This window comes from Streptomyces europaeiscabiei, assembly GCF_036346855.1.
Lineage (GTDB): Bacteria > Actinomycetota > Actinomycetes > Streptomycetales > Streptomycetaceae > Streptomyces > Streptomyces europaeiscabiei.
Map to the genome: position 1 here is coordinate 3329365 of NZ_CP107841.1, position 115343 is coordinate 3444707.

Below are 115343 nucleotides of genomic sequence, written 5' to 3' on the forward strand. Positions count from 1 at the left end.
CATGATAGAACCATGCCCTACGCTGTCGTCCGAACCTCAATGACCAGGCCCTTGCCACGGGATCTCGTCGGCCAGGGGCTGATGACGCATTGGTCACCTGAGGAGGACGAGAAATCCATGAACGTTCCGGGCACGAAGCCGATCCGCCGACCGGGCGCGACTCGACCGGCCACCAAGCGGACGGCCCTACTCGCGACGATCGACACGCGTGAGCTCCGCATCCAGCGGTCCACCGGTCGAGTGACCGAGGTTCGCGAGTCGCGCCCCGCCGGTACGGGCGAGTTCAACTCGTCCATCTAGTCCCCGAGCACCAGCACCGCACCCGAGGTCCCAACCTCCTTGATCATCAAGGGGGTTGGGATCTCGCGCTGCCTCCGGAGGCAGCCTTCGGCGCGTACACTCCGGGAAAGTGACGGACTCCCGCAGCCAGCGAACGATCCAGCAGCTGGTCCTCAAGGTGCACAGCCGCTGTGACCTGGCATGCGACCACTGCTATGTGTACGAACACGCCGACCAGAGCTGGCGTGGGCGGCCGGTCGTGATCGCCGAGGCGACCCTCGGCCAAGTGGCCCGTCGGCTCGCCGAATACGCGGTGAAAAGCGAGCTGAAATCCGTCGCCGTGATTCTGCACGGTGGAGAACCGCTGCTCGCCGGGCCGGCCCGGCTGAGACAGATGTGCGCCGAACTCACCCGCGTATTGACCCCGGTCACGACGTTGGATCTGCGCATTCACACGAATGGCGTACAGCTCGGCAGGCGGCACCTGGAAGTGTTCCGGGAATTCGGTGTGAAGGTGGGAATTTCCCTCGACGGTGACCGTGCCGCGAATGACCGTCACCGGCTGGACCGCCGAGGTCGCAGCAGTTACGACCGGGTGCTGCGGGCGGTCGAGCTCCTGCGTCTGCCCGCGTACCAACACCTCTTCCAGGGCCTGCTGTGCACCGTGGACGTGGCCAACGACCCGGTCGCGGTGCACGATGCGCTGACGGCCCTCGAACCACCCCGGATCGACTACCTGCTCCCGCATTCGACCTGGGACAGCCCCCCTCCCGGCCACGGCCACGGAACGGTCTACGCCGACTGGCTGCTGAAGGTCTTCGACCGCTGGGAAGAACAGGGGCGGCCCATGCCGGTCAGGACGTTCGACTCGGTGCTCAGCACCCTGCGCGGCGGCCCCAGCCTCACCGAGGCACTGGGGCTCGCCCCGTCCGACCTGGCGGTGATCGAGACCGACGGCACCTTCGAACAGGCCGACTCGCTCAAGACGGCGTACGCGGGCGCCCCCGCCACCGGCTACGACGTCTTCCAGCACGGTTTCGCGGAATTCGCCGAGCATCCCGGTGTCCGGGCCCGCCAATTGGGTATCTCCGGCGTCAGCGAGACCTGCCGTCGTTGCCCGGTCGTGAAGTCCTGCGGCGGTGGCCTCTACGCCCACCGCTACAGCAGCGAGTCGGGCTTCGACAATCCCTCGGTCTTCTGCTCCGACCTCCGGGGCCTGGTGGAGGGCATCGCCGAGCGGATCACCGAGCGCACACTGCACCCCGCGGTCACCGATGCCGAGGAACTCCGGTCGGCGCAACTGAAGCTGGACCGGGAACTGCTGGCCCTGGTGAACGCCTCGCTGGCGGGCGATCCCGACTGGGACGCGGCCTGGCAGGTACTGGTCCGGCTGGACTCCGAGGGCGCCTCCGCCGCGCACCTCGACACCGTCCTCGGCCACCCGTATCTGCGTGCCGTGCTGCGCCGCTGCCTGGACGGACCCGCCGACCTCCCCCAACTGATGGCGACGGCCACGGCCGCCGCCGTGCTGGCGGAGACGGACGCCACCCTCGGCTGGCACCAACCGGGCCGGGACCTCTACCTCCCGACCCTCGGCACCCTGCGGCTCTCCGCACCCGGGCGGGTCGAGTGTGCGGTCACGCCGGACGGACTGCAGGTGACCGGCACGGACCAAGGCGGCAGCGAACTCGCCTTCGCATGGCAGCCGTTGACCACAACGGAACTCACCGACGGACCGCCGCTGCTCCTCGATGACGCCCACCCGTACCGCGACTGCTACCCGGTACCGGTCGCGGCTCCGCTGAGCCCCGGCGACCTCGCGCTCTTCGGTAAACGACTCCGCGCCGTGTACGACGCACTGGACGAACGCGAGCCGGGCTGGCGGCAGGGCTCCGACGCGTTCCTCGGCACCACGGTCACCCCCCTGGCACCGGGCACCGGGCTACGGCTGGGGACGAACGCACCGGGTGCACTGGGGGTGGCCGTCGACTTCGAACCCGAGGCGCTGATCCGTGAACTGCCGCTGCTGGGAAGGCGGTCCAGGCTGCTCGCCCTGCGCCAGGTCGCCGACCTGAACGTGCCCGGCACCGGCGCGGGACAGCTCCTCGACGAGGTGAGCGAGGCCATCGGCCGGGCGAACGCCTCTACGGACCGTGGCACCGTCACCGAGGAACTGCGGAACGCCCGCCGCGCCCTGGACCGTCTCGCCGCCCTTCCTCTCGCTCAACTCACCAAGACCGGCGCACACTTGGCTGAGGAACTACGAAGGGAATGGGTATCGCTGCATGGCTGACGCCACTGGACCGCAGGGCCTCTCCGCCCGTCTCCAGGACCACTTGGCCGAGTTGGGCGTCCGTCCCGGCGGCGTCCTGATGGTGCACTCCTCACTGAGCGGCACCGGCCTCGCCCCCACAGCCGTACGCGACGCGCTGCTGCGTGCAGTCGGCCCCGACGGCACGCTGGTCGTACCCGCCTTCACCCCGGAGAACTCCGACACCTCCCGCGAGTACCACGCGTTCACGGAGGGCATGACCGAGCGGGAGAAGGCCGAGTTCCGGGCGGCGATGCTCCCGTTCGAGAAGGACGCCACGCCCTGCCCGACGATGGGCGCGCTCGCCGAATGCGTGCGCACCACGCCGGGGGCGGTGCGCAGCGCCCACCCGCAGACCTCCTTCGCCGGACTCGGCCCCCGCGCGGCGGAACTGCTCGCCGACCACGATCCGCACTGTCACCTCGGTGAACGGTCCCCGATGGCTTCGCTCTACGCGGCGGACGCCCAGATACTCCTGCTGCGTGTGGGGTTCGAGGTGTGCACCGCCTTCCACCTCGCCGAGTACCGGACGGTCCCGACCCCGTCGACGCGGACGTACCGCTGCGTGCTGGAGGAGAAGGGCAACTGGGTCGAGTACGAGGATCTCGATCTGTTCGACGGGGACTTCGGGGAGATCGGGGCACGGTTGCCGCGTGAGCTGGTCGGTCAGCGGGAATGGGTGGGGAAGCCCGTTCTCCTCATGGACATGCGCGTCGCTGTCGACACCGCCGAACGGATGATGTCCGGATATCGCATTGAAATGACGTGAAACAAGCCATGCTGTCATGGGGGTGGTCGGGCACATTGTTGGTTCCGGCCAGATGACTCTCCGGCGGGGGAACTGAGGGCATCGACAGGCGGGGGGCGCGTGAACAGACATGTACGAGGGCGAGGCGCACCGGACAACCGGCCCTATTTCTTTCTGAGTTATGCCCACACTCCGTCCGGTCCCGACAACGGAGATCCGGACCACTGGGTGTACACGCTCTACAAGGACCTGTGCGCCGACATCCTGGCCATCACGGATCTGCCGGCGGGCACGCCCCCGGGCTTCATGGACCGGGAGATGCGCTCGGGAGAGGGCTGGCCGGTCCGCCTCAGCGACAACCTGGCGCACTGCCGGGTGTTCGTGCCGCTGTACTCCCCGCGGTATTTCAGCAGTGAGGCCTGTGGCCGGGAGTGGTTCGCCTTCAGCGACCGAATACGCCAGGCCCGGGACGCCGGCGCAGGGGACATCCCGGCGATCGTCCCGGTGCTGTGGAGCCGCGTCGGTATGGACCGGCTGCCCGAGTCCGTGCGCCACCTCCAAGTGGAACGCAACGCGTTCGGCGAACGCTATCTGGACCATGGGATCTACGGGTTGATCAAGCTCAAGCGACTGCGGGACGAGTACGACGAAACAGTGTTCATGCTCGCCCAGCGCATTGTGGAGGTCGCGGAGGAGTCGCCGCTGCCGTCGAGCACCCCCCGGCCGTTCGAGTCCACGCCCAGTGCCTTCGCGCCACCCGGCGACGGCCCCCGCCGCATCCACCTCACCGTGGCGGCACCGGCCCGTCACATCGTCCCGGAGTCCCGGAAGGACGGCCGGTACGGCGAGAACGCCCTGCACTGGAACCCCTACAACGACGAGACACCGCGCCCCATCGCCGCACTGGCGGAGGAACTGATCAGGTCGCTGGACTACCGGATCACCGTGTCCGACTTCGACAACGAGGATCCGACCACCGACGACCTCACGGCCGGCGGGCCCGACGCACACCCCGGGCCCGAGGACGCCGAGCCCGACCACCCCGCGATCCTGCTGGTCGACTGCTGGGCGGTCCTCGACGAGGACCGTCGGCGCAGGCTCAAGGCGTTCGACGCGAACGCCCGCCCCTGGGTCGGCGCGATCGTCCCCTGGAACCACACCGACCAGGAATGCCATGGCGCGGAAGGACGACAGGTCAAGGCGAAGCTGGAACGCACCCTCCCGCTGATCCTGGAGCGGGGGCGCCGGACCGACTGCCGGATCGCGGCCAACGGGGTGCCCACGCTCCAGATGTTCACCGACGTGCTGCCGGCGCTGGCGGCGCACACGACCCGGCAGTACCTCAGGCACGCTCAGGCACATCCGCCCGAGGGTCCACAGCTGCCGCAGCCACGTCTCATGGGCCCCACCTACCCGCAGCAGCCCGCCGCGGGTTCCGACCACGGAGGAGAAGCATGACGGCCGGGCAGCGTGGACGGATCATCACCTTCTATTCGTACAAGGGTGGTACGGGCCGCACGATGGCCCTGGCCAACACGGCGTGGATCCTCGCCGCGAACGGCAAGCGGGTCCTGACCGTCGACTGGGACCTGGAGGCACCGGGTCTCCACCGCTTCTTCGAGCCGTTCCTGGACCCCAACGTGCTCTCCGCCACCTCGGGCGTGATCGACATCATCACCGAGTACTGCTGGGCCGCGACCACCGGCGGCCCGCGTTCCGGCCCCTGGCACCGGGACTACGCCCGCGTCGAGGACCACGCCATCTCGCTCGCTCCCGAGCGCCTCAACCTGTCCTTCCCCGGCGCCGGTTCGCTGGACTTCCTGTCGGCCGGCCGGCAGAACCGCGAGTACTCGGCGACGGTGTCGTCCTTCGAGTGGGACAACTTCTACGAGCGGCTGGGCGGCGGCCTGTTCCTGGACACGCTCCGCGACGACATGAAGTCCTCGTACGACTACGTCCTCATCGACAGCCGGACGGGGCTGTCCGACAACGCGGACATCTGCACCATCCAGATGCCCGATGTGCTGGTCGACTGCTTCACACTCAGCGGTCAGGCACTGGACGGCGCGGCCGCCGTGGCGCACAGCGCGGAGAAGGGCTACGGCAAGCGGTGGATCCGGGTGCTGCCCGTACCGATGCGTGTCGACGAGGCCGAGAAGGAGAAGGCCGACGCGGGGCGGGCGCTGGCCCGGCTGAAGTTCGAGGGGCTGCCCAAGGGGATCGACAGCGAGGACCTGACGCCCGAGGACCTGAACACGTACTGGGGCAAGGTCGAGATCCCCTACCGCCCCTATTACGCCTATGAAGAGACCCTCGCGACCGTCGGCGACAAGAGCGGCAACGCCAACTCGCTGCTGTCCGCCTTCGAACGCCTCACGTCGGTGCTCTCCGACGGAGAGGTCACCCAGCTGCCGCCGATACCCGAACAGGTGCGGCTCCGTTGCCTGGAGGCGTTCACCCGGCAGCTGCCGCAGACGCAGGCGGTGGAGGTCCTGGTGGTCCACGCGGCGGAGAACCGTATGTGGGCCGAGTGGGTGGAGGGCGTACTCAAACGGTCCGGCTGCCGCGTCACCCTGCACGACGTGACCAGTGGCCCGCCGGAACCCCCCGCCCCGGACACCCGCGTTCTCGTCCTGCTGTCGCACGCCTTCGACAAGTCCCGCCATGCGGACGCGGTCCGCCAGGTCTTCAGCAGGGCCGTCCAGAACGCCCCGGCCGCCGTGCCGGCCCTGGCCCGCGTCGAAGAGGTCCGGCCGACCGGCACCTACACCGATGTGGTGGACCTGCACCGGCTCGGCGAGGTGGACGGCGCCGACGGGCTCCACGAGGTCCTGCGTCTGCGGGCCGAGCCCGTCACCACCGGAGGGTCGGACCCCCGGTACCCGGGCCGGGCGCCCGACATCTGGGACGCGCCCCAGCGCAACACCACGTTCACCGGCCGCAGCGTGATCCTCGATCAGCTGCGGGAACAGCTCCGCGGTGGCATCTCCGTCGTACTGCCGCGTCCCCAGGCCCTGTTCGGGCTCGGTGGTGTCGGCAAGACACAGGTGGCGCTGGAGTACGTGCACCGGTTCATGGCCGACTACGACCTGGTGTGGTGGATCTCCGCCGAGCACATCGACAACGTCGTGGCCTCGCTGGCCGCGCTCGGCGCCCGGATCGGCGCCCCCGGTGGTGACGACATGGCCCTGGCCTGTCAGGAGGCCGTACGCATGCTGGGCCGGGGCGTGCCGACGAGGCGTTGGCTGCTGGTCTTCGACAATGCCGACAACCCCGAGGAACTCACCCGCTACTTCCCGACGGGCGGCGGCGGGCACATCCTCGTCACCTCGCGGAATCAGGCCTGGGCTCAGCAGGGTGCGTCACTGCCCGTCGACGTGTTCCTCCGCCAGGAGAGCGTGGAACACCTCTCCCTGCGGGCGCCCGGCCTGAGCCCCGAGGAAGCCGACCGGGTGGCGGAGGCGGTGGGCGATCTCCCGCTCGCCGTGGAACAGGCGGCGGCCTGGCTCGCCGAGACGGCCACACCGATCGAGGAGTATCTCAGCGAGCTCGCCGAACAGACCACTCATGTCCTCGACCTCAACCAGCCCACCGACTACCCCACGACGGTGGCCGCGACCTGGAACATCTCCATCACCCGGCTGCAGGAACGTTCTCCTGCCTCGGTACGGCTGCTGCAGCTGTGCGCGTTCATGGCCCCCGAGCCGATATCGTCCCGCCTGCTCTACAGCAAGGAGATGCGCGACGAGCTGCGAAAGGTGGACCCCGCTTTTCAGGAGAGCCTGATGGTGGGCCGGGCCATCAGCGAGATCGCCCGCCTCGCCCTCGCCAAGGTCGACCAGGTCAGCAACAGCGTCCAGATCCACCGGCTGGTGCAGGCGGTCATCCGCTCCCAGCTCACCGAGGAGGAGCAGCGCCACGCCCGGCACGTCGTCCACACCGTTCTCGCGGGCGCCCGGCCCGACGACGACGAACCCACCGACAACCCCGGGGACTGGCCGCGCTTCGAGGTGATCTGGCCGCACCTGCGCGCCGCGGACGTCCGGAACTGCTCGGAGGTCGAACCCCGCCGTCTGCTCATCGACCGCGTTCGGTACATGTGGAAGCGCGGGGACTTCCCGGGTGCTCAGCGCCTCGCCGACGATCTGCTGGTGCACTGGAAGCCCCAGTTGGGCGAGAACCACCGGCAGTACCTGTATCTGCGCTGCCAGCTCGCCAACGTGCTGCGCTCCCAGGGGCGTTATGTGGAGGCCGAGAAGATAGACAGGGATCTGCTGGACCGTCAGCGCCGGGTCCTCGGGCCTTCGGACGCGCACACGTACATCACCACATCGTCCCTCGCCAGCGACTACGCGGCCCTGGGTGAGTACAGCAAGGCGGAGAGGCTGGCCCGCGAAGCACGCGAGGGGTTCAGCCGCACCTTCTACCCGGCGCACCCCAGGACGCTCAGCGCGGCGAACAACCTGGCGCTGGCACTGCGCATGGTCGGCCGCTACGACGACGCCCGGGACATCGACCAGGACACGTACAACCGCCGCAAGGACGTGCTCGGACCCGATCACCCCTACACCCTCTCGTCGGCCTCCAGCCTCGGCCGGGACCTGCGCGAAGTCGGCCACTACACCGACTCGGTGAAGCTGTTGGCGCAGGCGTACGAGGCTCACAAGCGCGTGCTCGGCAAGGACTTCCCCGGCACTCTCAGCTGTGCGAAGTCGCTGGCGGTGTCTCTGCGGCGGGCGGGTGAGTTCAAGGACGCCCACCGTCTGACGCAGGCGACCCGCGACCAGTACCACGCCCAGTACGACGCCCACACCCCCGACTCGCTCGCCTGCGACCTGAACCTGGCGGCCGACCTGTACGCCGCCGACAAGCGGGAAGAGGCCCGGCGGATCGCGCTGGAGGCGCTGGCCGAGTACCGGAAGGTACCGGGCGAGGAACACCCGTACACCCAGGCCGCACTGAACAACCTGGGCGTCTACCACTGGGCCTGCGGGGACGCGGAGGAGGCGACAGCGGTGTTCCTGCGGGTGATGGTCCGCATGGCCGAGGTGCTGGGCGACCAGCATCCGCACACACTCTTCTGCCGCACCAACTACGCGAACGTGCTGGCCGAGCAGGGCCGCCCGGAGGAGGCGTGGGTCCTGGAGGAGCCGAACCGCGACGCCCTCCGGGGGGTTCTCGGCGAACAGCATCCGGAGGCCCTGGCCGTGGTCGCCAACTCCACGCTGACGCTGCGCGCGCTGGGCCGGGTGGCGGAGGCGGACCGCCTCCGCGACGAGGTGGTCGCCGAACTCGTCAAACAGAGAAGGCAGTTGGGAGAGGGCAGCGGCGTCACTCACCTGGTGGCGCAGGGCCGACGGGTGTACCGCGACCTGGAGCCGCTGGCGGTGTGACGGTCGCCTTGGAGCGGCCTTCCGGGCCGGCTCAGACGGGCGGGGTCACCGGCAGCAGCGCGCCTCTGAGGAGCCAGCTCAGGACCCCCGGGAGGGCGCGGAGCGAGGCGAAGTGGGCTGCGGCGGGTTCGAGGACGGCGGTGGCGCGGGGGATGCGGTCGGCCAGCCAGGAGGAGTGGGCGGCCGGGGAGAAGACGTCCTTCGCGCCGTACCAGAACAGCACGGGCACCCGGATCTCGCCGGGTTCGAAGCCCCACGGAGAGGTCAGCGCGAGCGCGTCGTCGATCCACCCGTAGGGCGAGGTCCGTACCGCCTCCTGGTAGTTGCGCAGCAGCATCGAGCGGATGCCGTTGTCGGAGACGATCAGCCGGTCCTCGACGGTGAGGTCGTCACGTAGTTGTTCCAGCAGCCGCGCCGGATCGGAGCGGATCGCCGCGGACCGCGGGATGAGCCGATCCGTGAAGCCCTGGGGGTCGGTGAGCGCGCAGCGGAACTCACGGACGTTGGACGGGGCCATGCCCGCGTACCAGTCGAGTCCCGCGGCGTCCTGCGGCGCGAGGGTCACCAGGGCGGCGGCCCGGGTCACCCGCTGCGGCAGCAGCGCGGCGCACGCCAACGCGTGCGGGGCCCCGCCGGAGCGGCCCACCACGGCGAAGCGGTCCACGCCCAGCGCGTCGGCGACGACGGTCACATCCTCCACGGCGTCGACGATCCGCCGTCCCGGTCTGCGGTCGGATCCCCCGTACCCCGGCCGGTCGTAGCTGATGAGCCGCGTTCCCCGCTGGTAGAGGAACATCGACCGCGGACGGGGACCGACCCGGCTGCCCGGCATGCCGTGGAACAGGAAGACCGGTCGCCCAAAGGGATCCCCCGAGCACTCGACCCGTAACAGCCGTCCGTCGGACGCCCGGACATGGGTCGGTGCCCGCGCCAGGTCATGCACAGCGCTCCCCCTCCCTCGGTCCGTGGACCGGGACACGCTGCCGGAACATTTCCCGTCCGCCCGTCCCACGAAACGATCCCGGCCGGCGGCCGTCACCCCCGGAGAGACGAGCGTGTGCGTACGGCTCGCACCACACAAGCACCATGCCCGACGCGTGTCTTGACTTCACCATCCCTTCACGTCAAATTCGAGGCTCCGCACACCGCCCGGGGCGAACGGGAGCGTTGCCGCCGGGGTAACAGCACGGCCACCTGTCCCTTCATGAGGCTGGAGCGTCCGGCATGTCCAAGAGCGCGGGTCCTGAGAGACGTACGGGGACAGAGGCGGGCCCCAGCCGGCGGCGGGTGCTCGGTACGGCCGCGGGGGCAGGGGTCGCGGTCGCGGCCGGTGGGGTCGCGGGGAGTCCGGCCGCTGCCGCCGCCCCACCGCTCCTCGGCACCTACGACGTCGTCGTCATCGGTTCCGGCGCAGCCGGGATGACCGCCGCGCTCACGGCCGCGAAGCAGGGGCTGAGTTGTGTCGTCGTGGAGAAGGCGCCGACCTTCGGGGGGTCGGCGGCACGGTCGGGCGCCGGGATCTGGCTGCCGAACAACAGCGTGATCAAGGCGGCCGGAGTGCCGGACACCCCGGCCAAGGCGGCGCAGTACCTCGCGGCCGTGGTCGGGGACGAGGTGCCCGCCGACCGGCAGAAGGCGTTCCTCGATCACGGGCCCGCCATGCTGTCGTTCGTCATGGCCAACAGCCCGCTCAGGTTCCGGTGGATGGAGGGGTACAGCGACTACTACCCGGAGCTGCCGGGCGGCTTGCCGAACGGGCGGTCCATCGAGCCGGATCAGTTCGACGGGAACCTGCTGGGGGACGAGCTGGCTCGGCTGAATCCCGCCTATCTGGCCACGCCGGCCGGGATGGTGGTGTTCAGCGCCGACTACAAGTGGCTCGCGCTGACCGCCGTGAGCGTGAAGGGGCTGGCCGTCGCCACGGAGTGCCTCGCCCGGGGCACGAAGGCCGCGCTGCTCGGGCAGAAGCCGCTCACCATGGGGCAGGCGCTGGCGGGCGGGCTGCGGGCCGGGCTGCTCGGTGCCAATGTGCCGGTGTGGCTCAACACCCCTTTGACAGACCTGCACTTGGAGAACGGGGCGGTGACGGGGGCGGTCGTCACCAAGAACGGTTCCACCGGGCTCGTCCGGGCCCGTCGGGGCGTCGTCGTCGGCTCCGGCGGCTTCGAGCACAACGCGGCCATGCGGGCGCAGTACCAGGAGCAGCCCATCGGCACACAGTGGACGGTGGGGGCGAAGGAGAACACCGGGGACGGGATACGGGCCGGTCAGCGGGCCGGCGCCGATCTCGCGCTCATGGACGACGCCTGGTGGGGTCCCGCCATCGCCACCCCCGGTCAGCCCTGGTTCTGTCTCGCCGAACGCACGTTGCCCGGCGGGCTGTTGGTCAACGGGGCGGGGGCGCGGTTCGTCAACGAGGCGGGGCCGTACAGCGATGTCGTCCACACGATGTACGAGAAGGACACGCCGTCCGCCTCGCACATCCCGGCCTGGCTGATCGTCGACCAGAACTACCGCAACCGGTACCTCTTCAAGGACATCTTGCCGACCTTCCCGTTCCCCGACGAGTGGTACGACGCCGGGGCCGTCCACAAGGCGTGGACGATCGACGCGCTCGCCGGCGCGATCGGTGCCCCCGCCGCCGCCCTCCGATCGACCGTCGACCGCTTCAACTCCCTTGCCCGGCAAGGGGACGACACGGACTTCGGGCGCGGCGACAGCGCGTACGACCACTACTACACGGACCCGTCCGTGCTCCCCGACTCCTGCCTGGCGCCCCTGTGGCTGCCGCCCTACTACGCCCTGCGCATCGTCCCGGGCGACCTCGGGACCAAGGGCGGCCTGCTCACCGACGCCCGCGCCCGCGTCCTGAGCCCGGACGGCACGGTGATCCCGGGCCTGTACGCGGCGGGCAACGCCAGCGCCGCCGTGATGGGCCGCAGTTACGCGGGCGCCGGGTCGACGATCGGGCCCGCGATGACGTTCGGGTACGTGGCCGCGCTGGACATCGCGGGAAAGCTCTAGGCCACCGCGTCGTCGTGGAGTCGTAGGTCGATCCACTGGATCGTGTCGCCGTCCAGCAGATAGCGCTCGGACTCCGTGAAACCGTGGGCGAGCGCGAACCGCAGCCCGTCCGCGTTCGATTCCAGTACGCAGGTCTCGACCGCCCGGGCGCCCAGTTCCCGCGCCCGCCGCAACGCCCGCTCGTACAACTGCTCGCCGAACCCCCGCTTCCGGTGTTCGGCGAGCACGCGCGCGATGACCGTCGCCGTGGCGGTGCCCCCCTCGGGCGGGCGGACCGTGGAGTTGCCGACAAGGACGCCGTCGACGTGGGCGAGTTCGAGGTGGTGGCGTTCGGCGCGCTCGCGGACGGCGGCGAGCGAGAGCAGGTGGGTCGGGATGATCGTGTTGTGGACGTACCGCCAGGCTTCGAGTTCCTCGTCCCCGGCGGTTCCGTCCACACGCCTGATGTCCAGGTCCGTCACGGCACCGGCCTAGACAGCGCCCGGGTCGAGCGGGTCGAGGAGGGCGTACGCCCGTACCGGGAACGTCCCCATGCCCTCGACGGCCGGGGGCGCGGCGTGGAAACGGAAGCCCTGCGGGGGCAGTTGCTCCAGGCCCCGCAGGTGTTCCACGACGGGGATGCCCGCGGCGAGCAGGCCGGTGTGGGCAGGGCGGGTGCCGTCGTCGGTGTCGTCGATGTTGAGGGAGTCGATGCCGACGAGGACGACGTCCTGCTCGACGAGCCACTCGACGGCGTCGGCGGTGAGGTAGGGGTGGCCGTGGCCGTACCGCTCGGTGCCCCAGTGACGGTCCCAGCCGGTGTGGATCAGCACCGCCCGGCCGGTCACGTCGTACGGCAGCAGCGCCTCCCGGTCCACGGCCCGGCGCCCGGTGTCAGGGGCCCGGACGACGACACCGTCGAGATCGACGAGACTGCCGAGCGGCAGTCCGGCGAGGTCGTGGCCGCCGTCGAAGCGGTGGTAGGGGCTGTCGACGTAGGTGCCGGTGTTGGACACCATCGAGATACGGCCCATGGCGAACTCGGTGCCGGGAGCGTAGATCTCCCGCGACGCCTCCCGGGTGAGGTGGTCGCCGATCTCGGGCCCGGGAAGTCCGGGATAGGTGATCATCCCGTGCCGGATGGGATGGCTGAGGTCGACGATCCGCCGTTGCTTGCTGGTCATGCCCCGATCCTCCCTGCAGTATCACTTCATCACAAGCAAGATTTACTGAAGCGGCACTACAGTACGGCTTATGGAACTGGATCCCCGCCGACTGCGCGTCCTGCGTGCGGTGGCGTTGCGCGGTGGTGTGGTGGACGCGGCGAAGGTGCTGCATCTGACGCCGTCGGCCGTGTCGCAGCATCTGGCGCAGCTGGAGCGGGAGGTGGGCCAGCCGCTGGTGGACCGTTCGCGGCGCCGGGCGGGCCTGACCCCGGCGGGGCGGCTGCTGGCGGCGCGGGCCGAGCGCATCGAGCACGAACTGGCGGAGGCGCGCCGTGAACTCGCCGAGCTGACCGGCCGTTCGACCGGGCCGGTGACGGTCGCCGCGTTCTCCTCTGCGGTCTGCCACCTGCTCGTCCCCGCCCTCGGCGCCCTCGCCCGCACCCACCCGGGCCTGGAACCGAGGGTGGTGGAGGCGGAGGGTCCCGAGGCCCTGCGCGAGCTGCGGACCGGCGGCCTGGACCTGCTGGTCGTCGAGTACGACGGCGACGATCCCGACCCGGACGAGCAGTGGCGCGATCTGGCGTCCGCGCCGGTCGCCGACGACGAGTACCGCGTGATCACCCCCGCCGACTGGTCACCCCCGCCCCGCTCGGTCCGGGACCTGGCCGACCGGCCCTGGGTCACCGCGCCACCCGGCACGGCCTGCGGCCGCGCCCTGGCCCGCATCTCCGCCCAGTACGCCTTCACCCCGCACCGCGCCCACACCGCCCTGGAGTTCCCGACCACCCTGGCCCTCGTCCGGGCGGGCCTCGGCGCGGCGGTCGTCCCCACCCTCGCCCTGACCGACGCGCCGCCCGAAACGGTGGCCCTGCCGACGGTCCCGATGGCGGGCCACCGCCGCATCGCGGCGGTGTGGCCCGCCTCTCCGTCCGGCCCCCAGCCCCGGACGTCCGCTCTGGTCGAGGTGCTCCGCCGGTCGGCCACGGCGTTGGGGTTGGCCCCTGTGACCACCGGCTGAGGGAGTGCCCCCTTCAGGGGTGCGGGGCTGTGACACATGCGGCTCCGCCACGCGGGCGCGACCGGCCACGACGGCCCCTGGCCCTCACCCTGACCCTGACTCTGCGCGCCCGCACCGGTGCCGGCACCGGCACCGGCACCGGCACCGGCCAGATCACACTCCCGGCCGCACCCGTGGACGCACCCCCTCCGCCCCCAGCCCCGCGAAGTACTCGACCGCACCCGGCTCGTCCACAGCCGCCAGGTTCACCACGTCCGCCATCGCGGCCCCTGAAGCGGCCGTTTCACCGGCACTTCCAGCTTCTTCCCCGTCCGCGTATGCGGAATGGCCGGCACCTCGATGATCTCGTCCGGCACATGACGCGGCGACACCCCTCCCCCACCGCCCGGTCAGCCGCGCCGGCCTCCCAGGGGCAGGGCGTGCCCGCCAAGGCGTTCCCGACGGAACCCGTCGGGCGGGCACGCCCCGCGGCGTACCGCGGCGTACCGCGGCGAGTTCCGGCGGATTCCCCTTTCCGCGCACGCAGTGGCCGGCCGGACGCGGAAGGGGGTCGGTGACGCCTGGCGGGTCGGCCACGCGTCCGGCACGCTCCGGGGCCGGAGGGAGTACGGTGACGGCACCGAGCGCACCTCGCATGCCGTCATCCGTTTCGGCGTCGCCCTTGGGGAACGGCAATGGCCGGAGCACATCGGACCCGGCCGGAAAAGAGCCGCACCATGCCTCCTGGCTCGTACCCTCGCGTTCGGCCTCCCCATCCTGTTCCGCGCCCCGTGGTAGCGGCGATCTCCTGATTCCCGAGGTGCTCTCCAGCATTCCGGCACCTCACGCACGCCCTGGACCGACCTGGAGGATGCAGGACACATGTATTCACAAGACGCGATCTCCGGCCGCCGCCGCGGCCGCCCCGAACCGACCGCCGAGATGCTCTCCGGGCTTGCCTGTCTCATCTGCGGCACCGACTACCGCAGCGCGCCGGACGCCGAGGCCGTGGTGGTCTCCCACCGCGACGACAAGCAACAGCTCGCCTGCCACGGAACGTGCGCACGGCTGGCGAGCGGTTCGGTCTCCGGCCTGAACGAGACACCCCTCCCGCTGGCCGAGCGCCTGCGCGGGCACCAGGCCGACCGTCCCTGACCCGGCCTCCCGGCTGGCTGCCACGCCAAGCAGGTTGCCGGGACGGCCCATTGGCATCCTGTCGGCTCAGCCCGTCCCACGGAAGGCGCATGCGGTCCTCGGCGACCGCGGACCGGACCACAGTGGACGTACGACCACGGCATCCGTACGGAATCAGGACCCGCTCGGGCGACTTGTTCATGAGACTCAGTCGATACGATGCAGTCATGGCTCACGTTTCCGCGGCCGAGCGCCGCCCCCAGCTGATCAAAGCAGCCATCGACTACATGACGAGGGAAGGAGTCGCGGCCGGGAGTACCCGTGCCATCGCCGCCGAGTTGGGGGTGGCCCAGGCCACGGTGCACTACACCTTCGGCACGAAGGAAGTGCTGTACCGCGCCGTCATGGAGCAGCTCACCCAGGATCTGACCGCCCAGGTCGAGCAGGCCGCGCCGGCCGACGCCGGATTCGAGGAGACGACCGCCGCCCTGGCCGCCGCCCTGTGGCGAACGGTGCTCGAACAGCCCGCCAGTCATCAGCTCCTCACGGAACTGACCATGTTCGCGCTTCGCTCCCCCGCCCTGAGCGAGGCCCTCGACAGCCACTACCGGAGCGTGACGGAGGTGACGGCGAGACTGGTGAGCGATGCGGCCGAACGCACCGGCCGGCCCCTTGCCCAGCCCGCGGAAACGATTGCGCGGTTCTTCCTCGCCGGATTCGACGGACTCACCATGCAGCACCTCTCCCACCCCGACGAGGAGGTCGAGCGCACCTGCCTCCAGGCCTTCGTGTCCGCCGTGGTGGCCATGGCCGGCGGCCGGCTGGACCTGGTGCCCGTACCCGCGACCTGAGGACAGCCGGGGCGCTCTCCAACAGGACGAGCGCGCCGACCTGCGGCCTCGGTGGTGCGAGGCGGCGGACGGGTGGCCGTCGGGGGCAACGTGGGTCCTGGCGTGTGCCGGGGCGGCACTCGCCACCGCTTCTTGCGACGGCCCCGAAGACGTGACGGCACTCGGCAACCGCACAGAGGCATCGGACGAGGGCGGCCGCCACGATGCCTGGTCCGCCAGAGATCGCGCACCGCGACAGTTCACGGCACGGGTTGCCGACAACCGTGGCCCCGCCACCGACGCGATCGCCCGGGCTCGAGCGCGCGTCCGTGGCGGGTGGTCCGGAAGGGTCAGACGTCCCAGGCCCCCTCCAGGGCAGCGGCCTCGACATAGTCGGAGAAGTCCCGGGGTGCGCGTCCCAGGGAACGCTGAACGCCGTCGCCGAGCGAGGCGAGGCCGCCGGAACGGACGTGCTCGTACAGGCCGACCGACAGTTGCACCCACTCCTCGGGCACGCCCTGCGCACGTTGCTCGTCCGCATACGCCTCCGGGCTCAGCGCCACATAGCGGATGTCACGGCCGGTTCCCCTGGCGATCTCCCCGACGGCGCCCCCGAAAGTCATCAACCGTGGTCCGCTGAGCTCGTAGTGCCACCCTGCGTGCCCGTCTTCGGTGAGGGCGGCGACCGCCACCTCGGCGATGTCCTCGGCGTCGATGAACGCCTCCTTGCCGTCCCCGGCCGGCAGTCTCACCTCGCCGCTCAGCACGGGATCGCGCAGGAAGTCCTCGCTGAAGTTCTGGAAGAACCACCGAACCCGCAGCACGGTCCACTCCAGGCCCGCATGCTCCAGCGCCCGCTCCGTGGCCATGACGTGCTCCCTGGCGGGACCCCAGGCATCTGACGGCGTGGACAGCAGCACTGCCCGCCGGACCCCGGCCGCCGCGGCCTGCCGGGCGAACGCGCCGACGGCCTGGGCGGCCTGCGGGCTGCCGAGGTCGGGTACCACCAGATACATCCCCGTCACATCCCGCAGCGCGGGCTCCCAGGTGGTCCGGTCCGTCCAGTCGAAGGACGGTGTGCCGGAACGGGAGGCCGAGCGGACCGCCGAGCCGCGCTCCCGCAGCAGCCGCGCCACCCGGCGGCCCGTCTTTCCCGTAGCACCCGTCACCAGGATCATCTCGTCGCTCATGGACTCGACTGAACCAGCCGCCGACCGCCTCACCCATGCCACACAGGCTCACGTCCATACGCGTTCGTCTACGCTGACCGGCATGCATCCCTCGGGACTGCCCGGCATCGATCCGCTGACCGATCTCCTGAACGGCGTACGGACCAGCGGCGCGATCTTCAACCAGTCCGCCATGACCGGCTCCTGGGCAGCACGCTTCGAGGACGGATCACCGCTGGCCCTCGCGGTCCTTGTGCACGGCTCCGCCTGGATCACCCCGGAGAGCGGCGCCCCGGTCCGGCTCGGCCCCGGTGACGTCGCCGTGCTGAGCGGGGGCGCGCCGTATGTGATCGCGGACGACCCGGACACAGAACCGGACAAAGTGATCCGGTTGGGAGGGCGCTGTACGACCCCACAGGGCGAAGAGCTGCTTCCCGCGCGAATCCCGGACAAGGGCGCCTGGAACCCCGCAGAGCCGGGCCGCACCCTTCTGGTCAACGGCCTGTACACCGTGAACACCGGCACGCCGGGCCGACTGCTCGCGGCCCTGCCACCGCTCGCCGTCATCGAGGCGTCCGTGGGGACCTGCCCGGTCGGCTCCTCTGCCTTCGAAGAGATCGCCCGCGAGGAACCCGGGCAGCAGATCCTGCTGGACCGGACGATGGACCTGATGCTGATCACCGCCCTGCGGGCCTGGTTCACCCGCCCCGGCACCCAGATCCCCACCTGGTACCGCGCCCACAGCGACCCCGTGGTCGCCCCGGCACTGCGCCTGCTGCACGCCGACCCCGCCCACCCGTGGACCGTGGCCGCACTCGCGGCGAAAACCGGTGCGTCCCGAGCGCACCTCGCCCGCCGCTTCAACGCCCTGGTCGGGCAACCGCCCATGACCTACCTGCGGCAACGCCGCCTGGCGCTCGCCGCCGACCTGCTGCGCGAGCCCGGCACGACACTCGCCGTGGTGGCCGACCGCGTCGGCTTCGCCAACGCCTTCGCCCTCAGCAACGCGTTCAAGAAGGAACACGGCATCAGCCCCAGCGAATACCGCACGCGCGAGACCCGGCCGCAGATCTGACGCTACTGGGACCGCTCCTGGGACGTCGTCTCTCGGGGCCCGGAACGTCGGCCGCCACCGACCGGCGGAGCCGGTGTGCTCTGAGACCTGGCGGAAAGCCGACATGTCCCAGTCTTGGAAGCGCAGAGAACCGTCTCTCAGCGCATGCACACACCCACATACGCACACACCCACATAAGCAGATATCCACATACGCACACACCCACATACATACGCATATACACACCTCGGCCCCGGCGGCGGCTCGCAGTCACCACCGTGCCGGCGTCTGTCCTGCCGCCACTGCCCGCGCGGTCCGCGACCGACCGTGCCGTGCGCGGCAGCCCATGCCGCCGCGCAACCATCAGGTGGGACAGCGAACCCACACAGAGACCCTGTCGGCCTGGGCGCACGCACTTCGCCGCAGGCGGAGGGGCCGGGACTGTGCGTCCTATCGAATGCGCCGGGCCATCTCGGTCGCCCGGCCCACCAGCCATTCGAGCGGCCCTCGCTGGAAGAAGCGGGACCAGATGGTGGCGAGGACGGTGACGGACGCGATGAAGCCGAGCAGGATGTACAGGCTCTGGACGGTCGCGTCCTCGGTGTTCAGGAGCCAGATGGCGACGATGTGGTAGACGTACGCCGTCAGCGACATCGAACCGACCGCGATGACGGGCCCCGCCAGGCGGCGCAGCCGGGGGAAGGCGTCCATGGCGGCCAGGCACACGGTGATCACCAGGATCGCCACACCCGTGGCGGCCACGATGGACGGGGTCGCCTCGCTGTGCGGGGCGGAGGCCAGCATCCCGGCCGGGCTGTCGCCGAAGATGCCGATGCTGTCGGGCGATACGGACGACATGGATGACATGGATGACCCGCCCGATCCCTCTTCGGCTTTCCGGACGGCTTCGGCGGCACCGGGTACGAGACGCAGCGCAAGCCAGGAGCCGCCGTAGCCGGTGACGGCGAGGGCGATGCCGGTGAGGGCCAGGCGTACCCGGACAGTCGTGGCGGCCAGGTCGCAGCGGGCGACAGCCATACCGGCGATGACGAACGGGACCCAGGTCAGGGCCGGATAGCCGCCGGTGAAGAACAGCGAGACGATGCCGTCGGCCTGGCCGTAGGAGAGGAATACGCGGCCGCCGACCACCGGCTTCAGCGCATACAGCAGCTGCGGGCCCACCAGGGCCCAGCCCACCGCGATCAGCGCCAGCGGCTTGGCGCCCAGCCGGTGCAGCGGGAGCACCAGCAGGAAGAACAGTCCGTAGAAAGCGAGGATCGGCACGACCGGGGTGCCGGTCAAGGTCAGGGCGGTGCCCAGCGCCATCAGGATCACGGCTCGGATGATCACCTTGGCGACGGCCTGGCGGCCGGCCAGGCCGGTCCTGGGTGTGCGGCGCCCGGTGATGAGGGCGACCGCGAAGCCGGCCAGGACGGCGAACAGGGCGGAGGAGCGGCCTTGCGCCAGCTCCATCAGGAAGCCGATGACACCGTCCTGGCCCGGGGCGGGGCCCACATGGACCGCGTACATGCCGAAGACAGCCAGGCCCCGCGCCAGGTCCAGCCCGACCAGCCGGCCCACGCCGGGCGCGACCGGCGTGGGCTCAACGCGCGCGTGTTCAGGGGATGGTGCGTCGGTCGGCGGGGAGTCCGCGTGCTGGGTCATGGCTCTCAGGCTGGAGACCGGGCGAGCCGCGGAGTACCCGGCAGGAGGCTGCCGTGTCCCTGCCGACTGGAGGGCGATACCCCGCCGGGTGGCTGGAGCCGGCATCCGAGACGCTGCGGGGACGCTCCGGGGCTTTAGGGTCGAGGCGGTATGAGCCGGGCGGTATGAGCTGGGCGGTAGGGACGAGGGTGAGGCGGAGCGCACGTGATCCGGGTAGTGGTGGTGGACGACGAGGCCCTGGTCCGGTCGGGCTTCGGGCTCATCCTGGGCGCGTCCGAGGACATCGAGGTCGTCGCGACCGCGAGCGGCGGCGAAGCCGTGGGGACCGTCCGCCGGGAGCGGCCCGACGTGGTCCTGCTGGACATCCGGATGCCGGACGTCGACGGGCTCACCGTGCTGCGCGAGCTGCGGACGATGCCGGATGCTCCGGTGGTGGCGATGCTGACCACGTTCGACGCCGACGAGTACATCCTCACCGCGCTGCACTGCGGCGCGGCCGGTTTCCTGCTCAAGGACACCGAGCCGGAGCAGCTCGCCCACCTGGTGCGCACCCTGGCCGCGGGCGGAGTGGTCCTCTCCCCCAGGGCGTCGCGGACCCTGCTGCACAGCCACCCCCGCACCGAGGCCGCAGTCGACGAGGAGGCGGCCCGCGTCCGGCTGCTCACCGCCCGCGAGCGTGACGTCCTCGTCCTGGTGGCGGAGGGCCTGACGAACGCCGACATCGGGGCGCGTATCCACCTGGGTGCCGGCACCGTGAAGGACCACGTCAGCGCGATCCTCTCCAAGCTTCGCGTGACCAGCCGGGTGCAGGCCGCGCTGCTGGCGCAGCGGGCCGGGCTGCTCGACGAGCGCCCGCAGCCGGACGCCACACGATGAATCGCGCACGTGTCCTGTGGGAGCGAGTGCCCGCGCCGGTCGTCGACATCGTCCTGGTGGCGGTGGCCGTCCTGGACCTGTGGCCGAGCCTGTGGGACGACACGCGCCCCGTCGCGCCGGCCGGGCTCGGCTGCGCCGCGCTGGCCTTCCGGCGCCGGTTCCCGCTCGGCGTCTTCCTGCTCACCCTGCCCATCGCGCTGACGCAGGACATCGCCCTCGCCCCGCTCGTGGCGCTGTTCACCCTGGCCGCACGCTCCCGCAACCGTCCTCTCCTCGCGGGATGCGTCGCCCTGGCCGCGGTCGCGGGCAGTATTCCGTGGCCCCTGGCCGGTTTCGCCGAGGTCGGCCGGACCATGACGCTGATCGACTTCGTGTACAGCCTGGCCACCGCCGCGGCCCCGGTCCTCTTCGGACAGCTCCTCCAGGCGCACCGGGACCTGGCTCGGCGGCTGGCGGAGATCGAGGAGGCCAGGGAGCACGAGCGGGCCCTGCATGCCCAGGCCGTGCTCGCCCGCGAACGCGCTCAGCTGGCCCGCGAGATGCACGACGTGGTCTCCCACCAGGTCAGCCTGATCGCCGTACAGGCCGGAGCCATGCAGGTGGCCGCCAAGGACCCGAACGCCAAAGAGGCCGCCCGCACGATCCGTTCGCTGAGCGTCACCACACTCGACGAACTGCGCACCATGGTCACGCTGCTGCGCGCCTCCGGCGGCCAAGCCACCGAGCTGACGCCTCAGCCCACCCTGGCCGACCTGCACAGACTCGTGGAATCCAGCGGCACTCACGCACAGCTGAAGGGTGAACTCCCGCCCACCGTGGGCACACCGGCCCAACGGGCCGTCTACCGCACGGTCCAGGAAGCGCTGACCAACGTCCGCAAGCACGCCCCCGGCGCCGACGCCCACGTCGAGCTGTGGCAGGACGGCGACCACGTCGGAGTGACCGTCGCCAACACCCCGCCCACACGTCCCTCGTTGTCCCTGCCCGGATCACAGCACGGTCTGGTCGGCCTGCGGGAACGGGCCGACATCCTCCAGGGCACCCTGGAGGCGGGCCCGACCGCGGAGGGCGGCTACCGGGTGAGGCTACGGATTCCCCTCAGTACGGACTGACCGACCGGTGCCTTCTGCAGAGTCAGCGGCCTGACGAAGGCCGGACAGGGCCGGCACGCGACTCAGCGACCTCGGCCCCGCCCTCGTCACCGGCATCTGTGACGAGTCGCCGCGTCTCACTTCAGCAGGGTGCTCACCAAGGCGACGGCCACTCCCAGGAGCGCGTCGGCACAGCCGATCCTGACGGCTCGTCCCCATGTGTGGCCTGCGGCCCGGCATGCGAGCAGACCCCAGCACAGCAGCAGGACGATGTTGATTCCGAAGGCGATGTACTCGATGCCCTCTGAACGCCACCAGCCGAGGCCTGCCCCACACAGCAGCAGTGTGGTGGGCAGCGCCGCCAGCACCAACGGCCATTCGCCGAGCACGGCACGCACCACACCCCGTATGCCGGGATGGGCCTGCGCATCGCGGTGGGCGATCTGGTGGGCATAACCATGGGCCAGGGCCGAGGCGAGGGCAGTGAACAGGACCCACCGGGCGTCGTCCATACTCGCCGCCTGAGTCTCGCCCAACTCCGTGAGCGCGGCGACGGCCGAACTCGACACCAAGAGCCCGTACACGCCGCCGAACAGCGCGGTCGGCTGGGCCAGCCAGTCCCACACAGCACGTCTGTAGGGGATGGCTGACTCGGTGTACATGCGCGGCCTTTCGCGGTCCTGGTATCTGGTTGGTGTCGGCGCGTGTGGCCGTCCGGCCGGAATGGGCCAGTGGACGGCCGGACAACCCGGCGTGTGGTGGGTCATCGCGCGGGGGTCACCAGCTGGGTGGCCGCCAGCCGAGCGTACAGCCGGTCCTCGGTCACCAGTTCCTCATGGGTGCCCACCGACCGGACCCGGCCGGCCTCCATGACAACGATCCGGTCGGCGCCTGTCACCGTCGACAGGCGTTCCACGTGCGCGATCCGGGAGATCGCGGCCGCCCCCTCCTGATGGTGGGACACGGCGTCGACCAGCTGGGACACCGGTTCGATCAGGTAGAAGAGGTGCAGCAGGAAGGCGATGAGGGTGGACACGGGGATCTCCCCGGACGCCACCCGCGCCCCGCCGACCGCGAGCACCGCGAGGAAGGCCGGCTGGACGGCGAGTCCGTCCGCCGAGCCGGCCACGGACTCCCACTTCGCGCTCTTCACGCCGTGCCGCCACGCCCGCCGTGCCGCCGCCTCCACCCGGGCGGTCTCCCGCTCCTCGGCACCGGACGCCTTCACCGTACGGAACGCCCCGAAGGCCCGCTCCAACGCGATGGAGATCTCCCCGACCGCCTCCTGCGAGCGTTCGGTGGCCCGCGCGATCCGCGGCATCACCAGCGCGGCGGCCCCGCCGACCAGCACGACCACGCCGAGCGTCACACCCAGCAGCACGGCGTCGAGGAACGCCATCATCACGATCGCCGCGACGAACGCGACCGCGCCGGTGGCCGCGGAGACGACCGCCTGGGTGCTGACCGCCCGCAGCAGCGTCGTGTCCGAGGTGACCCGGGACATCAGATCCCCCGGCGCGATCCGCTCCCACTCCGCGATCCGCAGCCGCAGCAGCAACAGCAGCAACAAGCGAGCACCCCACCGGGCGACGCACCTCACAACAGCTACGCGACACCAGGCCCGGTCAATCGACTTTGTCACATGATAAAGTCTGTCGAACGGATGCTCGCGGCGCTCCCTGCCGTTTGGTGCACCCGCCCCCTGCCCGCAGGGGCATCGCGTGGACCCCCTTCGTGAAAGGACCCCAGCTCATGCGTGTGTTCATGGACGAACCGGTCGAGAGAATGAACGGGCCCTACGCCCGGCGCTGGTGGGCTCTGCTCGTGCTCTGTCTGAGCCTGCTGATGATCGTGATGGCCAACACCGCCCTCACGGTCGCGGCTCCCTCCATGACCCAGGACCTCGGTCTGTCCAGCACGGACCTGCAGTGGGTGATCGACGCCTACACCATCCCTTACGCCGCCCTGATGCTGCTGTTCGCGGCGATCGGCGACAAGTACAGCCGGCGCGGCGCGCTCGTCCTCGGGCTCGTCCTGTTCGGCGGCGGAGCAATCTGGGGTTCACTGGTCGACAGCGCGGCCGGAGTCATCGCGGCCCGTGCGGTGATGGGTGTCGGTGCGGCGCTCATCATGCCCGCCACGCTCTCCCTGCTCGCCGCGACCTTCCCGCGCGCCGAGCGGACCAAGGCGATCACCTTGTGGGCGGGCACCGCCGGTTTCGCCATCGCCGCCGGACCGCTGATCGCGGGCATGCTGTTGGAGAGCTTCAGCTGGCAGTCCACCTTCCTGACCAACGTTCCCGTGATCGCCCTCGCCATCGTCGGCGCCTTCGTCCTGGTACCGCCGTCCAAGGCCACGCACGCGCCGCGGATCGACTACGTCGGTGGGCTGCTGTCGGTGGTGTGGATCGCCGCGCTGGTCTTCACGCTCATCGAGGCCCCGCACGGCTGGGACGTCAAGGCGGTCACGGGCACGGTCGTCACGGTCGTGGGGCTCGTGGTGTTCGTCCTCTGGGAGCTGCACCACCCGCACCCCCTCCTCGACCTGCGCCGTTTCGCGAACCGCGCGTTCACGGGTGCCAACATCGCCGTCGTACTGTTCCTTCTCGCGGTCTTCGGCGCCTTCTTCTTCCTCACCCAGCACCTCCAGTTCGTCCTGCGGTACGACGCGCTGGAGACCGGCATACGCATGCTGCCGCTCGCCGGCGCGGTCTTCCTCGGCTCCGCGCTGACCGGCTACCTCACCCCGCGCATCGGCATGAAGGCGACGATCGTCGCGGGCATGGCCGGCGGCACGCTGGCACTCGCACTGCTCACCCAGGTCGACAGGTCGTCGTCGTACGGCGATTTCGTGGCACCCCTCTTCGCACTCGGGCTCGCGATCGGCCTGGCGCTCTCGCCCTGCACGGACGCGATCATGGGAGCGTTCCCCGAGGAGGAGCTGGGCGTGGGCAGCGCGGTCAACGACACCTCGCAGGAACTGGGCGGGGCGATCGGCATCGCCATCCTCGGTTCGCTGCTGTCGACCTCGTACTCGTCGAACCTGTCGGACGCAACCGCCGGCAGCAACCTCCCGGCCGACGCACTGAGCCAGGCGCAGGACTCGGTCGCCGCCGGGTACTCGGTCGCCGAGGGCATCGGCGACCAGGCACGGCAGCTCGCCGAACAAGCAGCGCGGGCGGCCGACCCGCAGCAGGCCGCACAGCTCCAGGAGCAGGCCGACCAACTCACCGACGGCGCCCACCGGATGGCGGACGCGGTCAGCGCGTCCTTCGCGGACGCGGTGGCTCACACCAGCCTGGTGGGCGCGGCGATCCTGGGAGTGGGGGCGGTGTCCGTGGCCCTGCTGCTTCCGGGCAAGGGCCGCAGTGCAGAAGCACGGGCCAGGAACAGGGCCAGGGCCAGGGCCAGGGCCGGAGCAGAGATCAGGACCTCGGTCGCTCAGGAGAAGGAGCCCGAGTTCACCCACTCGAATCCGTGATCCCCCGTCACGTTCCTCGGGTCCCGCCAGAAGGCCGCCGGCCTCCGAGCCCGGTGTGACCGCACCTGCACCCCGGTCACCGGGGCGAGCGCCTCGACCAGGCGGCCGCCCAGCGTTACTTCCCCGCTCCGTCCAGGATGCGGCTGGGCGCTGCGGGCGACCAACCGTAGAAAGCCATCGGTGGCGGTATCAGGAGCATGCGGTGTTCCGTCGCCGAAGGGGGACATCGGCGCGGCCGGGCACCGGCGTGGCGGGAAGAGGGGCAGGCATTCGAATGCAGGCGATGGCCGAGGGCACCGGAATGCGGTCCAATGCGCCTCTGGGCCTGGCTTCGGGGCATGGCCCGGATGCTGCCCTCATGTATTCGCTGGTGGGGGCTGCCTGCCACGGCACCGGCTCTTCCGGAGGAGCGTACCGACGTGGGCCGGGCCGTGACCTTGCAGGGAGGCACGCTAGTCGCGGCCTCGCGTCGTGTCGCGCGGCGGTCTCAACGGTCGTGGGCGGAGTCGAGGTGCCAGACGACGGCCTTGTCGAGCTTCACGGTGCCGTTCTCGGCGAAGAACTCCACTCCCTGGCTGGCGGGGTCGGGGAAGATCTGGTCGGTGATCACCGCTTCGCCGTTGCCGCCGAAGACCTCGACGGAGGACCAGTCGACGAGGATCCGCAGCTTGACCTTGCCGTTCTTGGGCTTCAGGGGTGCCGTCTGGACGCCGGGGAAGGTGCTGTTGAAGTCCACGGCGCCGGAGCGGGTGCGGTCGACGTACAGCTCCTGTGTCGTGCTGTCGTAGCCGATGACGGTCTCCTCGCCGTTCGCGCCCGTGCGGACCTTCAGGCCGAAGCGGTCGGCGTCCTCGAGGGAGAACGTCGCCTGGATGTCGAGGGCTTTGCCCTTGGCCGCGGGGCCGATCAAGGCCTTGGAGGTGTCCTTGACGGTGAGGTCGGACGCGGACACCGCGTGCGGCCGGCGCAGGGACTCCAGGCTGTCGACCGGATTGCTGATCAGGCGGATCCGACCGTCGACCGTGCGCAGGGCCATCTCCCGGGGGACGCTCTGCGCGCCGCGCCAGGGGGAGGTGGGGACGGCACCGCTGTAGTCCCAGTTGCTCATCCAGCCGACCATGTACCGCTTGCCGTCCGGGGCGTCCTCCCAGGACACGGCGGCGTAGTAGTCCTTGCCGTGGTCGGCCCAGTCGGCGCGCTGCACGACGGACTTGGCGGCGGTGTCGGCTTCGGTGAACCGGTCGGCCAGGATGTGGCCCCAGCCGGCGTTGTTCATGTCGACGACCTGGATCTTCGCCTTCTTGCCGGCGTAGGGACGCAGGTCGAAGGAGGCCCAGTCCAGGGTTTCGCTGTTGGCACCGGTGGCGCTGCGGACGACCTGACCGTCGACGACGAGGTTGACGGACGTCTCCTGGGAGACGCGCGGGGCCAAGGCGTCGGACAGCATGATGTGGTCGACGTTGAGGTGGCCCCAGCCGCCGGTGTTGTCGTCGACGATCCTGATCCGCGCCTGCTTGCCGGCGAGAGCGCCGACGTCCCAGGAGGCCCAGTTGAGCGCCTCGCTGTCCTTTCCGGTGGCGCTGCGCACCACTTCGCCGTCGACGAGGAGTTCGACGGCGGTCGGGTCGGCCGAGCCGGCGGGGTGGTTGCCGCCGCCGATGAGGAAGTTGAGGTGCTTCTTGTCGATGGTGAACTCGGGCGAGGTGAGCGTGCCGGTGGTGGAGTCGCCGTTCAGGTAGGAGTTGACCAGGCCGTCGCCCAGGAATCCGGAGACTTCCTGCTGGTTGGGGAGGGTGCCGGTGGCCGGTGCCGGCCCGAAGGCGTCTCCGGTCGTCGTCCAGTCGCCGTAGCTGCCGCCTTCGAAGTCGGCGAGGACCGTACCCTCGGGCGGCGGTCCCTGCTCCAAGACGGTTCCGGCCTCGTGCGGGTGACGTCCGCCGCCGACCTTGAAGTTCAGGTAGGGGCTGTCGACGGTGAATTCGGGTGAGGTGAGGGTGCCGGTGGTGCCGTCACCGGAGTGGAAGCTGTTGGCGAGGCCCTTGCCGTCGAAGCCCTCGACAGTCCCCTGCCCGGCCAGCGCCCCGGCCGCCGGTCCGTCGCCGAAGGCGGTGCCGGTCGTCGTCCACGTACCGAAGTCGGCGTTCTCGAAGTCCTGCACCACCGTGCCGGTGGGCGGGGTGTAGGTGCCCTTGTCGTCGGCGGTGAACTTCTTGCCGTCGAAGTCGCCGACGAAGTACTGGGCGGCCGAACCACCGGCGATGCCACCGGGGTTGATGTTGACGACCAGGACCCACTTGATCTTCTTCTTGTTCCCGTCGACCGCGAGGGGGAACAGGTCGGGGCACTCCCACACACCGCCGGTCGCGCCGGCCGGCCCGAACTCGCTCTGCAGCTCCCAGTCCTTGAGGTTCTTCGACGAGTAGAACCGCACCTTGTGCTCGGTGGACAGCGACACCGTCATCAGCCAGCTCTGGGTCGGCGCGTACCACTGGACCTTGGGGTCGCGGAATTCCTTGGAGCCGATGTCGAGGACGGGGTTGCCCTGGTACTTGGTCCAGGTGCGGCCCCGGTCGGTGCTGTAGGCGAGCGACTGGGCCTGCTTGCCGCCGTTCTTGTAGGCGCTGGTGTAGATCGCCACCATCGCCGGGTTCTCCTTCGTGCCGAACCCGGTGGTGTTGTCCCGGTCGACGACCGCGCTGCCGGAGAACACCATCTCCTCGTCGTCGTGCGACAGGGCGAGCGGCAGCTCCTCCCAGTGCACGAGGTCCCGGCTCACCGCATGCCCCCAGGACATGTCGCCCCAGGAGTTGCCGTTCGGGTTGTACTGGTAGAAGAGGTGGTACTCGCCCTCGTAGTACACGAGCCCGTTGGGATCGTTCATCCAGTTCTTCTCCGGAGTGAAGTGGAACTGGGGCCGGTAGGTCTCGGAGTACGCAGGGGTGTCGGCGGCAACGGCCTGGGGGGCGAGCGGGGCCGCGGACAGGGCGCAGACGGTCGCCACCGCCGCGATCATCCGTATACGGGCATGCCGGGGTACACGTCCAGAGCTCATGAGGTCTCCTGTGCTGTGGCCGTCCGGGCGGCGGAGCGTGCTGCCCCCGCGGACCGGCCGAAAAGTGACGCCTTGCAGTGCCGTCGTCCACGGCGGTCGGCAAGAAATGTCATCGTTGACTTGTGTCATCGATGACATCGAGTGGCCCGATAATGAGGGCAATCCGACCAGTGCGTCAACAGCCCCGGAGCGATGTGGTCCCCGGGCAGCTCGCCGTTGCGGCACGGGCGGCCGGTTGTCGCGAGCCGCCCCAACTGGCCTTGCCACGGCGGACCGTGCCCGTCTCCCCGGCAGACGGACCACTGAGGACCGGCGAGCAGGCGGACTTCCTGAACCAGTGGGGCCGCCGTCATGGACGAACCCGCCGCCGCCCTGGACGGCGCGCGTTCGCGTTGCCTGTCGCCGTCTCTCGACGACGTCGCCGGGCCACGAGTTCGTAACGAGCCGTTGACAGGGGCGCCCCGCGAGGTGTCAGTCGTGTGCATCTCTGTCAGCCTTGCGCGGTCCTTGTCGGTTGGTTCTTGTCGTTGGTTCTTGTCGGTCGGTTGGTCCTTGTCGGTTGGGTTCTTGTCCTTGCGGTCCCTCCCTGGTCCCTGCCGCTCCCTGCCGCTCCCTGAGAGACCTGTCCGACACGGAATCCTGGGCGCCACTCCAGCTCAGCGGAGGCAGTCGAACCATGAGACGCAGCGATTTTCCCTTCCAACGCGCAGAGGCCCCTCCCCTCTACTCGGAGCGGAGCCTCTTTGACCGTTGTCGCAGGCCAGACGTCTGCAACCAGGATGTCGATCATTGCTGTGCCACGGCAGGTCGGGCTGTACCGCGTCGGTGCGAGCGCGCTTCGGGCGCGCGGCGTGGAGGACGAAACCTCCGCCGGGGCCTCCCGGCTTCCTGTCGTCGAGGGCGGAGCGGCGTACAGGCGGAGCGGCCCGCCAACGTCGAACCTCCCCTGGGTGTACATCGCGGTCACCTGGAGCCGCCAGGCCCTTCGGCTCGGCCCCGATGACGCCCACCTCGGCGATCAGCCGGATCACCCCCGGCGGCAAGCGCCACCCGTCCACCTGCGGACCGGGCCCGCTCGTGCCGTGGTCGGCCGTGCCCGAGCCCGCTACGGCCTCGTACGGGCTCATCCACCAGTCCGAAGAGGGCTCGCCCCGGACTCACAGGTCCGGACTCACAGGTCCGGGCTGACCGTCAGCGTGGGCCCGGCGGTGCTCATGAGGCGGACCCGAACTCCCGCTCGTGTTGGAAGCTGTCGGCGGTCCGCGCAGGCCGTCGGGAGCGAGCGAGAGCGCGCCCGCCGAGGACCAGGGCGATCAGCCCCAAGGGGATGGCAGCGATGGCTCCCAGAATCCCGTTGCCGGTGCCGGGGCCACCATGGGCGGTGGCCAGGTGCAGCGCCGCGAGGGCCGTGCCGACCAGGCCCACCGCCATGGCCGCCATGGCGCCGGTGCGCGCGTTGCCGGTGCTGATACGGCCCGCGACGCGGGCCAGAGCCAGCCGGCCAAGGGCCACGCCGATCGCCCCCACCCCAAGGGCCAGATTGGCCCCCGTCCGCCCGTTGCCGATGACTCCCCCCTCGGCGGCCACCATCAGGACATCTGTTGCGCTCATGCCACTCTCCTCCTCCGTGCGCGGCGAGTTCCGCAGTTTCGCTGTGCCTTGAGCGTGCCTGCCGACCGCACCACTGGTCGTCCGGCGAGCGCAGTCTCTTCGGACTGCCGTCGACATGGCAGGCACCTGCTGCGCCTGCGGCAGGCGGCGGGCGACTACCGCGGGTGCGGTAGTCGCCCTCTCGTCCGCAGGCGGGACTCTCCCGCAGCGGCGTCCGGCTAGGGTGCACGCATGGACACAGGGCGTTTTCGTGTCCCGGCCGGTGCCATGGACTGGGCGATTGCCGTCAGCGTGGCGGCACTGCTGCTGGGAACCGGGCTGTGGGAGCAGCATCGGGCCGGAAAGCTCGAACTGTTCGGCTCCGTGCTGCTGGTGGCGGGCGGCCTGGCGCTGCTCGCGCGTCGCAGGGCTCCGATCGCCGTGCTGGCCATCACCGGCCTGTGCGCGGTGGGCTACGAGGCGGCGGGATTCGAGGTGCTCGCTGTCTCGTACCTGGTTGCGGTGTACGGCGCCGTGCGGGCCGGGCACCGTGCCCTGACGGTGGCGGTATCCGTGTCTTTGCTCGTCGTCCTTCCTCTCACGGCGCTGGTCTTCCGCGAAGGGCCGCCGCGCGAGGCGTTCGCACAGGCCCGGAACGTACTGGAGATCGCCTGGCTGATCGCCGCCTTTGCCGCCGGGGAGGCGCTGCGGCAGGCCGAGCGGCGGGCGGACGAAGCCGAGCGCACCCGGGAGGAGACCGCTAGGCGCCGCGCGGATGAGGAGCGGCTGCGCATCGCGCGGGAGTTGCACGATTCCCTCACCCACCAGATTTCGATCATCAAGGTGCAGTCCGAGGTCGCCGTCCACGTAGCCCGCAGGCGCGGTGAGCACGTACCCGAGACGCTGCTCGCGATCCAGACGGCGGGGCGGGAGGCGACCCGGGAGCTACGCGCGACTCTGGAGGCCCTGCGTGGCGACGACACCACCCCGCCGCAGGGCCTTGAGCAGGTACCGGAACTGGTGGAGCGCGCCCGTTCGATGGGCCTCGGCGCGACGCTGACGATCGAAGGACCACGGCACGACGTGCCGGCCGCGGTGGGCCGGACCGCCTACCGCATCGTCCAGGAGGCACTGACCAACACCGCACGGCATGCCTGCGCCACCACCGCGGCAGTCCGGATCGAATACCGATTCGACGCGCTGTGCGTCCAGGTGGACGACGACGGCAAGGCCACTCCTGATAACGCCCCGGCCCCCGGCCTCGGGCTGATCGGCATGCACGAACGCGTCACCGCCCTTGGCGGCCAGTTGCGCGCGCAGCCGCGCACCGAGCACGGTTTCACCGTCCAGGCCGAACTCCCCGTGGAACGAGCATCATGATCCGTGTCCTGCTGGTCGACGACCAGCCGCTCATCCGCAGCGGCTTCCGCGCGCTTCTCGACCTCGAGGACGACATCGACGTGGTGGCCGAAGCCGCCGATGGCGAAGAGGCGTTGGTGCTCATCAAGGAGCGTCTGCCCGACGTCGCGCTCATCGACATCCAGATGCCGGTCATGGACGGCATCGAGACGACCCGGCGCATCGCCGCGGACCCGGCCCTGGCCGACGTGCACGTCGTCATACTGACCAACTACGGCATGGACGAATACGTCCTCGACGCGCTGCGCGCCGGCGCCGCCGGGTTCCTGGTCAAGGACATCCTGCCGGAGGACCTCCTGCACGCCGTACGAGTAGCCGCCCGCGGCGACGCTCTGCTCGCCCCGTCCATCACCCGCAAGCTGATCCACCGGTACGTCACCCAGCCGCTCCCCACCATCAGTGCCGCGCTGGAGGAGCTGACCAGCCGCGAGCGCGAAGCGGTCGCCCTGGCCGCACAGGGCCTGTCCAACGACCAGATCGCCGGCCACATGGTGATCAGCCCGATGACCGCGAAAACCCACATCAACCGGGCCATGACCAAACTCCGCACCCGCGACCGGGCCCAACTCGTGGTCCTCGCCTACGAATCCGGCCTGGTCACCCCGCGCAACCGCTGACAGCCAGGCAACGGTTGCCGACTTCGCCGTGGCGGTGACTGGTCAAGTGCGCGGACAGTCGGCCGACGCGGCGATGATCCCGAGTGCGCCGGCTCCCAGCAGGGCGCTCACCACTCGAAGATGAACAAGGCCCGTTGGTGACCGGCCCACCGGCCTGACCAGTCGAACCGCAGGGCTCCACGCAAGAGGGTCGAGCAACCCATCGAGGCCGTTTCCTCTTCAGGCCGTTTCCTCTTCAGGCCGTTTCCCAGATCCATCGGCCATCGCCAGGACGCTCTCTCAGCGGCCACCTGCCGCCGGCGCGAACCAGATGCGCCATCGGCACGCAGACCGCCGACATCCCTGGACGACATCACTGATCGAGCGACACGAAGGCGACAGTGCCCCAAAAACACGATGAACAGCCGACGTCGCCCTACCCGCCGCCCACGCGCCCGCCGTGCCGGTATCCGCACTGCCTTCGCTGTCGGCCCGGTACTCGACTGCCGCGCGGGGGACCCCAACCCGTGCCGCGCAACCTGCACATGGGACGACGAATCGGCGTGGAGACACCGTCGGCGTGGAGACACCGTCGGCGTGGACACGGCTGCGTCGTCCCGGTCCCTGTCCGGTCCCTGGACCTTGGTATCGAGTCTCAGGGCAGTCGCCCGGACGGCGACCGACAACCACGATCAGCCCGAAGGAGCGGAGCCCCTCGGATCACGTGGAGCTCGCCGAACTCACCGAGGATGAGCCAGGCTCTGTCCGGTCGGCGGGGAGTGACACCGGACAGACCCTGGCGGTTCGAGGAGGGTCGTTGCGCCTGGTGCGAGCCCTACGCCTTGAGCCAGACCGCCTGTTCGGGTTCCAGTCGCCCGTCCGCGACCGGGCCGCTGGCCAGCAGGATCGCGGTGGTTTCGGGCAGTTGGTACGCCTCGGCGGCGAGGTTGACGACGCAGGTGAAGCCGAGTTCTCGGTGGAAGGCTAGGACTCCTTCGGAGGCATCGAGGTGGCGTCGCCGGTCTGTGCCGCCACGCTCCGCTCGCTCCAGTCGGCGGGCTGGGGCAGCCAGGGTCCGGCATAGGCGTCGTCGGAGCTGAAGCCGAACGGCTCCGCCTGTCCCGACCAGGGAATCGGGACGCGGCAGCCGTCGCGGCCTCGGTCGGTGTGGCCGGAACGTTCCCAGATGGGGTCCTGGAGGACGTCCACGGGGAGGTTCTCGACCTCGGGCAGGCCGAGTTCGTCGCCCTGGTAGATGCCGGTCATCTACATCAGCCAGCACGTCAAAGGCCGTCCCAGCGTCTACGTCGACGACGTTGCCGCCGCCTGCAAGGCCACCCGCCACCTGATCAACCTCGGACACCGCCGGATCGCCTTCGCCCACACCGTCAACGCCCGCGGCTTCAGCTTCAGTTCACGCGAGCGCCTCATCGGCTACCAACAGGCGCTCACCGAGGCGGACATGCCCCTGGACGACGACCTCGTGGTCACCACCTCGCCTCGCGACAAACGCGGCACCACTCAGGCGGTCGGAAACCTGCTGAGCCTGCGCGAACCACCCACCGCGATCTTCGCCGAGCAGGACGAACTGGCCGCCGCTGTCGTCGCGACCCTGCGCACCGTGCAGATCGAGGTACCCCAGCGCGTCTCCGTCCTCGGCTTCGACGACCAGCTGATGGCCGAATGGCTCGACCTGTCCACCGTGGCCCAGTCCCCGTCCGACATGGGTCGCGCCGCCGCCGAACTGGCATTGGAACTCATCAACGACCCCGAGGCGGACCGCGGCCGACACGTCGTCCTGCCCACTCACCTGATCCCACGAGGAACCACGGCCCCGCCACCAGCCCTCCACCGCGAGCAGGAGAGTTCCGGCGGACTTCCGGACGGCGCGGGCCGCAGGTCCTGAGACTCCTGCGGCCCGACTGTGAGCGCCGCCGCGGCATTCCGGCGATCGCATGGCCTCCGCCTGTGGACCGGGTTTGCAGCTGCCCGTTGTCCAGTCGGTCAGGGCCCCTCCGGCCGGCGGGGATCGACACCGGAGAGGCTGCCGCCCGCAGACGGGCACTCGCCATACGTCCGCGGCGGCGCCGACCGGCCGGCCCACTCCCCGAATGCAGGCACTTCCTTGGGGTGAGGTCGTCGCGCAAGCACAGGAAGCGGACGGGGTGGCGGCACCGACTCCGGACGACCGCTCGTCGACAGGGAACTCCGCAATCAGGTCGGGCCGTACGGCGCGCCAGGCCTCCCGCCCGGAACGGGCGAACACCGAACTGATGGCGCGGCCGGGGAAGAGGGACGCGGAGCTGGAGACTGCCCGGGCGGCCAACCGCGAGCCGACCCGGACCCGAACCAGAAGGAAGCCGCGCACCACCAGGGCCCTGGCCGGCCCTGGCGTCCGGCTTCAAGGCGAGGTAGCCCTTGACTGCGGGAGGCACGCTCCGGCGGGGCACCTCCCGCCCCGACCGCCGCCCCGACTGCCGCCCCGACTGCCGCCCCGAGGAGACGACGCGACCGCGACCGGTCATGCCCAGCCCGAGCGACAGCAAATACTTGGCTAGCCACACGTTTACTGTTACGTTAGTTATGTGTCTAGCCACCTAAATGGGTGGCGGCGCGAGAGGAGTCGTCATGAAAGCCATCCTGTTCGACCGTTTCGGTGGCACGGAAGTGCTGCGCGAGGCGGACATCGAGGTCCCGCGGCCCGGCCCCGGGCAGATCCGCGTCCGCGTCAGGGCGGCCGGGCTGAACGCGCTGGACGGCAAGATCCGCTCGGGGGCGATGGAGGCCGTGTTCCCCACGCCGCTCCCCGCCGTCCCCGGCGGAGAGCTCGCCGGTGTGGTGGACGCCCTGGGTGAGGGCGTGCGGGATGTGCAGGTGAGTGACGAGGTGCTGGGCTGGTCGGACACCGGCTCGTACGCCGAGTACGCGCTGGCCACCACCGTGGCCCCCAAGCCCGCCGGACTCGACTGGCAGCACGCGGTCGCGCTGCCGGTGGCGGGCGCGACGGCCGAGCGGGTCCTGGACCTGCTCGGCGTCGCCGCCGGGGAGACCGTGCTGATGCACGGCGCGGCCGGAGCGGTCGGAACCCTGGCGGTCCAGCTCGCCACGGCCCGCGGGGCGCGTGTCATCGGCACCGCCGGCCCCTCCAACCAGGAATACCTCACCGCGCTCGGCGCCACCGCGACCCTCTACGGCGAGGGCCTGGTCGAACGGGTCCGGGCGCTCGCCCCCGAGGGCGTGGACGCGGTGTTCGACCTGGCCGGGAAGGGAGCCCTTGAGGACTCGATCGCCCTGCGGGGCGGCACCGAGCGCATCGTCACCATCGCCGACTTCCGCGCGCACCAGCTCGGCATCACCTTCGCCAGCAGTCCGAAGGAACGCTCGGCCGCCCGCCTGGCCGCCCTGGCCCAGGCCGCCGCGACCGGCAAGGTCGTCACCACCGTCACCGCCTACCCGCTCGACCAGGCCGCCACCGCCCAGCAGGTCAGCGACGCCGGGCATGTCCGGGGAAAGCTCGTCCTCACCCTCGACTGATCACGCCCGCCTCTCCTTCCGCCACCCCCGCTTCCCCGATCACCACCTGTTCATCACCTCACCGAAGGACCATTCATGCTGCACTCCCTGTGGACACCGACCACCGTCGGTGGCATCTCCCTCCCGCACCGCCTGGTCATGGCCCCCATGACCCGTGACCGCTCCACACCTGAAGGCGTCCCCACCGAGCTGAACGCCGAGTACTACGCCCAGCGGGCCTCGCACGCGCTCACCATCACCGAGGGCACCCAGCCCTCCACCGACGGCCAGGGCTACCTCCTCACCCCCGGCATCCACAACGACGAGCAGATCGCCGGCTGGCGCAAGGTCACCGACGCCGTGCACGCGGCCGACGGCCGGATCGTCATCCAGCTGATGCACACCGGACGCATCGCCCACCCCGCCAACACCCCCCACGGGCGCCGGCCGGTCGCCCCTTCGGCGATCCGGCCGCAGGGCGCGATGTTCACCGCGTCCGGGCCCCAGGAGATGCCGACGCCCCGTGCCCTGTCGACGCAGGAGGCCGCGGCGACCGTCGACGACTTCCGCCGCGCCGCAGCGGCCGCCGTCGCGGCAGGCGCCGACGGCGTGGAGATCCACGGCGCCAACGGCTACCTGGTGCACCAGTTCCTGTCCGACAACACCAACCAGCGCACCGACCGCTACGGCGGTTCCCTCGACAACCGCATCCGCTTCGCCGTCGAGGTCGCCACCGCCGTGGCCGACGAGATCGGCGCCGACCGCACCGGCCTGCGCATCTCCCCCGGCAACCCCTACAACGACATCGCCGAGTCCGACACCGCCGAGCTGTATCCGGCGCTCATGCGTGCCCTCGGCCCGCTCGGCCTCGCCTACCTCCACGTGATCCACGCCGACGACGACGCACTGCTGGGCACCCTGCGCGCACTGTGGCCGACCACGCTGATCCTCAACCGGGCCGGCACCGACCTGCCCACGCGCGCCAAGGACATCGACCACGGCACGGCCGACCTGGTCTCCGTCGGCGCCCTCGCGCTCGCCAACCCGGACCTGGTCGAGCGGCTACGCTCTGACGCGCCGCTGAACACCCCCGACCCGGCGACCTTCTACGGCGGCGGAGTGGCCGGATACACCGACTACCCCACCTACACCGTCTGAGGAAGCGAACCATGACCGCCCCCACACCCCGCACCCCGACCACGGCCGACGAGGGGCCGATGAGCTACGCGATCTTCCAGCTCGCCCGCGCTCACCGGGCCCGCGCCGCCGCCATGCTCCGCGAGATGGACCTGCATCTCGGACAGGAACTGCTGCTGATGCACCTCCTCGACCGGGACGGTCAGACCCAGTCCGAGCTGCTCGAAAGCGTCGGCCTGGACCACTCCACCGTCTCCAAGTCCCTACGCCGCATGCAGGACTCCGGCCTGCTCGTCCGCGAGCCGGCCGAACACGACCGGCGCGTCATGGTCGTCCACCTCACCGACAAGGGCCGTGCCATGCGCGAGCCCCTGGCAGCCATGTGGCGGGCCCTGGAGGAGACCTCCGCGCTGAACCTGTCGGCGCAGCAGGCAGAGTCCTTCGTCCGCACCGCCTACGCCATCGCCGACGCGATCAACGGCCGCGCTCTTCCGCAAGAAGAGTCCGAGTAACTCCCCTCGATCTGCACCCGGTTCCGGTCGGAAGAAGCCCTGTGAGCCGAGCCGGCGGACGTGGCGGCACCGCGGGGACGGCGAGCCCTTCCCCGCTTCACCGGGGACCGGTGGCGCGGTCTTGTTCTTGCCGCTGACCGGAAAGTCCAGGTCGAGGGCATCGAACGTGAGCGTGCAGACGGTCACGGGTGAACACCTGCAGCGCCTTCCACCTTTGTCCCGTGGTCCTGGGGCAGCAAGGTGGAAGGACGACTCACCATGGTGAAACGGCGACACGCGGCCCCGACGGAGTTCGCTGCCGGGACCCCTGGCCGAGAATGTGCAACGCCGCCTTCACTGCTGACTCCGATGCGCCTGACGGAAAGCGCCGGGAGCGACACCGGTGTGGCGGGTGAAGAACTTTCCGAAGTTGGTGGGTTCGTCGAAGCCGAGGCGGCGGGCGATGGTCGCCACCGGATCGCCGGTGTGGGCGAGCAGGCGTTGGGCCTCCAGGGCGACGCGGCCGTCTATGACGTGCTTGACGGGCTGCCCGGTGGCGGCGGTGCAGGCGCGGGTGAGGGTTTTGACGCTGCAGCCGAGGTGTTGTGCGTAGTCGGCGGCGCGGCGGGTGGTGGCGTACCGGCGTTCCACCTCGACCGCTGACCCGGCCGCCGGAGTGAACCGCCCCGGTTCGAATGGAGACTCGATTCCGTGTAAGGATCAGAGTCATGGCACATCCCTCCTCCTATCCCTCCGAGCTGCGCAAGCGCGCGGTGCGCATGGGTGCCGAGGTCCGCGGTGACTACCCGACCGAGTCCGCCGCGATCAACGCGGTGATGGCGAAACTCGGCATCGGCTCGGATCTCGGGCTCGGGTGCCGCGGTCATGGCCGGGGCCTTTCGGTCGTACGGGTCTGTGGGCGCCCCATGCTGCCGTACCCCCTGGCCGGCGGGCGGCGACAGGGGGTACGGCGGTTGCGGTCGAGGATCAGGGAGCGTCGGAGATGTCCAGCTTGTTCACCTTGATGCGGGTGGTGTCGAACTCCCAGGTGACGAAGAACTTGCCCGGCGCGTACTCGTCGGCCATCGGGTACGTGTCCCAGCCCGCGCCGGTGCCGGCCGGTGTCGGGTCCTCCTGGCTCACGGGGCCGTCGGCGAAGAACTTGGCCGCGCTCCAAGCCGTCGCGCCGGGGCGCTTGGTCTTGTAGTAGAGGGCCGGGCGGGTGTTGGTGTCGCCGGTCGTGTAGATGTACAAGAGCTGGCCGTTGCTGTCCTTGCCGAAGTAGCTCCTGGCCGCGTTGTTGCTCGGCAGACCGGTGGCGGCTGTGAAGGCCGTCCAGCTCGCGCCGCCGTTGGTACTCGTGGCCGTCATGGCGTTGGCGTTGTCGGCGCGGGCGACCATGATCAGCGTGTTCGGGTCGTCCGGCGAGACGACGATCTGGTTCTCACCGGCCTTGACCCCGGTGGCGTTCCCGTTCGAGACGGTGCCGCCCTTCGTCCAGGTCTTCAGGTCCGGGTTCGTGGCGATCAGCACCCCGTTCTCCCGGCCCGTGCCCCAGTACGGGAGGACGGTGTTGCCGTTGGCCAGCTTGATCGGACGGCCGGAGATGGCGAGGTTGCCGATGGTCGGCATGGTGACGGGGTAGTCCTGCCAGGTGTGGCCCTCGTCGGTGCTGCGCTTGACGACGGTGGCGGTGATCGGAAGGCCGTCGTTGTTCCAGCCGTCCCCGTCCGTCTCGCTCGTGTCCGCGACCGGGGTGCGCCCGAGGAACGCGAACAGCTCGCTGCCCGACTTGTAGAGCATCACGTAGTGCCAGGCGTACTGGTCTGTCTCCTGGGCCAGCGTCAGGGGGCGGCTCCAGGTCGCGCCACCGTCGGTGGTGTAGGAGTACCGCATGTAGCCCATGTCCCGGTTGCCGGGCCGCAGGCCTTCCCGCCAGGCCACGACCGCGTTGCTGGCGCTCGTGCTGATGATGTCCGGGGTACGGGGGCCGTCGCCGCCGGTCACCGTGTTGGTGTACACGGTCTTCTCGGCCGACGTGCCCTCGGCGGAGGCCGGGCCCGGCATCAGCAGGCCGGTCAGGACGGCGAGGGCGAGTGCGGTCATGAGCACGGTCCAGCCGCGCTTGCGGATCACCACAGCCATTCCCGGTCCAGGTTCGGAGCCGTCTCGGTCACGGCGTCGCAGTTCCACTGGATGGCCTCCGTGCCGGCGGTCGTGGTGCTGTTGGGGATGGCCAGGCACAGTCCGGTCCTGGCGTTCCTCAGCTGGTCGAGCCCGTCGTGGACCCAGACCTGCTCGTCGTTCTGCGTGTCCTGGCACGGCCACTGGATGGCCTTGACGCCGAGCGTCGTGCTCCCGCTGGGGATGGCCAGACACTGGCCGCTCGCCTTGTTGACCACGTGGTAGCCGCCGCCGGTCATCGGCTGGAGGGACCAGTAGTTGCTGTCGCTGTTGCTGCACGTCCACTGGATCATCACGGTGCCCTGGTCCTGGTCGGAGCCCGGGTTGGCCAGACAGAGGCCGGTGCCCATGTTGTAGAGGCGGGCGTTGACGACTGCCTCGGCTGTCTCGGCCGCCGACGCCGTGCCGGTCAGGGCAGAGCCGGTGAGCAGAGGCGCGTTCAGCATCGCGATGGCCGCCATGGTGGCGGCGATGCGTCTTCTCATTCGGAAGTTTCCTTAGCCGTTCCTGCTGTTGCCGAAGGAGCAGCGGCCCTCGTGGGGAGGGCCGCTCCGGCGGTTCCTTCTACCAGACCCACACCTGGTCGCCGCTGGTGGTGCAGGTCCACTGGATTGCCTCGGTGCCGTTGGTGGTGCTGGAGTTGGGGATGGCCAGGCACTTGTCGCTGTTCAGGTTGCGCAAGCGGTTGGCGCTGTCGTGGATCCAGATCTGTTCGCTGCCGCCGTTGCAGGTCCACTGGATGGCCTGGGTGCCGATGGCCGTGCTGGCGTTCGGCATGGCGAGACACTTGTTGCTGTTCAGGTTTCTGACGATGTACCGGTCGCCGTTTCCGCCCGCGACCGACTCCAGTTGCCACTGCTGCTCGCTGTTGCCGCTGCATGTCCACTGGACCAGACCGACGCCGTTGGCCGTGTTCGCGCCGGGGACGGCCAGACACTTCGCGGTCGCGGCGTTGTAGAGCGTCTCGTAGGCGGTCGCTGCCGCGTTGGCCGGTGTGGCGAAGGCGACGGCGCACACCCCCGTGGCCGCGACTGCCGAGAGCTTCGTCAGTGACTTCATGATCATGACAGCAAGTACCTCTCTGATTTCGTCGATGTGCCGGTGGCGCAGGTGCCTGATCAGGATGCAAGGTGACTGCTGATGGAGTCGTTAGCTATGGGTCTCCACTGGGACTTGGCTGTGCGTCTACTCCCGCTCCAGGCATGCGCGAAGGCGGGACTCCATGGGCGACATCCCGTACGCCCTGCGATGGGCACGGGTGAAGTCGGAGGCGCGCGGCAGGCCCCAGCGGGCGGCGATGGTATGGATCGGCGTGGTGCGCAGCGCGGGGTCCGCGAGGTCGCGGCAGGCGCCCTCCAGACACTGCCGGCGGATCCAGGAGGCGACCGTCTCGCCCCGCTGCTGTTCCTGGAAGACGCGGTGCAGATGGCTGACGGAGATGTGGTGCGCGGCGGCGATCACGGGCGGCGTCACCTCCAGATCGTGCAGGTTCTGCCGGATGAACGCCCGGATGCGTTCCGTCACGGCCCGGTGGCGGGTCTCCGGCGGCAGGGCGCGTTCCGCCTCCCGTACCTGGGCGATCCAGGCCGACAGCAGGTCGAGGACGACCCTTCCCAGGCGCTGCGGTGGTGGTGCGTCCACGCTCTGGACCCCCGGTAACACCTGGGTGATCGTCGTACCCGGCCTGCCGCTGGTGACGGGAGGTCCCTACCGGTGGCGGTGGCTGCGGCATCCGAACTACGTGGCCGTCGTCGCCGAGGGCCCGGCCCTGCCACTCGCCCACACGGTCTGGGTCACCGCGGCCGTGTTCACGGTGCTCAACGCCGCCCTGCTCACGGTCCGCATCCGCTGCGAGAACCGGTCGCTCGCCGCCGCGACCACACCGGCCACGCCCGCTCCGGCATGATCGACCTACTGGTGGCCGGCGGCGGACCGGCCGGTCCGCCGCCGCCATCCACGCCGCGCTCGCCGGCCTGGAGACCGTCGTCGTCGAACCCCGGACCTCGCCGGTGGACAAGGCCTGCGGAGAAGGTGTCATGCCCAGTGGCGTCACCGCGCTGCGGGTACTGGGCATCGAAAAGGTCACCGGCCGCGAACTGCGCGGCATCCGCTACATGGACGGCACCACCCACGTCGAAGCGTCCTTCCGCGGCCGCAGCGGGCTGGGAGTCCGCCGTACGACGCTGCACTCCGCGCTGCACCAGCGCGCGCTCGGCCTCGGCGTGCGCATGCTGCCGGGCAAGGTCGGCGAGGTGGGCCAGAGCGCGGACACGGTCACCGCCGCCGGGATCACGGCCCGTTGGCTGATCGCCGCCGACGGTCTGCACTCCCCGGTGTGCCGCGGCCTGGGGCTGGAACTGCCGGGCCGCCCCCACGGCCGCTACGGACTGCGCCGGCACTTCTGCGTCGAACCGTGGACGGACTTCGTGGAGGTCCACTGGTCCCGGCACGGCGAGGCCTACGTGACACCGGTCGGCGACGACCTGGTGGGCGTCGCGATCCCCAGCCGCAGCCGTCGCGGGTACAACGAACACCTGGCCGCCTTTCCGGCTCTCACCGCGTCGCTGCGCGGCCCGGCGACGACGGAGGTGCGCGGCGCCGGACCGCTGCGACAGCGGGTGCGGCGCAGAGTCGCCGGCCGGGTCCTGCTCGTCGGCGACGCCGCGGGCTACCTGGACGCCCTTCCCCTCACCGGCGAGGGCATCGCCCTCGCACTGGCGACGGCCGGGGCCGCCGTCCGCTGCCTGGCCGCCGGACAACCGGACGCGTAAGAGCGCGCCTGGGCCCGGCTGACCCGGCGCCACCGGCTGCTGACCGGGGCCCTGCTGGCCGCGGGCCGCCGACCTGGCACCGCCCGCATCATCGTCCCCGCGGCGTCCCGCATGCCCCCGCTGTTCTCAGCCGCCGTCCGCGCACTTCAGTAGTGGCCCGGCCCTTTTTCACGCCGAGAGTGAACGAAGCTTAAACGTATACGCTCTCGGCGCCACTGAAGGTGGGTCACTGCAGCAGAGGGCCGAGTAACCCCTCGGGGCCGTTTTCTCTTGGGGCCGTTTCCTCGCCCCCTCTGCCATCGTACGGACGCCCGCTCAGCGGTCACCTGCTTCCACTCAGTTCATGGCCCGCTATCGGCACACAGGCCGCCAACCCCTGGACGACATCGAGGATCGAGCGACACGAAGGCGACAGTCCCTCCACAGCACAGGCAGCAGCCGACGCCGCCCTACCCCGGCCTGCGCACCAGACGTACCGGCATCTGCGCCGCCTCCGCCGCAGGCCCGGTACTCGACTCGCCGCGCTGTGGATGGCAGCCCCACACCCACACAACAAGCCCGGTTGCCGCCGGGTTCCTGGACCTGCCCAGCCTGTAACCCCAAGGGCCTCCTTACCGGCGTCTGGGCCATGCCCGCGCACGGGACGCTGGGGGCTAAGCAACGCGGTTCGCGTCAGTTCAACCCGATTGGTCCATCCAAAGCCGCGATTTCGTTACCTCCCCTCTTTGACCCCGGTTGGGTGCGGCAGCGGTGGCCGAGGGGCGCCGCCCTAAGGGAAGGCAGCCAATGAAGGGGATTCTCCGGACGGCATTTGTCGTGGCGTCCGTTGTGGGCGCCGCGGTGTTCGGCGGAGTCGCGTCGGCCGACGAGGGCGACACGTTCCAGCGTGATTCCACCAACATCTCGACGTCGAACAACCTGGACCACAACTGTGGCCAGGTCCGCTACGGATTCTGCAACCAGACCAACACCTTCAACCCCGTGGTGCTTTTGAGCATCCGCGATCTGCTGCTGGGCAGTGGCGATGACGGTGACACCGGCAGTTCCGGCAGCAGCGGTTCCTCGGGATCCTCGGGCAGCAGCGGTTCCTCGGGTTCCTCGGGCAGCAGCGGTTCCTCGGGCAGCAGCGGCGCCTCGTCCGCCGGCTGAACACCACACGGGCGGCAGCCCGCCCATGACGACGTAACGGAATCCGGACCCGGCGAACAACGGAGCGCAAGCGAATGACGGGCTCTCAGAGCAACTCTTCCCGGGTCCGGTCCGGACCGGCCACGGCGGTGTTGGTCTCCGCCGCCGTGATCATGTTGGGGGCCGTGGCCTGGCACGTAGCGGCGGTGTTCCTTGCGCTCGCGCCGGAGAACGGGATCTCACAGACATACAGGGAACAGATCGACGGGTATTCCAGACCCACATTCGCCAGGGACTGGAAACTGTTCGCTCCCAACCCCCTCCAGGAGAACACCGCGGTCTGGGCACGCGTCGAGTCGGCGTCCCCCGACGGCCGCCGCCGGGTGAGCAATTGGGTCGACCTCACCGGGCAGGACATCGCGGCCATCAGGGGCAACCCCGTGCCGAGCCACGCGCATCAGAACCTGCTCCGCCGCGCCTGGGATTTCTACGCGAAGACGCACGACCTGCGCGACGGTCGCCGTGTGGACCGGCGCGGTGACCTGTCGGAGCAGTATCTGAAGCGGATCGCGCTCCAGCGCCTCGGCCGCGGGGACAGCGGCGGCACTCAAACCGTCGCCATCCAGTTCCGGCAGCAGTTGACACCGGTGCAACCACCCCATTGGGACACGCGCGACGCGGGCACCGGTGTCATGGTCCGCGCGGCGGCTCCCGGGACGCAGCCCTGGTGGCCGGTGAGGGAACACGACTACGAAGGGCTGGGGTTGTGACCAAGCGCCTCACCGATCTCACGACGCGTATGACCGTCCTCCTCGACCTCGCTACCCGGGCCCGATTTCCCTACCAGGCCGCCACGGTCCGGATCGGCTTCTCTCTCGTCTTCGCGGCCTTCCTCATCCGCGAATGGCCCCACCGCCGGTCTCTCTACGGCGACCACAGCCCCTGGTCGCAGGAAATGGCTCTGCGCGTCATCGGCGAGGACCAGGCCTTCACCGCACTGGCCTGGTGGCCGGGCCACTGGTGGTTCGAGACCGTCTACCACGGCACCCTCCTGGCGGCACTGCTGCTCATGGTCGGCTGGCGCACCCGTGCCATGTCGGCGCTCTTCATGGTCGGCGTGCTGTCCCTGGAGTTCCGCGCCCCCTACCTGGGGGACGGCGGTGACAGCGTCTTCATCAGCATGGCGGTCTATCTCGTCCTCATCCGCTGCGGCGAGGTCTGGTCACTGGACGCACGCCGTCGGCGCACAGGTGCGGATGACCGGTCCGGTCCGTTGCTGTGGCAGCTGACGGGCGTACTGCTGGGACTGGTGCTCGGTCTCCCCGACTTCGGATGGGCGGGGCTGCTCTGGGCACTGTGGGTCGGATGCGGTCTGCGGTTCGCGGCCGACCGCTGGTTCCCCCAACACGAGGCCCGGACCGTGCTGGACGGTCTCGCAGCCATGCTGCACAACCTCGGAATGCTCGTCATCGCGGTGCAGGTCTGCTTCATCTACGCCACCGCCGGCTGGTACAAGATCCAGGGTTCGCGCTGGCAGGAGGGCAGCGCGCTGCACTACGCGCTGCACCTGGACCACTTCCGGCCCTGGCCCATGCTGTCCGATCTGCTGGCGGCCGGGATGATTCCGGTTGTCCTCCTCGCCTACGCGACAGTCGTGGTCCAGGTCGCCTTCCCCTTCACGCTCGCCTCCCGGAAGATCAAGAACACCCTGCTCGCAGTGATGATGGCCGAGCACGCCGGCATTGCGGTTGTCCTCGGGCTGCCATTCCTGTCCGCGGCGATGATTGTCTGCGACGCCCTGTTCCTGCCGACCGCGCTGCTGCTTTGGATCGACGCCCGTCTCAGCCGCAGAGGTCTTCGATCCGGGGGCGGCAGGAAGGTCCCGGCGGCCGTTCCTTCCATCCCGGAGGGCAGAAGGCCCGAGCCCGCGAAGGCACCGTCCGGCGCGACCCCGCCCTGACACGGAACCATAGGCTGCCGCCGTTCCCGTGTCCGGGAACGGCGGCACGTTCGTGTCCCGCCCAGGGAGGGACCCCGTATGACCCTTGTGCCAATCGTCCGACGCGTGCCCCTTCGCTAACGGGGACGGGTGAAGTGACCGGCCAGTCGGCCGGCGGGGCGATGATCCCGAGCGCGCCGGCTCCCAGCAGGGCGTTCACCACCCCAAGTTGCACAAGGCCTGTTGGCGACCGGCCCACCGGCCTGACCAGTCGAACCGCAGGGCTCCACGCAAGAGGGTCGCGTAACCCATCGGTGCAGTTTCCTCTTCGGGCCGTTTCCTTTGTCCATCGGCCACCGCCGGGACGCTCTCTCAGCGGCTACCTGCCGCCACGGAACACCAGATGCGCCATCGGCACGCAGGCCGCCGACGCCCCTGGACGACATCACTGATCGAGCGACACGAAGGCGACAGTGTCTCCACGGCACGATGAACAGCCGACGTCGCCCTCCCCGCGCCCACGCACCCGCCGTGCCGGTATCCGCACTGCCTCCATTGTCGGCCCGGTACTCGACTGCCGCGCTGGGGACAACAACCCGTGCCGCGCAACTGTCGGCGTTCGCGTGAAAGTACCCAGTCCGGTACACGGCTACGTATCCAGCAAGTTCGATATCGCCGGGCGCCGGGGCTACCCGCTTGTTGGTCTTCTTCGGGACGGGTGCGCTGGTCCTGAGAGAGGGGCGCCTCACCAGCTTGACTACGAGTCTTGCAACCTCCCGCGCAAATGGTCTCGGTTTGGGCATGCTGATGGCGGTGGACCGGGGGGCGACTATGGGGCGTAGGCAGAGTGCGTGGGCCGGGTCGGCTGTGGCGGGGACGGCTGCAGTCGTGGCGGCGGGGCTGGGGCCGGTGACCAATTACGCCAGTGCCACCGTGCCGGTGTGGGCGGCTCACGCGTGGGTGATCTGGCCAGTGTTCGCCGTGCTGGTGACCGCCAGCATCGGGCTGATGCTGTGGAGCCGACGGCTGGATGCCGCAGCAGGACCGCCGGTGCGGCTGGGACCAGCGGGCCGATCGGCCTGGAGCCGGCAGGATTCCTTACACCCTCCGCATGTGGAGCGCGTGCGTGGACGTGAGGCCGAGCTGGCCGAGCTTGCAGGCATGCTGCGGCGGCCGCAAGGACGGTTCGCGGTGTTGTGCGCGGCTGGCGGGATGGGCAAGACAACGGTAGCCGCGCAGTTCGCTGCCCAAGCCGACGCGGCGGGCTGGCACGTGTTTTGGGTGCGCTGGCGTGATGCCGCCGAGCTGGCGCAGCAGATGGTGCAGGTGGCCCTGGCCTGCGGGCTGCCCGAGGAAGAGTTGGATTCCGCGCGAGCCGGGCGGGTGAGTCTGCCCGATGTAGTGTGGCGGCAGTTGGGTCGGGCACGGCGGTGGCTGCTGGTGTTGGACAACGCCGACGAGCCGCAAGAGATCGGCCCAGCAGGAGAGCCGTTGGCTGACTACCGCGGTTGGATCCGCCCGCACGGCCGAGGCTTGCTGGTGATGACCAGCCGGGATAGCAGCCCGCAGACCTGGGGGCCGCGTGCCCGGCTACTGCCCTTGACGCCGCTGCCCGCACAGCCTGCAGGCCAGATCCTGGTCGACGTTGCTCCCGCTGCTGGCACAGCCGAGCAGGCTCGGGACCTGGCCGTGCGGCTCGGCGGCCTCCCGCTGGCGCTGCACGCGGCCGGCACCTACCTGGCCGGGCCCACCAGCCGCTACCGCACCTTCACCACCTACTGCCAGGCCCTGGAGCATGAACTGCCCCTCCTATTGGGGGCCGAGCACCCGGACGCCTCTCATCCGCAATTTGCCCGCACTGTGGTGCGGCACACCTGGGAGGTGTCCCTGGACCAGCTCGCCAGAGAAGGCAACGCTTTGGCCCGCCCCGTGTTGCGACTACTAGCAATACTGGCCGAAGCTCCCATCCCGCTGTCCCTCATCACCCCGGACTTGCTGTCTGCTGTCACCGGAGGCGACGTCACCGTCACAGCATTGGAGGCTGCGTTTGCAGGTCTGCACCGGTATGGCCTGCTTGACCTTCCTTACTCTTCCGGCAACGCCGGGTTGGCATCGGGCATCAGCGGCCCGGCGCAGGTGGTGCTCCACCCCTTGATCCGAGAGATCAATGCCGTCGCTCTAGCGGTCGAGGCACCCCATCTCGCCACCTGGCACCGAGCCCTTGCCGAGCGGCTGACCGCGGCCGTGCACGAGGTAGACGAGCAGGGGCGCGCCGCCTGGCCTGCCGCCGTACTCCTCGCCCCTCACCTACCGGTGCTGCTCGACCTCCCGGAACCAAGCTCCGCCACACACCACCGCACCGCCCTCAGCACGCTCGCGCAAGTACTGGAGCACGCCGGCGCCTTCAGTGCAGCCCGCCTGCTCCATGAACGCGTCCTCGACTTCGAGAGCCGCACCCTGGGCCCCCAGCACCCCGACACTTTGACCAGCCGCAACCACCTGGCCAACGCCTTGTTCGGGATGGGCGAGCCGGCTGAGGCGATACGTCTGCTCCGGCAGACCCTGGAGGACCGTAACTGTGTCCTGGGCCCCGCGCACCCTGACACCCTGATCAGCCGTCACGACCTCGCCTGTGCCCTGGACGGGACGGGACGGCATGCAGAAGCGGTGTCATTGCTGCGGCAGACCCTCGCCGACCGCGTCCGTGTGCTGGGCGTCGTGCATCCGCACACGCTGGCCAGTCGTGACAGCCTCGGTCTCGCCCTGGACGGGATGGGCGAACATGCGGAGGCCGTCCGCCTGCACCGACAGACCCTTGACGACCGCATCCGTGTGCTGGGCCCCGAACACCACCTCACCCTGCTCAGCCGCCACAACCTCGCCAGCGCACTGGCCAGGCTGGGCGAGCATGCGGAAGCGGAACGGCTGCTGCAGCAAGCTCTTGACGACCACGCCCGTGTCCTAGGCGTCATGCATCCGCACACGCTGGCCAGCCGTGACAGCCTCGGTCTCGCCCTGGACGGGATGGGCGAACATGCGGAGGCCGTCCGCCTGCACCGACAGACCCTTGACGACCGCATCCGTGTGCTGGGCCCCGAACACCCCGACACCCTGCTCAGCCGCCACAACCTCGCCGGCGCACTGGCCAGGATGGGGGAGCAGGAAGAGGCGGTACGCCTGCTACGACAGACCCTCGCTGACCGCGTTCGTGTGCTGGGCCCTGAGCACCCGCATACCGTGCGCACCCGCGACGACCTGGAGACAGCTTCGGCTGCCCGGCGTGCTGCGCAACGGCGACAGACCTGGTTGCGCCCCTCGCGACGCTAGGAGCCGCCCCCACAGGCACCGCATGGAGGCACGGGCGGGCCCGACGCGGCCACGCCCGACGATTCAAAGGCTGGGTACATAGCGGTGTACGCGTCTGAACATTCAGGCGTACGCCGACAGCAACCCGCAAATGGGACAGCGTGTCGGCGTGGAGACACCGTCGGACTGGACACGGCTGCGTCGTCCCGGTCCCTGTCCGGTCCCTGGAGCTTGGTATCGAGCCTCAGGGCAGTCGCCCGGACGGCGAGCGACAACCACAAGAACCTACTTCGCCGCAGGTCAGAGGAGTCGGAGCTCACCCGAGCGCCGGCGGACCCCAAACCCCGAGCGGCGGATTCGGTCCGTTCAGGCAAAGTTGACGCTCCGCCAGCCAAAAAAGAACGTTTCCGCAGTTCAGAGACCTGCAGAAGTGGGGCGGGGGGACTCGAACCCACGGCCGACGGATTATGAGTCCTTGAAGGTCTTGGCGACCCTTGCCGATCAGTGCCGATTCGAGGCGTTCTTGCAGGTCAGGCGCGTGCATCTCTGTGAGCTTTGCGCGGTCCTTGTCGGTTGGTTCCTGTCCTTGCGGTCCCTACACGGTCCCTGCCGCTCCTTGAGAGACCTGCCCGATACGGAATCCTCGGCGTCGCTCCAGCTCGGCGGACGCGGTGGAACCATGTCGCAGCGGATTCCCCTTCCGATGCACAGCTGTTCCACCTCCGCAGGCTCTGATTCGGAGCTCGTCCGGGGATCCGTGCGGCCGGACGGGCCCCACACGGTTTACTTCACCGTGTGGGGCCCGCGGCGGAAGGCGTTCTGGTCGTGCTTCAGGCAAGCCGCGCGGTAAGGATCACGGCGGCGCCGGCGGGCAATCGGTAGCTGTACGTCGTGTCGCCCCACGGGACGTCGAACGCGGCGCTGCCGCTACCGGAGTTGTACGTCACCGACAGCCGGGTACCGTCGGGCAGTCGAGCGTTCTTGCGCTGGACGCCCTTGGTCGCGCTCGCGTTCGAGGTGGCCTTGCCCTCGGGGGCCAGGACAGAGACATCGTGGATGGACCACCAGCTGCCCGAGCTGGACTTGTTGACCACCCGGACGTAGCGGGCGGTGGTGGTGGGCAGCAGGATCCGGGTCACGGTGCTGCCCGGGCCGGTGGCGATCGGCTTGCCCCAGCTGGTGCCGTCGTCGGAGATGTACACCTCGTAGCGGCGGGCGAAGTCGCCGGATGAGGCGCTCGTGTCCAGGACGAGCTGGTCGAAGGTCCGGGTCGAGCCGAGGTCGACCTGGAACCAGTCGCCCGGCTGCATGCCATGGCCGGAGCTCCAGCGGGTGGCGGCGTCGCCGTCGATGGCCTTGGAGGGCGGGTCGTCCGAGCTGCTCGCGGAGGCTGTGGCCTGCCAGCCCTCGCGGGACAGGGGCACCTCGCCCGTGGACGGGGTGAGGGAGGCACCGGTGGGCAGGGTGTAGCCGAGCCACTGGTCGCCGATGCGGACCTGGGGCTGCTGGGCGAGCAGCTTGCTGTCGTAGGTGATCAGGGCCTGGCTGCCGTCGGGGTTGCGGAAGGGGATGTCGACGGAGCCGATGGCGGCCGGGGCGGTGCTGCCGCTCTGCTTGCCGGTCCAGGTGAAGGTTGCGGCCGCTCCCGCTGCCAGGGTGTAGGTGAAGTGACGCTTGCCCCAGCGGACGGTGAAGGTGCGGTCGGTGGTGCCTGAGTTGTGGGTGACCAGCGCGGTGGAGCCGTCGGGGTTGGTGAAGGCGACGTCCTCGATGTTGCCCTTGCCGAGGGTGTTGGAGGCGACCCGGCGGGCGCCGGGCTGGACGAACTTGCTGGCCTGGGCGAGTCCCCAGTAGTCGGCCGTCGGGGCGTACGTCCACTTGCCGTCGGCGTTCCGCGCGACGGTGACCACCGGGCGGCAGCCTTCGCAGCCGTTGTTCCTGGGGCCGCCGTCGGCGTCCAGGGCGATGTTCCAGCGGACGATGCTCTGGGCCCAGTTCCGGGGGCCGTTGATGACGTTGTCCATCGCGCCGGCGAAGGCGTCGCTCTCGTCGCCCTCCCAGTTGCCGCCGGAGCACTCGGTCTGGAAGGCGGGCTCGTTGGGGTAGTCGTTGTGGACGGCGGTCTGGTTCAGGACCAGTTCGGCGCCCGCGTAGCAGTGCCAGGCCGTACCGGCGACCTTCCGGGCGGTGGCCGGGTCGGCGTACAGGGACTCGGGGTAACTGGTGACGTCCCAGTTGTGGTCGTAGCCCAGGATGCCGGTGGACAGGCCCTGCTTCTTCAGGGTCGGGGCGAGGTGGTCGGTGATGAAGGTCTTCTGCTGGTCGGCTGGCAGGTACATGCCCGGGTAGGTCGACGGTTCGTGCAACGGCTCGTTCTGCGGGGTGACATAGCGGACCGGGACACCGGCCGCCGCGTACGCCTTGAGGAACTTCGCGAAGTAGTCGGCGTACGACTGGTAGGCGTCCGCCCGCAGTCGGCCGCCGATCATCGAGTCACTGGTCTTCATCCAGCCCGGCGGGCTCCAGGGGGTGGCCATGACGGCCAGCTTCGGGTTGAGCGCGCGGGCCTGCTTCAGCAGGGGGATGGTGTACGCGCGGTCGTGGTCGACGGTGAACTGTGTCAGCTCGGGGTCGGTCTGGCCGGCGGGCAGGTCGTCGTAGGAGTAGTTGCCGCTCACGGTGAAGTCGCTGGCGCCCATGGGCTGGCGCAGGACGTTCAGGCCGATGCCGTCGCGGCGGCTGAAGAGGTCGCGCATCAGCGCCGCACGCTGTGTCCTGTCGAGCTTGGTGCCGACCAGCCAGGCGGAGGAGTCGGTGAACGAGGCACCGAAGCCGGTCATCGGCTGGTACGCGCGAGTGGTGTCCACCGTGATCGTCGAGCCGGAGGAGCCGGAGGAGCCGGACGATGCGCGTCCCGTCTTCCAGGTCACGGACGGCTGCTTGGCCAGGTGGGTGTCGGTGGACAGGTCGGTGAGCCAGAGCGATGCCTTGCCGGACGCGGCGTCGGCCGAGGCCGGGGCTGCTGCTGCCGGGAGGGCGGGAAGCGTGGCGATCAGGGTCGCGGCGGCTGCCAGGGCGGTCCGGCGCCATTGCCGGGTGGTGGTTCTCATGGTGCGGCTCCTTGCGGGCGGGCATGACGGCCGTGCACGGCGGCGCGCGTGCATGACGGGGGTGGTGCGAAACCGGCGCGTGGGGGCCCGGTAAGGGCGCCGGAGCTGGGGTCACTTCAGGCCGGTGGTGGCGATGCCGGCGACGAAGTGGCGCTGGAAGAGGAGGAAGACGATGGTCACCGGGAGCAGGACGACGACGGAGCCTGCGAGGAGGATGCCGAAGCGGGTGAAGTCCTGTCCGCTGCTGGCCAGGGCGAGGCCGACGGGGAGGGTGTACTGGCTCTCGTTCTGGGCCACGACCAGCGGCCACAGGAAGTTGTTCCAGGAGCCCAGGAAGGTGATGATCCCGAGAGTGGCGAGGGCCGGTCTGGTCAGCGGCAGGATGATTCTCCAGAAGATGGCCAGTTCGCGGCAGCCGTCGACGCGGGCGGCGTCGATCAGCTCGTCGGGCAGGGTGGAGATGAACTGCCGCATCAGGAACACCCCGAAGGGGGTGGCCAGGAACGGCAGGATCAGCCCGAGCAGGGAGCCGGTCAGTTGCATGTTGGCCACCAGGACGTACAGCGGTACGAAGGTGACCAGGCCGGGGACCATCAGGGTCGCGATGACCAGGGTGAACACGGCGCGTCGGCCGCGGAACTCCAGCTTGGCCAGGGCGTATCCGAGCATGGAGCAGAAGAGCAGGTTCCCGGCGGTGACGGCCAGGGCCACGATCACGGAGTTGGCGAACATGCTCGTGAAGTCCAGCGTGCCGAGCAGTTCCGTGTAGTTGGCGAGTGTGGGGCGGGTGGGGATCAGGTCCGGTGGGATCTTGCGGATGTCGGCCTCGGGCTTGAACGACCCGGAGAGCATCCACAGGAACGGCGTGACCATGAGGAGCAGCAAGCCGGTGAGCGGTAGGTACAGCCAGGGCTGGCCCCACTCACGGCGGACGCGGCGGCGGCGTAGGACCTTGTCCGTGGCCGATGACGGCGTGGGGGCGGATGCGGGAGCGGAGGTGACGGTGGTCATGGGGCATCAGTCCTTGTCCCGCAGCACGCGGAACTGCAGCACGGTGAGAGCGATGATCAGGACGAAGACGACGTAGCCGGCCGCCGATGCCATGTCGTAGTTGCCGTTGCCGAACTGTTTGTAGGCGTACAGCGTGGCCGACAGGGTGGAGTCCAGCGGGCCGCCGTCGGTCATGACGAACGGCTCGTCGAAGAACTGCAGGTAGCCGATGCCGGTGGTGACGGCGGTGAGGAGGAGGGCGGGGCGCAGGAGGGGGAAGGTGACCCGCCAGAACCGCTGCCAGGCCCCGGCGCCGTCGAGTTCGGCCGCCTCCATGAGGGACTGGGGCACGGACTGCAGGCCCGCCAGCATGATGATCATGACGGTGCCCAGGTTGCGCCACACGGCCATGAGGATCATGACGGGCAGGGCGAACCGGGTGTCGGCCAGCCAGGCCGGGCCGTCGATCCCGAACCAGGCGAGGGCGGTGTTCGCCAGGCCCGCCTGGGGTTCGAGGAGGGTTTTCCACACCACGGCGACGGCCACGACGCTGGTGATCACCGGGAGGTAGAAGCCGACCCGGAAGACGGCCCTGAAGCGGCGGATGCCGCGGTCGAGGGCGACCGCCGCGGCGAGCCCGGCGGCCAGGGTCAGGGGCAGGCCGACCAGGACGAACACGCCCGTGTTGGTCAGGGCGGTGAAGAACTGCGGGTCCTGGAAGAGGCGTACGTAGTTGTCGAAACCGGTGAACGACACGCTCAGCGGGGTGCGCAGGTCGGCGCTCTTGGTGTCGGTCAGGCTCATCAGCATCGACCAGGCGACCGGCAGCAGCATGAAGGCGAGGAACAGGGCGAGGAACGGGGCGGCGAGGGTCCACGCGGCGCGGGTCTGGCGGCCCCGCGCGGAGCGCCGCGGCGAAGAGTGGCGGCGGGCCGCCGGCCGCGGGCCGGCGGCGTCGCGTTCCTTGGTGCCCTGCCCGGCGATGGTGCTCGTGGGCATGGTTGTCATCCGTCCGTACGAGGGATGCTGCGGGGGCGGTTCAGCGGCCGGTGCCGATGCCGGTGGCCTTGGACTGCAGGGTCTTCTGCGTCTCGGCGACGGTGGCCTTGCCGTAGGCGAGCTTCTCCAGCTCGCTGTCGATGGTGTCGGCGATCTGCTGCCAGGTCGTGATGGCCGGCGGGGCCTTGGTGACCTTCAGCTGGGTTTCGAAGGCCTCCATGTCCTCGTTCTCGCCCAGCTTCCCCTCCGACCAGGACTGGACGACTGCGGGGAGGTTGCCGGTGGCGTCCGCGTAGTCGGCGAGGTTCTTGGCGTCGGTGAGGAACTTGACGAACTTCCAGGCGGCGTCCGCGTTCTTGGCGTCCTTGAAGACCGCCAGGTCGCTGCCGCCGGCCAGGCCGGCGGCCTGCTCACCCTGCGGCAGGGGCATGGTCTTCCACTTGCTGTCCAGCTCGGGGGCGTTGAGGTGCAGGTTGCCTCCGGTGCTGGCGCCCTGCTGCACGGTGCCGATCAGCCCGTTCTGGAAGTTCTGGCCGGAGTCGGTCTTGTCGTTCGGCGACAGGCCGTCCTTGAAGATGTCGTCGTAGGCCTCCAGGGCCTTGGTGACCTCGGGTGAGTCGAAGGTGAACTTCTTGGTCCCGGCGTCGTAGATGTCACCGCCCTGCTGCCACACCAGCGGCAGCCAGAACAGCCAGGAGTTGAAGCCGGTCTGCAGCTGGGTGGCGTGGCGCAGCTTGGGGTTCGCCTTGCCCGCGGTGGCCTGGATGGCCTTGAGGTCCTTGAGGTAGCCGTCCCAGTCGGCGGCGGGGGCGCCCTTGATGCCGGCCTTCGTGGTGATGTCGGTGCGGTAGTAGATCACCGAGGTGTCGGCGGTGAAGGGGACGCCGTAGGAGGTGTCCTTGTACTTCGTGGTGTCCCACTGGCCGGGGAAGAACGCGGACGACTCGAACGAGGCCGGGGTGGCCTGGAAGCCGTTCATGGAGGCCATCTCGGCCATCCACGTGGAGCCGATCAGCGACAGGTCGGGGGTGTTGCCGCCGGCGATCGAGGTGGTGAGCTTCTCGTGCGCGGCGTCCCACGGCACGGCCGTGATCTGGACCGACACATCCGGGTTCTGCTGCTCGAACTTCTTCGCCAGGCCCTGTAGGTCCTTGTCGGCCTTGTCGCCCATGGACCACATGACCAGCTTGCCCTTGGCCTTGCCACTGCTGATCTTCGTCGGGGCGTCGGCGTCCGCGGAGTCGTCGCTGCGGCCACAGCCGGTGGCCAGCAGGGCGGCGGCGACGGTGGCGCAGGCTATCTGGAGCGTTCTGGTGGTGGGACGGGTGCTTCGCATGGTTGCGGCTCCTTGCGGTCGTGCTGAACAGGGCACGTGGGGGTGTGGTGGGGCAAAAGGGACTGCGGCCGGTGGGTCACCCTGCGGGGCGCAGGCACCCCTCGTCGACGGTCACCTCGGCGGCGAGACGCGGGTCACGGCTGGAACGTCCGACGTGAAGGCGGTAGCGGCCGGGCGGCATACGCCACGCGCGAGCCTCGCTGTCCCAGATCTGGAAGGCGCGTGCGGGCACGTGTACCTCGGCTGTGACGCGGGCGCCCGGTGCCGCCTGGACGGTCGCGAAGCCGGCGAGCAGGCGCACCGGCCGGTCGAGGCCGTCCCGCGGCGGCTCCAGGTAGACCTGGACGACCTCACGGCCGACCCGGGGCTCGGTGTTGGTCAGTTCCACGGTCAATTTGAGCCCGCCTCCGCCTGCGGGGCTGGGCAGAATGGCGGAGACGGGAGATGGGGAGAGGGTTACGGACTCGTACGTCCACCGGGCCCAGCCAAGTCCGTGACCGAAGGGGAAGGCCGGGACGAGCCCGCCCTTGTCCCAGGCCCGGTGGCCGATGTGGACTCCTTCGGTGTAGTCCACGACGCCGTCGCGGGGGACGGCGTCCGGTACGGGGACGTCCTCGGCCCGGGCGGGCAGCGTCCAGGGCAGCCGGCCGGACGGTTCGGTCCGGCCCAGCAGGACGTCGGCCAGGGCGTGCCCGGCTTCCTGGCCCGGCAGCCACGCCCACAGCAGGGCGGGCGCCTCGTCGGCCCAGGGCAGCAACACAGGGGCGCCGGCGTTGACGACCACGATCGTGCGCGGGTTGGCGGCGAGCACCTTGCGGACCAGGTCGTTCTGGTGGCCGGGCAGGTCTAGGCCGGTGCGGTCCCAGCCCTCGGACTCGACCTCCTCGTTGGTGCCCACGACGACCACGGCCACATCGGCCGCCTGTGCCGCCGCGGCAGCCTCGGCGATCTCCTCGTACGGCGTGGCGCCGGGCGGGGCGTGGCGCAGCTGGGCGGTGACGAAGCGGTCGTAGCCGCCGGGTTCGACGACGGTGAGGTCGACTCCGAGGGCGATCCGGCGCGGCTGCGGCCCCACCTCCAGGTCGATGCCCCGCAGCGGCGGGTTGTTGTGCGTGGAGTCGAGGATCAGCTCCACCCCCCGGTCGTCGTCCCCGGAGAGGACCTCCTCGCCGTCGACGGTCACCCCGTAGCGGCCGACGCATCCGATCTCCAGGCGGTGCGTCCCCGGCTCGGTGAGAGTCAGCACGGTGCGCAGTGCGACGCGGTGCGTCTCGGGTCCGAAGTCGCCGTACCCGCTCCAGTCACCGGAGGGGCGGATCGTGCCGCCGACGCGGTAGCCGTCGGCGTCGAGGTGGTCGGCGCGTACTCCGCCGGCGCCGGTGTCGGGGTCGGTGAGGAGCGCGTCGGTGAGGTACGGCGGGCGCAGACGGGAGTCGCCGCCGCGGTGCACGGACAGGTGCACGTCCTCGGGGAGCGCGGCGCGCAGCCCGTCCTCGAACGACACCGTGCGCACCGCCGGTACGTAGGCGCTGCCGCCGCCCTGGAGGTACGGCGCAACGGCGTTGGGGCCGATCAGGGCGACGCTGCGGATGCCTTGCGGCGCCAGCGGCAGCAGGTCGGCCTCGTTGCGGAGCAGCACCATGCCGCGGGCGGCGACCTCACGGATGAGGCTGAAGTCGTCCTCTCCGGGGCCCGCCGGGGCGGCGGCCGACGGCACCGGGTTCTGTCCGGGCTCGCCCAGGCGGCCGGTGTGCCGCGCCAGGCGCAGCAGCCGCAGCACCTTGTCGTCGATGAGCCGTTCGTCGACCTCGCCCGCGTGGACGGCCTCCACGAGGGGGTGGCCCCACAGGGGCTCGGGTCCGGGCATCGCCAGGTCGAGGCCGCCGACCGCCGAGGCCACGGTCGAGTTGGTGGCCGCCCAGTCGCTGACCACGGGCCCGGAGAAACCCCACTCCTCCTTCAGCACCTCGCGCAGCAGCCGGGCGTTCTCGGTCATCGGCGCCGACTCGGTGCCGTCGTCGACGCCCGAGTAGGCGGCCATCACGCTCCACGGCTCGGCCTCGGCGAGCACCTGCTCGAAGGGGGCCAGGTAGACCTCGCGCAGGGTGCGCTCGTCCAGCCGGGAACGGTAGCGGGTGCGGTCGGTCTCGGAGTCGTTGGCCACGAAGTGCTTCAGGCACGCGCCCACGCCCCGGCTCTGCAGGCCGCGTACGAGGGCGGCGGCCAGGGTGCCGGTGAGCAGCGGGTCCTCGGAGAAGTACTCGAAGTGCCGTCCGGCGACCGGGGTGCGCTGGAGGTTCACCACCGGACCGAGGACGACGTCGACGCCCTTGCGGCGGGCCTCCGTCGCGAACAGGGTCCCCAGCCGCTCGGCGAGTTCGGTGTCCCAGGTGGCCGCGAGTGCGCTCGGGGCGGGGGCCAGCAGGCCGGTGGCGCCGGGCTCCTCACCGGTGCCGCGCACTCCCTGCGGGCCGTCGGACATCGTCACCGAGGACAGGCCGAGGCGGGGCTCGGCGGGGAGTCTCCACACGTTCGCGCCCGTCAGCAGCCGGAGCTTGGACTCAAGATCCAGGGCCCGGACGCGGGCGGACAGCTCGGTGTCATCAGGGAGGGCAGGGCGGCTCATGCTCGTCCTTCCAGGCCGCGATGCGGCACGAAGCGGGCGGAACGGGAGCAGGAAAGCACACTTACTAAGTACTTAGTAAGTCCTTGTGCGTAAGTTCTTTCTCAGGTTTGATCGAAGAGTGACCACTGATCGACAGCCCCGTAGACTCCGCACGATGAGCGAGAGCACGCCGAACGGGGAGCGGCAGCCCCGCACAGGGAAGAGCCTCAAGGCCCAGCAGCGACGGCAGGAAATCCTGCGGATCGCCATGGACACCTTCGCCGCACGCGGCTACAACAACGCATCCCTGCAGGAGATCGCCGACCGGGCCGGCGTCACCCAGGCCGGTGTCCTGCACTACTTCCGCTCCAAGGCCCAGCTGCTCACCAGCGTCCTGGACCTGCGCGACGCCACCGACATCGAACAGCTCGGCCCCGACCGCCCCCGGGGCCTGGCCTTCCTGCGCCACCTCGTCGACACCGTCCGCCGCAACACCGAACGCGAAGGCATCGTCCGGCTGTACGCCGTGCTCTCGGCGGAGAGCGTCACCGAGGGCCACCCCGCCCAGGACTTCTTCCGCGACCGCTACGCCGGTCTGCGCACCATGGTCTCCGAAGCCCTCGCCGAAGCCTCCGAACTCGGCGAGACACGGCCCGGCCTCGATGTCGAAGAGGCGGCCACGGCGATCGTCGCCGTCATGGACGGCCTCCAGATCCAGTGGCTGCTGGCGCCGGGATCCGTCGACATGGCCGCCTCCACGGACCGTGTCATCACCGCGCTGCTTGCCGACCTCAGCGACCTACCGACCTGATCCCGCCCGGCACGGAGGCTCCACCCTGTTTCTCTTGGGTGGAGCCTCACGGCGTCGTCGAAGGGACGGCCTGGTCGGTGGTTACAGCTGCTTCACGTACGTGTCCTGGTAGGTGGCCCTCCCTCCGAACACGTTGAGGCCGATGTGTCCGCTCGTGTACCTCGTGTCCGTCACGTCGATGATCCGCTTGCCGTTGAGGAACACCTGGATGCGGTCTCCCTCCGCCGACACCCGCACCGGGTACGTCGTGCCGCGGCGGAGTAGGGCCGGGACGCGGGCGAGGGCGGCACCGTCGTCGAAGAAGCCGTTGGCCTTGGCGACCAGGCGGATCACGCGCAGGTCGGGATCGATGTTGAGGCAGTAGGCGTCGGCGCCGTCGGAGGAGGCGCGCCACAGGAGGGAGAGGGCGCCGCCCGTGTCCGGGTCGGGGCCACCGAGCCGGACCAGGGTGGTGAGGTCCAGGTCCGTCGCCGTGCGGGCCGAGATCGCGTTGGAGTCCTTGTCGAAGGTTCCGGCGCGGCCTGCCCCGGAAGTCGACCAGCGACCGGCGGGGGTGATCGTCAAGTTGCCGAGGTCCGAGCGGAATTCACCGCCGGTCGGGGCGGCCACCAGCGGCTTCACCCGGTCCACCAGGCGGAAGGTGCTGTCCAGCCTGTGCACCTTGAGCGACTCGATGTGTGCGGTGCCGCCCTTGGCGTAGAAGGCCATGCCGTCGGCGTCCGGGCCGGGGAAGATCAGGCTGGTCACGGCGGCCTGTCCGTCCGCGCCGAATGCCTCGACCGAGGACGAGTCGACGTACACGCGCAGGGTCACACGGCCGTCGGTCGGCTTCATCGGCGCGGTCGTGCGGCCCGCGAAGTACTGCGTGAAGTCGCTCAGGCCCGATGCCGAGCGGTCCACGAACAGCTCCTCCGCCTCCGTGTCGTATCCGACCGTCGTGTGCCGGTCTGTGTCGGTTCGGAGGCGGAAGCCGATTTCCTCGGCGGTGCCGAGGGTGATCTCGGCTTCGACCTCGTAGGCGGTGCCAGTGACTCCCGCGAGCGGGTTCGCCGATCCCGGGCCGACGGAGAGATCCTTGCGGGTCTTGGTCGACGTGCGCAGGGTGGTCAGTTCCGGGACCGGTCGCTGCGCCAGGCGTACGCCGTCGGTGGTGTCCGTGAGCGTCAGTTCGCGCGGGGTGCTCAGTTGGCCCTTCCAGGCGCCGGTCGGGGCGCTGAAGGGGTAGTCCCAGTTGCTCATCCAGCCGAGCCAGACGCGGCGGTCGTCGGGCAGGCCGTAGAAGGACATGGCGGCGTAGTAGTCACGGCCGGAGTCGGCGCGCAGGACCGTGCCGGCCTTCTGGTCGGGAGTGAAGCCGGTGCCGTTCCACTCGCCCGTGAAGTACTGGGCGGCCGAGCCGTCCGTGGCGCGTACGGCACCGGTGCTCAGGGTGAGGACCCACTTCACCTTGCCCTTGTCCCCGTCGACCGGCAGCGGGAAGAAGTCGGGGCACTCCCAGACGCCGGGCGTGGCCCAGTCGCCGTAGCCGAAGGAGCTGACGTGGGTCCAGGTGAGGAGGCCGGTGGAGGTGAAGAAGCGGATGTGGTCGCCGCCGGAGACGACCATCAGCCACTGGTCGTGGGCCTCGTCGCGGATGACCTTCGGGTCACGGAAGGTCCAGCCGGCGTCGGGGCCGCCCGGGTTCTGCACGGCCGGGGTCGAGCCGCCGTGCAGCTGCCACGAGCGGCCCTTGTCCTTGCTGTACGCGATGCGCACGCCGGCGTTCCCGCCCGGCTTGTCCGGGTGGTAGCTCGTGTAATAGGCGAGCAGGCCCGAGCCGCCGTCGAAGAGTCCGGAGGTGTCGTCGGTGTCCACGACCGCGCAGCCGGTCCAGCAGTGGCCGTAGGCGTTCCAGGGCAGGGCGATCGGCAGGGGCTGCCAGTGGACGAGGTCGGTGCTGACCGCGTGCGCCCAGCGGCCCTCGTCCTGATGGAAGAGGTGGTACTCGCCGTCGTGGTGCAGCAGGCCGCAGGGGTCACTGGTGGAGCCGGTGAGCTGGGAGTAGTGGTACGTGGGGCGGTACGGCTCGGTGAAGTGGTCGGCGGTGCCGCGGACTTCGACGTTCTGGAAGTACGACGTCCCGTGCGCGGCCGCGGTGCCGAAGGCGGCGCCCTTGGTGCGGGACACACGGGTCTTGAGCGCCCGCACGCCGTCCACGTACACCTCGATCGTCCTGCCCTTCGCGCGTGCCTCGACACGGTAGGTTCCGTCGGCCGTGATGCGCCGGACCGGGCCGGAGGCGGAGGCGAGGCGGGTGCCGGAGGAGCGGTCCAGCAGGACGACGGCGTCGCGGCCGGCTTCCAGGCGGGCTTCGTAGCCGCCGGAGCCGTTCGCGGACGCGCGCAGGACGAGGCCGGCCGAGGAGGAGCGGTCGCCGGGTGTGATGTCGGCCCTCGCCACCAGGTCGCCGTCGGTGAAGGGGGCCGTGCGCAGGCCGTTCTCGCCGCGGATGCCGCGCAGGTCCGGGGTCCAGGTGCCGGAGCGGGCCCTCCAGCCCTGGAGGCCGGTGGCGAGGTCGGCGGCGGCGATGTTCTCGAAGGACACCTCGCCGGCCGATGCCGTGACGGCGAGTCGGCCCTTCGTATGGGTGGAGTCCTGGGCGGTGATGACGGGGCTGTAGCCGTCGGGAGAGAGGAAGTTGGTCTGCCAGTGCACGCGCAGTTCGGTGCCGTCGGCTTCGACGCGCAGGCGGTAGACCGTGTCGGCCTTGATGGTGGCCGCGTAGGTGCCGAGGGTGACGTCGCCGTCGATGCGGTAGAGCCTCAACTTGCCTTGCTTCGCGTCGACTTGGACGCCGTAGCCGTGCGTGGCCCTGGCGTCGGTGCGCACCAGCAGTGAGGCGGTGGCGGAAGCGTCGTGCAGGAGCAGGTCGGCCTGGAGCGCGGTGTCGTACGTCCTGGTCGTGGTGATGGCGCGGGCGGTGGCTCCCTGGGTCGGGGCCGCGCGCCAGCCCAGCGGACCGGCCGTCCAGGTGCCGCCGCTCGTGGTCCAGCCGGTGAGGTTGGTGGTGACCGAGGAGAGGGAAGGCGGGCCGAAGGTGACCTTGCCGGCCTGGGCGAGCAGGCCCACCGAGCCGGTGTCGTGGCGGTGGTCCTCGGTGTGGAGGAGCCGCTTGCCGTCGACACGCACCGTCAGCCCGGGTCCGTCGACCGCCACTTCAAGGTCATAGGGCTTTCCGGCCCGCGCGCCCGACAGTGGAGCGGTGGCGAGTGTGTCGCCGCCGGCCAGGTCGTAGAGCCGTATGCGGGCGCGGCCGGGGTCGAGGGCGACCACGTATCCGGTCGAGCCGTCGAGGGCTGCCCGGAACACCAACGCGCCTACGGAGGACGCGGATTGGGGCGTGACGCGGGCCGCGTACCTGCCCTTGGCCGCGAGTTGCTGCTCGGACAGGGCGAGGGCGGGCCCGCGACGGCCGGCGGTCGCCTTCTGGCCGCCGTCCAAGGTGCGGGTCCAGGTGCCGGTGACGGGGGTGGGGTCGGGGATCGGGGCGGCGGCGGGGGTCGCTCCGGCGGCGCTCGGGGCGGCGGCCTGCGCTGCGGGGAGGATGCCTCCGAGAGGCAGCAGGGTGGCGGCGGTTCCTCCGGCGAGCAGGAGGGTACGACGGGACACGCTCATGGCGGCTCCTGAAGGAGAACAGGGGCCGCTCTTGGCGGCTCCTGAGGGAGAGCAGGGGAGGGTGGGCCACGGCCCCGGGGGACGTCCACCCCGCGGGCCGTGGTCGTGTGTAAGACGGTCACGGCCACAGCGGCCGGGATCCGTCGGCGAAGGCCGACGCCATCTGCCAGGCGTCGAACCGCTCCAGGACCACGTCGCCGTCGGCACCGATGCCGACGCCGACGGCCTCGTCCGGGCGGGTGGGGTAGATGCGGGCGGTGAGGGTCCGCCCGCCTGCGAAGATCTCCAGTGCGGAGTGGTCGACGAGGACGCGCAGGTCCATCCGGCCGTCATCGTCCAACGGCAGCTCCCCGTACCGGGGTTCGGTGTCGACCGTCGGGTCGAGGCTGCTGATCTCGCGGTGCAGGCGGAGGGTGCCGCTCGCTCCGTCGTGCGCCCTGCTCACCTCCACGACCGTGCGTTCCGCGCCGTCCGGTGTCTCGCGGACCACGAGCCGGGCGGTCGCCCCGGGAGCGAGACGCAGGGTCGTCTCGATGTCCAGCTGGTCCCCGCGTACGGCGGGCAGCCGGGTGTACGGGTCGGCCAGCCGGCATGGAGCCACCTCTACTCGCTCCCGCCGCAGCTCGGTCAGCTCCGGCACCGGGGCCTGATGCAGGCCGCCGTCCGTGGCGGGCGTGACGACCCTCGGCAGGGACATCACGCCGCACCAGCCGGCCCGCGCGTTCGCCTCGTCCGTCCGGCCCTCCTGGAGCCAGCCGAACATGATGCGGCGGCCGTGCTCGTCACGGGTGGACTGGGGGGCGTAGAAGTAGCGGCCGCCGTAGTCGAGGCGGTGGAGGGCGGTCGGGGTGAAGGTGTCGCCCTGGTATCGGCCGGTCCAGTACAGGGGGTGGTGGGTGGTGCCTTCGTCCCAGGCGGAGAAGACCAGCACGTCGGTGCCGCCGGCCTCCTCGTCCTCGTCCTCGCCGAGCCGGAAGAGGTCGACGCACTCCCACATCGTGCCGGTCCAGTCGAGCTCGCCTCGGTTCTGCAAGGCGTCACCCGTCAGCAGCGGGCCGACGTAGCGCCAGGTACGTAGGTCGTCGGACTCATAGAGGAAAGCCGTCCCACCCACGCCCCGCACGCCCGAGCCGATCAGCTGGCGCCAGACCTTCCCCTCCCTCCACACGCAGTGGTCGCGGAAAGCCGTGATGTCGACGCCCTCGGGCGGGGCGGTGATGACCGGGTTGGCCGGGTCCTTGGTCCAGTGACTCAGATCCGCCGATCCCCTGGCCACGCAAGGGAGTTCATGCTCACCGTGCCTGCCCGAGTAGACGAGCGTGGGCACTCCCCCGTCGTCCACCAGGACACCGGACCAGCAGCCGTCGCGGTCCGGGCCGTCCGAGCCCGGCACCAGGGCGACCGGCTCATCGGTCCAGTGGACGAGGTCGGTACTGGTGGCGTGGCCCCAGTGGATGCGGTGGTGGGCGGCGGCGAGCGGGTTGTACTGGTAGAAGAGGTGGTAGACGCCGTTCCACTGGCTCAGCCCGTTGGGGTCGTTGAGCCAGCCGCCGGGCGAGGTGAAGTGGAAGCGGGGGCGGTGGGGATCGCGCGGGGCGCGTTCGGCCAACCCCTCGGCGGTGTGGCTGCCGGCGGGGTGGGTGAGGTCGTGGGTCATGCGGCGGTGGTCTCCGCTTTCTCAGTGGCGTCGGTGACGTCGGTGTCGTCCGTGGCCTCGTCGTCCGGCCGGTCGGTGGCCTTCAGGACGCGGCGGGCGATGTCGGAGGCGGGTGCGCGCAGATGGCAGCGCACCCAGTGGAGCTGGCCGTCGTTCTCGCCGACGATGTGGCGGACGGGGTCGGTGCGGCTGCACGTGCCGTCGTCGCCGTAGGGGCAGGACGTGGGGTTGAGGATCGCCTCGCGCAGACGGGCGCGCTCGACGGGGTCGTAGCTGCCGGCCCGTTCGGGGTCGGGTACGGCGGACAGCAGCAGGCGGGTGTAGGGGTGGGCGGGGGCGTCCATCACCGCCAACGCGTCGCCGCCCTCGACGAGTTCGCCGGCGAACATGACCATCGTGGTGTCGGCGAGGTAGCGGGCGGAGCCCAGGTCGTGAGTGATGTAGAGCATGGCGATGTTCCGCTCGTCGCGCAGGCGCCGCATCAGGTTGAGCACGCCGACGCGTACGGAGACATCCAGCATCGAGGTCGGTTCGTCGGCCAGGACGAGGCGCGGTTCCACCGCCAACGCGCGAGCGATGGAGACACGCTGACGCTGGCCGCCGGAGAGTTCGTGCGGGTAGGACTGGAGCATGTCCTCGGTCAGGCCGACCGTCGTCATCAGCTCGCGCAGCGCCTCGGGGGTGGCCCGATGACCGTGCAGGACGAGGGCCCGGGTGAGGAAGTGCTCAATGCGGTGGACGGGGTTGAGTGAGCCGAAGGGGTCCTGGAACACCATCTGGACCTTGCGGCGGTACGCCCGTGACGCCCGGCGCCGTTCGGTGCGCAGGACGTCCTGGCCGTCGAGCAGTACCTTTCCGGCGGAGGGCTGTTCGAGGCGGGCGAGGCAGCGGGCGATGGTGGACTTGCCGCTGCCGGACTCGCCGACCAGGGCGGTGATCCGGCCGGCCGGGAGATCGAAGGAGACGTCGTCGACGGCTCGGACACGGCGCCGGGAGAAGACGGTGCCGACCTGGAAGTCCTTGGTCAGACCGCGTACGGAGAGCAGAGGTTCGGCCGATTCGCTAGGTCCGGTCATCGGGAGTCTCCTTCCGAGCTGAGGGCCGCACTGCGGGCCACCCAGCGGCCGGGCGCGACCTCGCGCAGGTCGGGGATGTTCATGGAGCAGTCCGAGCGGTCCTCGGGACAGCGGACGTGGAAGCCGCAGCTGTCGGCCGTGCGCGGGGCGTCGAAGAGGCCGGTGAGTTCCTGGCGCGGGCCGGTCAGCGGCGGGAAGGCGTTCATCAGCGCCTCGGTGTAGGGGTGGAGCGGCCCCGCGAACAGGTCCTTGGCGTCGGCGAGTTCGACGATCCGTCCGCCGTACATCACGCCCATGCGGTCCGACAGCTCGACCATCAGGGACATGTCGTGGGTGATGAAGAGGATGGAGAAGCCCAGCTCCCGCTGGAGGTCGCGGATCTGCGCCATGATCTCCTGCTGCACGACCACGTCGAGCGCGGTGGTCGGCTCGTCCATGATCAGCAGCCGGGGGCGCAGTGCGACGGCCATGGCGATGACCACGCGCTGGCGCATACCGCCGGACAGCTGGTGCGGGTACGCCTTCAGCCGCCCCGGGTCGATGCCCACCAGCTCCAGCAGCTCACCCGCCCGCTCCCTCGCTGCCCGCTTCTTCATCTTCTCGTGGGTGGTGAAGATGTCGACGATCTGCTCGCCGATGGTCAGGACCGGGTTGAGGGAGTTCATCGCCGACTGGAAGACCATGGCGATCTCCCGCCACCGGAAGGCGCGCAGCTCCCGTGCGTCCAGGGCGAGGACGTCGCGGCCCTGGAAGCGGATGCTGCCCGCGGTGATTTCCGCCGGGGGCTTGAGCAGTCGCATCACCGCGTTGGCGATGGTGGACTTGCCGCAGCCGGATTCTCCGGCGAGGCCGAAGATCTCTCCGGCGCCGATGGAGAAGGAGACGTCGTCGGCCCCTACGACGGTGCGTCCGTCGCCGCGGTATTCGACGCGCAGGTCGTTCACCTCAAGTACGGGTTCCATGGCTCAGCCCCTCCTCTCACGGCGGGCACGGCGGTTGCGCAGCCTGGGGTTGGTGATCTCGTCGACCGCGTAGTTGACCAGCGCGATGGCGAAGGCGACGAGGGCGATGCACAGTCCGGAGGGGACGAAGGCCCACCACGTGCCGGTCATCAGCGCGCCGTCGTTGCTGGCCCAGTACAGGTTGGTGCCCCAGCTGACGACGCTGCTGTCGCCGAGGCCGAGGAACTCCAGGCCGGCCTGGGCGCCGATGCCGAAGATCACGCAGCCGAGGAGCGTGGTCATCACCACGGACGCCATGTTGGGCAGGATCTCGCGGAACATGATCCGCAGGGGGCGCTCGCCGGTGACGACGGCGGCGGCCACGAAGTCCTTGCCGCGGATCGACTTGGCCTGTGCGCGCAGGACCCGGGCCGAGCCCGCCCATCCGGTGACGACGAGGACCAGGATCACGGTGGAGGTCCCGGGCGGCAGGAACGCGGCCAGGATGATGAGCAGCGGGAGGCCGGGCAGCAGCAGGAAGATGTTGGTGACCAGGGTCAGCGCGTCGTCCACGACGCGGCCGAAGTACGCGGATGCGAGGCCGACGAGGATGGCGACGCCGGTCGCCACGAGCCCCACGGTGAACCCGACGAAGAGGGAACTGCGCGCACCCCACAGGGTGAGGGCGAGCACGTCCTGTCCCTTGGCCGTCGCACCGAGCCAGTGTGCGGCCGAGGGTGCCTGGCTGCCCGTTGAGTTGATGAGCGACGGGTCTCCGGGTGCCAGGACGGGTGCGAGCAGGGCCAGCAGTGCGAAGAGAGCGAGCAGGATCAGCCCGGTCAGCGCCTTCTTGCTGTCGATGAGCTGGCGCAGCAGTCCGCGTCGGCGGGAAGCACTCGCGGGGGCGGTCGGCGTGGTGGCTGTCGCGGTGTCGATGGCGGTCATGTCGGCAGCCTCCTCAGCGGACGCGGACGCGCGGGTCGAGGCGGACGTAGACGAGGTCGACGAGGAAGTTCGCGATCAGTACCGCCGCCGTGATCGTCAGGAAGATGCCCTGCATCAGCGGGTAGTCCAGGCCCTGGACGGCCATCAGCAGCTGGTAGCCGATGCCGGGGTAGGCGAACACGACCTCGGTGAGCAGCGCGCCGCCGACGACGAAGCCGAGGGCCATGCCGAAGTTGGTGACGGAGGGCAGCAGGGCGTTGCGGGCGGCGTAGCGGAACATGATCCGCGAGGGGCTGAGCCCTTTGGCCTCGGCCATGGTGATGTAGTCCTCGGCCGCTGTGGCGATCATGGTGTTGCGCATGCCGAGCATCCAGCCGCCGATGGAGACCAGCACGATGGTCAGGGCCGGCAGCACCAGGTGGGTGGCGACGTTGGAGAGGAACTCGCCGTTGAAGCCGGGGGTCAGTCCGACATCGTAGGCGTGCCGCATGGGGAACCAGCCGAGGCTCACCCCGAACAGGTACAGCGCGCCCATCGCCAGCCAGAAGTACGGGAACGAGCCGACGAAGATCAGCAGGGGCGGGAAGGCGGAGTCGAGGACGCCGCCGCGCCGCCAGGCGGCGACGATGCCGAGCAGGTTGCCGAGCACGGCGGCGATGACGAGCGCGACGCCGCCGAGGAGCAGGGTCCAGCCGATCTGCGAGCCGATCACGTCGGAGACCGGGGTGGGGAAGCGGGTGATGGAGATGCCGAGGTCGCCGGTGAAGACGCTCTTGACGTAGGAGACGTACTGCTCCCAGAGGGGGCGGTTGTCGAGGCCGAAGAGTTTCCGCAGCTGGGCTATCTGGTCGGGCTGCATGGTGCCCTGGGCCTGCGCGAACATCCGGGAGACCGGGTCGCCCGGCATGAAGCGCGGGAGAACGAAGTTCAGGGTGATGGAGGCCCAGAAGGCGAGCAGATAGAACCCCAGGTTGCGCAGGATGAGACGCACGGGTCGTGCTCCCTGTCGGTGGGGGGTGAACGTGTGGCTCGGTGCGCGGGGGCGGCCGTCCGGGGAGGAGGGCGGCCGCCGGTCCGCGGGCGGCGTCAGTCCTTGACGGGCTTCAGCGACGTGAGCACGAGGACCGTGCTGCCGTTGCGGTTGCCGAGAGTGGCGTACGGGTTCTCCTCGGAGGGCCAGCCGGTGAAGCGGGCGTCCGTGTACGCGCCCCACTCGGGGCCGGTGAACAGCGGGACGACGGGCGCGTCCTTGTCGTACAGCTCCTGCAGGCCGTTCATCTGCTCGCGCTGCGCACTCTCGCCCGTGGCGGCGGCGAAGGCGTCGATGAGCTTGTCGGCCTTCTTGTCGCCGAAGCGGTGGTAGTTCTCCGTGGCCTGCTTGCCGACCGGCTGCACCATCTTGGTCGACATCACGCCGCGGAAGTACTCGTACGGCGTGGCGCCGTTGTTGCTCCACACGATGCCGGTGTCGAACGTGCCGGTGTTGTACGACGCCGAGACCGCTGACCAGTCGGGTGTCTTCACGGTGGCCTTGATGCCGACCTTCGCGAGGTTCTGCTTGATGATGTTGGCGACCGAGATCCAGTCGGAGGAGGCGGAGCCGACGGAGATGTCGAGCGTGAAGTCCTTGCCGTTCTTCAGCTTGCGCTTGCCGCCGCTCTCCTCGTAGCCGGCCGCGTCGAGGGCCTTGGCCGCCGCGTCGGTGTCGTACGTCGTCCAGGTGCAGGACGCGGCGAGCGAGGTGTCGCGCCACTTGTCGTACGTGCGGGCCAGACCCGTGCAGTCGGCGGGTTCGGCGTAGCCGTTCATCGCGACCTTGGTGATCTGGTCGCGGTCGACGGCCATGCTGAGCGCCTTGCGCACGGCCGGATCGTCGAAGGGCGCCTTGGTGGTGTTCAGCTGCCAGTTGATCATGGCGCCGGTGGCCGGGAACCAGTAGTGGTTGTGCTTCTTGTCCTTGGCGACGAAGGACTTCTCGATGTCCGGGATGAACGACTGCGTCCAGTCCACCTCACCGTTGGTGAAGGCGATGTTGGCGCTGTCGTTGCCGGAGAAGGCGAGCATCTGGATGCCGGCGATCCGCTGCTTGTCCGGCTGCCAGTAGTCGGGGTTCTTGCGCAGCTCGTACGACTGGCTCTGGAACTTCTCGATCTTGGTGTACGGGCCGGTGCCGACGGGGTTCGGGTTGGTGAACTTCGCCGGGTCCTTCACCTTGGACCAGATGTGCTTCGGCAGGATGTAGTGGCCGCTGATCTCGTAGAAGGCGGTCGAGAACGCCTTGTCGAAGGAGAACTGCACCGTGTGGGCGTCGACCGCGGTGACCTTGTCCAGGTAGTCGAAGCCGCCGAGCACCTTCTTCTGGAGCTGGAAGGTGTAGACGACGTCGTCGGCGGTGAGCGGCTTGCCGTCCGACCACTTGACGCCGTCGCGCAGCGTGAAGGTGAGGGATTTGCCGTCCTTGGCCTGCTCCCACTTGGTCGCGAGCCACGGCGTGTCCTTGGCGTCCGCCATGCTGTGCACCGCCAGCGGCTCGTAGACCGCCTGCAGGGTCATCGGGGCGGCCTGCGGGGAGAGCGGGTTGAAGTTGCGCGTGAACGTCGCCAGATCCTCGCGCGGGATGGTGAGCAGCTGGTTGCCGGAGGTGTCACCGGCGCCGGAGGTGCCCGAACCACCCGTACAGGCGGACAGGACCAGTGCCGCGACGGCGGTCGCGGTGACCGCTCTCAGGACGGCTCGGGGCCGCCGGGAAGGTATGCGGGAGGGTGCCATAATGGAGACTCTTTTCCTCTCTTCAACACACAGGGCGAAGACGGGACGGGATTCCTCGGCGGACTGATTAGCGGTCAGACCGACGAGCGTTCGAGCAGCGGGCAGTCGATCGTCACCTGACGGGTGTCGAGCGGCTGCCCCGCTGCGAGAGCGGCGAGCATGTCGATGCCCTTGGTGCCCATGGCCTCGAAGGGCAGGGCGAGCGTCGTCAGCTTCGGCCGCAGATAGGCGGCGATGAGTTCCTGGTTGTCGAACCCCACCACGGCCACGTCGTGCGGGATGCGCATCCCACGTTCCTTGATCGCGTCGTACGCGCCCATCGCCATCCGGTCGTTTCCGCAGAACAGCGCGGTCGGCCGGTCGCCGGGCGGGCGGTCCAGCAGGTCGCAGGCGGCGGTATAGGCGCTGTCGGCGGTCGCCCAGCCGGGGACGACGAGGGAGGGGTCGGGGGTGATCCCGGCCTCGCGCAGGGCACGTTCGTACCCTTCGCGCCTGCCGATGGCGGCCGGGATCGCCGGGTCGAGGTTGATGAACCCGATGCGGGTGTGCCCGGCGTCCAGGAGCCGGCGGGTCGCCTTGTAACCGCCCGACACCTCGTCGGGCAGGATGCACGGCAGCTCACCGTCCGCGTCGTAGCAGTTGACGAGCACCGTCGGCACCTCCCGGGCGGCCGTGGGGAGTGTGACGGCGCGGTGCCAGGTCGTGGCGTACAGCAGCCCTTCCACCCGGTGCTCCAGCATCTGGTCGAGCGCGGCGGCCTCCTGGGCGGGGTCGCCCTCGCTCGCGGCGATCAGCAGGAACCTCCGGTCACCCCAGGCGCGGCTCTGCGCGCCCGTGATCACCTCCCCCGCGAACGGGCCGGTCACAATCTCGGTGATCAGCCCGAACCACCCGCTGCGGTTCGCCGCCAGCGCCCGCGCCCCGGCGTTGGGCCGGTAGCCGAGCTCGTCTATCGCCGCCAGGATCCGCCGACGGGTCTCCTCGGGGATGGCGGCGCCGGGCTTGTCGTTGAGGACGAAGGAGACGGTGGTCCGCGAGACGCCCGCGTGGCGTGCCACATCGCTCATGGTCACGCGCTGCGTCCTGTTCGTGGCCACTTCCAGTCCCTTTCGGCCAGCCGCAGGCGAGACACCGCCTCCGGTTTCGCGCTTTAATAACGCGCGTTACTTCCGTGTGGCAGGGAAGTTACGTCCGTCTTGAGCGGCATGTCAATACCTGCACAAGGGCTGCATCAGGCCACCGACCCCGGTGCCCTTCGCACCCGCACTCTTCCTGAGAGAGGCAGACAGTCACCATGGCCCGACCCCAGGCCCCCGTCAGTGTCACCGTCCTCGGCGAGTGCGTCGCCGACGCCTTCACCGACCCCGCCCGGTCCAGCTCCGACGAGCTCGCGCTGCGGGCCCTGCCCGGTGGCGGCCCCGCCAACACCGCCGTCGCCCTCGCCCGGCTCGGCACCCCCACCCGCTTCCTCGGGCGCTTCTCCACTGATGTCTTCGGCACCCTCTTCCGTGCCCGCCTCAGCGCCTCCGGCGTCGACCTGACCGGCAGCGTGACCGCCCCCGAACCCAGCACCCTCGCCGTCGCCGACCTCGACGAGACCGGCCAGGCCACGTACACCTTCCACGCCGAGAACGCGGCCGACTGGCAGTGGACCGACGAAGAACTCGCCACCACCGGGTGGGACGGCGCGGCCTGCCTACACACCGGCTCACTGGCCCTGATACGCCAACCCGGCGGCACCCGCGTCGAGGACCACCTCGCCAAGGCCCGCGAGCATGTCACCGTGTCCATCGACCCCAACGTCCGGCCCCTGCTCGTACCGCCCGCCGCCTACCGCGAACGGCTCCCCCACTGGTGCGCCCTCGCCGACATCCTCCGCCTGAGCGAGGACGACCTCGGCCTGCTCCTCCCCGGTGTCAGCCCCGAGGAGGCGTGCGACACCTGGCACGCCGCCGGCGCGCGCCTCGTCGTCATCACCTTGGGCGGACGGGGCGCCCTCGCCTCCCTCGACGGACTCCGCGTCACCGTCCCGGCCCCTGCCGTCGACGTCGTCGACACCGTCGGCGCCGGAGACTCCTTCACCGCGGGCCTGCTCCACCGCCTCGCAGCCCTCGGACACCTCGGCGGCCGCCTCGACCGACTGAACCTCGAAGACCTCACCGACGCCTGCCACTTCGCCGCCCGCGTCGCCGCCCTGACCTGCTCAGTCCCCGGAGCGAACCCGCCCCGGGCGGACGAAGCGGCGCTGGATGCCGACGTGGAACAGCTCCTGCCGCATGCCTGAACAGGGCATGCCCGTTCCCGCAGACAAGACTGCGGGAACCGGCGTCGAATCCAAACGGCCGGAACCCCGTACGCGCTGTCGCCTTGGCGTCGTCATGGGTACGGGGCCGCAGAGCCGGAGAGCCGAGCGGTGCTTGAGATCAGGTGCGGCTCTCAGTGAGGTCTGCCGAGTCGTCCCGGATGCGGTCGGTCCCCCTCGCGCAGTGCGTCGACTCGACGGCGAGCTGCGAGCTGCGAGCTCGTGCTGTTCCAGCAGTCCGACAACCGACGGCATCCGGGGCTCACGAGAAGTACTCACTGTGCGAACGGAGTGAACCGGCCGACGCGGACAGGACCGACCGACGACTTCATCGGCCGCCTTGCCTTCTCCCCGGACACCGGCACCCTCGCCGCCCCCGTCGACGAGTACGCACAAACACCGGGAGGGCTCCCCCAGACAGCAGGGACCGCTCCGCGCCTCGCCGTACTCACCGCGCGAGTGGAGGTGATCCATCTGAGACGCGTTCATCGAAGCCGCCGGCTGTCACACCGACAGCGACGGGGCGTCGGAACAATTCTCAGCAGCCGACGGTCGGCAGCCTGCCTCACGACCGACCGATGGCCCAGCACCTTGGCCGAACCGGGTTCCGTACATGGAACGCCACCAGGTCCTCCTGGACGTGCTCGCCGACACCTGCCCGCCGATCGTGCCGCCGGTGGGGCAGTTTCCTCTTCGGGCTGTTTCCTAGATTTCCTAGATCCATCGGCCATCACCAGGACGCTCTCTCAGCAGCCACCTGCCGCCAAGGAACACCAGGTACACCATCGGCACGCAGAACGCCGACACCCACTGGGCGACATCACGGATCGATCGACACGAGGGCGACAGTGGCCCCACAGTGCGATGAGCAGCCGCCATCGCCCTACTCGCGCCCACGCACCCGCCATGCCGGATCTGCACCGCCTTCGCTGCCGACCCGGTGCTCGTCTCCCGCGCTGGGGACAGCAGCCCGTCCCACGCAACCCGCAAACGGGACAACGAATCGGCCCGGAGAAACCGTCGGCCTGGACACGGCTGCGTCGTCCCGGTCCCTGTCCGGTCCCTGGAGCTTGGTATCGAGCCTCAGGGCAGTCGCCCGGACGGCGAGCGACAACCACAAGAACCTACTTCGCCACAGGTCAGAGGAGTCGGAGCTCACCCGAGCGCCAGCGGACCCCAAACTCGCGAGCAGCGGATTCGGTCCGTACAGGCAAAGTTGACGATCCGACAGGACAAAATAAACGTTTCCTCAGGTCAGAGACCTGCTGAAGTGGGGCGGGTGGGACTCGAACCCACGGCCGACGGATTATGAGTCCTTTGAGGATCTTGGCGGACCTTGCCGATCAACGCTCATCTCTGACGTTTTCCCAGGTCATATGCGGTTATCCATGATGGGGCCAGTCAGCCCTTGTCAGTCCGTTCCTGTCCTTGCGGCCTCAACTCGGCCTCAATGAGGCCCGACGGGATCGCACTGAAGAGACAGAGGGCAATCTCGCCAGCTCAAGGACGAGAGTCGAACCCGCGCGCAGCGGAGTGCCTTACCGACGCGATGATGCTCCACTCCAGGCACCGGAGTGGAGCATCATCCCTGACATCAGGAGGCGACCCCGCCTGCCGGACCGCGCATGGACCTGGCCGCAGCCCGTCGACCGGGTCAGCCGAGGACGTAGCTCTCATCACCGAAGTCAGCGACGATCTTCAGCTTGCCGCCGAGCGCCTTGACGTAGGCAGCGAGGGTGTCGACCTCGCTGCGCTCCAACTGACCCTTCTCGATGCGCGAGACACGGGCCTGGGTGACACCCATGGCTTCGGCGACCTGGACCTGTGTGGTGTGCTGCCGCTTTCGCAACTCGGCGAGGCGGTGCACACGGGAGGCCAGGACCATCGCCTGCGCCCCCTTCTGGATCTGGTCCTTTTCGGCATCGGTGAAGGCGAAATCCTCGGCCAGGTCCCCCCAGGAGACGGCCTGCGGGTCCTTGAGGTGATCAGTCATCGTGCCCCGTCCTCTCCATCGATTCGCTTCAGATGCTCCGCGTATGCCTGCTCCGCCTGGGGCACCGCGACGCGATACCAGCCGGACCAGTTGCCCGCCTTGTCACCGCCGACCAGGATCACGGCCTGGCGGTCCGGGTCGAACACGAACAACAACCGCACTTCCGTCGCCCCTGCCGAGCCGGGGCGAAGCTCCTTGAGGTTCGACAGCACGGAGCCCTTGATCGTGTCCACCAGAGGCCGACCCAACGCGGGACCTTCCTCCTGAAGGGCAGTGACAGCCTGACTGACCTGAATCAGCGTGTCACGGTCAGTACGGCGCAGGCTGTGCAGCCACGAAAGAGCCGGCTCGACCACGACGATCTTCCAAGTCACGCACGAGCCCCCATCTGCAATTTATTACACTGAAAGCATACACCTCTGACGTCATATTGGGAGATGCTACGGCCCTCTCAGCCACCTGCCGCTTCGACGGCGGGCATGCCACTACCTACAGGGTCGAGAACGCCCCGCTTCAGGACCCACGCGGTCCGCCGGGACACCGCGAAGGCTCCCGAAGGGCTCAGCGGGGCTGGAGACCGCGCAGCAGGAGATGCACCAGGTCATCGATGCCGTCGAGTGCCGCCTTCGGGTCGGCCGTGTTCTGGGTCGCGAACGTGGCGGTGCCGTGCAGGGCGGCACCCACGGCGAGCGTGAGTCGGGCGGGATCTCCCTCGATGATCTCGCCGCGTTCCTGCGCATCCACGATGACCCGCTCGAAAAACTCCGACGCGCGGCGGGCGAGGCCGAGGATCTCATCGGAGGCGTCGGAGCCGTGCCTGCGGGCGAACATGAGCTCCAGAAGCGCGGAGTTGGCGGTGGCGAAGGCGACATAGGCCCGAGCGAGCGCGGTGAGGCGGAGCTGGATCGGGAGGGCGGGATCGTCGGCGCCGGCGAGGGCCTGGGTCAGTCGCTCGTAGCCGTCGAGCGCCAAGGCGTGGAGCAGGGCCTGCTTGTCCTTGAAGTGGCGCCCCGGGGCCGCGTGACTGACGCCGATGTCCCGGGCCAGCTCGCGCAGCGACAGGGATCCCGCCCCCTTCTCGCGCAGGGTGCGCTCGGCCCCGTCGAGCAGGGCGGCGCGCAGGTCTCCGTGGTGATAGGGGCGACTCCCGGGCTTTCGCAGCATGTGCATCACCGTAACCCAATATGGCCACTGCCATCATTGTTGTCACCGTCACCATTGTTGGCGTTGACAGCATTGTTGCTGCCGCCTACATTGAGGTCATGGCAACGGACAAGAACACCAGCAAGTGGAACGCGACCCACCTCCCCGACCTCACCGGTCGCACGGCCGTGATCACGGGCGCCAACAGCGGCATCGGCCGCACGGCGGCGGTGGCACTGGCAGGCGCCGGCGCCCATGTGGTCTTCGCGGTACGGGACCTGGAGCGTGGCCGGACGGCGGCGAACTCCGTGCGCGGCAGCACCGAGGTGCGCCGCCTGGACCTGGCGGACCTGTCGTCCGTACGGGAATTCACGGAGGGATGGGAGGGCCGCCCGCTGAGCCTGCTGATCAACAACGCGGGTGTGATGATGCTGCCGCAGCAGCAGACGCGGGACGGCTTCGAGATGCAGTTCGGCACGAACCACCTGGGCCACTTCGCCCTGACGAACCTGCTGCTGCCGTACGTCACGGACCGGGTCGTCACGCTGGCGTCCTCGGCCCACCGCTGGGGCGACGCCACGATCGACTTCGACGACCTGAACCTGACGAGGTCCTACACCCCGCAGCGCGCCTACGCCCGATCGAAGCTGGCGAATCTCCTGTTCACTCTCGAACTGCAGCGCCGCCTGACCGAGGCGGGCTCCGCTGTCCGCGCCACGGCCGCGCACCCCGGCTACGCGGCCACCAACCTCGCGACACACATAGCGAACCCGTTCGCCCGCGCCATCGTGCCGCTCACCAACAAGTTCCTCGCCCAGAACGACGTGGACGGCGCACTACCGACGCTGTACGCGGCGACGCAGGACCTACCCGGCGCGAGCTACGTCGGCCCCGACGGCAAGGGCGAGTCGAAGGGCGCCCCGACCCTCGTGGGCCGCACGACCGCAGCCAGCGACCCGGTTGCCGCCCGGCGCCTGTGGACCGCGTCCGAGGAACTCACCGGGACGAGCTTCCCGCAGGAGATCCGGGTGCCGGGCCGGGAGTCTGTTTCCCGGTGAGACCGGCGCAGGACCGCTGACCGTGACGCTTCGGCCCGCTACCTAATCCCTGTCCCCGCCTCCACGTCCAGCTCGAAAGCCGGACTCTCGTCCCATCCAACAAACCAGGACGGCTATCCCATTCGCGTGGGTGGCCGCCCATTCCCACCACAGAAGGTCTACGTCATGAGCAAGGTCTGGTTCATCACCGGTTCGTCGCGCGGTTTCGGCCGCGAGTTCGCCCTAGCCGCCCTGGAGCGCGGCGACCAGGTCGCCGCCACCGCCCGGAACACCGAAACGCTGACCGACCTGGTCGAGCGGTTCGGCGACGCAGTACTGCCGCTGCGTCTGGACGTCACCGACCGCACGCAGGCGTTCGAGGCGGTCGCCGCGGCCAAGGAGCGGTTCGGCCGGCTCGACATCGTGGTCAACAACGCCGGTTACGCCCTGGCCGGCGCCGTCGAGGAGCTCGGCGAGCAGGAGCTGCGCGACCAGCTGGAGACCAACGTCTTCGGCGTGTTCCACGTCACCCAGGCGGTGTTGCCCATCCTGCGGGCGCAGGGCAGCGGGCACATCCTCCAGGTCTCCTCCGCCATGGGCCTGACGGCCTCCGGCGGCACCGGCGGCTACAACGCCTCCAAGTGGGCGCTGGAAGCCCTGAGCGAGGCGCTCTCCCAGGAGGTCGCGTCCTTCGGCATCAAGGTCACGCTGATCGAACCCGGCGGCTTCTCCACCGGCTTCAACGACTCGTCGGTCTTCACCGCGAACCGCAAGGACGCCTACGACCCCCTGCACACGGCGCTGATCGAGATGGGCGCCACCATCCAGGTGCCGGGCCCCGAGGGTGTCGGCGGTGCGATTCTCCAACTCGTCGACGCCGAGGAGCCGCCGCTGCGCGTGTTCTTCGGCGAGCAGCCCACCCAGTGGATACCCGCGGTGTACCAGCAGCGCCTGCAGACCTGGGCCGAGTGGGCGCACGTGTCCAAGGCCGCGGAAGGCAAGTAAGGAAATTCCGGCCCTTCCGGCCACGACACGCCGCCCCACGGCGTGTACCCGTACCGCTGACGCCTGAGGGAGCCCGGTCGGCACACCCTCGGTCTCCCTCGCCCGCAGGCCGCAGACCCCTCGCCACTGGCGCACCTTCGATGTCGCCTGCTTCCGCGAGCGCCACCACTGCCCTCGTCTCTCGCCGCCTGTCGCATGCGTGAACTCCATTAACTGGAGTGCCACTTGGGTCGGCCGCCGATCTCATGCAGATGCCCGGGCCGCTCGCCTTCGGCCCGGCGATGCGCGCACGCGTCGCCGTCGAGAAGCCGCCGCCGAGGATGCCTCTCGGCCAGCAGCGCGGACAACTCGTCCCGCACAACTACCAGCAGCGCAAACAGGAGCGGGCCGACCGGGCCCACCCGTCCCCACGCCTCCGAGGCCCACTGAAGGAGCCCTGTCATGCCCAACACCAAGCGTCGCGCACTGATCCTCGTCTCCTCCGCCCACCAGCTGCCGCTGGTCGAGCCGGCTGAAGTCAAGTCGATCTCGACCGGGTTCTTCCTGGTCGAGATGGCCCAGGTGCTCAAGGAGTTCGAGAACGACTACGAGTTCGTCCTCGCCACCCCCGACGGCAACGTGCCACAGCTCGACATCAACGGCATGGGCCTGGCGGTCCACGCCATCGAGAAGGTCGGCGGCAAGACAGTCAGCCTCGGCATGCAGCAGCGCCGCCGTTCGTTCGACGTCAACGAGTATCGGCGGCGCAACGCCGATCTGGTCGCCCGCCGCGAGCAGGAAGTGCGGCTGCTGGAACGGCACATGGGCCGGATCGACGTCTCCGAGCTGCTGCCCGCCAGCGAGCCGGAACTGGCCGAGTTCCGCCCGGAACTGATCCGCCGCCTCGACGCACAGCCGCAGCGCACCTGGCACTCCCTGCAGAACCTGGTCCAGCGCCACCGCGACCCGGCCGATGCGTTCACCTTCGCCGACTTCGACTTCATCCACGCCCCCGGCGGTCACGCACCGATGGTCGACTTCCGCGACCAGCCGTGGCTCGGCGAGACCCTGCACGTCGCCCGCGAGCACGGGGTCACCATTTCGCTGATCTGCCACGCCCCCCTGGCGGTGACCTCCACGCTGCAGCGCGTCGACGCCACCGGCCAGGCGTACAAGGTCACCGACAACCCGTTCCTCGCCGCCACCATCTCGGTCGTCCCCAAGATGGGCGAGAGGATGGCGATGCGGGTCGGTTACCCCCGCGTCCCCGGCAAGACGACCCGGCTGTCCTACTTCGTCGACGAGGCCATCAAGGAAGCCGGCTTCACCGTCACTTCCCCCCTCAACATCTCCGCCGCGAAACTCGCCTACGAGCCGTCCGTGCGGCTGCTCACGGGCAACGGCCCGCAGGCCATCGACAAGCAGACCGCCAAACTCCGCAGCGTCCTCAGCGACAACCCGGCTGCCCGCCGGACCGGCGGCAGGCAGCTGAGCGCGTAGCCGCGACCACGCACTCCGCCGACCGGGCAGTCGACGACGCCAGTCGAGCAGACGGGACACAGGTACGGAGGTGGGCCAATACGGCCCACCTCCGTACCTGTTCTGCTTCCGTCCGCTGCGCGTCCGCCGACAGCTACGCCCTCGACGACCTGGACGACCCAAACGTGCTGCGGCACCGTACGCTGCCGGTCTGGAACAACGGCAGGTTCGCCCCCTGAAGAAAACGCCCGCCGCGGCTCAGCCGAGGCGGGCGTACTCCCTGGTGTGGTGTCCTTCAGTGCTGTGGTGCGAGCGAGCTTCAGCCGGGCATGGTCGGGGAGGTGATGCCGTTGATGGTGGCACCGTTCTGCTGCCAGATCGGCGCGGTCGAGGCGAGGAAGCCGAAGGGGAAGTTCAGCTGGGGCGTGGTGAGCGCGTCGAGTTCGGCCAGGTTCTCGGGCGAGAGGGTGACGTCCAGGCTGGCCAGGTTGGCCTCCAACTGGGCGAGGGTGCGCGCGCCGATGATGGTCGAGGTGACGAGGTCCTGCTGGCGTACCCAGGCCAGGGCGACTGCGGCGACCGATGCCTTCAGGTCGGCGCTGATGCGCTGCAGGGCGTCCAGGACGTCGAACGCGGTGTCGGTCAGCCGGTGGCCGTTGTAGGCGGCGCGGTTCGAGTCCTCCGGCATCTGGGTGTCACGGGAGTACTTGCCGGACAGGACGCCGCCGGCCAGCGGGCTCCACGGGGTCACGCCGAGGCCGAGTTCGCGGACGGCGCCGAACAGTTCCCCTTCGACGGTGCGCTCCAGCAGCGAGTACTCGACCTGGATGGCGGCGACGTTCGCCCAGCCGCGGAACTGGGCGATGGTGGCGGCGCGGGCGACTTCCCAGGCAGGGGTGTCGGACAGGCCGATGTAGCGGAGCTTCCCGGCGCGCACGAGGTCGTCGAGGGTCGACATCGTCTCCTCGATCGGCGTGTGCCGGTCGTGGTTGTGCAGCCAGTACAGGTCGATGTAGTCGGTGCCGAGCCGGCGCAGGGACCCGTCGACCTGCTGCACGATCGCCTTGCGGCCACCGCCACCGCCGTTGGGGTCGCCGGCGAACAGGTTGCCGGCGAACTTGGTGGAGATGACGAGGCGGTCGCGCAGGCCGTCGTGCTTGGCGAGGTAGGCGCCGATGGTCTCCTCGGAGCGCCCGCGGCTGTAGGCGTTGGCGGTGTCGAGGAAGTTGCCGCCGTCATTCAGGTAGCGGTCGATGATCTGGTGGGCGGTCTCTTCGTCGCTGCCTTCGAAGGTCATGGTGCCCAGGCTCAGCGGGCTGACGCGCAGTCCACTGTTGCCGAGGGTGCGGTAGGAACGCAGGTTGCTCATGGCGGTTGCTCTCATTCGAAAACGGGACCCAGGGTGCGGGTGCGCTTGATCTCGTAGAAGCCGGGTGTCGAGGTCACGGCAAGGACGCCGTCCCAGAGCTTTCCGGCGGCCTCGCCCTTGGGGGCGGGGGTGACGACGGGGCCGAAGACGGCGGTGCCGGCCACGGCGATGATCGGGGTGCCGACATCGCCGCCGACCTGGTCCGTGCCGGCGTGGTGGTCGGCCTTGAGCACGTCGTCGAAGTCCGTCCCGTGGGCCACGGCGGCCAACTCGGTCGGCAGGCCCACCTCGGCCAGGGCTTCGGCGATGATCGCGTCCCAGTCCGTGCGCTTGCCGAGGTGAATACGGGTGCCCATGGCGGTGTAGAGCGGCAGCGCGTACGAGCGGCCGTGCCGCTCGATGGCTGCGGTGATCACACGTACCGGCCGCCACACCTGCAGCAGCTGTTCGCGATAGTCGTCGGGCAGGTCGCGGTCCTGGTTGAGGTAGGCCAGGGACATCACGTGCCACTCGATGTCGATGGGGCGGACCTTCTCGGCTTCGAGGATCCAGCGGCTGGTCAGCCACGCCCACGGGCACACCGGGTCGAACCAGAAGGAGACCTGTTCGCGGTCGGTCATGGTCGGCTCAGCCCTGCCATTTCTTGCTCATGAAGGATCCCCTTCACCGAACGCCCCGTACCGAGGCACGTTCACCACGCTAACAGAAACTTAGACTCATCCAATATTAGATGAGTGCAAGCAGTACGATGAGCTCGGAGGATCGATGAATCTGCGGGAACGAAAGAAACTGGCCGCCTGGCGTGCCATCAGGGCCGCCGCGATGCGACTGTTCGAGGAGCAGGGCTACGAGGCCACCACCATCGAGCAGATCGCGGCCGCCGCGAACGTCTCCCGCGCCACGTTCTTCAACTACTTCGCCAGCAAAGAGGCCGTCGTCCTGGACCGGGACCCGGAAGCGCACGACCAGTGGCGCGCCCTGCTGGAGGCCCGGCCCGACGACGAGCCGCTGTGGACCTCACTGACCGCCGTTCTCCTCGACTACGTCGAGAGCCAGCGCGACACCATGCCGCTGAACCACCGCCTCAAAGCGCAGTCACCGGCTCTCGCGCAGTCGGCCCACGCCTTCGGCGATCAGCTCCGCACCGACCTGCGCACCTGGGTCCTGGGCCGCGTCCCGGGCGACGACGCGCTGATCGCGACCCTGCAACTGAACCTCGCGCTCGCCGCTTCCATGACCGCCTATCAAAGCTGGCAGGTGGACGAGGACTTCGACGTCCTCACCCGGCGCACCAGACAGTGCCTGGACCGAGCAGGCACGGGGTTCGCCACCCCCGCTTCGCGGTGAAGGCTCCCCGTCGGCGCAACACCGAGGCAGGGTTGACGGGTGGCACGTAGGGCCTGGTCGTGGCCGGACGTCCGGTATTCGCAGTGATCTCTCACGGCAAAAGGATTCTCAGCCTGCTCGCCGACCTCCCGACCCCAGAACTCACACGACCGACCGCCGGAGGGGACGGGCCGTCGAGCCTCGCCGCACCGGGTCTCCTCATGGCCCAGCTCTCGGCGCGGCCGACGGACGCTGCCACCGCTGGACCCGCAGACCCGTGCAGGCCATGTCGATCACGAGCTTGGGACCCGCGAGTCGAGAACGTGCTGTTCCGAGGAGAGGCAGTCCAGCATGAGGTCTTGACGTCGGCAGCATGATGCCCGCCGCAAAGCTCCGGCTTTCACACGAGAGGACCGAGTGACCGCTCGGGGCCGTTTCCTGTTGGGGCAGTTTCTGAGGCCCACCGGCCATCGCCACGATGCGCGCCCCCACGTGCCGCACACTCAGACGACCACCACATCGATCACCCCGACCCACCTGCGCCGGCCAGCGCGCCGCCCCATCGACAACACCGTCCCGCGTCTACCGGCCTCAGGGCGGCCTCAATACATGCCACTACCGCAGCACGACCCGCCAGAACGGGTCTCACCAGCTACCCGCCAGCGCACATATCTGCAGGTCGGGCGACTAGCAGCTGACGCAGACCGCCCCGGCCCCAAACCCACGAGCAGCGGATTCAGTCCGTTCAGGCAAAGTTGACGACCCGACAGGACAAAATGAACGTTTCCGCAGGTCAGAGACCTGCGCTGGTGGGGCGGGTGGGACTCGAACCCACGGCCGACGGATTATGAGTCCGCTGCTCTAACCGGCTGAGCTACCGCCCCGTACGGCGTGTCGCGCACATTTGTGCGCGCCGTCTGCCGCAGCATAGCCGCTCATACGATCTCCTGCTTCGGATGGTCGGCCTTCGCATGCGCTTCTTGACCTTGAGGACTTCGGCGCGGCACAGGCGGTTCCCCCGGACATGAAAAAGGACCCCGACGGGGTCCTTCTTCGGTTGCTCTCCCGACTGGACTCGAACCAGTAACCTGCCGGTTAACAGCCGGCTGCTCTGCCAATTGAGCTACGGAAGATCGAAGCTCCCCCGACTGGATTCGAACCAGTGACCTGCCGGTTAACAGCCGGCTGCTCTGCCAGTTGAGCTACGGAGGATTGCCTCGCTGCATCGATTGTAGCTCCCTGGGTATTCGCCAGGGGGCGTGCGCTCGCTGCGACACATACATTAGCGCAAGCAGGGGGGTGCTCCGCCAATCGGTATCCCCCGCGCCCGTCGCCCGCGCAGGGCAACGACGCAGACGTAAGGGAAGGGTGGCCGCCATGCGCTATCGGCTCACGTTCTTTGCCGGACTGGCCCTGGGCTACGTGCTCGGTACACGGGCCGGACGTGAACGCTACGAACAGTTGAAGAAGTCCGCGCGGCAGGTCGCGCAGAACCCCGCGGTGCGCAACACCGCCGAGTCGGCCGCCCAGCAGGGGCGCGTCTACGCCGGCAAGGCGTACCACGTGGTCAGCGAGAAGGTCGGGGACCGCGTGCCCGACCTGGTCGCCGAGCGGGTCCGCTCGCTGCGCGAACGCAACGCGAACGGTTCCGCCGGAGACGACTGGGGCACGAGCAATACATAGGGACCACATCAGGTCGGCCGGAGCGACTCGCGGTGCCCCCACCGCTTCCCGTGCGGCAGAATTTCTGCCATGGGGATAGTCGCCGGGCTGGACAGTTCGCCCGAATTTACGCGCATTGTCGTCTGTGACTCGGACACAGGCACCGTGCTCAGGCAGGGGTATGCCCCGCACCCGTTGGAGTCGGCGGAGGGCGGGGGGCGCCCGTCGGACGTCGATCCGCAGGCCTGGCTGCTGTCCTTGGGGGAGGCGGCCACCGGCGGGCTGCTGGAGGGTGTGCAGGCGATCGGGGTGTCGTCCCAGCAGAACGGGCTGATCGCGCTGGACGCACAGGGCAACACCGTGCGCCCCGCGATGGTCGGCGGCGACAAGCGGACCCAGGTCGCGGCAGCCGACCTCGTCGACGCGCTCGGGGGGCGCGGCGCGTGGGCGGAGGCCGTGGGCTGCGTGCCGGGGGCCGCGCAGCCGGTGACCAAGCTGCGCTGGATGAGCCGTACGGAGCCGGATGCCGCCATGCGGACGGCCGTACTGCTGCAGGCGCACGACTGGCTGGTCTGGCAGTTGCTGGGGCGGCCGGTCAGGAGGACGACGGACCGGGGCGGGGCGTCCGGGACCGGGTACTGGAACGCGGCGACCGGGCAGTACCGCACGGATCTCGTCGAGATGGCGCTCGGGCACCAGGTCATGCTCCCCGAGGTGCTCGGCCCTTCGGACGCCGCCGGTATGACGCCGGAGGGGCTCCTCATCTCCGCCGGCACCGGTGAGACCATGGCCGCCGCGTTCGGGCTCGGCATCGGGCTCGGGGACGCGGTCGTGTCGCTGGGGGCCTCCGGGTCCGTCATGGCCGTCCACACCACGGCGCTCGTCGACTCCTCCGGGATGATCACCTCGCTGGCCGATGCCACGGGCATGCATCTGCCGGTCGTCACCACGCTGAACGCCGTACGGACGCTGCGCGGGGCCGCCGAACTGCTGGGCGTGGCCGATCTGGAAGGGCTGTCCGACCTGGCGATGAAGTCGACGCCAGGGTCGCACGGGCTGGTGATGCTGCCTTATCTGGAGGGTGAGCGGACGCCGAATCTGCCCCATACGGCGGGGACGGTGGCCGGGCTGCGGCGGGAGTCGATGAAGCCGGAGCACTTCGCGCGGGCCGCCTTCGAGGGAATGCTGTGCGGGCTCGCGGACGCGCTGGACGTGCTGCGCGGCCGGGGTGTCGACGTGCGGCGGATCTTCCTGCTGGGTGCGGCGGCGGAGCTGCCCGCGGTGCAGGCGGCGGCGCCGGCGCTGTTCGGGGTGCAGGTGGTGGTGCCGCAGCCGGCGGACTACGCGGCGGTCGGCGCGGCCCGGCAGGCCGCGTGGGCGCTCGGGGTCTCGCAGGGGGCGCTCGATCCGCGTACGCCACCGATGTGGCCGGGGGCGGCGGCTCAGGTGTTGGATCCGGGGGACGAGCTGGCCGTGGGACAGGCGGTTCGGCAGCAGTACGTCTCGGTTCGGGAGCAGACGCACCCTGGGGCGTTTCGGGCCTGAGAGGGTGCCGCTCCTGGGGGGTTCGGGCCCGAGAAGGTGCCGCTCCTGGGAGGTTTCGGGCCCGAGAGGGTGCCGCTTCGGTGATCGGGCGGCTGCGGGGCCGTCGTGGCCGGTCGCGGCCTCGCGGCGGAGCCGCGCATCGCCACGGCACCGCGCCTCCGCAAGACCCGCGGCACGGCTCCGGCCGCAAAGACTGGGGATGAGAACTTCACCGTTGGGTTAATTCGGTTGAGGTAACGCGGGTGGAGTGTCCGACGATGGGGGGTGGTGCACCCCGAACCCCGTCTTCGACTCCGAGAGATCTCGCGTGCTCATACGACTACTGAGAAGCCATCTTCGTCCGTACCGGACACCGATCACCCTGTTGGTGCTGCTGCAGTTCGTGCAGACGTGCGCCACGCTCTACCTGCCCACGCTGAACGCGGACATCATCGACGAGGGCGTGGTGGAGGGGGACACGGGCTACATCCTGTCCTTCGGCGCGTTGATGGTCGGTATCTCACTGGTGCAGGTCGTCTGCAACATCGGGGCCGTGTACTACGGCGCCCGCACCGCCTCGGCGGTCGGCCGGGACATCCGGGCCGCCGTGTTCGACCGGGTGCAGTCGTTCTCGGCGCGTGAGGTCGGTCACTTCGGGGCCCCGTCGCTGATCACGCGGACGACGAACGATGTGCAGCAGGTGCAGATGCTGGTGCTCATGACGTTCACGCTGGTGGCGTCGGCGCCGATCATGTGCGTCGGCGGCATCGTGCTGGCGCTCGGGCTGGACGTGCCGTTGTCGGGGGTGCTGCTGGCCGTCGTACCGGTGCTCGCCATCTGCGTCAGCCTGATCGTGCGCCGGTTGCGCCCCCTGTTCCGGACCATGCAGGAGCGGCTGGACACCGTGAACCGGGTACTGCGGGAGCAGATCACCGGCAACCGGGTCATCCGGGCCTTCGTGCGGGACGACTACGAGAAGGACCGGTTCCGGAAGGCGAACGTCGAGCTGACGGACGTGTCGCTGGGAACCGGGCGGATGCTCGCGCTGATGTTCCCGATCGTGATGACGGTCGTCAACCTGTCGTCGGTCGCGGTGGTGTGGTTCGGCGCCCATCGGATCGACAGCGGCGGGATGGAGATCGGTGCGCTCACCGCGTTCCTCGCCTATCTGATGCAGATCGTCATGGCTGTGATGATGGCCACGTTCATGTTCATGATGATGCCGCGCGCGGAGGTGTGTGCCGAGCGCATCCAGGAGGTGCTGGACACCCGGACGAGCGTGGTGCCGCCGGTCGAGCCCGTCAGGGAGCTGCGGCGGCACGGGTTCCTGGAGGTGCGGAGCGCCGGATTCCGCTATCCGGGTGCCGAGGAGCCGGTGCTCAGGTCGATCGAGGTCGTCGCGCGGCCCGGTGAGACGACCGCCGTCATCGGGTCCACGGGCAGCGGGAAGTCGACGCTGCTCGGGTTGGTGCCCCGGCTGTTCGACGTCACCGAGGGCGAGGTGCTGGTGGACGGCGTCGACGTACGGACGCTCGATCCGAAGCTGCTGGCCAAGACCGTGAGCCTGGTGCCGCAGAAGCCGTATCTCTTCTCGGGGACCGTGGCGACCAACCTGCGGTACGGCAACCCGGACGCCACCGACGAGGAGTTGTGGCACGCGCTGGAGGTGGCGCAGGCCAAGGAGTTCGTGTCCCTGCTGGAGAACGGGCTGGACTCGCCCATCGCGCAGGGCGGGACGAACGTGTCCGGCGGGCAGCGCCAGCGGCTCGCGATCGCGCGGACGCTGGTGCAGCGGCCTGAGATCTACCTGTTCGACGACTCGTTCTCCGCGCTCGACTACGCGACCGACGCCGCCCTGCGCGCTGCGCTGGGGCGGGAGACCGCCGACGCGACCGTCGTGATCGTGGCCCAGCGGGTGGCGACCATCCGGGACGCCGACCGGATCGTGGTCCTCGACGAGGGCAGGGTCGTCGGCACCGGACGCCACCACGAGCTGATGGCCGACAACGAGACGTACCGGGAGATCGTCCTCTCCCAGCTCACGGAAGCGGAGGCAGCCTGATGGCCGGGCCGTTGGCACGGATGGCGGGGACAGGGGCCCCCGAACAGCACTCCATGGACTTCAAGGGGTCCGGGAAACGGCTGCTCGCACAGTTCCGGCCCGAGCGGTTCACGATGTACGCGATGATCGCGTGCGCCGTGCTCAGCGTCGGGCTGTCGGTGCTGGGACCGTGGATCCTCGGCAGGGCGACCGACCTGGTGTTCGCGGGTGTCGTCGGACGCGAGATGCCGGCGGGCGCCACGAAGGCCGAGGTCCTGGAGTCCATGCGCGAGCGCGGGGACGGCGGGGTGGCCGACATGCTGTCGGGCACGGACTTCACACCGGGCAAGGGCATCGATTTCGAGGCCGTCGGCGGCGTGCTGCTGGTTGCCCTCGGCATCTTCCTGGTCGCGGGGCTGCTGATGGCGGCGGCGACCCGGCTCTCCACCCGGGCCATCAACCGGACCATCTACCACATGCGCGAGGAGCTGCAGGCGAAGCTGTCGCGGCTGCCGCTGTCGTACTTCGACCGGCGGCAGCGCGGTGAGGTGCTGAGCCGGGCGACCAACGACATCGACAACATCGGCCAGACGCTGCAGCAGTCGATGGGGCAGCTCGTCAACTCGCTCCTCACCATCATCGGTGTGCTGGTGATGATGTTCTGGGTGTCGCCGCTGCTGGCGCTGGTCGCGCTGGTGACCGTGCCCGTGTCGTTCGTGGTGGCCACGCGGGTCGGCAAGCGGTCGCAGCCGCACTTCGTGGCGCAGTGGCGGGTCACCGGGAAGCTCAACGCGCACATCGAGGAGATGTACACCGGGCACACGCTCGTAAAGGTGTTCGGGCGACAGGAGGAGTCGGCGAAGCAGTTCGCCGAGGAGAACGACCGGCTGTACGAGGCCGGGTTCAGGGCCCAGTTCAACAGCGGGATCATGCAGCCGCTGATGTTCTTCGTGTCGAACATCAACTATGTGCTGGTCGCGGTGGTGGGCGGACTGCGGGTCGCGTCGGGTGCGCTGTCCATCGGTGACGTCCAGGCCTTCATCCAGTACTCGCGCCAGTTCTCGATGCCGCTGACGCAGGTCGCGTCGATGGCGAACATGGTGCAGTCGAGTGTCGCGTCCGCCGAGCGGATCTTCGAACTGCTCGACGCGGAGGAGCAGGAGGCCGACGCCGTGCCCGGGGTGCGGCCCGAGGAGCTGCGGGGGCGGGTGGCGCTGGAGGGGGTGTCCTTCCGCTACGACGCCGACAAGCCGCTGATCGAGGACCTGTCGCTGGTCGTGGACCCGGGGCACACGGTGGCGATCGTGGGGCCGACCGGGGCGGGCAAGACCACGTTGGTGAACCTGCTGATGCGGTTCTACGAGGTCACCGGTGGGCGGATCACCCTCGACGGGGTCGATGTCGCGTCCATGTCCCGGGACGAACTCCGGGACGGGATAGGGATGGTGCTCCAGGACACGTGGCTGTTCGGGGGGACCATCGCGGAGAACATCGCGTACGGGGCGTCCGCGGCGCGGAAGGTCACGCGCGGGGAGATCGAGGAGGCGGCGCGGGCGGCGCACGCGGATCGGTTCATCCGGACGCTGCCCGACGGGTACGACACGGTGATCGACGACGAGGGGACCGGGGTGAGCGCGGGTGAGAAGCAGCTCATCACCATCGCTCGGGCGTTCCTGTCGGATCCGGTGATCCTGGTGCTGGACGAGGCGACGAGTTCGGTCGACACGCGTACCGAGGTGTTGATCCAGAAGGCGATGGCCAAGTTGGCGCACGGGCGTACGTCGTTCGTGATCGCGCATCGGCTGTCGACGATTCGGGATGCGGACACGATTCTGGTGATGGAGAGCGGTTCCATCGTCGAGCAGGGGGCGCACGAGGAGTTGTTGGCCGCGGACGGGGCTTACGCGCGGCTGTACAAGGCGCAGTTCGCTGAGGCTGTGGCCGAGGTGGACTGAGGGTGGTGGGGGGCGTGCGTGGGCCGTTTTCTCGCCCCCGCCGCCCCTACCCGTCCCATCCTCAAGGGGCTGCGCCCCTTCGACCCCCGGGTGCGGGTCCGGTGGGGGCTGGTCGCGCAGTTTCCCGCGCCTCTGAAGGCAGGGGCTGCGCCCCGTGCTTTTCAGGCCCGCAGGGGCCTGGTCCGCACCCGAGACGACACCTCTCAGTCCAGATAGCCCCTCAGCTGGTCCGCGAAGGCGTGGTCCCTCAGTTTGTTGAGGGTTTTGGACTCGATCTGCCTTATGCGTTCGCGGGTGACGCCGAAGATGCGGCCGATCTCCTCCAGGGTGCGGGGGCGGCCGTCCGCCAGGCCGTAGCGGAGTTGGACGACCTTGCGTTCGCGTTCGCCGAGGGTGGAGAGGACCGCTTCCAGGTGTTCCCTGAGCAGGAGGAACGCCGCCGACTCCACGGGGCTCGCCGCGTCGCCGTCCTCGATGAGGTCACCGAGGGCCACGTCGTCCTCCTCGCCCACGGGGGCGTGCAGGGAGACCGGTTCCTGGGCGAGGCGGAGGACCTCGGTGACGCGTTCCGGGGCGAGGTCGAGGTGGGCGGCCACTTCGTCCGGCGTGGGCTCGTAGCCGCGCTCCTGGAGCATGCGGCGCTGGACGCGGACGACCCGGTTGATCAGCTCGACCACGTGGACGGGGACGCGGATCGTGCGGGCCTGGTCGGCGAGGGCGCGGGACATGGCCTGGCGGATCCACCAGGTCGCGTAGGTCGAGAACTTGTAGCCGCGGGCGTAGTCGAACTTCTCGACGGCCCGGATGAGGCCCAGGTTTCCTTCCTGGACCAGGTCGAGCATGGTCAGGCCACGGCCGACGTAACGCTTCGCCACCGACACGACGAGCCGCAGGTTCGCCTCGATCAGGCGGCGTTTGGCCATGCGGCCCATGACGACCAGTTTGTCGAGGTCTAGGGCGAGCTGGGTGTCGAGGTCTGCGGCGCTGCCGAGCCTCTCCTCGGCGAAGAGGCCGGCCTCGACGCGGCGGGCCAGATCCACTTCCTCCACGGCCGTGAGCAGTGGGATGCGGCCGATCTCACGCAGGTACTGCCGGAACAGGTCCGAGGACGGGCCGCTGGTGTCCGGGCGGCTGCGCGGCAGCTCCACGGGCTCGGGAGGATCGGCCGCCTCGATGACCTCCACCACCACGGCGGCCGGCGGCTCGTCGGGCTCGGGTAGGCCCTCCGGAGCCCCCTCGGGGTGGTGTGCGGCGCGGCTCTGGGCGGGCACCGCGGTGATGACGTCGGTTTCCGCGTCCGGGTCCGAGCCGTCGGTACCGATGGCCGTACCGGTGTCGTTCTGTACGAGGGTCTGGGTCTGCACGGGGGCGACCTCCAGGAATGTCGCTGCCAGGGCGTGCGGCAGCGGTATGTCTGGGATGGCGCGGGCGGCCTCTCCGCCGTCCATCCCGTACTCATCGAGCGGAACCGCGGGGATCTCGGACCCGTGGGGGACGGGTCGGCCGCGCTCCGAGGACTCAGGCACCGGAACCCAGTGTGGAGTACGACACACAGCCGCTACGAGGGGCGTGCGGTGACTTTTTGCGTCCGGTCCGTGACCCCACGGTTACTGTGCCGTACGAGTGCGCTGCTGAGAGGCCCCTGAACCGCTTGAAGGCCGTACGGAACGGGGTGGCTCCGGCGTGGAATTGGCATGTGCGCCAGGGACGTTCACGCCCGGGGCGTCGGCCGGCCCGGCCTCAGAGCGCCTCCGCGCCCCGCTCCCGCAACGCCTGGTCGTACTGCTGGAGCACCCACAACTCGTTCTGTACGGCGGCCAGCTGGGCGGGGTCGCCCTGGGCGGTCGCCCTCGCCAGGCTGCCCTGGACGTCGCGCACCCGGCGTTCGACGGCCCGGCGGCGCACGGTGACGAGCTGGGCGCCCGCGTACATGTCGTCGACCGTCTTGCGCATGATCGCCTCGACGGCCAGCTCGGTCACCATGGCCCGCACCGTGTCGTCCGGCGCCGCCTCCCGGACCCGGACCAGGTACTCCTGCGGGTCCTGGGCGCCGTACTCGACACCGCCCGCCTCGATGATCGCCTCACGGACGGCCGCGTACGGGGCGGCGGTGAACTCGTCGACGCCGTACGCGTCGAAGGCGGGGGCGACCAACTCCGGCCGCTGGAGGGCGAGTTTGAGGAGTTCACGCTCAGTGGCGAACACCGGGTTGCGCAGTGTGAGGGCCGGGCCGGACGGGGGCCGGCCGGTGGACTCGTACGGCTGTGCCGAGCGCTGTGCGGACGGGGCCGGGCCCTGGCCGCCTCGGTCGCGGGCCCAGCGGGCCAGCTGGGCGACGCGCTTGACGACGAACTGGGTGTCGAGGATGCCGAGCATGCCGGCGAGCTGCACGGCGACCTCGTGCTGGGCGCCGCTGTTCTTGATGCGGGCCACGATGGGTGCCGCCTCGTCGAGGGCGGACGCGCGGCCCGCGGGGGTCTCCAGGTCGTAGCGGGCGACGATCTGGCGGAGCGCGAACTCGAAGAGCGGGGTGCGGGGTTCGGTCAGCTCGGCGACCGCCTCGTCACCCTTCGCGAGGCGCAGCTCGCACGGGTCCATGCCGTCCGGGGCGATCGCGATGTACGTCTCGGCGGCGAACTTCTGGTCGTCCTCGAAGGCGCGCAGGGCCGCCTTCTGGCCGGCCGCGTCGCCGTCGAAGGTGAAGATCACGCGGGCCGAACCGTTGTCCATCAGCAGCCGGCGGAGGATCTTGATGTGGTCGCCGCCGAAGGCCGTGCCGCAGGTGGCGATGGCCGTGGTCACTCCGGCGAGGTGGCAGGCCATGACGTCCGTGTAGCCCTCTACCACGACGGCGCGGCTGGCCTTGGCGATGTGCTGCTTGGCGAGGTCGATGCCGTACAGCACCTGGGACTTCCTGTAGAGCGCCGTGTCCGGGGTGTTGAGGTACTTCGGGCCGTTGTCCGACTCGTAGAGCTTGCGGGCGCCGAAGCCGACCACGTCTCCGCCGATGTCGCGGATGGGCCACATCAGGCGGCCCCGGAAGCGGTCGATGGGGCCCCGGCGGCCCTCCTGGGACAGCCCGGACAGCAGCAGTTCCTTGTCGGCGAAGCCCTTGCCGCGGAGGAAGCGGGTGAGGTGGTCCCAGCCCTGGGGGCTGTAGCCGACGCCGAAGTGGACGGCGGCGGCCTGGTCGAAGCCGCGCTCGGCGAGGAAGATCCGGCCGGTGTCGGCCTCGGGGCTGGTGGCGAGCTGTTCCGCGTACCACTCGGCGGCGATCTTGTGCGCCTCGACCAGGCGGATCCGCTCACCGCGCTGGTGGGAGGGGTTGTACCCGCCCTCCTCGTAGCGCAGGGTGATGCCGGCCTGGCCGGCCAGCCGCTCGACCGCCTCCGAGAAGGACAGGTGGTCGACCTTCATCACGAACGTGATGGTGTCGCCGCCCTCCTGGCAGCCGAAGCAGTGGAAGAGCCCCTTGCTCGGGCTGACCTGGAACGACGGCGACTTCTCGTCGTGGAACGGGCAGAGCCCCTTGAGGTTTCCCCCGCCCGCGTTCCGTAGCTGGAGGTACTCGGACACCACGGCGTCGATCGGGACCGCGTCCCGTACCGCCTTCACGTCCTCGTCGTTGATCCGTCCAGCCACGCGGTGATTCTACGGTGGTCCACCGACAGTCATGGGGCACGGGCAGCGCCCCGGCCGGGGCGCGGGGCTGTGGCAGCCTGCGGCTCCGCCGTGTGGGCGCGAGCAGCCGCGCACCACCCGCACTCGCCCTCGCGCCCCGACCCCGCGGACGCCTAGGCGATCAGGCTCTCCAGTGGCACCTGTGGGTTCGAGAGCGCCTCCACGTCCACTGCGGCCCGGGACCGGATCAGCTTCTGGATGGGCTCAGTGACATCCCACACGTTCACGTTCATCCCGGCCAGCACCCGCCCCTCCTTCACCCAGAACGCGACGAACTCCCGCTTCCCGGCGTCCCCCCGGATCAGCACCTGGTCGTACGACCCGGGCGGCGCCCACCCCGAGTACTCCATCCCCAGGTCGTACTGGTCGGAGAAGAAGTAGGGCACCCGGTCGTAGGTGACGTCCCTGCCGAGCATCGCCAGCGCGGCGGCCGGCCCGCCGTTGAGCGCATTGGCCCAGTGCTCGACCCGCAGCCGGGTGTCGAAGAGGGCGTGCGGGAAGGACACGACGTCACCGGCGGCGTAGATGGAGGGATCGGACGTACGGAGCCGGGCGTCCACCGCGATGCCGCCGCCCTGTGACCTGTCGGCCAGCTCCAGCCCTGCGGCTTCGGCGAGGCCGACCCGCGGCGCCGCTCCGATGGCCGCGAGGACGTCGTGCGCGGGGTGCTCCTCCCCCGTGTCCGTGCGGGCCGCGAGGACCATCCCGTCCTGGCCGACGATCTCGGTGAGCCGCGCGCCGAAGTGGAAGCGGACGCCGTGCTCGCGGTGCAGTTCGGCGAAGAGGTTGCCCAGCTCGGGGCCGAGCACGCCGTGCAGCGGTGTCGGCTCGGGTTCGACGACCGTCACCTCCGCGCCGTACTCGCGGGCCGCGGCCGCCACCTCCAGGCCGATCCAGCCGGCGCCCGCGACGACGAGGTGGCCGTTGTCGCGGCCGAGGGCGGCGAGGACCCCCTTGAGGCGTTCGGCGTGGGCGAGGCGGCGCAGATGGTGCACGCCCGCCAGGTCGGTGCCCGGGATGTCCAGGCGGCGGGGCTCTGCGCCGGTCGCGATCAGCAGTTTGTCGTAGTGGACGAGGGTGCCGTCGTCACCGAAGCGGACGGTCTTGGCCGTACGGTCGATCGCGTCGACGGTCTGGCCGAGGTGCAGCTCGATGTCGTTGCGCGCGTACCAGGACGGTTCGTGGACGAAGACGCTGTCGCGCTCCTTCTTGCCGAGCAGATAGCCCTTGGAGAGCGGCGGGCGCTCGTAGGGGTGGTCCCGTTCGTCGCAGATCAGTATCACGCGGCCGGTGAAGCCCTCCGCTCGGAGCGTCTCGGCCGCCTTCGCGCCGGCGAGACCGCCACCGACGATGACGAATGTCTGATCCGCGTCGACCACTTGTTGCCTCCTGCCAGGGGGTCTGGGGATGGACCCCAGATGAACCTTGCGGATGTCGCCATATGCGAGCGTCCCGCACGGAGCGTGATGCGGGAAGAGGGAGTGACCCGATCGGGCCACAGAGGGTCACATCCGGGGGGTGCGCGTCGAGAAGAACCGTGACGAGGGCCCGAGGCGCAGAACGAGGAGGGACCACACCATTCGGAGGGACCGGTTCCATGTCGCCGGATCGGGCAAGTGGCCCCGACCGCACGGAACATGCGGGGTCAAATCGGCGAAACCGAACACGAGTTGCAAGGAAACCCTTCTCGTGATCCCTGCGGCTCGCTAGCGTCCCTCCCACCTCGTTCGCACATCCCTGGGGAAGGACCTCTGTGAACGCATCATCCAAGGCATCGCCTCGCTCGCGCAGACCCGTCGCGGCCATCGCCGCCCTCGCACTCGCGACACCGCTGCTGATCGTCTCCGCCGGAACGGCCGACGCCAACAGCAACGACAGCAAGCCGGCCAAGGACGCCAAGAAGCTCTCGCGGAAGCTGGTCAGGGAGTCGTCCACGAAGGACGCGTACAAGCACCTGAAGGCGCTGCAGGCGATAGCCGACGCCAACGGCGGCAACCGCGCGGCCGGTACGCCGGGCCACGACAAGTCCGCCGAGTACGTCTACAACGTGCTGAAGAAGGCCGGCTACAAGGTCTCGTACGACACGTTCGAGTTCGCCTACATCGAGACCCTCGCGGAGAAGGCGTCCGTCATCTCGCCGGCGCCGCGCGATCTCGGCATCGCGGCGATGACGTACACCAAGTCGACGCCGGTGGGCGGCATCACGGCCCCGCTGGCGGCCGCCGCGGTGGACGCCACTTCAGGCTGTGAGGCCGGTGACTACGCGGCCGGTGCCTTCACCGGCAAAATCGCCCTGATCAAGCGCGGCGGCTGCACCTTCGCGCAGAAGCAGCTCGTCGCCTCCGAGGCGGGCGCCGTCGGCGCGATCATCTACAACAACACCGCGGGTGCCCTCGCCGGCACCCTCGGCGACCCGGCGAGCGCGAAGATCCCGACTGCCGGCCTCAGCCAGGCCGAGGGCGAGGCCCTCGCCGCCGATGTCGCGGCGGGCGTGGTCACGGTCGGCTTCGAGGTGCGCCAGCTCCAGGAGAACCGCACGTCGAACAACGTCATAGCGGAGACCCGCGGCGGTGACGCGGACAACACCGTGTTCGTCGGTGCCCACCTCGACTCGGTCACCGCGGGCCCCGGCATCAACGACAACGGTTCCGGCTCGGCCGGCATCCTCGAGGTCGCCGAGGAGCTCGCCGAGAACCTCAAGTCGGGCAAGCAGCAGCCCAACAAGGTGAAGTTCGCCTTCTGGTCGGCCGAGGAGCTCGGCCTGATCGGCTCCGAGTCGTACGTCGAGCGGCTCACCGAAGAGCAGCGCGAGCAGATCAAGCTCTATCTGAACTTCGACATGATCGCCTCCCCGAACCACGCCCAGTTCGTGTACGACGGCGACGACTCGGACGGTGTGGGCGCGGGCCCCGGCCCCGAGGGCTCGGCCCAGCTCGAACGTGACATCAACCAGTTCCTCGACTCCAAGGGCGAGCCGCACGAGGGCACCGACTTCTCCGGCCGCTCCGACTACGGGCCGTTCATCGCGGTCGGTATCCCCTCCGGCGGCACCTTCACCGGCGCCGAAGGCATCAAGACCGAGAACCAGGCCGCGGTGTTCGGCGGCACCGCCGGCGTCGCCTACGACGCGTGCTACCACGCCGCGTGCGACGGTCTGAAGAACATCAACATGAAGGCGTTCGGCATCAACATCGGTGTCATCGCCAACGCGGTGGGCACCTACACCCACGACCTGAGCTCGCTCGCCAAGCCGGTCGACTCCGAGCCCACCACGGGCGGCGACACCAGCGGCGGCGGCCTCCACTCCGACCACGACGAGGTCGCGGAGTAACCAGCCGCCCACCAGCCGCCCACCCGTCGGCTCGCGTCGGCTCGCGTCGGCTCGCGCGGAAGATGTCCGGCCCGAACATCTCGCAGTGGATGTTCGGGCCGGAACTGCCTTGTCGAACAGGTGAGTCCGGGCGTGTACATCACCGAACAGAGCGCTGGGGCAGACGGGGATCCGACGGCACGGCCCGGTCCATCCGTCCATCCGTCCATCCGTCTCAGGAACGCCCCGCCAGACGCACGTGAAGGGAGCGTGCCGAGGCGTCGGTGAGGGACGCGATCTGGTCGACGATCACGCGCTTGCGGGCGCGGTCGTCGGGTGCCTGGTCGAAGAGCGCGCGGAACTGGGGCTCCAGCCCGTCCGGGGCGCGGGCGGTGAGCGCCTCGGCCAGCTCCGCGACCACGATCCGCTGGTCCGCGCGGAGCCGCTCCTGCTCGGCCCGCTGCATCACATAGCGGTCGGCGACGGCCTTGAGGACCGCGCACTCCAGGCGCGTCTCGTGCGGGACGACCAGTTCGGCGCTGTACCGGGTGAGGGGGCCGGTGCCGTACGCCTGCCGGGTGGCACCCTCGGCGGCGAGGCAGAAGCGGCCGATGAGCTGGCTGGTGGCGTCCTTCAGACGGGCCTGGGCGACGGCCGTTCCGTCGTAGCCGTGCGGCCACCACTCCTGGTCGAGGAGGCGGTCGAGGGCCTCGGCGAGTTCGGCCGGGTCGGTGTCGGCGGGCACGTACCGGCCGCGCGCGACCTCGAACACCGCCTGCCGTTCGGGCTCGGCGTGGAGGCAGTTGGGGTCGATGTGGCCCGCGTGGAGGCCGTCCTCGACATCGTGCACGGAGTACGCCACGTCGTCCGACCAGTCCATGACCTGGGCCTCGAAGGTGGTGCTGGTGCCGGGGGCGTCCTTGCGAACCCAGTCGAACACCGGGCGGTCGTCGTCGTAGACGCCGAACTTGGGGGACTTCCGGTCGGTGGGGTGGGCGCCGCGCGGCCAGGGGTACTTGGTGGCGGCGTCCAGGGCGGCGCGGGTGAGGTTGAGGCCGACGCTGACGAGTTCGCCGGTGGTCTCCGACCGTACGAAGCGTTTGGGTTCGATCCTCGTCAGCAGGCGCAGGGACTGGGCATTGCCCTCGAAGCCGCCGCAGTCCTCGGCGAACTCGTTCAGTGCCTGTTCGCCGTTGTGACCGAAGGGAGGGTGGCCGAGGTCGTGGGAGAGGCAGGCGGCCTCGACGAGGTCCGGGTCGCAGCCGAGGGCCGCGCCCAGCTCGCGGCCGACCTGGGCGCACTCCAGGGAGTGGGTGAGGCGGGTGCGGGGGCTGGAGTCCCAGGCGATGTTGCGCGTGCCGGGTGTGACGACCTGGGTCTTGCCGGCGAGTCTGCGCAGGGCCGAGGAGTGGAGTACACGGGCACGGTCGCGTTGGAAGGCGGTGCGGCCGGGGCGTTTGTCGGGTTCCGGGGCGTAGCGCTCCGCGGAGGGCGGGTCGTAGTCGGCCGGGGCGTCGTAGCTGGGGGGTGCGGTGCCTTCCATGATTCGACAGTAAGCGGAGGCTGTGACAAATGGGTGCCTACTCGTCTGCCGGGTTCTCCCGGGCGGCGGGTGCGGGTTGTTCGTGGCCGGTCGCGCCCACGCGGCGGAGCCGCACATCGATACGGCCCCGCACCCCTCAAGGGGCGCTCCTGCGGGCCGGGAGTTCCACAGCTTCTCTATGCCGACGCCAGCGCGGGCAGCGTCCTGGCCCCGGTTGCCAGGGACTCGTCGTAGCGGTGCAGGACCAGGCGAGCCATCGTCGGGTGGGCGCCCAAGGGGGCCGCGGCGATCCAAGGGGCGGCCTCCGCGCACTCCCTGGCGAAGCGGCCGGGGGCGGTGAAGTAGGAGGCCATGGCTATGCGGGTGCGGCCCAGGGCGGTGAGGGTGCGGACTGCGTCGGCGACGGTGGGGGCGGCGGCCGATGCGTAGGCCGGGACGACCGGGACGCCGAGGCGGTCGGCGAGGAGTTGGGCCGTGCGGCCGGTGTCCTCGGCCGCCTCGGGGTCGCGGGAGCCGGCGGCGGCGAGGATCACGGCGCCGGTGCGGCGGGTGGCGTCGTTCAGCCGCGTGCGCCATCCGGCCTCGACGAGGCGGGTGTGCAGGGCGTCCACGAGGAGGGGGTGCGGGCCGAGAGGGGCGGCCAGGCGGGTGCGGGCCTCGGCGGCCGCGGCCATCTCGGGGATGTCCTGCTTGACGTGGTAGCCGCGGCTGAGGAGGAGGGGGACGAGGACGGCTTCCCGGTCGCCGAGTGCGGCGAGGGTGTCGGGGAGCAGGGGCTCGTTCAGCTCGATGTGGCCGAGGTGCACGGCCAGGCCGGGGCGCTGCTCGCGGACGCGGTCCATGAGGGTGCGTACGGTCGCCAGGGCGCGCGGGTCGCGGCTGCCGTGCGCCACGAGGACCAGCGCGGGCGGGGCCTGGCGCCGGGTTCCGTTGCGGGAGACGAGGCTGAGCTGGGAGGCCAGCTGGTCACTGATCAGGTTCATGATGTGCGCCGTACTGTCGAGGTCCGCGTTCGACTTGCTCGTCGTCGCCGTCATGTACCGATGGTGCCGGGGGGAGGTTGCCTCCCCGTTGCACGGTGGTGACGGGTGTTTTCCGGCGGTTCACCGCACGCCTTGGAGGTGTGTGAACCGCCACGACCTGGCGTTTCGACTCGTTCGAGTGAAGCTTGTCACCCTGGGCGGTGAACCGGAGCGATGCTGATGACGTCTTCGTTGGTCGGAAAGGCGGGCACTGTCGGGCCCGTCGGAAACACCCAGGACACATATGGGTCGACGAACGGGGGTGGGCCGCCGTGAGGCGTGTCTGGCGGGTGATTCGGCTGCCGCGTACACGGACGGGGCGGCGGCGGGCCGTGCAGGCGGTGATGCTGCTGTGCACGCTGGCGCTGCTCCCCTCGACCTGGATGTTCACGGCGGCCGACGACCGACTGCGGACCACGGCCGACGTGCCGCGCACCGAGGTCGCGATGGTCTTCGGCGCGGGGCTGTGGCAGGGCGAGCCGTCCCCGTATCTCGCGCGCCGGCTGGACGCGGCGGCCGAGCTGTACCGGTCGGGCCGGATCAAGGTGGTGCTGGTCACCGGGGACAACAGCCGCGAGGAGTACGACGAGCCGGACGCGATGCGCGGCTACCTCACCGACCACGGCGTGCCCGACGACCGCATCGTCAGTGACTACGCCGGGTTCGACACCTGGGACTCCTGCGTCCGCGCCAGGAAGATCTTCGGCGTGGACCGCGCGGTGCTCATCAGCCAGGGCTTCCACATACGCCGGGCGGTCGCGCTGTGCCAGGAGGCGGGCGTCGAGTCGTACGGCGTCGGGGTGCAGGACCGACACGACGGGACCTGGTACTACGGGGCCACCCGTGAGCTGTTCGCGGCGGGCAAGGCCTCCCTGGACGCGCTCTTCGAGCCGGACCCCCGCTTCCTCGGTCCTGAGGAAACGGGGGTCTCGAAGGCGCTCGCGTCGGCCGGCTGACGGGACTTGTCCCGGGGCGGCGGGCGCACGGTCAGAACCAGTGCAGGCAGTGCGGGGGCCGCTCGGCGCGGAAGAGGGCGTCGGCGAGGGTGGCCGCACCCGGGCGGTGGGCCCGGATGTGTCCGGCACGCACAAGCGTGCTCGGGGCGGTGCCGCCGAGGTAGACCGAACCCAGGTCGCGCACGTCCAGGGACAGGTCGGGCTCCCGGTCCGTCGGAACGCAGTCGGCCTTGCCGTCCCGGACGGTCAGCAGGTAGCGGCCGTGCTCGCCGAGGAACGGGTCCTCGACGTCGAGGACGAGTTCGCCGTCCATGAACCAGCCGCGCGCCGTCAGAGCACGCGGGACGTCCAGCAGCCGCACCCAGAGCCAGTCCATGTCGCCGCTCACCTCGCCGGCGCGGAAGTCCGCGAGCTGCCAGCGCAGCGGGTGCTCGTGCGGGACCTGCTTGAACACGACCTGAGAGACCAGGTCGTGTCCGAGTACGAACCGGGCCAGGGCCGTGAAGACGGCGTCGTCGGTGGTGATGGTCTCGTCGACCGTCAGGGTGCCGGACTCGATCGAGTAGCTGGCGTACCCGTCCGGGACGCCGTCGGTGTCACGGTGAACGGCGACATAGCGCGGCGCCGGCGAGATCGGGGGCTGCCCCGCGCGCAGGGCCCACCAGCGGTGCGGCCGGGACAGCGCGCCGGGCTGTGCGCGGCGATACCGGTCGTAGACCTCTTCCAGGATCTCGCCGCACTCGGCACGCCGCAGCACCTCGACCGAGCCGTTGTCCGAGCCGGCCGTCGGCGCGCCGGCCACCGCGCGCGCCCGGGGAACGGCGAGGGCGGCCTTGTGGCGCGGCACCGTCAGCCGCGCCGTGCAGGTCGCCGGTCCGTAGCCGAACCTGCCGTAGATCGTGGCCTCGGAGGCCAGCAGTACGGAGAGGAACTCCTCACGGGCCCGCAACTCGGCGAGCTGATGCCGCATCATCGCGCTGAGCACGCCTTGGCGCCGGTGCGAGGGCAGGACGCCGACGGCGGTCACCCCGGAGGCCGGGACGATGGTCTCGCCGGGCAGGGTGAGCTCGAAGGAGTGTGCGGCGGCGGTGCCGACGGGCCGCCCGTCCGCCGTCAGGGCGAGCAGGCAGCGGTCCGTTTCGAGCGCCGACCACCAGAGCCCGCCGCCTTCGACCGGGGTTTCCGGGAAGTACCCGAACGCGGTATGGACTGTGTCGATGAAGACGTCAAAGTCCTCATCGGTCGTCAAACGGATCTCCATCGCCGCCGCAGCCCCCTCTGGATAACGGCACCACGACTCGTGGTGTCAGGCCACAGTGCAGCGTCGCCCCCGTGGCCAGGGCAAGCGAATTACGGCCGGTCCGCGGCTGGTCACGGCGCGCCCGGGTCCGGCCCGGCATCGAGGCGTGAGTCGCCGTGGGCGGCTCCGCGGCGCCGGGCCGGGGCCTTCACCGCGGCGCCCGGCCCCTCGCACCGGCGGCACCGGGCCCTCGCACCGCGGCGCCGACACCGGCTCCTCACGCCGGGTCCGGGCGCGCCGGGAGGTCCCCGTGCCGGTCGCGTAACGGGGAGCGTCCCGGCGCGTAACACGCCCGCCGCACGCTGAACGGTATGCAGAACTCCGCGACGCCCACCCACTGCCCGTACTGCGCCCTGCAGTGCGGAATGAACCTGACGCCCGGTGCGGACGGGTCCGACGGTGTCGTAGTGGTGACGGAGCGCGCGGACTTCCCGGTGAACCGGGGAGCGCTGTGCGGCAAGGGCCGTACGGCGCCGGCGGTGCTCTCGTCCCGGGTCAGGCTGACCAGTCCCTTGGTCAGAAGGGCGGGCGTCCTGGAACCCGCCTCCTGGGACGAGGCACTCGACCGGATCGCGGAGGGGCTCACCCGCACGCGTACGGAACATGGTCCGGACGCGTGCGGCGTGTTCGGCGGCGGCGGGCTCACGAACGAGAAGGCCTACGCGCTCGGCAAGTTCGCGCGGGTGGTGCTCGGCACCTCGCAGATCGACTACAACGGCCGTTTCTGCATGTCATCGGCGGCAGCCGCCGGGATGAAGGCATTCGGGCTCGACCGGGGTCTGCCGTTCCCGCTGGAGGACATCCCGAAGACCGGGTGTGTCGTCCTCGTCGGCTCCAATCTCGCGGAGACCATGCCGCCGGCGCTGCGCTATCTCACCGAGCTGAAGGAGAACGGCGGCAAGCTGATCGTCATCGATCCGCGCCGCACCCGTACGGCCGAACAGGCCGACCTGCATCTGTCCCCGCGCCCCGGCAGCGATCTCGCCCTGGCCCTCGGCCTGTTGCACCTGATCGTGGCCGAGGGGCGGACGGACGAGGAGTACATCCGCGAGCGGACGAGCGGATGGGAGGAGGCCCGGGCGGCGGCCATGGCGCACTGGCCGGAGTACGTGGAACGGATCACGGGGGTGTCCGTTCCCGAACTCCGCGAGGCGGTACGGCTGTTCTGCGAGCCGGAGCACGCGATGGTGCTCACCGCGCGCGGGCCCGAGCAGCAGTCCAAGGGCACGGACACCGTCGGCGCGTGGATCAACCTCACGCTGGCGACGGGCCGGGCCGGACGGCCGCTGTCCGGGTACGGCTGCCTCACCGGGCAGGGCAACGGGCAGGGCGGACGTGAGCACGGCCAGAAGGCCGACCAGCTGCCCGGCTACCGCAAGCTGGTCGACCCCGAGGCCCGGCGGCACGTCGCCGAGGTCTGGGGCGTGGACCCGGACAGCCTGCCCGGACCGGGCCGCAGCGCGTACGAGTTGCTGGACGCGCTCGGCGGCGACATCAAGTCGCTGCTGCTGATGGGCTCCAACCCGGTGGTGTCGGCGCCGCGTGCCGCGCACATCGAGGAGCGGATCAAGTCTCTGGACTTCCTGGCCGTGTGCGATGTCGTGCTGTCGGAGACGGCGGCGCTCGCGGACGTCGTGCTGCCGGTGACGCAGTGGGCGGAGGAGACCGGCACGACGACCAATCTGGAGGGCCGGGTGCTGCTGCGGCGGCAGGCGATCACCCCGCCCGACGGCGTCCGCAGCGACCTGGAGGTCATGCACGAGCTGGCCGACCGGCTGGGCGTGGAGAAGGGTTTCGCGACCGACCCCGAGGAGGTCTTCGAGGAGCTGCGCCGGGCCAGCGCGGGTGGGCTCGCCGACTACTCGGGGATCACCTACCGGCGGCTGGCGGAGGAGAACGGGGTGTTCTGGCCCTGCCCGACGCCGGTCATCGACGCCGACTCCGTCCCGTCCACCGACGCGCCCCCCGTCCCGCCCACCGAGGTGCACCCCGGCACCCCGCGCCTCTTCCTCGACCGGTTCGCCACGGAGGACGGCCGGGCGTGGTTCGTGCCCGTGACGCACCGGGCGGCGGCAGAGGAGCCGGACGCCGAGTACCCGGTGCTGCTCACCACCGGACGCGTGGTCGCCCAGTACCAGTCGGGCGCCCAGACCCGGCGGGTCGACGAGCTGAACGCCGCCGCGCCCGGCCCGTTCGTGGAACTGCACCCCCGGCTGGCCGAGCGGCTCGGCGCGGCGGAGGGCGACCCGTTGGCCGTGGTCTCGCGGCGGGGGCGTGCCGTGGCCCCGGCCCGCATCACGACCGCCATCCGCCCCGACACGGTCTTCATGCCGTTCCACTGGCCGGGCGAGGGCCGCGCCAACACCCTCACCAACCCCGCCCTCGACCCCACCTCCCGCATGCCGGAGTTCAAGACGTGCGCGGTACGGGTGGAGACGTTGGGGAAGTGAGGCCGGGACCGGGGACACGGCCGTGTTCGGGCCCGGACCCGGGAAGGGGCCCGGACCCGGGATGGGGTACGGACCCGGGATGGGGTACGGACCGGGGAGAGGCAACGACCCCGGGAGAGGGCCAGAAGACGAAGCGGGGTATCCGGTCTGCCTGAGCGGCGGCTCGGAGACCGTCATTACGGTTGTCGCGTCCTCGGTGTACTTTCCTGTCTCCTCGGCGGGCTCGGAGAGGTGGAGGGCTCCTCGTGCTCACGGCTCTCGTGGCGTCGGCGGGGCGGTAAGTGCGGTGCGGTCGGTGTGGGTGGTGCGATTGGTGTGGTTGATGCGGTCGTGAACAACATCGGCACCCGGCCTGCTTGAACATTCATGCTTTCCCGTACGTTGATCCCGTGTGGTTATCCCGATGCTTCGCAGAGGATGAGAACAGCGGACGCACAGCTCGCCGTGAACACTTGGGAGTACAGCCGACCCGGGGGGATCGCATGCCGCAGCACGACAGTCACCAATGGACCGACTCGTTCCCGTGGAGCCTCTCGTACCGCTGGGGCCACTCCGCGCTGACCGCCGACTTCGACCTGAGCGGCGACTCGCCCCGGCTGCTGCGCGTCCGCCACCCCGGCGAACCCGAACCGGGCCCCGAGGAGGTCAAGACCGACCCCGCCCTGCCTCTGGTCGACCTGGTACTGCTCGGCGAAGGGACCGGCTGGGCGAGACCCCGCTTCACCGGCACGGCGATCGGCGGCCGCCTGAGATACCGGGCGCACCACTCCACGGACGGCGCCACGCTCGACCCTGCGGCCGGCTCCGCGTCCGGCCCCGCCGACAGCGAGGGATGGCACCGGCTGACCTTCGAACTGCACGACCCGGCCAGCGGGTTGACCGCGTTCGTCGAGTACGCCTCACCCGACGGCATCCCCGTGCTGCGATCCCGGGTCCGGCTGCGCAACGACGGCACCGAGGCGGTCACCGTGCGCTCCGTCGGCAGTCTGCTCCTCGGCGGGCTCCCCTCCCCCGACGAGTTGTCCGTCTTCCGGGCACGCAACGACTGGCTCGCGGAGTGCCGTTGGTACGCCGAACCGCTGCGGGACTCCGTGCCCGACATCAACCACGAGGTGCACGGCGGTAGCGGCCACGCGGCGGCACGCCTTGCCGGGCGCGGCAGTTGGCCCACGGACGGGCATCTCGCGATGGGCGCGCTCCAGCACCGTACGGACGCGCGCAGCTGGCTGTGGCAGATCGAGTCGGCGTCCAGCTGGGTCTGGGAGGCCGGGGAGTCGGCGGGCCGGACGTACCTCGCGCTCGGCGGCCCGACCCACGACGAGCACCAGTGGCGCGAAGTCCTGCAGCCGGGCGCCGAGTTCACGACCGAGTGGGCCGCGCTCGCCCTGGGCACCTGCTTCGACGGCGCCCTGGCCGCCCTGACCTCCTACCGCCGCGCCGTGCGCCGCCCCCACCCGGACCACACCCGGCTCCCGGTGGTCTTCAACGACTACATGAACACCCTGATGGGCGACCCGACCACCGAGAAGCTGCTACCGCTGATCGACGCGGCGGCGGAGGTGGGCGCGGAGTATTTCTGCGTGGACGCGGGGTGGTACGACGACGGGGAGAGCGGGGGGAGCGGCCTGTCGGGGGAGAGCGGGGGGAGCGGCCCGTCCAGGCAGAGCGGGGACAGCGGAGAGCGTGGCGAGGGCGGGGGAAGCGGGGAGAACGTCGAGTCGGAGAACCCCGACTCGCCCGGGGGCTGGTGGGACAGTGTCGGCGCCTGGCTGCCGTCGGCTCGGCGCTTCCCCGGCGGTGGTCCCGGCGCGGGTATCCGGGTCGTGATCGACCGGATCCGGGAGCGCGGGATGGTGCCGGGGCTGTGGCTGGAGCCGGAGGTCATCGGGGTCCGCAGTCCCCTCGCCGAGGAGCTGCCCGCCGAGGCCTTCCTCCGTCACGCGGACGGCTCCCGGGTGACCGAGCAGGGCCGCCACCAGCTGGACCTGACCCACCCGGTGGCCCGCGCCCACCTCGACGGGACGGTCGACCGCATCGTCGGCGAGTGGGGCGTCGGCTACCTGAAACTCGACTACAACATCACCACCTCGGCGCCCGCCCACCTCGCCCACTCCCGGGCCTGGCTGTCCTGGCTGTCCTCGGCCCTGGACCGCCACCCCGGTCTCGTCGTCGAGAACTGCGCCTCCGGCGGCATGCGCATGGACGGCGCCTCCCTCGCCGTGGCCCAGCTCCAGTCCACCTCCGACCAGCAGGACCCCCTGCGCTACCCGCCCATCGCCGCCTCCGCCCCCACCGCCGTACCCCCGGAGCAGGGCGCCGTCTGGGCCTACCCCCAACCGTCGTACACGGACGCGGAGATCGCCTTCACACTCGGCTCCGCGCTCCTCGGCCGCATCCATCTCTCCGGCCACCTGGACAGGATGACGGTTCATCAGCTCGGGTTGGTGCGTGACGCGTTGACGGCCTACAAGTCCATTCGGGCCGACCTGCGCACCGCTCTGCCCTTCTGGCCCCTGGGCCTCCCGGGCTGGACGGACGACTGGATCGCGCTGGGGCTGAGACCGCCGGTCGCGGGCGCGGCCCCGGTGTACGTGACGGTGTGGCGCCGGGGCGGAGCCCCTGAACGGTCGTTCGCGCTACCGCACCTGGCGGACGGGAACGGAGGGGGCGCGGGCGACGTACGGGTGGAGATCCTGCACCCGAGCACGACGACGGGAACAGCCGAGTGGGACGGAACGGCGCTCCGGGTGAGCCTGCCCGAAACCCGGTCGGTCCTGTTGCTGAGGCTGTCAGCCGCGCCCTGAAGGGGCGCGGGGCCGTGTGGATGTGCGGCGCCGCCGCGTGGGTGCGATCAGCCGCAGACACCCCGCACCCGCCGACACTCTCAGCCTCCCGAGCTCCCGGGCGCACGGCGGCGCCCTCCAGGCGGGCGGCACCAGTCCCCACCCTCGATCAGCTTCCCCCGCGCTCTCAGTCCGGCGGCGACGGCCGGCGCGGCGACGTACACCCAGGCCCGTACGACCGTGCCGTCGCCGCGGGTCGCCGCGCGTTCCACCCGCTCGTAGAGGTTCGCGGGGTCGCCCGGGGCGTACTCCTCCAACTCGTCCAGGATGCGCAGGAGTTCGGCGTACGACTCGGGCCGGGCCGTGACGAGTTCACCGGTCGCCGAGGCCCCTCCCCCGCCCTCCTCGCCGATCTCCTCCACGGCGTAGGGGTACCCGGGGCCCTCGTACAGCGCCATGCCGGGCATCCGGGCCGGCTCCTCGGTGAGGGTGCGGCCGCGCAGGAAGAGGTCGTGGTTGTGCTCGCCGGGGCGGAGCGTGCCGTAGACGAAGAAGGGGAGCACCGTTCTCCTCTCCAACCGGGTCGGTCTCTTCCGAGTCGGACGGACTCTTCCGAGTGGGACGGATATGGCGGGCGGGCCGGGGAGGCCCTTGCGGAAACGATTCTCACCCCCCGCCCGTAATGCCGTGGCCCGGGGGCGCGGTCGTGGCTACGCTCCACCGCTGTCCCCCGCCCACGGAACCTACGGAGATCCATGTCGTCGCCCCAAGGGAAACTGCACGCCGACGAGTTCGACATCGACGAGGCGCTCGTCCGGCGGCTGATCGCGGCGCAGTTCCCCGAGTGGGCCGGGCTGCCGGTCGCACCCGCTCCCGCCGCCGGGACGGACAATGTCATGTACCGCCTGGGGGACGACATGGTCGTACGGCTTCCCCGGAAACCCGACGGTGCCCACCAGGCCGACAAGGAACACCGCTGGCTGCCGCTGCTGGCACCGTGTCTGCCCCTCGCCGTACCGGAGCCGCTCGGCAAGGGGCGACCGGGTGAGGGATATGGGCTGCCGTGGTCGGTGCTGCGCTGGCTGGAGGGCGAGAACGCCTACGACGCTCCCGTCGCCGATCTCGGGTGCGCGGCCGGGGAGTTGGGCCGGTTCGTGGCGGCGCTGCGGAAGGTGGACGCGACGGGCGGGCCGGTGTCCTTCCGTGGTGGACCGGTGAGTGCGAACGACGACGAGGTCCGGGACGCGATCCGCGGGCTGGGGGCGGACGGCTCGGTGGACGCGGCGCTCGCCACCACCCTGTGGGAGGAGACCCTCCGGCTCCCCCAGTGGGCCGGAGCCCCCGTCTGGGTCCACGCCGACCTGCTGCCCGGCAACCTCCTCACCACCGCCGGCCGCCTCACCGCCGTCATCGACTTCGGCGGACTCGGCGTCGGCGACCCCGCCTGCGACCTGCTGCCGGCCTGGACCCTCTTCACGGGTGCCTCCCGCACCGCGTTCCGCGACACCGCCGACGTGGACGACGCGACCTGGGCGCGGGGGCGGGGGTGGGCCCTGTGCTTCGGGATCGTCGCCGAGCACTACTACCGCGACAAGGGGCACGTGCTGGCGGAGGTGGGGCGGCGGGCTGTGGGAGAGGTACTGGCGGAGTATGCGTGAGGAACGGATGGTGACGAGTGGCGTGCGGTGCGGACCGTCAGGTGCGGGCGTGAGGTGCGGGCGCGACGGGTGTGTGCTTCAGCGCCGCGCCTGCCACCACCGAGTGAGGATCTCGACCTTCAGGTCGAACTCCTTGTCGACGAAGGACGTCGGGGTGTGCAGCGTGATGCGGCGGCCGTCCGTGGTGTGGACGGTGATCTGGCGTACGCCGAGGACGCGACGGACTTCCAGGTGCCGGATGCCCGTCCAGGGGATCCGGCGACGCCGGGTACCGCGCACCACGAGGGCATCCTCGGCCAGGATCACCTCGTCGTTGCGGCGCAGGACCGCGACGACCACGGTGGCCGTCAGCACCCCCGAGAGACACTGCCGCAGTGTGTCGCCCGTCATCGGGTCGGAGGTCAGGGCGAGGCCCGCGTACAGAAGCGCTGTGCCGCCCAGGAGCCCCAGCAGGACGGGCAGGACGGCCTGGAGCATCCCCGGCTCGTACGTGATCGTCTCGTGCTCGCCGCGGTCGATGGGCGGGGGGCCTGAAGGCATGGTGTCGTGTTCCCGTGGGTCAGGGCATGGTGAGCGGGAGGCCGTCCGTGTAGCCGTTGGACGGCCGGGGGATCTTTTTGACGGTCCGGGCGTCGAGGGCCGCCTCGGCGGAGCTGGTGCCGAGGGTGCCGGTGGGGTGCCAGGTGCCGGTGAGGGTGACCCAGGTGTCGGCGGGCGGGGGCGGCGTGCCGTGGATGCGCACCTTCACGAACTGGGCGTCAGCGGCGCAGCAGCTGAAGATGACGCGGGTCAGGTACCAGTCGGCGATTCCGTCACCGCCGTCGTCGCCGTCCTCGCCGGAGGTCTCCTTGACGGGGGTGACGAAGCCGGTCATCCGGACGGTGCGGCCGTCGATGGCCCGGTCGCGGTCCTGCTGCACTCGGCGGGTGAAGTCGGTGAGGGTGATGGGAAGCGGTGAGGTCGTCGGCAGGGGGTCGAAGTCGCCCTGTTCGGTGACCGCGACCGCCTTGGGGGCCTCGCGGGAGGCGGTGTACGCGCCGATGGCCGGCGGGGCGTAGAAGAGCAGACTCAGGGCGGGGAGGAGCAGGAGCCAGGCGACTCGGGGCGGAGTGGAGTGGTCGTGACCGTGGTCGTGACCGTCGCCGTGGGCGTCCTGGCCACCGCGGTTGTCGCGGTCGTCCTGGCCACCACCGTCGTCGCGGTCGTCGTGGTCGTCCTGGCGACCACCGTCGTCGCGGTCGTCGTGGTTGACCTGGCCACCACCGTCGTCGCCGTCGTCATGGTTGTCCTGGGCGCCTCGGTCGTCGTGGCTTTCCCGTTCGTCTCTCCCGTCCCGTCTCCACAGTGACCAGGCCTCCGCCGCGCCGAGCACGAGCAGCAGCGCGCCCGAGGCGACGAGGAGGGGGTACATGCCCTCCTTGACGTATCTCAGGTAGTGGTCGGTGAGGAGGGTGGCGTGGAGGAGGCCCAGGCCGCTGAGGAGGAGAAGGAGCGCCTGCAGGGGTCGTTTCACAGCAGGACGGCTCCGATCAGGACGCTGCACAGGATCGCGACGACGACCGTCGCGGCGGAGAAGCGGACCGCGAAGGCCCGGCCGAAGGTGCCCGTCTGCAGGGCGATCAGCTTCAGGTCGACCATGGGTCCGACGACCATGAACGTCAACCGCGCGGTGGGTGAGAAGCCGGTGAGGGACGCGGCGACGAAGGCGTCGGCCTCCGAGCACACCGAGAGGAGGATGGCGAGCGCGGCGAGGAACAGCACCGACAGCCAGGGCGAGTCGGCGAAGGTGTCGAGCACGGTGCGCGGGACGAGCACGTTGAAGGTGGCCGCGGCCATCGCGCCGACGACGAGGAAGCCGCCCGCGTGCAGGAAGTCGTGCTGGAAGCCGGTCCGGAACTCGTTCCAGCGGCTCTGCCCGGTCCGGTGTCCCGTGTGCCGCGCGACCGGTTTGAGCCACTCCGCACGCCCCAGCCAGAGCCACAGCCAGCCCATCCCGGCGGCGGTGACGAGGGAGGCGAGCAGTCGGGCCAGCACCATTTCGGGGCTGCCGGGGAAGGCGATGGCCGTGGCGGTCAGGACGATCGGGTTGATCGCGGGCGCCGACAGCAGGAACGCGAAGGCCGCGGCCGGGTCGACCCCTCGGCGGATCAGACTGTGTGCGACCGGCACCGACGCACACTCGCAGCCGGGCAGGATCACCCCGGCGGCACCGGCGACCGGGACCGCGAGCGCCGGCCTTCTGGGCAGCACCCGGGTGAACACCCGAGCCGGTACGAACGCGTTGATGGCACCAGACAGGGCCGTACCGAGCAGCAGGAACGGCAGCGCCTGCACGGTGATGGAGAGGCACACGGTCCGCCACGCCTGCACGGCGGGTTCCTCCATCCACCGCCCCACGGCGAACAGCACGACACCGGGGACGACGGCCGCGCCGATGAGCAGCAGGGGCCAGTGCCGGGGCCAGGTGTGGTCGGGGGTGGCGTCAGGGTCGGCGCCGGCGTCAAGGCCGACGTCGGGGTCTGGGTCGGTGACGGTGTCGTCGCGAGCCGCCTCGTGGACGACCACGGGTATCTCCGGCTCGGCCGGCGCCCCCTCCGGCCCGGCCGTCACCGCCTCTTCGGCCGGTTCATCTGTCTTCTGCATGCCCACTCCGAATATCCGGACGATCGGGTCGAACATAGCGGGCGCTCCGGGCGGGGCGCCTCAGACCCCGCCCAGCAGGGACGCGAGGCCGTCGTCGAGCGCCGGTGCCAGGTCCTCGCCGCCGAGCGCGACGACGGCGTTCGAGCGGCGCAGGAAGCGGCGGAGCGTGGGCGTGTCGAAGCGGATCATGGCCATACCGTGCGGTGAACGGAGTTCCACGACCGTGTGGGCCGGGCCGCAGGGCCACAGGTGTACGTCGCCGATCCCGGCCGGGGCGGCCAGCCCCTCCGCCAGCAGGGTGCGGGCGAACGACCACGTCACATCCGCGTCGTCGGCGGAGGCGCCGGCCGGGAAGTCGATGTGGACGGCGAGGGGGTCGTCCGGGGTGTAGCGCAGGATGGTGCGTACCGGGACCTCCTCGTAGTCGGGTGTGATCAGGCGGGCGCGGGCGCTCTGTTCGAGAGCGGGGGGCGTGGGCATGGTGGGCTGCGCGGGGTGCATGAGCGATCTCCAGTTCGGGCACTTCAGGTGCTTCGGGTACCTCGGGCGGTTCAGGTACTTCGGGCGCTTCGGCTTCTTCATGTGGTTCAGGCTCTTCGGATGCTCGGATGCTGCGGGCTCGTGTGTTCGTCAGATGCTTCTTCGACCCCTCGGGCTTTCCGAGCCCATGGGTCTCATGCCGACACACCGACTCGACCGCGCCAAGGCCCTCTGTATTACGCCGCTTTCGAAGTTACCCGCTGTGATGCGTGTCACTTTGCGTGATTACTTGAGATTTTTGTCATCGCTGCATACAAAATCAGCCTCGTCCCATCAGCAGGCGACTGGAGAGCGTTCCTGCCATGACCGACGGCCTGTCTGCGTCCGCGACCGCCACGTACACCCGGATCTACGAGGAACAGCACCCACGCCTCGTCGCGTACGCGCGTTCCCTCACCAGGAACTCCTGGACCGCCGAGGACCTCGTCGCCGAGGCGCACTTCCGCGTGTGGCGGCGGCTTTCCGCAGGGCACGAGATCGACAACGTGCCGGCGTACCTGACGACGACGGTGCGGCACCTCGCGGCGGCGGCGGGCACCGCCACGCGGGAGACGCCGCTGGATCCGACGGCACCCGAGCGGGCCGAGGCCGATGTCCGGGTGGCCGATGGCGCCGACCCGGCCGAACAGGTCTCCTCCGTCGATCTGTTGGTGCGGGTGCTGGGCCAGCTGCCCGAGCGGTGGGTACGGGCGCTGTGGCTGGCCGAGGCGGAGGGCCAGCCGCTGGAGGCGGTCGGGCAGCGCATCGGCGCCAAGCAGGGCGCGACGGCGGTACTGCTGCACCGGGCGCGTGAGGGGATGCGTCAGGCCTTCCTGCGCGAGCAGCCCGGGTCGCCGATCGATCCGGCGTGCCAGGTTCGGTGGGGGCGCATGCCGGCGTACGTGCGCGGTACGGCGACCTCACGCCAGTCCCAGCAGTTGCTCAGCCACGTGGACGCGTGCGACGACTGCCGGGCACGGCTCGCGGTCCTGATGCGGACCAACGACCGGCTTCCCGCGCTCGTCGGTCCGGCACTCCTGGTGTTCGTCGTCGGCGGTGGCGGGGGCAAGTTGCTGCTCTCCCTCACAGCGGGCTCCGCCGGTACGGCCGCCGTGCTCGGTGGGGCGGGTGGGCATGGGGGTGGCCAACTGCTGCACGCGGTGCGGCAGGCCGCGACGGGTGGGGCGGGCGGGGCGAAGGTTCCCGCGGTCACCGCTGTCGGGGCGGCCGCCGCGGCTGCCGCCGTCGTGGCCGGCATCATCCTCGCGCCCCTCGACTCGGACGCGGTACCGCCCCGGCGGGTGCCGGTCGCCCAGGCCCCGGTGCCCGATCGGCCCGAGGCCCACTCACCCGAGGTCATCGACCGCCGAAGCGCCGTCACGGACGCCGTCGCCGTGGCCTCGACCGGCGCGGCGGACGCGCCCAGGGCCGACCCCGGCGGCCGCGACACCGTGGAGATTCAGGCGGCGGACGACAGGGGTGCCGGGGAGGAGCCGACCGTCGGGATCCCGGCGGGCGACGACACGACACCGGGGGACGAGACCGCGCCGGACACGGATCCGGATGCGCCGACAGGCGGCGGGGAGGCGAACAAGCCGGAGGTGACTGCGCCAGAACCGCCGGCCGAGGGAGGCCCGGAGTTGCCGGGCACCCCGGAGATACCGGACGAGGGAAGCCCGGAGGTGCCGAGCACCCCGGAGATCCCGTGGACGCCCGAGGCCCCGCAGGCACCGGAGCCCCCGGGCACCCCCGGGGGCGATACGCCCGTGAGTGATACACCGGCGGACGAGACTCCTGAACCGGTGACGCCGGGCGGGGGTTCGCCCGGGGCGGAGGAACCGGGGGCCGAAGAGCCGGGCGTGAATGCGCCGGAGGTCGAGGAGCCGGCGGCTCAAGAGCCGGGCACAGAAGAGCCCGGCACGGGACAGCCCGGGGCACAAGAGCCGGGAGTCGAAGAGCCCGGCACGGAAGAGCCCGGCATCGATTACCCCGAGGTCGATGGGCCGGGGGCCGAGGCGCCGGGGACCGAGGCGCCGGGGACCGAGGCCCCACCTGCCGAGAACCCCGCACCGGAGATCCCTGCCCCCGCCGAGCCCGCCCCGGCAGAGGAAGCGCCCGTAGAACAAGCGCCCGTAGAGGAGACCCCCGCTCCGCCGGAGCCGGTCGATCCTGCGCCGGAGACTCCCGCTCCGGTCGATCCGGCGCCGGAGACTCCCGCTCCCGTGGAGCCTGCGCCGGAGGCCCCGGCGCCCGGGGGCGGCTGCTGAGACCGGGACGGTGGCGAGGACGGTGACCGTGTCGCCTTCTCGCCCCACCGCGTTCGGCGAAGACCTGGCGGAGGTGTTCCGCGGCGCGCGGACCGCCCGCCATGCCGCGGGGACGAGGGACGAGGGCGACACGCAACACCGCCCCGGGCTTCACCGCCGCCGGAGCCACCGCCCGGACCGCGCCACACGCCCCCGGTCACCCGTTCACACCCTCGCCCGTCCCCTATTGCGTTCTCTTCTCCACCGCGCCCACCCCACCCCGGTGACCTGCCCAAACACCGACCCTCGCGCCCTCCGCCCCCGCCCTCCTGACACCCGTTCACATCATTTCTGACGCTCCATCAGGAAGCGCTTCGGCCGGTGTGCCACTTACCTCGGAAGGGACCGGAGGACTCTCGGAGGAGCCAGCGATGCGACGTACTGCCCGGCCGCTGACCGCAACCGCGCTCGCCGTCGCCGTCGCGGCCCTCGCCGCCGCACCCGCGTACGGCGGTGAGGGCACCGGCCGACTCGAACTGTCCCCCGCCGGTGTCGTCCCCGGCGACGAGGTCACCGTCCGTACGGCGGCCTGTGGTGCGGACGGTACGGCGACGGGGGACGCCGGCGCCGTCGGCGCCGGCTCCTTCCCGCTGGCTCCAGGCTCCGGGCAGCCGCAGCTCGACGGGCGGTTCGAGGTACCACCGAGCGCGCAGCCGGGGACGTACGAGATCGTCGCGACCTGCGTCGACGGTGGTCACCGGGTCACCGGCGACCTCGTGGTCTCGCTCACCGGCACACGCACCGCGCAGCCGACGTATCCGAGGGGAAGTGTGAAGACGGGGGTCGGTGGCGCACTCGGTCCCGACCCCGTGCAGACCGCGGCAGGCGTGGCGGCTCTGGCCGTCGCCGCCGCGGGCGGTACCTGGCTCCTGCATCGCCGGGCGAGAGGCGACGGGATCTGACGGACACCCTCCGCCGTCCGTCCGCCGGTACCGCCGTCCCCCCTCCCCTCCGGGCCCGACGCCCCTCGGCCCGGAGGGGAGGAACACGGGGAAGGGAAGACCCCCAGCGGGTCACATACGACGAAGGGCCGAAGAGGCAGGGACCAAGGGCCGCAGGGCGCCGAACCGACACCATCGGCGGACGCCCCGAACACCTTGAACACCCCGTACGCCCTGCACGGCCCGAAAGGAGGTCCCCGTGCGTCGGCTCGCCAATTCCGTCATAGCCGGGGTCACCGTGGTCGCCCTCTGTTCCGGCGCGTGGTTGCTGCGCAGCGGCACCGCGTCACACGCGCCTCCGCAGCCGTCGGCCGCGCAGGCCCACATCCGTTCGAGTACGTCGAGCGCGTCGGGTGCGGGAAACACCTCGGGCGCGTCGAGCCGTACCGGGTCGTCGGGCGCCTCCGGGGTCGACGAGCCGGTGGCCGTCCCGCTGCCGCCCTCCCCGCCCGACCGCATCCGCATCCCCTCCATCGGCGTGGACGCGCCGCTCATGGAGCTCGGCCTCACGCCCGTCGGCAGTCTCAACGTCCCGCCCGCCGAGAAGGAGAACCTCGCGGGCTGGTACGAGGCCGGCACCACCCCGGGTGCACGGGGAACCTCGATCGTCGCCGGCCACGTGGACAACGCCGACGGTCCCGCCGTCTTCTTCGGCCTCGGCGCGCTGAAGCGGGGCGCCACCGTCGAGGTGGACCGGCGGGACGGCGGGATCGCGGTGTTCACGGTGGATGCGGTGGAGGTGTACGACGCGCGGAACTTCCCCGACCAGAAGGTGTACGGGGCGTCGACGCGGGCGGAGTTGCGGGTCATCACCTGTGGCGGCGGGTATTCGAGGGCGACCGGCTACCAGGGCAACGTGGTCGTCTTCGCCCACCTCACGGGCAGCCGCGCCGGCTGACCACCGACCGGATCACCGGCCTGATCACCGGCGACCCTGCGCGCCTGCGACCGTCCCGGCATCGCTCACGCCGTCGCTCACGCCATCCACTGTTCGTACCCCATCTTCGAAACCAGCGTGAACACCACCGTCAGCAGGACGACCCGGACGAAGCCGCTGCCCTTCTTGAGGGCGGTCCGGGCGCCGACGGTGCCGCCGACGAGGTTGAAGACCGCCATCAGGGCCGCCAGCTGCCAGTAGACCGTGCCCTTCCAGGCGAACGTGGCGAGGGCGCCGGCGTTGGTGCAGCAGTTGACGATCTTGGCGGTGGCGGAGGCGGTGACCAGGTCGAGGTGGAGGACCGCGGTCAGGGCGAGGACCAGGAACGTGCCGGTGCCGGGGCCGATGAGGCCGTCGTAGAAGCCGATGCCGACACCTGCGAGGCCGATCGCGGCGAGGACGCGGCGCGCGGAGACCGGGCCCGTGGCGGGGGCCGTCGTGCCGAAGGAGGGGCGCAGGATCACGAAGGCGCCCACGGCGAGGAGGACGACCATGACCACCGGCTTCAGGATCTCGGTGCTCATCCCCGCGGCCACGAAGGCACCGGCCGTCGAGCCCGCCAGCGCCGCCAGACCGATCCGTACGGCGATCTTCACGTCGACGGGGGTGCGGCGGGCGTACGTCACCGCCGCGCCCGTCGTGCCGACGATGGCGACGGCCTTGTTGGTGCCGAGCGCGTACTGCGCGGCCGAGGCGCCGTTCGGCAGGCCCAGGAGGAGGGTGGGGAGGAGCAGGAGCCCGCCGCCACCCACCACGGCGTCGATCCAGCCGGCCGCGAGGGCGGCGAGGCAGAGGAGTACGACCATGGTCAGCGATATGTCGGGCATGATCGCGACCCTATGCGGTGGGATAGGTGTGCCGTCCATCGACCTGAGGATGTTCTGAGGTTCGGCACCGAGGGCTCCACCGGACGACACCCCGCCTCGTCAGCGCCCCGTCATCCCTTCCCCGCCGGACGACCCTCGTCCCCGGCGGACGCCCCTTTCCCCGCCTGTCGACCCCCGTCCCCGCCGGACGACCACTTCCCCACCGATCGTTCACCGTCCCCGCCGGACGACCACTTCCCCACCGATCGTTCACCGTCCCCGCCGGACGACCGCTTCCCCACCGATCCGCCACGGAAAGTGTTTCGGCGCCGCCCCGTCCCGCGGCCCCTGACGTGACCTACGGCACCGCCGCCCGGCGCGGTCGCCTCGCCGGGCGCTCCGCCCCGCTCTCCCGTATACGCCCGCACGACCCTCGTATCGCCAGGTCAACAGCGTG

At 70.3% G+C, this 115343-nt stretch carries 83 protein-coding genes, 3 tRNA genes and 6 pseudogenes; 43 read left to right on the plus strand and 49 right to left on the minus strand.

Going from position 1 to position 115343, the window contains the following annotated elements; genetic code table 11:
• Nucleotides 1–117 precede the first annotated feature (117 nt).
• From OG858_RS14440 to fxsT (OG858_RS14460), 5 genes are all read left to right on the plus strand, one after another.
• Nucleotides 118–300: a hypothetical protein gene (locus OG858_RS14440; protein ID WP_328544822.1), complete on the plus strand. Its 183-nt coding sequence runs from the start codon at nucleotides 118–120 to the stop codon at nucleotides 298–300.
• Nucleotides 301–409: 109 nt separating this feature from the next.
• Nucleotides 410–2572 (plus strand): radical SAM/SPASM protein FxsBH, inactivated beta-hydroxylase extension form, encoded by a 2163-nt coding sequence (gene fxsBH, locus OG858_RS14445; protein ID WP_319064731.1) that lies wholly within the window; start codon nucleotides 410–412, stop codon nucleotides 2570–2572.
• Nucleotides 2565–3359, plus strand: coding sequence for an aminoglycoside N(3)-acetyltransferase (locus tag OG858_RS14450; protein WP_086750369.1), 795 nt, complete (start codon nucleotides 2565–2567; stop codon nucleotides 3357–3359). Before fxsBH ends, OG858_RS14450 begins: the two co-directional genes overlap by 8 nt.
• Before the next feature lie 99 nt (nucleotides 3360–3458).
• On the plus strand, nucleotides 3459–4796 hold the full coding sequence (locus tag OG858_RS14455) for a TIR-like protein FxsC (protein WP_319064732.1): 1338 nt from the start codon (nucleotides 3459–3461) through the stop codon (nucleotides 4794–4796).
• Nucleotides 4793–8731 (plus strand): FxSxx-COOH system tetratricopeptide repeat protein, encoded by a 3939-nt coding sequence (gene fxsT, locus OG858_RS14460; protein ID WP_328544821.1) that lies wholly within the window; start codon nucleotides 4793–4795, stop codon nucleotides 8729–8731. Before OG858_RS14455 ends, fxsT (OG858_RS14460) begins: the two co-directional genes overlap by 4 nt.
• Before the next feature lie 31 nt (nucleotides 8732–8762).
• On the opposite strand, the gene OG858_RS14465 is transcribed toward fxsT (OG858_RS14460), so the two are convergent.
• Nucleotides 8763–9674, minus strand: a complete 912-nt coding sequence (locus OG858_RS14465; protein WP_086748019.1) for an alpha/beta fold hydrolase — start codon at nucleotides 9672–9674, stop codon at nucleotides 8763–8765.
• Nucleotides 9675–9955: 281 nt separating this feature from the next.
• Between OG858_RS14465 and kstD the strand changes: the two genes are divergently transcribed.
• Nucleotides 9956–11755: a 3-oxosteroid 1-dehydrogenase gene (gene kstD, locus OG858_RS14470; protein WP_086748020.1), complete on the plus strand. Its 1800-nt coding sequence runs from the start codon at nucleotides 9956–9958 to the stop codon at nucleotides 11753–11755.
• Here kstD and OG858_RS14475 read toward each other — a convergent pair.
• A complete protein-coding gene (locus OG858_RS14475) occupies nucleotides 11752–12216 on the minus strand; it encodes a GNAT family N-acetyltransferase (protein WP_319064734.1) in 465 nt (154 codons plus the stop codon). The two genes, kstD and OG858_RS14475, sit on opposite strands and share 4 nt — an antisense overlap.
• A gap of 9 nt (nucleotides 12217–12225) precedes the next feature.
• On the minus strand, nucleotides 12226–12918 hold the full coding sequence (locus OG858_RS14480; protein WP_319064735.1) for a cyclase family protein: 693 nt from the start codon (nucleotides 12916–12918) through the stop codon (nucleotides 12226–12228).
• Nucleotides 12919–12988: 70 nt separating this feature from the next.
• Here OG858_RS14480 and OG858_RS14485 point away from each other — a divergent pair, with 70 nt between their 5' ends.
• Nucleotides 12989–13918, plus strand: a complete 930-nt coding sequence (locus tag OG858_RS14485; protein ID WP_319064736.1) for a LysR family transcriptional regulator — start codon at nucleotides 12989–12991, stop codon at nucleotides 13916–13918.
• 153 nt (nucleotides 13919–14071) lie between these two features.
• Here the strand turns inward: OG858_RS14485 and OG858_RS14490 are convergent.
• Nucleotides 14072–14292: pseudogene (locus tag OG858_RS14490) on the minus strand (acetoacetate--CoA ligase); the annotation flags it as partial.
• A 487-nt stretch (nucleotides 14293–14779) separates the two neighbouring features.
• Between OG858_RS14490 and OG858_RS14495 the strand changes: the two are divergent.
• Together OG858_RS14495 and OG858_RS14500 are read left to right on the plus strand one after the other, a co-directional pair.
• On the plus strand, nucleotides 14780–15052 hold the full coding sequence (locus OG858_RS14495) for a hypothetical protein (protein ID WP_086748025.1): 273 nt from the start codon (nucleotides 14780–14782) through the stop codon (nucleotides 15050–15052).
• 206 nt (nucleotides 15053–15258) lie between these two features.
• Nucleotides 15259–15882: a TetR/AcrR family transcriptional regulator gene (locus tag OG858_RS14500; RefSeq protein WP_086748026.1), complete on the plus strand. Its 624-nt coding sequence runs from the start codon at nucleotides 15259–15261 to the stop codon at nucleotides 15880–15882.
• A gap of 329 nt (nucleotides 15883–16211) precedes the next feature.
• On the opposite strand, the gene OG858_RS14505 is transcribed toward OG858_RS14500, so the two are convergent.
• On the minus strand, nucleotides 16212–17051 hold the full coding sequence (locus OG858_RS14505) for an NAD(P)H-binding protein (RefSeq protein WP_086748027.1): 840 nt from the start codon (nucleotides 17049–17051) through the stop codon (nucleotides 16212–16214).
• 106 nt (nucleotides 17052–17157) lie between these two features.
• Between OG858_RS14505 and OG858_RS14510 the strand changes: the two genes are divergently transcribed.
• The gene (locus OG858_RS14510; RefSeq protein WP_456243141.1) at nucleotides 17158–18105 is read left to right on the plus strand and encodes a cupin domain-containing protein; all 948 of its coding nucleotides are present in this window, start codon (nucleotides 17158–17160) and stop codon (nucleotides 18103–18105) included.
• 430 nt (nucleotides 18106–18535) lie between these two features.
• Here the strand turns inward: OG858_RS14510 and OG858_RS14515 are convergent, their stop codons facing one another.
• Nucleotides 18536–19750, minus strand: a complete 1215-nt coding sequence (locus tag OG858_RS14515; protein WP_086748028.1) for a DUF418 domain-containing protein — start codon at nucleotides 19748–19750, stop codon at nucleotides 18536–18538.
• A 204-nt stretch (nucleotides 19751–19954) separates the two neighbouring features.
• On the opposite strand from OG858_RS14515, the gene OG858_RS14520 reads away from it, so the two are divergent.
• Together OG858_RS14520 and OG858_RS14525 are read left to right on the plus strand one after the other, a co-directional pair.
• Nucleotides 19955–20626 (plus strand): response regulator, encoded by a 672-nt coding sequence (locus OG858_RS14520; protein ID WP_256960357.1) that lies wholly within the window; start codon nucleotides 19955–19957, stop codon nucleotides 20624–20626.
• On the plus strand, nucleotides 20623–21738 hold the full coding sequence (locus tag OG858_RS14525) for a sensor histidine kinase (RefSeq protein ID WP_328544820.1): 1116 nt from the start codon (nucleotides 20623–20625) through the stop codon (nucleotides 21736–21738). Before OG858_RS14520 ends, OG858_RS14525 begins: the two co-directional genes overlap by 4 nt.
• 116 nt (nucleotides 21739–21854) lie before the next feature.
• Here the strand turns inward: OG858_RS14525 and OG858_RS14530 are convergent, their stop codons facing one another.
• Nucleotides 21855–22379, minus strand: a complete 525-nt coding sequence (locus tag OG858_RS14530) for a hypothetical protein (protein WP_319316945.1) — start codon at nucleotides 22377–22379, stop codon at nucleotides 21855–21857.
• 239 nt (nucleotides 22380–22618) lie between these two features.
• Nucleotides 22619–23290, minus strand: a pseudogene (locus OG858_RS14535) (ABC transporter transmembrane domain-containing protein); the annotation flags it as partial.
• A gap of 179 nt (nucleotides 23291–23469) precedes the next feature.
• On the opposite strand from OG858_RS14535, the gene OG858_RS14540 reads away from it, so the two are divergent.
• The gene (locus OG858_RS14540) at nucleotides 23470–25197 is read left to right on the plus strand and encodes an MFS transporter (RefSeq protein ID WP_327723979.1); all 1728 of its coding nucleotides are present in this window, start codon (nucleotides 23470–23472) and stop codon (nucleotides 25195–25197) included.
• Nucleotides 25198–25684: 487 nt separating this feature from the next.
• Here the strand turns inward: OG858_RS14540 and OG858_RS14545 are convergent, their stop codons facing one another.
• Both OG858_RS14545 and OG858_RS14550 read right to left on the minus strand, forming a co-directional pair.
• Entirely contained in the window at nucleotides 25685–28249 is a 2565-nt protein-coding gene (locus tag OG858_RS14545; protein ID WP_328544819.1) for a GH32 C-terminal domain-containing protein, read from the minus strand.
• Nucleotides 28250–29461: 1212 nt separating this feature from the next.
• Nucleotides 29462–29860 (minus strand): DUF6223 family protein, encoded by a 399-nt coding sequence (locus tag OG858_RS14550; RefSeq protein WP_086748033.1) that lies wholly within the window; start codon nucleotides 29858–29860, stop codon nucleotides 29462–29464.
• Nucleotides 29861–30091: 231 nt separating this feature from the next.
• Here OG858_RS14550 and OG858_RS14555 point away from each other — a divergent pair, with 231 nt between their 5' ends.
• Nucleotides 30092–31219, plus strand: coding sequence for a sensor histidine kinase (locus OG858_RS14555; protein ID WP_319259451.1), 1128 nt, complete (start codon nucleotides 30092–30094; stop codon nucleotides 31217–31219).
• Entirely contained in the window at nucleotides 31216–31875 is a 660-nt protein-coding gene (locus OG858_RS14560) for a response regulator transcription factor (protein ID WP_319259454.1), read from the plus strand. The genes OG858_RS14555 and OG858_RS14560 overlap by 4 nt, the downstream gene beginning before the upstream one ends.
• A 963-nt stretch (nucleotides 31876–32838) precedes the next feature.
• Here the strand turns inward: OG858_RS14560 and OG858_RS14565 are convergent.
• Nucleotides 32839–33120: a hypothetical protein gene (locus OG858_RS14565; RefSeq protein ID WP_319259457.1), complete on the minus strand. Its 282-nt coding sequence runs from the start codon at nucleotides 33118–33120 to the stop codon at nucleotides 32839–32841.
• On the opposite strand from OG858_RS14565, the gene OG858_RS14570 reads away from it, so the two are divergent.
• From OG858_RS14570 to OG858_RS14585, 4 genes are all read left to right on the plus strand, one after another.
• Entirely contained in the window at nucleotides 33110–33760 is a 651-nt protein-coding gene (locus tag OG858_RS14570) for a substrate-binding domain-containing protein (protein ID WP_319259460.1), read from the plus strand. The two genes, OG858_RS14565 and OG858_RS14570, sit on opposite strands and share 11 nt — an antisense overlap.
• Before the next feature lie 722 nt (nucleotides 33761–34482).
• Nucleotides 34483–35388 carry an NADP-dependent oxidoreductase gene (locus tag OG858_RS14575; RefSeq protein WP_328544818.1) on the plus strand — a complete coding sequence of 302 codons (906 nt, stop codon included), beginning with the start codon at nucleotides 34483–34485 and terminating at the stop codon, nucleotides 35386–35388.
• A 75-nt stretch (nucleotides 35389–35463) separates the two neighbouring features.
• Nucleotides 35464–36525, plus strand: coding sequence for an alkene reductase (locus OG858_RS14580; protein WP_319259466.1), 1062 nt, complete (start codon nucleotides 35464–35466; stop codon nucleotides 36523–36525).
• 11 nt (nucleotides 36526–36536) lie between these two features.
• Nucleotides 36537–37016, plus strand: coding sequence for a MarR family winged helix-turn-helix transcriptional regulator (locus OG858_RS14585; protein ID WP_319064742.1), 480 nt, complete (start codon nucleotides 36537–36539; stop codon nucleotides 37014–37016).
• 333 nt (nucleotides 37017–37349) lie between these two features.
• Here OG858_RS14585 and OG858_RS14590 read toward each other — a convergent pair.
• The 5 genes and pseudogenes from OG858_RS14590 to OG858_RS14610 form a co-directional block, all read right to left on the minus strand.
• Nucleotides 37350–37670: pseudogene (locus OG858_RS14590) on the minus strand (helix-turn-helix domain-containing protein); the annotation flags it as partial.
• Nucleotides 37671–37982: 312 nt separating this feature from the next.
• A complete protein-coding gene (locus OG858_RS14595; RefSeq protein ID WP_319317913.1) occupies nucleotides 37983–39140 on the minus strand; it encodes a sialidase family protein in 1158 nt (385 codons plus the stop codon).
• Nucleotides 39128–39664, minus strand: coding sequence for an RICIN domain-containing protein (locus OG858_RS14600; protein WP_086748042.1), 537 nt, complete (start codon nucleotides 39662–39664; stop codon nucleotides 39128–39130). The genes OG858_RS14595 and OG858_RS14600 overlap by 13 nt, the downstream gene beginning before the upstream one ends.
• A gap of 79 nt (nucleotides 39665–39743) precedes the next feature.
• Nucleotides 39744–40244, minus strand: coding sequence for an RICIN domain-containing protein (locus OG858_RS14605; protein ID WP_086748043.1), 501 nt, complete (start codon nucleotides 40242–40244; stop codon nucleotides 39744–39746).
• A 120-nt stretch (nucleotides 40245–40364) separates the two neighbouring features.
• A pseudogene (locus tag OG858_RS14610) lies at nucleotides 40365–40826 on the minus strand (helix-turn-helix transcriptional regulator); the annotation flags it as partial.
• Between OG858_RS14610 and OG858_RS14615 the strand changes: the two are divergent.
• The 6 genes and pseudogenes from OG858_RS14615 to fxsT (OG858_RS14640) form a co-directional block, all read left to right on the plus strand.
• Nucleotides 40791–41085: pseudogene (locus OG858_RS14615) on the plus strand (isoprenylcysteine carboxylmethyltransferase family protein); the annotation flags it as partial. The pseudogenes OG858_RS14610 and OG858_RS14615 overlap by 36 nt on opposite strands.
• Nucleotides 41082–42103, plus strand: a pseudogene (locus OG858_RS14620) (NAD(P)/FAD-dependent oxidoreductase). The pseudogenes OG858_RS14615 and OG858_RS14620, both read left to right, overlap by 4 nt.
• Nucleotides 42104–42736: 633 nt before the next feature.
• On the plus strand, nucleotides 42737–43099 hold the full coding sequence (locus OG858_RS14625; protein ID WP_216725789.1) for a hypothetical protein: 363 nt from the start codon (nucleotides 42737–42739) through the stop codon (nucleotides 43097–43099).
• Between the two features lie 164 nt (nucleotides 43100–43263).
• Complete coding sequence (locus OG858_RS14630; RefSeq protein ID WP_179200933.1) at nucleotides 43264–43848, plus strand: DUF5819 family protein; 585 nt, start codon at nucleotides 43264–43266, stop codon at nucleotides 43846–43848.
• Nucleotides 43845–45038 (plus strand): HTTM domain-containing protein, encoded by a 1194-nt coding sequence (locus tag OG858_RS14635; RefSeq protein WP_086748046.1) that lies wholly within the window; start codon nucleotides 43845–43847, stop codon nucleotides 45036–45038. Before OG858_RS14630 ends, OG858_RS14635 begins: the two co-directional genes overlap by 4 nt.
• An 888-nt stretch (nucleotides 45039–45926) precedes the next feature.
• A complete protein-coding gene (gene fxsT / locus OG858_RS14640; RefSeq protein ID WP_328544817.1) occupies nucleotides 45927–48344 on the plus strand; it encodes an FxSxx-COOH system tetratricopeptide repeat protein in 2418 nt (805 codons plus the stop codon).
• An 809-nt stretch (nucleotides 48345–49153) separates the two neighbouring features.
• Here the strand turns inward: fxsT (OG858_RS14640) and OG858_RS14645 are convergent.
• The 5 genes from OG858_RS14645 to OG858_RS14665 form a co-directional block, all read right to left on the minus strand.
• Nucleotides 49154–51433 (minus strand): discoidin domain-containing protein, encoded by a 2280-nt coding sequence (locus OG858_RS14645; RefSeq protein ID WP_328544816.1) that lies wholly within the window; start codon nucleotides 51431–51433, stop codon nucleotides 49154–49156.
• 111 nt (nucleotides 51434–51544) lie between these two features.
• Nucleotides 51545–52444, minus strand: a complete 900-nt coding sequence (locus OG858_RS14650) for a carbohydrate ABC transporter permease (RefSeq protein ID WP_086749681.1) — start codon at nucleotides 52442–52444, stop codon at nucleotides 51545–51547.
• A 6-nt stretch (nucleotides 52445–52450) separates the two neighbouring features.
• Nucleotides 52451–53431: a carbohydrate ABC transporter permease gene (locus tag OG858_RS14655; RefSeq protein ID WP_408059401.1), complete on the minus strand. Its 981-nt coding sequence runs from the start codon at nucleotides 53429–53431 to the stop codon at nucleotides 52451–52453.
• Between the two features lie 31 nt (nucleotides 53432–53462).
• Nucleotides 53463–54758, minus strand: a complete 1296-nt coding sequence (locus tag OG858_RS14660) for an extracellular solute-binding protein (protein ID WP_319064749.1) — start codon at nucleotides 54756–54758, stop codon at nucleotides 53463–53465.
• Nucleotides 54759–54834: 76 nt separating this feature from the next.
• Nucleotides 54835–57384: a beta-glucosidase gene (locus OG858_RS14665; RefSeq protein ID WP_328544815.1), complete on the minus strand. Its 2550-nt coding sequence runs from the start codon at nucleotides 57382–57384 to the stop codon at nucleotides 54835–54837.
• A gap of 154 nt (nucleotides 57385–57538) precedes the next feature.
• Between OG858_RS14665 and OG858_RS14670 the strand changes: the two genes are divergently transcribed.
• Nucleotides 57539–58174 carry a TetR family transcriptional regulator gene (locus OG858_RS14670; RefSeq protein ID WP_256960723.1) on the plus strand — a complete coding sequence of 212 codons (636 nt, stop codon included), beginning with the start codon at nucleotides 57539–57541 and terminating at the stop codon, nucleotides 58172–58174.
• An 81-nt stretch (nucleotides 58175–58255) separates the two neighbouring features.
• On the opposite strand, the gene OG858_RS14675 is transcribed toward OG858_RS14670, so the two are convergent.
• The 8 genes from OG858_RS14675 to OG858_RS14710 form a co-directional block, all read right to left on the minus strand.
• On the minus strand, nucleotides 58256–61828 hold the full coding sequence (locus OG858_RS14675; RefSeq protein WP_328544814.1) for a glycoside hydrolase family 32 protein: 3573 nt from the start codon (nucleotides 61826–61828) through the stop codon (nucleotides 58256–58258).
• 118 nt (nucleotides 61829–61946) lie between these two features.
• Entirely contained in the window at nucleotides 61947–63485 is a 1539-nt protein-coding gene (locus OG858_RS14680) for a glycoside hydrolase family 32 protein (protein WP_328544813.1), read from the minus strand.
• Nucleotides 63482–64561, minus strand: coding sequence for an ATP-binding cassette domain-containing protein (locus OG858_RS14685; protein ID WP_319064753.1), 1080 nt, complete (start codon nucleotides 64559–64561; stop codon nucleotides 63482–63484). Before OG858_RS14685 ends, OG858_RS14680 begins: the two co-directional genes overlap by 4 nt.
• Entirely contained in the window at nucleotides 64558–65523 is a 966-nt protein-coding gene (locus OG858_RS14690) for an ABC transporter ATP-binding protein (RefSeq protein WP_086751534.1), read from the minus strand. The genes OG858_RS14685 and OG858_RS14690 overlap by 4 nt, the downstream gene beginning before the upstream one ends.
• 3 nt (nucleotides 65524–65526) lie before the next feature.
• On the minus strand, nucleotides 65527–66447 hold the full coding sequence (locus OG858_RS14695) for an ABC transporter permease (protein WP_319064755.1): 921 nt from the start codon (nucleotides 66445–66447) through the stop codon (nucleotides 65527–65529).
• 13 nt (nucleotides 66448–66460) lie between these two features.
• Nucleotides 66461–67438, minus strand: coding sequence for an ABC transporter permease (locus OG858_RS14700; protein WP_086751530.1), 978 nt, complete (start codon nucleotides 67436–67438; stop codon nucleotides 66461–66463).
• Nucleotides 67439–67533: 95 nt separating this feature from the next.
• A complete protein-coding gene (locus OG858_RS14705) occupies nucleotides 67534–69216 on the minus strand; it encodes an ABC transporter substrate-binding protein (protein ID WP_328544812.1) in 1683 nt (560 codons plus the stop codon).
• Nucleotides 69217–69290: 74 nt separating this feature from the next.
• Nucleotides 69291–70313 (minus strand): LacI family DNA-binding transcriptional regulator, encoded by a 1023-nt coding sequence (locus tag OG858_RS14710; protein ID WP_086749048.1) that lies wholly within the window; start codon nucleotides 70311–70313, stop codon nucleotides 69291–69293.
• 197 nt (nucleotides 70314–70510) lie between these two features.
• Between OG858_RS14710 and OG858_RS14715 the strand changes: the two genes are divergently transcribed.
• Nucleotides 70511–71500 (plus strand): carbohydrate kinase family protein, encoded by a 990-nt coding sequence (locus OG858_RS14715; protein ID WP_319317298.1) that lies wholly within the window; start codon nucleotides 70511–70513, stop codon nucleotides 71498–71500.
• A gap of 1672 nt (nucleotides 71501–73172) precedes the next feature.
• Here the strand turns inward: OG858_RS14715 and OG858_RS14720 are convergent.
• The 3 genes from OG858_RS14720 to OG858_RS14730 form a co-directional block, all read right to left on the minus strand.
• Nucleotides 73173–73511, minus strand: a complete 339-nt coding sequence (locus OG858_RS14720) for a helix-turn-helix domain-containing protein (protein ID WP_104780727.1) — start codon at nucleotides 73509–73511, stop codon at nucleotides 73173–73175.
• Nucleotides 73508–73885 (minus strand): type II toxin-antitoxin system RelE/ParE family toxin, encoded by a 378-nt coding sequence (locus OG858_RS14725; protein WP_328544811.1) that lies wholly within the window; start codon nucleotides 73883–73885, stop codon nucleotides 73508–73510. Before OG858_RS14725 ends, OG858_RS14720 begins: the two co-directional genes overlap by 4 nt.
• 187 nt (nucleotides 73886–74072) lie before the next feature.
• Nucleotides 74073–74675 (minus strand): TetR/AcrR family transcriptional regulator, encoded by a 603-nt coding sequence (locus tag OG858_RS14730; RefSeq protein WP_328544810.1) that lies wholly within the window; start codon nucleotides 74673–74675, stop codon nucleotides 74073–74075.
• Between the two features lie 98 nt (nucleotides 74676–74773).
• Here OG858_RS14730 and OG858_RS14735 point away from each other — a divergent pair, with 98 nt between their 5' ends.
• From OG858_RS14735 to OG858_RS14745, 3 genes are all read left to right on the plus strand, one after another.
• Nucleotides 74774–75712, plus strand: a complete 939-nt coding sequence (locus OG858_RS14735) for an oxidoreductase (protein ID WP_328544809.1) — start codon at nucleotides 74774–74776, stop codon at nucleotides 75710–75712.
• A gap of 165 nt (nucleotides 75713–75877) precedes the next feature.
• Nucleotides 75878–76696 carry an SDR family NAD(P)-dependent oxidoreductase gene (locus OG858_RS14740; RefSeq protein ID WP_328544808.1) on the plus strand — a complete coding sequence of 273 codons (819 nt, stop codon included), beginning with the start codon at nucleotides 75878–75880 and terminating at the stop codon, nucleotides 76694–76696.
• A 441-nt stretch (nucleotides 76697–77137) separates the two neighbouring features.
• Nucleotides 77138–78175 (plus strand): type 1 glutamine amidotransferase family protein, encoded by a 1038-nt coding sequence (locus tag OG858_RS14745; RefSeq protein ID WP_328544807.1) that lies wholly within the window; start codon nucleotides 77138–77140, stop codon nucleotides 78173–78175.
• A 298-nt stretch (nucleotides 78176–78473) separates the two neighbouring features.
• On the opposite strand, the gene OG858_RS14750 is transcribed toward OG858_RS14745, so the two are convergent.
• Both OG858_RS14750 and OG858_RS14755 read right to left on the minus strand, forming a co-directional pair.
• On the minus strand, nucleotides 78474–79523 hold the full coding sequence (locus OG858_RS14750; protein ID WP_328544806.1) for an aldo/keto reductase: 1050 nt from the start codon (nucleotides 79521–79523) through the stop codon (nucleotides 78474–78476).
• An 11-nt stretch (nucleotides 79524–79534) separates the two neighbouring features.
• On the minus strand, nucleotides 79535–80143 hold the full coding sequence (locus tag OG858_RS14755; protein ID WP_328544805.1) for a mycothiol-dependent nitroreductase Rv2466c family protein: 609 nt from the start codon (nucleotides 80141–80143) through the stop codon (nucleotides 79535–79537).
• Nucleotides 80144–80288: 145 nt separating this feature from the next.
• Between OG858_RS14755 and OG858_RS14760 the strand changes: the two genes are divergently transcribed.
• Complete coding sequence (locus OG858_RS14760) at nucleotides 80289–80870, plus strand: TetR/AcrR family transcriptional regulator (RefSeq protein WP_328544804.1); 582 nt, start codon at nucleotides 80289–80291, stop codon at nucleotides 80868–80870.
• 786 nt (nucleotides 80871–81656) lie between these two features.
• On the opposite strand, the gene OG858_RS14765 is transcribed toward OG858_RS14760, so the two are convergent.
• The 3 genes from OG858_RS14765 to OG858_RS14775 form a co-directional block, all read right to left on the minus strand.
• Nucleotides 81657–81733, minus strand: a tRNA-Ile gene (locus OG858_RS14765).
• Between the two features lie 176 nt (nucleotides 81734–81909).
• Nucleotides 81910–81982, minus strand: a tRNA-Asn gene (locus OG858_RS14770).
• A 6-nt stretch (nucleotides 81983–81988) separates the two neighbouring features.
• Nucleotides 81989–82061, minus strand: a tRNA-Asn gene (locus tag OG858_RS14775).
• A gap of 165 nt (nucleotides 82062–82226) precedes the next feature.
• On the opposite strand from OG858_RS14775, the gene OG858_RS14780 reads away from it, so the two are divergent.
• The 4 genes from OG858_RS14780 to OG858_RS14795 all read left to right on the plus strand — a co-directional run bounded on the left by OG858_RS14780 (nucleotide 82227) and on the right by OG858_RS14795 (nucleotide 88031).
• Complete coding sequence (locus OG858_RS14780) at nucleotides 82227–82532, plus strand: hypothetical protein (RefSeq protein WP_037699704.1); 306 nt, start codon at nucleotides 82227–82229, stop codon at nucleotides 82530–82532.
• Between the two features lie 69 nt (nucleotides 82533–82601).
• Nucleotides 82602–84056, plus strand: a complete 1455-nt coding sequence (locus OG858_RS14785; protein ID WP_086749046.1) for an FGGY family carbohydrate kinase — start codon at nucleotides 82602–82604, stop codon at nucleotides 84054–84056.
• Nucleotides 84057–84363: 307 nt separating this feature from the next.
• The gene (locus OG858_RS14790; protein ID WP_086749045.1) at nucleotides 84364–86097 is read left to right on the plus strand and encodes an ABC transporter ATP-binding protein; all 1734 of its coding nucleotides are present in this window, start codon (nucleotides 84364–84366) and stop codon (nucleotides 86095–86097) included.
• Nucleotides 86097–88031, plus strand: coding sequence for an ABC transporter ATP-binding protein (locus OG858_RS14795; RefSeq protein ID WP_086749044.1), 1935 nt, complete (start codon nucleotides 86097–86099; stop codon nucleotides 88029–88031). Before OG858_RS14790 ends, OG858_RS14795 begins: the two co-directional genes overlap by 1 nt.
• Before the next feature lie 203 nt (nucleotides 88032–88234).
• Here the strand turns inward: OG858_RS14795 and OG858_RS14800 are convergent, their stop codons facing one another.
• From OG858_RS14800 to OG858_RS14810, 3 genes are all read right to left on the minus strand, one after another.
• Nucleotides 88235–89557 (minus strand): RNA polymerase sigma factor, encoded by a 1323-nt coding sequence (locus OG858_RS14800; protein WP_086750850.1) that lies wholly within the window; start codon nucleotides 89555–89557, stop codon nucleotides 88235–88237.
• Nucleotides 89558–89771: 214 nt separating this feature from the next.
• Nucleotides 89772–91673 carry a DNA primase gene (gene dnaG, locus OG858_RS14805; protein ID WP_086750849.1) on the minus strand — a complete coding sequence of 634 codons (1902 nt, stop codon included), beginning with the start codon at nucleotides 91671–91673 and terminating at the stop codon, nucleotides 89772–89774.
• 152 nt (nucleotides 91674–91825) lie between these two features.
• Nucleotides 91826–93091 carry an NAD(P)/FAD-dependent oxidoreductase gene (locus tag OG858_RS14810; protein WP_037699714.1) on the minus strand — a complete coding sequence of 422 codons (1266 nt, stop codon included), beginning with the start codon at nucleotides 93089–93091 and terminating at the stop codon, nucleotides 91826–91828.
• Between the two features lie 374 nt (nucleotides 93092–93465).
• Here OG858_RS14810 and OG858_RS14815 point away from each other — a divergent pair, with 374 nt between their 5' ends.
• Nucleotides 93466–95043, plus strand: a complete 1578-nt coding sequence (locus tag OG858_RS14815) for a M28 family metallopeptidase (protein WP_328544803.1) — start codon at nucleotides 93466–93468, stop codon at nucleotides 95041–95043.
• A 214-nt stretch (nucleotides 95044–95257) separates the two neighbouring features.
• Here OG858_RS14815 and OG858_RS14820 read toward each other — a convergent pair whose 3' ends face one another.
• Together OG858_RS14820 and OG858_RS14825 are read right to left on the minus strand one after the other, a co-directional pair.
• Nucleotides 95258–96565 (minus strand): deoxyguanosinetriphosphate triphosphohydrolase, encoded by a 1308-nt coding sequence (locus OG858_RS14820; protein WP_319259513.1) that lies wholly within the window; start codon nucleotides 96563–96565, stop codon nucleotides 95258–95260.
• 176 nt (nucleotides 96566–96741) lie between these two features.
• Nucleotides 96742–97602: a sirohydrochlorin chelatase gene (locus OG858_RS14825; RefSeq protein ID WP_086750846.1), complete on the minus strand. Its 861-nt coding sequence runs from the start codon at nucleotides 97600–97602 to the stop codon at nucleotides 96742–96744.
• A gap of 329 nt (nucleotides 97603–97931) precedes the next feature.
• Between OG858_RS14825 and OG858_RS14830 the strand changes: the two genes are divergently transcribed.
• Nucleotides 97932–98543 carry a SanA/YdcF family protein gene (locus tag OG858_RS14830; protein WP_256960752.1) on the plus strand — a complete coding sequence of 204 codons (612 nt, stop codon included), beginning with the start codon at nucleotides 97932–97934 and terminating at the stop codon, nucleotides 98541–98543.
• 31 nt (nucleotides 98544–98574) lie between these two features.
• Here the strand turns inward: OG858_RS14830 and OG858_RS14835 are convergent, their stop codons facing one another.
• Nucleotides 98575–99804, minus strand: a complete 1230-nt coding sequence (locus tag OG858_RS14835) for a GNAT family N-acetyltransferase (protein ID WP_319259517.1) — start codon at nucleotides 99802–99804, stop codon at nucleotides 98575–98577.
• Between the two features lie 350 nt (nucleotides 99805–100154).
• Here OG858_RS14835 and OG858_RS14840 point away from each other — a divergent pair, with 350 nt between their 5' ends.
• Both OG858_RS14840 and OG858_RS14845 read left to right on the plus strand, forming a co-directional pair.
• Nucleotides 100155–102293: a molybdopterin oxidoreductase family protein gene (locus OG858_RS14840; RefSeq protein WP_086750844.1), complete on the plus strand. Its 2139-nt coding sequence runs from the start codon at nucleotides 100155–100157 to the stop codon at nucleotides 102291–102293.
• 482 nt (nucleotides 102294–102775) lie between these two features.
• Nucleotides 102776–105097 carry a glycoside hydrolase family 36 protein gene (locus OG858_RS14845; protein WP_328544802.1) on the plus strand — a complete coding sequence of 774 codons (2322 nt, stop codon included), beginning with the start codon at nucleotides 102776–102778 and terminating at the stop codon, nucleotides 105095–105097.
• A gap of 80 nt (nucleotides 105098–105177) precedes the next feature.
• On the opposite strand, the gene OG858_RS14850 is transcribed toward OG858_RS14845, so the two are convergent.
• Nucleotides 105178–105639 carry a gamma-glutamylcyclotransferase family protein gene (locus OG858_RS14850; protein WP_319064760.1) on the minus strand — a complete coding sequence of 154 codons (462 nt, stop codon included), beginning with the start codon at nucleotides 105637–105639 and terminating at the stop codon, nucleotides 105178–105180.
• 192 nt (nucleotides 105640–105831) lie between these two features.
• Between OG858_RS14850 and OG858_RS14855 the strand changes: the two genes are divergently transcribed.
• On the plus strand, nucleotides 105832–106734 hold the full coding sequence (locus OG858_RS14855; RefSeq protein WP_319259528.1) for an aminoglycoside phosphotransferase family protein: 903 nt from the start codon (nucleotides 105832–105834) through the stop codon (nucleotides 106732–106734).
• Nucleotides 106735–106812: 78 nt separating this feature from the next.
• Here OG858_RS14855 and OG858_RS14860 read toward each other — a convergent pair whose 3' ends face one another.
• The 4 genes from OG858_RS14860 to OG858_RS14875 are packed head-to-tail and all read right to left on the minus strand — an operon-like array spanning nucleotide 106813 to nucleotide 109959.
• Nucleotides 106813–107274 carry a hypothetical protein gene (locus OG858_RS14860; protein ID WP_328544801.1) on the minus strand — a complete coding sequence of 154 codons (462 nt, stop codon included), beginning with the start codon at nucleotides 107272–107274 and terminating at the stop codon, nucleotides 106813–106815.
• Nucleotides 107275–107293: 19 nt separating this feature from the next.
• Nucleotides 107294–108247: a TIGR03943 family putative permease subunit gene (locus tag OG858_RS14865; protein ID WP_328544800.1), complete on the minus strand. Its 954-nt coding sequence runs from the start codon at nucleotides 108245–108247 to the stop codon at nucleotides 107294–107296.
• Nucleotides 108244–109377, minus strand: coding sequence for a permease (locus OG858_RS14870; protein ID WP_107482464.1), 1134 nt, complete (start codon nucleotides 109375–109377; stop codon nucleotides 108244–108246). The genes OG858_RS14865 and OG858_RS14870 overlap by 4 nt, the downstream gene beginning before the upstream one ends.
• Nucleotides 109378–109437: 60 nt before the next feature.
• Nucleotides 109438–109959, minus strand: coding sequence for an SsgA family sporulation/cell division regulator (locus OG858_RS14875; RefSeq protein WP_406196310.1), 522 nt, complete (start codon nucleotides 109957–109959; stop codon nucleotides 109438–109440).
• 260 nt (nucleotides 109960–110219) lie between these two features.
• On the opposite strand from OG858_RS14875, the gene OG858_RS14880 reads away from it, so the two are divergent.
• From OG858_RS14880 to OG858_RS14890, 3 genes are all read left to right on the plus strand, one after another.
• Nucleotides 110220–112163 (plus strand): sigma-70 family RNA polymerase sigma factor, encoded by a 1944-nt coding sequence (locus OG858_RS14880; protein WP_328544799.1) that lies wholly within the window; start codon nucleotides 110220–110222, stop codon nucleotides 112161–112163.
• 410 nt (nucleotides 112164–112573) lie between these two features.
• The gene (locus OG858_RS14885) at nucleotides 112574–113104 is read left to right on the plus strand and encodes a hypothetical protein (protein WP_319064764.1); all 531 of its coding nucleotides are present in this window, start codon (nucleotides 112574–112576) and stop codon (nucleotides 113102–113104) included.
• A 238-nt stretch (nucleotides 113105–113342) separates the two neighbouring features.
• Entirely contained in the window at nucleotides 113343–114041 is a 699-nt protein-coding gene (locus tag OG858_RS14890; protein WP_328544798.1) for a class F sortase, read from the plus strand.
• Nucleotides 114042–114118: 77 nt separating this feature from the next.
• Here OG858_RS14890 and OG858_RS14895 read toward each other — a convergent pair whose 3' ends face one another.
• Nucleotides 114119–114907, minus strand: coding sequence for a sulfite exporter TauE/SafE family protein (locus tag OG858_RS14895; RefSeq protein ID WP_319064766.1), 789 nt, complete (start codon nucleotides 114905–114907; stop codon nucleotides 114119–114121).
• Between the last annotated feature and the right edge of the window lie 436 nt (nucleotides 114908–115343).

What these genes read in the sequence shown, in the direction of transcription:
- OG858_RS14440 (WP_328544822.1), top strand. Translation starts at nt 118, where the DNA reads ATGAACGTTCCGGGCACGAAGCCGATCCGCCGACCGGGCGCGACTCGA.
- OG858_RS14450 (WP_086750369.1), top strand. Translation starts at nt 2,565, where the DNA reads ATGGCTGACGCCACTGGACCGCAGGGCCTCTCCGCCCGTCTCCAGGAC.
- fxsT (WP_328544821.1), top strand. Translation starts at nt 4,793, where the DNA reads ATGACGGCCGGGCAGCGTGGACGGATCATCACCTTCTATTCGTACAAG.
- kstD (WP_086748020.1), top strand. Translation starts at nt 9,956, where the DNA reads ATGTCCAAGAGCGCGGGTCCTGAGAGACGTACGGGGACAGAGGCGGGC.
- OG858_RS14480 (WP_319064735.1), bottom strand. Translation starts at nt 12,918, where the DNA reads ATGACCAGCAAGCAACGGCGGATCGTCGACCTCAGCCATCCCATCCGG.
- OG858_RS14485 (WP_319064736.1), top strand. Translation starts at nt 12,989, where the DNA reads ATGGAACTGGATCCCCGCCGACTGCGCGTCCTGCGTGCGGTGGCGTTG.
- OG858_RS14495 (WP_086748025.1), top strand. Translation starts at nt 14,780, where the DNA reads ATGTATTCACAAGACGCGATCTCCGGCCGCCGCCGCGGCCGCCCCGAA.
- OG858_RS14500 (WP_086748026.1), top strand. Translation starts at nt 15,259, where the DNA reads ATGGCTCACGTTTCCGCGGCCGAGCGCCGCCCCCAGCTGATCAAAGCA.
- OG858_RS14505 (WP_086748027.1), bottom strand. Translation starts at nt 17,051, where the DNA reads ATGAGCGACGAGATGATCCTGGTGACGGGTGCTACGGGAAAGACGGGC.
- OG858_RS14515 (WP_086748028.1), bottom strand. Translation starts at nt 19,750, where the DNA reads ATGACCCAGCACGCGGACTCCCCGCCGACCGACGCACCATCCCCTGAA.
- OG858_RS14525 (WP_328544820.1), top strand. Translation starts at nt 20,623, where the DNA reads ATGAATCGCGCACGTGTCCTGTGGGAGCGAGTGCCCGCGCCGGTCGTC.
- OG858_RS14530 (WP_319316945.1), bottom strand. Translation starts at nt 22,379, where the DNA reads ATGTACACCGAGTCAGCCATCCCCTACAGACGTGCTGTGTGGGACTGG.
- OG858_RS14540 (WP_327723979.1), top strand. Translation starts at nt 23,470, where the DNA reads ATGCGTGTGTTCATGGACGAACCGGTCGAGAGAATGAACGGGCCCTAC.
- OG858_RS14545 (WP_328544819.1), bottom strand. Translation starts at nt 28,249, where the DNA reads ATGAGCTCTGGACGTGTACCCCGGCATGCCCGTATACGGATGATCGCG.
- OG858_RS14550 (WP_086748033.1), bottom strand. Translation starts at nt 29,860, where the DNA reads ATGAGCGCAACAGATGTCCTGATGGTGGCCGCCGAGGGGGGAGTCATC.
- OG858_RS14555 (WP_319259451.1), top strand. Translation starts at nt 30,092, where the DNA reads ATGGACACAGGGCGTTTTCGTGTCCCGGCCGGTGCCATGGACTGGGCG.
- OG858_RS14560 (WP_319259454.1), top strand. Translation starts at nt 31,216, where the DNA reads ATGATCCGTGTCCTGCTGGTCGACGACCAGCCGCTCATCCGCAGCGGC.
- OG858_RS14570 (WP_319259460.1), top strand. Translation starts at nt 33,110, where the DNA reads ATGCCGGTCATCTACATCAGCCAGCACGTCAAAGGCCGTCCCAGCGTC.
- OG858_RS14565 (WP_319259457.1), bottom strand. Translation starts at nt 33,120, where the DNA reads ATGACCGGCATCTACCAGGGCGACGAACTCGGCCTGCCCGAGGTCGAG.
- OG858_RS14575 (WP_328544818.1), top strand. Translation starts at nt 34,483, where the DNA reads ATGAAAGCCATCCTGTTCGACCGTTTCGGTGGCACGGAAGTGCTGCGC.
- OG858_RS14580 (WP_319259466.1), top strand. Translation starts at nt 35,464, where the DNA reads ATGCTGCACTCCCTGTGGACACCGACCACCGTCGGTGGCATCTCCCTC.
- OG858_RS14585 (WP_319064742.1), top strand. Translation starts at nt 36,537, where the DNA reads ATGACCGCCCCCACACCCCGCACCCCGACCACGGCCGACGAGGGGCCG.
- OG858_RS14595 (WP_319317913.1), bottom strand. Translation starts at nt 39,140, where the DNA reads ATGGCTGTGGTGATCCGCAAGCGCGGCTGGACCGTGCTCATGACCGCA.
- OG858_RS14600 (WP_086748042.1), bottom strand. Translation starts at nt 39,664, where the DNA reads ATGAGAAGACGCATCGCCGCCACCATGGCGGCCATCGCGATGCTGAAC.
- OG858_RS14605 (WP_086748043.1), bottom strand. Translation starts at nt 40,244, where the DNA reads ATGATCATGAAGTCACTGACGAAGCTCTCGGCAGTCGCGGCCACGGGG.
- OG858_RS14625 (WP_216725789.1), top strand. Translation starts at nt 42,737, where the DNA reads ATGAAGGGGATTCTCCGGACGGCATTTGTCGTGGCGTCCGTTGTGGGC.
- OG858_RS14645 (WP_328544816.1), bottom strand. Translation starts at nt 51,433, where the DNA reads ATGAGAACCACCACCCGGCAATGGCGCCGGACCGCCCTGGCAGCCGCC.
- OG858_RS14650 (WP_086749681.1), bottom strand. Translation starts at nt 52,444, where the DNA reads ATGACCACCGTCACCTCCGCTCCCGCATCCGCCCCCACGCCGTCATCG.
- OG858_RS14655 (WP_408059401.1), bottom strand. Translation starts at nt 53,431, where the DNA reads ATGACAACCATGCCCACGAGCACCATCGCCGGGCAGGGCACCAAGGAA.
- OG858_RS14660 (WP_319064749.1), bottom strand. Translation starts at nt 54,758, where the DNA reads ATGCGAAGCACCCGTCCCACCACCAGAACGCTCCAGATAGCCTGCGCC.
- OG858_RS14665 (WP_328544815.1), bottom strand. Translation starts at nt 57,384, where the DNA reads ATGAGCCGCCCTGCCCTCCCTGATGACACCGAGCTGTCCGCCCGCGTC.
- OG858_RS14670 (WP_256960723.1), top strand. Translation starts at nt 57,539, where the DNA reads ATGAGCGAGAGCACGCCGAACGGGGAGCGGCAGCCCCGCACAGGGAAG.
- OG858_RS14675 (WP_328544814.1), bottom strand. Translation starts at nt 61,828, where the DNA reads ATGAGCGTGTCCCGTCGTACCCTCCTGCTCGCCGGAGGAACCGCCGCC.
- OG858_RS14680 (WP_328544813.1), bottom strand. Translation starts at nt 63,485, where the DNA reads ATGACCCACGACCTCACCCACCCCGCCGGCAGCCACACCGCCGAGGGG.
- OG858_RS14685 (WP_319064753.1), bottom strand. Translation starts at nt 64,561, where the DNA reads ATGACCGGACCTAGCGAATCGGCCGAACCTCTGCTCTCCGTACGCGGT.
- OG858_RS14690 (WP_086751534.1), bottom strand. Translation starts at nt 65,523, where the DNA reads ATGGAACCCGTACTTGAGGTGAACGACCTGCGCGTCGAATACCGCGGC.
- OG858_RS14695 (WP_319064755.1), bottom strand. Translation starts at nt 66,447, where the DNA reads ATGACCGCCATCGACACCGCGACAGCCACCACGCCGACCGCCCCCGCG.
- OG858_RS14705 (WP_328544812.1), bottom strand. Translation starts at nt 69,216, where the DNA reads ATGGCACCCTCCCGCATACCTTCCCGGCGGCCCCGAGCCGTCCTGAGA.
- OG858_RS14715 (WP_319317298.1), top strand. Translation starts at nt 70,511, where the DNA reads ATGGCCCGACCCCAGGCCCCCGTCAGTGTCACCGTCCTCGGCGAGTGC.
- OG858_RS14720 (WP_104780727.1), bottom strand. Translation starts at nt 73,511, where the DNA reads ATGACTGATCACCTCAAGGACCCGCAGGCCGTCTCCTGGGGGGACCTG.
- OG858_RS14730 (WP_328544810.1), bottom strand. Translation starts at nt 74,675, where the DNA reads ATGCTGCGAAAGCCCGGGAGTCGCCCCTATCACCACGGAGACCTGCGC.
- OG858_RS14735 (WP_328544809.1), top strand. Translation starts at nt 74,774, where the DNA reads ATGGCAACGGACAAGAACACCAGCAAGTGGAACGCGACCCACCTCCCC.
- OG858_RS14740 (WP_328544808.1), top strand. Translation starts at nt 75,878, where the DNA reads ATGAGCAAGGTCTGGTTCATCACCGGTTCGTCGCGCGGTTTCGGCCGC.
- OG858_RS14745 (WP_328544807.1), top strand. Translation starts at nt 77,138, where the DNA reads ATGCCCAACACCAAGCGTCGCGCACTGATCCTCGTCTCCTCCGCCCAC.
- OG858_RS14750 (WP_328544806.1), bottom strand. Translation starts at nt 79,523, where the DNA reads ATGAGCAACCTGCGTTCCTACCGCACCCTCGGCAACAGTGGACTGCGC.
- OG858_RS14755 (WP_328544805.1), bottom strand. Translation starts at nt 80,143, where the DNA reads ATGACCGACCGCGAACAGGTCTCCTTCTGGTTCGACCCGGTGTGCCCG.
- OG858_RS14760 (WP_328544804.1), top strand. Translation starts at nt 80,289, where the DNA reads ATGAATCTGCGGGAACGAAAGAAACTGGCCGCCTGGCGTGCCATCAGG.
- OG858_RS14780 (WP_037699704.1), top strand. Translation starts at nt 82,227, where the DNA reads ATGCGCTATCGGCTCACGTTCTTTGCCGGACTGGCCCTGGGCTACGTG.
- OG858_RS14785 (WP_086749046.1), top strand. Translation starts at nt 82,602, where the DNA reads ATGGGGATAGTCGCCGGGCTGGACAGTTCGCCCGAATTTACGCGCATT.
- OG858_RS14795 (WP_086749044.1), top strand. Translation starts at nt 86,097, where the DNA reads ATGGCCGGGCCGTTGGCACGGATGGCGGGGACAGGGGCCCCCGAACAG.
- OG858_RS14820 (WP_319259513.1), bottom strand. Translation starts at nt 96,565, where the DNA reads ATGGAAGGCACCGCACCCCCCAGCTACGACGCCCCGGCCGACTACGAC.
- OG858_RS14825 (WP_086750846.1), bottom strand. Translation starts at nt 97,602, where the DNA reads ATGACGGCGACGACGAGCAAGTCGAACGCGGACCTCGACAGTACGGCG.
- OG858_RS14830 (WP_256960752.1), top strand. Translation starts at nt 97,932, where the DNA reads ATGCTGCTGTGCACGCTGGCGCTGCTCCCCTCGACCTGGATGTTCACG.
- OG858_RS14835 (WP_319259517.1), bottom strand. Translation starts at nt 99,804, where the DNA reads ATGGAGATCCGTTTGACGACCGATGAGGACTTTGACGTCTTCATCGAC.
- OG858_RS14840 (WP_086750844.1), top strand. Translation starts at nt 100,155, where the DNA reads ATGCAGAACTCCGCGACGCCCACCCACTGCCCGTACTGCGCCCTGCAG.
- OG858_RS14845 (WP_328544802.1), top strand. Translation starts at nt 102,776, where the DNA reads ATGCCGCAGCACGACAGTCACCAATGGACCGACTCGTTCCCGTGGAGC.
- OG858_RS14855 (WP_319259528.1), top strand. Translation starts at nt 105,832, where the DNA reads ATGTCGTCGCCCCAAGGGAAACTGCACGCCGACGAGTTCGACATCGAC.
- OG858_RS14860 (WP_328544801.1), bottom strand. Translation starts at nt 107,274, where the DNA reads ATGCCTTCAGGCCCCCCGCCCATCGACCGCGGCGAGCACGAGACGATC.
- OG858_RS14870 (WP_107482464.1), bottom strand. Translation starts at nt 109,377, where the DNA reads ATGCAGAAGACAGATGAACCGGCCGAAGAGGCGGTGACGGCCGGGCCG.
- OG858_RS14875 (WP_406196310.1), bottom strand. Translation starts at nt 109,959, where the DNA reads ATGAAGAAGCCGAAGCGCCCGAAGTACCTGAACCGCCCGAGGTACCCG.
- OG858_RS14880 (WP_328544799.1), top strand. Translation starts at nt 110,220, where the DNA reads ATGACCGACGGCCTGTCTGCGTCCGCGACCGCCACGTACACCCGGATC.
- OG858_RS14885 (WP_319064764.1), top strand. Translation starts at nt 112,574, where the DNA reads ATGCGACGTACTGCCCGGCCGCTGACCGCAACCGCGCTCGCCGTCGCC.
- OG858_RS14895 (WP_319064766.1), bottom strand. Translation starts at nt 114,907, where the DNA reads ATGCCCGACATATCGCTGACCATGGTCGTACTCCTCTGCCTCGCCGCC.